Source organism: Fictibacillus sp. S7 (assembly GCF_004127935.1).
Classification (GTDB): Bacteria; Bacillota; Bacilli; order Bacillales; family Fictibacillaceae; genus Fictibacillus_C; species Fictibacillus_C enclensis.
This window is the reverse complement of record NZ_QJKL01000001.1, coordinates 2,209,791-2,323,176: the sequence shown is the minus strand read 5'-3', so window position 1 is coordinate 2,323,176 and position 113,386 is coordinate 2,209,791. Positions and strand designations below refer to the sequence as shown.

General features: G+C 44.8%; 122 protein-coding genes, 3 pseudogenes and 2 riboswitches (2 of these 127 only partly in view). Of the genes and pseudogenes, 96 read left to right on the top strand and 29 right to left on the bottom strand.

What is annotated here, in order from left to right:
• From DMO16_RS11900 to DMO16_RS11860, 9 genes are all read left to right on the top strand, one after another.
• A protein-coding gene (locus DMO16_RS11900; protein WP_061967068.1) for a YitT family protein crosses the window boundary here: on the top strand, positions 1-353 show its 3' end. 529 nt of this gene lie to the left of the window's left edge; the window shows 353 of its 882 coding nt (coding positions 530-882); the start codon falls outside the window, past its left edge; its stop codon occupies positions 351-353.
• Between the two features lie 111 nt (positions 354-464).
• Positions 465-1,832 carry a TrkH family potassium uptake protein gene (locus DMO16_RS11895; protein ID WP_129477642.1) on the top strand — a complete coding sequence of 456 codons (1,368 nt, stop codon included), beginning with the start codon at positions 465-467 and terminating at the stop codon, positions 1,830-1,832.
• 413 nt (positions 1,833-2,245) lie between these two features.
• Complete coding sequence (locus DMO16_RS11890) at positions 2,246-2,794, top strand: Chromate resistance protein ChrB (protein ID WP_129477640.1); 549 nt, start codon at positions 2,246-2,248, stop codon at positions 2,792-2,794.
• Positions 2,791-3,510 carry a polysaccharide deacetylase family protein gene (locus DMO16_RS11885; protein WP_129477638.1) on the top strand — a complete coding sequence of 240 codons (720 nt, stop codon included), beginning with the start codon at positions 2,791-2,793 and terminating at the stop codon, positions 3,508-3,510. The genes DMO16_RS11890 and DMO16_RS11885 overlap by 4 nt, the downstream gene beginning before the upstream one ends.
• A gap of 1 nt (position 3,511) precedes the next feature.
• On the top strand, positions 3,512-4,090 hold the full coding sequence (locus DMO16_RS11880; RefSeq protein ID WP_129477636.1) for a DedA family protein: 579 nt from the start codon (positions 3,512-3,514) through the stop codon (positions 4,088-4,090).
• A gap of 23 nt (positions 4,091-4,113) precedes the next feature.
• Positions 4,114-5,241 carry an MGDG synthase family glycosyltransferase gene (locus tag DMO16_RS11875; protein ID WP_129477634.1) on the top strand — a complete coding sequence of 376 codons (1,128 nt, stop codon included), beginning with the start codon at positions 4,114-4,116 and terminating at the stop codon, positions 5,239-5,241.
• Positions 5,242-5,271: 30 nt separating this feature from the next.
• Positions 5,272-6,228 (top strand): magnesium/cobalt transporter CorA, encoded by a 957-nt coding sequence (gene corA, locus DMO16_RS11870; protein WP_129477632.1) that lies wholly within the window; start codon positions 5,272-5,274, stop codon positions 6,226-6,228.
• Between the two features lie 49 nt (positions 6,229-6,277).
• Complete coding sequence (locus DMO16_RS11865; RefSeq protein ID WP_129477630.1) at positions 6,278-6,997, top strand: DedA family protein; 720 nt, start codon at positions 6,278-6,280, stop codon at positions 6,995-6,997.
• A 68-nt stretch (positions 6,998-7,065) separates the two neighbouring features.
• Positions 7,066-8,118 (top strand): hypothetical protein, encoded by a 1,053-nt coding sequence (locus DMO16_RS11860; RefSeq protein ID WP_129477628.1) that lies wholly within the window; start codon positions 7,066-7,068, stop codon positions 8,116-8,118.
• A 43-nt stretch (positions 8,119-8,161) separates the two neighbouring features.
• Here the strand turns inward: DMO16_RS11860 and DMO16_RS25180 are convergent, their stop codons facing one another.
• Together DMO16_RS25180 and DMO16_RS11855 are read right to left on the bottom strand one after the other, a co-directional pair.
• Complete coding sequence (locus DMO16_RS25180; protein ID WP_276203817.1) at positions 8,162-8,284, bottom strand: hypothetical protein; 123 nt, start codon at positions 8,282-8,284, stop codon at positions 8,162-8,164.
• Positions 8,285-8,399: 115 nt separating this feature from the next.
• Positions 8,400-9,107: a DUF421 domain-containing protein gene (locus tag DMO16_RS11855; protein ID WP_129477626.1), complete on the bottom strand. Its 708-nt coding sequence runs from the start codon at positions 9,105-9,107 to the stop codon at positions 8,400-8,402.
• Between the two features lie 144 nt (positions 9,108-9,251).
• On the opposite strand from DMO16_RS11855, the gene DMO16_RS11850 reads away from it, so the two are divergent.
• The 17 genes and pseudogenes from DMO16_RS11850 to DMO16_RS11770 all read left to right on the top strand — a co-directional run bounded on the left by DMO16_RS11850 (position 9,252) and on the right by DMO16_RS11770 (position 22,977).
• A complete protein-coding gene (locus DMO16_RS11850) occupies positions 9,252-10,670 on the top strand; it encodes a SpoVR family protein (protein WP_061967092.1) in 1,419 nt (472 codons plus the stop codon).
• A gap of 54 nt (positions 10,671-10,724) precedes the next feature.
• Positions 10,725-11,111 (top strand): annotated as a pseudogene (locus DMO16_RS11845) (MBL fold metallo-hydrolase); the annotation flags it as partial.
• A gap of 165 nt (positions 11,112-11,276) precedes the next feature.
• A complete protein-coding gene (locus DMO16_RS11840) occupies positions 11,277-12,059 on the top strand; it encodes a sulfite exporter TauE/SafE family protein (protein ID WP_129477624.1) in 783 nt (260 codons plus the stop codon).
• Positions 12,060-12,203: 144 nt separating this feature from the next.
• Positions 12,204-12,963, top strand: a pseudogene (locus tag DMO16_RS11835) (GTP cyclohydrolase II).
• Positions 12,956-14,050 (top strand): bifunctional diaminohydroxyphosphoribosylaminopyrimidine deaminase/5-amino-6-(5-phosphoribosylamino)uracil reductase RibD, encoded by a 1,095-nt coding sequence (gene ribD, locus DMO16_RS11830; RefSeq protein ID WP_129477621.1) that lies wholly within the window; start codon positions 12,956-12,958, stop codon positions 14,048-14,050. Before DMO16_RS11835 ends, ribD begins: the two are co-directional and overlap by 8 nt.
• Before the next feature lie 16 nt (positions 14,051-14,066).
• Positions 14,067-14,633, top strand: coding sequence for a 5' nucleotidase, NT5C type (locus DMO16_RS11825; RefSeq protein WP_129480379.1), 567 nt, complete (start codon positions 14,067-14,069; stop codon positions 14,631-14,633).
• Positions 14,634-14,760: 127 nt separating this feature from the next.
• The gene (locus DMO16_RS11820) at positions 14,761-15,027 is read left to right on the top strand and encodes a FeoA family protein (RefSeq protein WP_425590033.1); all 267 of its coding nucleotides are present in this window, start codon (positions 14,761-14,763) and stop codon (positions 15,025-15,027) included.
• Positions 15,020-15,715 carry a FeoB small GTPase domain-containing protein gene (locus DMO16_RS11815; protein ID WP_129477619.1) on the top strand — a complete coding sequence of 232 codons (696 nt, stop codon included), beginning with the start codon at positions 15,020-15,022 and terminating at the stop codon, positions 15,713-15,715. The genes DMO16_RS11820 and DMO16_RS11815 overlap by 8 nt, the downstream gene beginning before the upstream one ends.
• Positions 15,712-17,112 (top strand): nucleoside recognition domain-containing protein, encoded by a 1,401-nt coding sequence (locus DMO16_RS11810; protein WP_129477617.1) that lies wholly within the window; start codon positions 15,712-15,714, stop codon positions 17,110-17,112. The genes DMO16_RS11815 and DMO16_RS11810 overlap by 4 nt, the downstream gene beginning before the upstream one ends.
• A 78-nt stretch (positions 17,113-17,190) precedes the next feature.
• Positions 17,191-17,332, top strand: a riboswitch (cobalamin riboswitch).
• A gap of 96 nt (positions 17,333-17,428) precedes the next feature.
• A complete protein-coding gene (gene cobT / locus DMO16_RS11805) occupies positions 17,429-18,508 on the top strand; it encodes a nicotinate-nucleotide--dimethylbenzimidazole phosphoribosyltransferase (RefSeq protein WP_129477615.1) in 1,080 nt (359 codons plus the stop codon).
• Entirely contained in the window at positions 18,495-19,136 is a 642-nt protein-coding gene (gene bluB, locus DMO16_RS11800) for a 5,6-dimethylbenzimidazole synthase (RefSeq protein ID WP_061967127.1), read from the top strand. Before cobT ends, bluB begins: the two co-directional genes overlap by 14 nt.
• Positions 19,137-19,221: 85 nt before the next feature.
• Complete coding sequence (locus DMO16_RS11795) at positions 19,222-20,028, top strand: DUF2971 domain-containing protein (protein WP_061967129.1); 807 nt, start codon at positions 19,222-19,224, stop codon at positions 20,026-20,028.
• Positions 20,029-20,158: 130 nt separating this feature from the next.
• Positions 20,159-20,818: a molybdate ABC transporter permease subunit gene (gene modB, locus DMO16_RS11790; RefSeq protein ID WP_061967132.1), complete on the top strand. Its 660-nt coding sequence runs from the start codon at positions 20,159-20,161 to the stop codon at positions 20,816-20,818.
• Between the two features lie 240 nt (positions 20,819-21,058).
• Positions 21,059-21,745 (top strand): zinc metallopeptidase, encoded by a 687-nt coding sequence (locus DMO16_RS11785; RefSeq protein WP_129477613.1) that lies wholly within the window; start codon positions 21,059-21,061, stop codon positions 21,743-21,745.
• Positions 21,746-21,900: 155 nt separating this feature from the next.
• Positions 21,901-22,125 carry a spore coat associated protein CotJA gene (locus tag DMO16_RS11780; protein ID WP_129477611.1) on the top strand — a complete coding sequence of 75 codons (225 nt, stop codon included), beginning with the start codon at positions 21,901-21,903 and terminating at the stop codon, positions 22,123-22,125.
• 6 nt (positions 22,126-22,131) lie between these two features.
• On the top strand, positions 22,132-22,386 hold the full coding sequence (locus DMO16_RS11775) for a spore coat protein CotJB (RefSeq protein ID WP_061967138.1): 255 nt from the start codon (positions 22,132-22,134) through the stop codon (positions 22,384-22,386).
• 21 nt (positions 22,387-22,407) lie between these two features.
• Positions 22,408-22,977 (top strand): manganese catalase family protein, encoded by a 570-nt coding sequence (locus tag DMO16_RS11770; protein ID WP_129477609.1) that lies wholly within the window; start codon positions 22,408-22,410, stop codon positions 22,975-22,977.
• A gap of 112 nt (positions 22,978-23,089) precedes the next feature.
• Here the strand turns inward: DMO16_RS11770 and DMO16_RS11765 are convergent, their stop codons facing one another.
• Positions 23,090-23,245, bottom strand: a complete 156-nt coding sequence (locus DMO16_RS11765) for a YjcZ family sporulation protein (protein ID WP_074440424.1) — start codon at positions 23,243-23,245, stop codon at positions 23,090-23,092.
• A gap of 143 nt (positions 23,246-23,388) precedes the next feature.
• On the opposite strand from DMO16_RS11765, the pseudogene DMO16_RS11760 reads away from it, so the two are divergent.
• A pseudogene (locus DMO16_RS11760) lies at positions 23,389-24,216 on the top strand (MBL fold metallo-hydrolase).
• Positions 24,217-24,313: 97 nt separating this feature from the next.
• Positions 24,314-24,688 carry a hypothetical protein gene (locus DMO16_RS11755; protein WP_061967145.1) on the top strand — a complete coding sequence of 125 codons (375 nt, stop codon included), beginning with the start codon at positions 24,314-24,316 and terminating at the stop codon, positions 24,686-24,688.
• A 64-nt stretch (positions 24,689-24,752) separates the two neighbouring features.
• On the opposite strand, the gene DMO16_RS11750 is transcribed toward DMO16_RS11755, so the two are convergent.
• Both DMO16_RS11750 and dapF read right to left on the bottom strand, forming a co-directional pair.
• Positions 24,753-26,000: an aminopeptidase P family protein gene (locus DMO16_RS11750; RefSeq protein WP_129477607.1), complete on the bottom strand. Its 1,248-nt coding sequence runs from the start codon at positions 25,998-26,000 to the stop codon at positions 24,753-24,755.
• 187 nt (positions 26,001-26,187) lie between these two features.
• Complete coding sequence (gene dapF / locus DMO16_RS11745; protein ID WP_129477604.1) at positions 26,188-27,156, bottom strand: diaminopimelate epimerase; 969 nt, start codon at positions 27,154-27,156, stop codon at positions 26,188-26,190.
• Between the two features lie 155 nt (positions 27,157-27,311).
• Here dapF and DMO16_RS11740 point away from each other — a divergent pair, with 155 nt between their 5' ends.
• From DMO16_RS11740 to DMO16_RS11710, 7 genes are all read left to right on the top strand, one after another.
• The gene (locus DMO16_RS11740) at positions 27,312-27,632 is read left to right on the top strand and encodes a thioredoxin family protein (RefSeq protein ID WP_061967152.1); all 321 of its coding nucleotides are present in this window, start codon (positions 27,312-27,314) and stop codon (positions 27,630-27,632) included.
• A gap of 420 nt (positions 27,633-28,052) precedes the next feature.
• Positions 28,053-28,799, top strand: a complete 747-nt coding sequence (gene nfsA, locus DMO16_RS11735) for an oxygen-insensitive NADPH nitroreductase (RefSeq protein WP_129477601.1) — start codon at positions 28,053-28,055, stop codon at positions 28,797-28,799.
• A gap of 88 nt (positions 28,800-28,887) precedes the next feature.
• A riboswitch (FMN riboswitch) is annotated at positions 28,888-29,033 on the top strand.
• A gap of 178 nt (positions 29,034-29,211) precedes the next feature.
• The gene (gene ribE, locus DMO16_RS11730; RefSeq protein ID WP_061967155.1) at positions 29,212-29,859 is read left to right on the top strand and encodes a riboflavin synthase; all 648 of its coding nucleotides are present in this window, start codon (positions 29,212-29,214) and stop codon (positions 29,857-29,859) included.
• An 18-nt stretch (positions 29,860-29,877) separates the two neighbouring features.
• Positions 29,878-31,071: a bifunctional 3,4-dihydroxy-2-butanone-4-phosphate synthase/GTP cyclohydrolase II gene (locus DMO16_RS11725; protein ID WP_061967158.1), complete on the top strand. Its 1,194-nt coding sequence runs from the start codon at positions 29,878-29,880 to the stop codon at positions 31,069-31,071.
• 19 nt (positions 31,072-31,090) lie between these two features.
• Positions 31,091-31,561, top strand: coding sequence for a 6,7-dimethyl-8-ribityllumazine synthase (ribH, locus tag DMO16_RS11720; protein ID WP_129477599.1), 471 nt, complete (start codon positions 31,091-31,093; stop codon positions 31,559-31,561).
• A 468-nt stretch (positions 31,562-32,029) separates the two neighbouring features.
• The gene (locus tag DMO16_RS11715) at positions 32,030-33,784 is read left to right on the top strand and encodes an ABC transporter ATP-binding protein (RefSeq protein WP_129477596.1); all 1,755 of its coding nucleotides are present in this window, start codon (positions 32,030-32,032) and stop codon (positions 33,782-33,784) included.
• A 4-nt stretch (positions 33,785-33,788) separates the two neighbouring features.
• Complete coding sequence (locus DMO16_RS11710) at positions 33,789-35,810, top strand: ABC transporter ATP-binding protein (protein ID WP_129477594.1); 2,022 nt, start codon at positions 33,789-33,791, stop codon at positions 35,808-35,810.
• A gap of 38 nt (positions 35,811-35,848) precedes the next feature.
• Here the strand turns inward: DMO16_RS11710 and DMO16_RS24290 are convergent, their stop codons facing one another.
• The 4 genes from DMO16_RS24290 to DMO16_RS11695 form a co-directional block, all read right to left on the bottom strand.
• Positions 35,849-36,010 (bottom strand): hypothetical protein, encoded by a 162-nt coding sequence (locus DMO16_RS24290; RefSeq protein WP_156412538.1) that lies wholly within the window; start codon positions 36,008-36,010, stop codon positions 35,849-35,851.
• Positions 36,011-36,134: 124 nt separating this feature from the next.
• The gene (locus DMO16_RS11705; RefSeq protein WP_129477592.1) at positions 36,135-36,470 is read right to left on the bottom strand and encodes a hypothetical protein; all 336 of its coding nucleotides are present in this window, start codon (positions 36,468-36,470) and stop codon (positions 36,135-36,137) included.
• 92 nt (positions 36,471-36,562) lie between these two features.
• Positions 36,563-37,066: a GDYXXLXY domain-containing protein gene (locus DMO16_RS11700; RefSeq protein WP_129477590.1), complete on the bottom strand. Its 504-nt coding sequence runs from the start codon at positions 37,064-37,066 to the stop codon at positions 36,563-36,565.
• Positions 37,053-38,294 (bottom strand): DUF2157 domain-containing protein, encoded by a 1,242-nt coding sequence (locus DMO16_RS11695; protein WP_164988909.1) that lies wholly within the window; start codon positions 38,292-38,294, stop codon positions 37,053-37,055. Before DMO16_RS11695 ends, DMO16_RS11700 begins: the two co-directional genes overlap by 14 nt.
• A gap of 263 nt (positions 38,295-38,557) precedes the next feature.
• Between DMO16_RS11695 and DMO16_RS11690 the strand changes: the two genes are divergently transcribed.
• Positions 38,558-38,761: an alpha/beta-type small acid-soluble spore protein gene (locus DMO16_RS11690; protein WP_061971370.1), complete on the top strand. Its 204-nt coding sequence runs from the start codon at positions 38,558-38,560 to the stop codon at positions 38,759-38,761.
• A 75-nt stretch (positions 38,762-38,836) separates the two neighbouring features.
• Positions 38,837-39,085, top strand: coding sequence for a hypothetical protein (locus tag DMO16_RS11685; RefSeq protein ID WP_061967175.1), 249 nt, complete (start codon positions 38,837-38,839; stop codon positions 39,083-39,085).
• A gap of 31 nt (positions 39,086-39,116) precedes the next feature.
• Here DMO16_RS11685 and DMO16_RS11680 read toward each other — a convergent pair whose 3' ends face one another.
• The 5 genes from DMO16_RS11680 to DMO16_RS11660 all read right to left on the bottom strand — a co-directional run bounded on the left by DMO16_RS11680 (position 39,117) and on the right by DMO16_RS11660 (position 44,330).
• The gene (locus DMO16_RS11680; protein WP_205728262.1) at positions 39,117-39,770 is read right to left on the bottom strand and encodes an amino acid ABC transporter permease; all 654 of its coding nucleotides are present in this window, start codon (positions 39,768-39,770) and stop codon (positions 39,117-39,119) included.
• Positions 39,763-40,530, bottom strand: a complete 768-nt coding sequence (locus tag DMO16_RS11675; protein ID WP_061967179.1) for a transporter substrate-binding domain-containing protein — start codon at positions 40,528-40,530, stop codon at positions 39,763-39,765. The genes DMO16_RS11680 and DMO16_RS11675 overlap by 8 nt, the downstream gene beginning before the upstream one ends.
• A 241-nt stretch (positions 40,531-40,771) precedes the next feature.
• Complete coding sequence (locus DMO16_RS11670) at positions 40,772-41,872, bottom strand: ABC transporter ATP-binding protein (RefSeq protein ID WP_061967182.1); 1,101 nt, start codon at positions 41,870-41,872, stop codon at positions 40,772-40,774.
• Between the two features lie 135 nt (positions 41,873-42,007).
• Positions 42,008-42,892: a PucR family transcriptional regulator gene (locus DMO16_RS11665; RefSeq protein ID WP_129477586.1), complete on the bottom strand. Its 885-nt coding sequence runs from the start codon at positions 42,890-42,892 to the stop codon at positions 42,008-42,010.
• A gap of 82 nt (positions 42,893-42,974) precedes the next feature.
• On the bottom strand, positions 42,975-44,330 hold the full coding sequence (locus DMO16_RS11660) for a YheC/YheD family protein (RefSeq protein WP_129477584.1): 1,356 nt from the start codon (positions 44,328-44,330) through the stop codon (positions 42,975-42,977).
• Positions 44,331-44,445: 115 nt separating this feature from the next.
• Between DMO16_RS11660 and DMO16_RS11655 the strand changes: the two genes are divergently transcribed.
• From DMO16_RS11655 to DMO16_RS24590, 5 genes are all read left to right on the top strand, one after another.
• Positions 44,446-45,582 carry a DUF445 domain-containing protein gene (locus DMO16_RS11655; RefSeq protein WP_129477582.1) on the top strand — a complete coding sequence of 379 codons (1,137 nt, stop codon included), beginning with the start codon at positions 44,446-44,448 and terminating at the stop codon, positions 45,580-45,582.
• A 50-nt stretch (positions 45,583-45,632) separates the two neighbouring features.
• Entirely contained in the window at positions 45,633-45,995 is a 363-nt protein-coding gene (locus DMO16_RS11650) for a YlbF family regulator (protein ID WP_061967192.1), read from the top strand.
• Positions 45,996-46,209: 214 nt separating this feature from the next.
• The gene (locus DMO16_RS11645) at positions 46,210-47,055 is read left to right on the top strand and encodes a Cof-type HAD-IIB family hydrolase (RefSeq protein WP_061967194.1); all 846 of its coding nucleotides are present in this window, start codon (positions 46,210-46,212) and stop codon (positions 47,053-47,055) included.
• A 157-nt stretch (positions 47,056-47,212) separates the two neighbouring features.
• Positions 47,213-48,697, top strand: a complete 1,485-nt coding sequence (locus DMO16_RS11640; RefSeq protein ID WP_129477578.1) for an aldehyde dehydrogenase family protein — start codon at positions 47,213-47,215, stop codon at positions 48,695-48,697.
• A gap of 54 nt (positions 48,698-48,751) precedes the next feature.
• Positions 48,752-48,916 carry a hypothetical protein gene (locus tag DMO16_RS24590; RefSeq protein ID WP_206738100.1) on the top strand — a complete coding sequence of 55 codons (165 nt, stop codon included), beginning with the start codon at positions 48,752-48,754 and terminating at the stop codon, positions 48,914-48,916.
• 93 nt (positions 48,917-49,009) lie between these two features.
• On the opposite strand, the gene DMO16_RS11635 is transcribed toward DMO16_RS24590, so the two are convergent.
• Positions 49,010-49,444, bottom strand: a complete 435-nt coding sequence (locus DMO16_RS11635) for a GNAT family N-acetyltransferase (RefSeq protein ID WP_061967199.1) — start codon at positions 49,442-49,444, stop codon at positions 49,010-49,012.
• Between the two features lie 77 nt (positions 49,445-49,521).
• Positions 49,522-49,707 (bottom strand): YhzD family protein, encoded by a 186-nt coding sequence (locus DMO16_RS11630; RefSeq protein WP_061967201.1) that lies wholly within the window; start codon positions 49,705-49,707, stop codon positions 49,522-49,524.
• Positions 49,708-49,903: 196 nt separating this feature from the next.
• On the opposite strand from DMO16_RS11630, the gene DMO16_RS11625 reads away from it, so the two are divergent.
• The 7 genes from DMO16_RS11625 (at position 49,904) to DMO16_RS11595 (ending at position 59,268) form a co-directional block, all read left to right on the top strand.
• Positions 49,904-51,118: a metallophosphoesterase family protein gene (locus tag DMO16_RS11625; protein ID WP_164988908.1), complete on the top strand. Its 1,215-nt coding sequence runs from the start codon at positions 49,904-49,906 to the stop codon at positions 51,116-51,118.
• 12 nt (positions 51,119-51,130) lie between these two features.
• Complete coding sequence (locus tag DMO16_RS11620; RefSeq protein ID WP_129477574.1) at positions 51,131-54,160, top strand: ATP-binding protein; 3,030 nt, start codon at positions 51,131-51,133, stop codon at positions 54,158-54,160.
• A gap of 57 nt (positions 54,161-54,217) precedes the next feature.
• A complete protein-coding gene (locus tag DMO16_RS11615) occupies positions 54,218-54,889 on the top strand; it encodes a response regulator transcription factor (protein ID WP_061967207.1) in 672 nt (223 codons plus the stop codon).
• Positions 54,886-56,238 carry a sensor histidine kinase gene (locus tag DMO16_RS11610; RefSeq protein WP_061967209.1) on the top strand — a complete coding sequence of 451 codons (1,353 nt, stop codon included), beginning with the start codon at positions 54,886-54,888 and terminating at the stop codon, positions 56,236-56,238. Before DMO16_RS11615 ends, DMO16_RS11610 begins: the two co-directional genes overlap by 4 nt.
• A 33-nt stretch (positions 56,239-56,271) precedes the next feature.
• Positions 56,272-57,231, top strand: a complete 960-nt coding sequence (gene yhaM, locus DMO16_RS11605) for a 3'-5' exoribonuclease YhaM (RefSeq protein ID WP_061967211.1) — start codon at positions 56,272-56,274, stop codon at positions 57,229-57,231.
• Between the two features lie 371 nt (positions 57,232-57,602).
• Complete coding sequence (locus DMO16_RS11600; protein ID WP_129477572.1) at positions 57,603-58,913, top strand: MDR family MFS transporter; 1,311 nt, start codon at positions 57,603-57,605, stop codon at positions 58,911-58,913.
• A gap of 82 nt (positions 58,914-58,995) precedes the next feature.
• On the top strand, positions 58,996-59,268 hold the full coding sequence (locus tag DMO16_RS11595) for a sporulation YhaL family protein (RefSeq protein ID WP_082635661.1): 273 nt from the start codon (positions 58,996-58,998) through the stop codon (positions 59,266-59,268).
• 112 nt (positions 59,269-59,380) lie between these two features.
• Here DMO16_RS11595 and DMO16_RS11590 read toward each other — a convergent pair whose 3' ends face one another.
• Positions 59,381-60,259 (bottom strand): peptidylprolyl isomerase, encoded by an 879-nt coding sequence (locus DMO16_RS11590; RefSeq protein WP_061967215.1) that lies wholly within the window; start codon positions 60,257-60,259, stop codon positions 59,381-59,383.
• A 213-nt stretch (positions 60,260-60,472) separates the two neighbouring features.
• On the opposite strand from DMO16_RS11590, the gene DMO16_RS11585 reads away from it, so the two are divergent.
• The 3 genes from DMO16_RS11585 to DMO16_RS11575 all read left to right on the top strand — a co-directional run bounded on the left by DMO16_RS11585 (position 60,473) and on the right by DMO16_RS11575 (position 60,921).
• Positions 60,473-60,568: a YjcZ family sporulation protein gene (locus tag DMO16_RS11585; protein WP_074440425.1), complete on the top strand. Its 96-nt coding sequence runs from the start codon at positions 60,473-60,475 to the stop codon at positions 60,566-60,568.
• A gap of 117 nt (positions 60,569-60,685) precedes the next feature.
• Positions 60,686-60,781, top strand: a complete 96-nt coding sequence (locus DMO16_RS11580; RefSeq protein ID WP_074440426.1) for a YjcZ family sporulation protein — start codon at positions 60,686-60,688, stop codon at positions 60,779-60,781.
• 56 nt (positions 60,782-60,837) lie between these two features.
• On the top strand, positions 60,838-60,921 hold the full coding sequence (locus tag DMO16_RS11575; RefSeq protein ID WP_074440427.1) for a YjcZ family sporulation protein: 84 nt from the start codon (positions 60,838-60,840) through the stop codon (positions 60,919-60,921).
• 36 nt (positions 60,922-60,957) lie between these two features.
• Here the strand turns inward: DMO16_RS11575 and DMO16_RS11570 are convergent, their stop codons facing one another.
• Positions 60,958-61,143 (bottom strand): hypothetical protein, encoded by a 186-nt coding sequence (locus DMO16_RS11570; protein ID WP_061967217.1) that lies wholly within the window; start codon positions 61,141-61,143, stop codon positions 60,958-60,960.
• Between the two features lie 89 nt (positions 61,144-61,232).
• On the opposite strand from DMO16_RS11570, the gene DMO16_RS11565 reads away from it, so the two are divergent.
• Positions 61,233-61,799 carry a YpmS family protein gene (locus DMO16_RS11565; protein ID WP_061967220.1) on the top strand — a complete coding sequence of 189 codons (567 nt, stop codon included), beginning with the start codon at positions 61,233-61,235 and terminating at the stop codon, positions 61,797-61,799.
• A gap of 122 nt (positions 61,800-61,921) precedes the next feature.
• Positions 61,922-62,263 (top strand): DUF1878 family protein, encoded by a 342-nt coding sequence (locus DMO16_RS11560; protein WP_164988907.1) that lies wholly within the window; start codon positions 61,922-61,924, stop codon positions 62,261-62,263.
• Here DMO16_RS11560 and DMO16_RS11555 read toward each other — a convergent pair.
• Positions 62,254-62,838, bottom strand: coding sequence for an HTH-type transcriptional regulator Hpr (locus tag DMO16_RS11555; RefSeq protein WP_061967224.1), 585 nt, complete (start codon positions 62,836-62,838; stop codon positions 62,254-62,256). The genes DMO16_RS11560 and DMO16_RS11555 overlap by 10 nt on opposite strands.
• Before the next feature lie 202 nt (positions 62,839-63,040).
• Positions 63,041-63,397 (bottom strand): YtxH domain-containing protein, encoded by a 357-nt coding sequence (locus DMO16_RS11550; RefSeq protein WP_129477568.1) that lies wholly within the window; start codon positions 63,395-63,397, stop codon positions 63,041-63,043.
• A gap of 152 nt (positions 63,398-63,549) precedes the next feature.
• Between DMO16_RS11550 and DMO16_RS24585 the strand changes: the two genes are divergently transcribed.
• Both DMO16_RS24585 and DMO16_RS11545 read left to right on the top strand, forming a co-directional pair.
• Entirely contained in the window at positions 63,550-63,744 is a 195-nt protein-coding gene (locus tag DMO16_RS24585) for a hypothetical protein (RefSeq protein WP_206738099.1), read from the top strand.
• Between the two features lie 105 nt (positions 63,745-63,849).
• Entirely contained in the window at positions 63,850-64,266 is a 417-nt protein-coding gene (locus DMO16_RS11545; protein WP_061967231.1) for a YkvA family protein, read from the top strand.
• Between the two features lie 23 nt (positions 64,267-64,289).
• Here DMO16_RS11545 and DMO16_RS11540 read toward each other — a convergent pair whose 3' ends face one another.
• From DMO16_RS11540 to DMO16_RS11530, 3 genes are all read right to left on the bottom strand, one after another.
• Positions 64,290-64,841: a tryptophan transporter gene (locus DMO16_RS11540; protein WP_061967234.1), complete on the bottom strand. Its 552-nt coding sequence runs from the start codon at positions 64,839-64,841 to the stop codon at positions 64,290-64,292.
• A 115-nt stretch (positions 64,842-64,956) separates the two neighbouring features.
• On the bottom strand, positions 64,957-66,042 hold the full coding sequence (gene serC, locus DMO16_RS11535) for a 3-phosphoserine/phosphohydroxythreonine transaminase (RefSeq protein WP_129477566.1): 1,086 nt from the start codon (positions 66,040-66,042) through the stop codon (positions 64,957-64,959).
• Between the two features lie 62 nt (positions 66,043-66,104).
• Complete coding sequence (locus DMO16_RS11530; RefSeq protein WP_129477564.1) at positions 66,105-66,530, bottom strand: HIT family protein; 426 nt, start codon at positions 66,528-66,530, stop codon at positions 66,105-66,107.
• Positions 66,531-67,035: 505 nt separating this feature from the next.
• Here DMO16_RS11530 and DMO16_RS11525 point away from each other — a divergent pair.
• From DMO16_RS11525 to DMO16_RS11515, 3 genes are read left to right on the top strand one after another with little or no spacing between them, the layout of a single operon-like run.
• Positions 67,036-67,779, top strand: coding sequence for an ABC transporter ATP-binding protein (locus DMO16_RS11525; protein WP_129477562.1), 744 nt, complete (start codon positions 67,036-67,038; stop codon positions 67,777-67,779).
• Entirely contained in the window at positions 67,779-68,993 is a 1,215-nt protein-coding gene (locus DMO16_RS11520) for an ABC transporter permease (RefSeq protein ID WP_206738098.1), read from the top strand. The genes DMO16_RS11525 and DMO16_RS11520 overlap by 1 nt, the downstream gene beginning before the upstream one ends.
• A gap of 38 nt (positions 68,994-69,031) precedes the next feature.
• Complete coding sequence (locus tag DMO16_RS11515) at positions 69,032-69,784, top strand: EcsC family protein (RefSeq protein WP_061967245.1); 753 nt, start codon at positions 69,032-69,034, stop codon at positions 69,782-69,784.
• A gap of 61 nt (positions 69,785-69,845) precedes the next feature.
• Here DMO16_RS11515 and DMO16_RS11510 read toward each other — a convergent pair whose 3' ends face one another.
• Positions 69,846-70,277: a ferritin-like domain-containing protein gene (locus tag DMO16_RS11510; RefSeq protein WP_061967247.1), complete on the bottom strand. Its 432-nt coding sequence runs from the start codon at positions 70,275-70,277 to the stop codon at positions 69,846-69,848.
• A 141-nt stretch (positions 70,278-70,418) separates the two neighbouring features.
• Between DMO16_RS11510 and DMO16_RS11505 the strand changes: the two genes are divergently transcribed.
• The 3 genes from DMO16_RS11505 to DMO16_RS11495 all read left to right on the top strand — a co-directional run bounded on the left by DMO16_RS11505 (position 70,419) and on the right by DMO16_RS11495 (position 72,056).
• Positions 70,419-70,943, top strand: a complete 525-nt coding sequence (locus DMO16_RS11505) for a type 1 glutamine amidotransferase domain-containing protein (protein WP_061967250.1) — start codon at positions 70,419-70,421, stop codon at positions 70,941-70,943.
• A 13-nt stretch (positions 70,944-70,956) separates the two neighbouring features.
• Positions 70,957-71,295 carry a DUF3243 domain-containing protein gene (locus tag DMO16_RS11500; RefSeq protein ID WP_061967254.1) on the top strand — a complete coding sequence of 113 codons (339 nt, stop codon included), beginning with the start codon at positions 70,957-70,959 and terminating at the stop codon, positions 71,293-71,295.
• 77 nt (positions 71,296-71,372) lie between these two features.
• Positions 71,373-72,056, top strand: a complete 684-nt coding sequence (locus DMO16_RS11495) for a phosphatase PAP2 family protein (RefSeq protein WP_061967256.1) — start codon at positions 71,373-71,375, stop codon at positions 72,054-72,056.
• A gap of 11 nt (positions 72,057-72,067) precedes the next feature.
• Here the strand turns inward: DMO16_RS11495 and DMO16_RS11490 are convergent, their stop codons facing one another.
• Both DMO16_RS11490 and DMO16_RS11485 read right to left on the bottom strand, forming a co-directional pair.
• Entirely contained in the window at positions 72,068-72,958 is an 891-nt protein-coding gene (locus tag DMO16_RS11490; RefSeq protein WP_061967259.1) for a diacylglycerol/lipid kinase family protein, read from the bottom strand.
• Between the two features lie 141 nt (positions 72,959-73,099).
• The gene (locus tag DMO16_RS11485; protein ID WP_129477558.1) at positions 73,100-73,594 is read right to left on the bottom strand and encodes an antibiotic biosynthesis monooxygenase family protein; all 495 of its coding nucleotides are present in this window, start codon (positions 73,592-73,594) and stop codon (positions 73,100-73,102) included.
• Positions 73,595-73,831: 237 nt separating this feature from the next.
• On the opposite strand from DMO16_RS11485, the gene DMO16_RS11480 reads away from it, so the two are divergent.
• From DMO16_RS11480 to DMO16_RS11440, 9 genes are all read left to right on the top strand, one after another.
• Entirely contained in the window at positions 73,832-75,952 is a 2,121-nt protein-coding gene (locus DMO16_RS11480) for a transglycosylase domain-containing protein (RefSeq protein ID WP_061971375.1), read from the top strand.
• Positions 75,953-76,174: 222 nt separating this feature from the next.
• Positions 76,175-77,212, top strand: coding sequence for a uroporphyrinogen decarboxylase (gene hemE / locus DMO16_RS11475; protein ID WP_425590070.1), 1,038 nt, complete (start codon positions 76,175-76,177; stop codon positions 77,210-77,212).
• A 5-nt stretch (positions 77,213-77,217) separates the two neighbouring features.
• Entirely contained in the window at positions 77,218-78,156 is a 939-nt protein-coding gene (hemH, locus tag DMO16_RS11470) for a ferrochelatase (RefSeq protein ID WP_129477554.1), read from the top strand.
• Positions 78,157-78,161: 5 nt separating this feature from the next.
• Complete coding sequence (gene hemY / locus DMO16_RS11465; protein WP_129477552.1) at positions 78,162-79,583, top strand: protoporphyrinogen oxidase; 1,422 nt, start codon at positions 78,162-78,164, stop codon at positions 79,581-79,583.
• Positions 79,584-79,695: 112 nt separating this feature from the next.
• Positions 79,696-80,949, top strand: a complete 1,254-nt coding sequence (locus tag DMO16_RS11460) for an ATP-binding protein (RefSeq protein WP_129477550.1) — start codon at positions 79,696-79,698, stop codon at positions 80,947-80,949.
• An 84-nt stretch (positions 80,950-81,033) separates the two neighbouring features.
• On the top strand, positions 81,034-81,603 hold the full coding sequence (locus tag DMO16_RS11455; RefSeq protein WP_129477548.1) for a TetR/AcrR family transcriptional regulator: 570 nt from the start codon (positions 81,034-81,036) through the stop codon (positions 81,601-81,603).
• A gap of 157 nt (positions 81,604-81,760) precedes the next feature.
• Positions 81,761-84,154 (top strand): YhgE/Pip domain-containing protein, encoded by a 2,394-nt coding sequence (locus tag DMO16_RS11450; protein ID WP_129477546.1) that lies wholly within the window; start codon positions 81,761-81,763, stop codon positions 84,152-84,154.
• A gap of 138 nt (positions 84,155-84,292) precedes the next feature.
• A complete protein-coding gene (locus tag DMO16_RS11445; protein WP_061967276.1) occupies positions 84,293-85,444 on the top strand; it encodes an ABC transporter ATP-binding protein in 1,152 nt (383 codons plus the stop codon).
• Positions 85,434-86,990, top strand: a complete 1,557-nt coding sequence (locus DMO16_RS11440) for a glycine betaine ABC transporter substrate-binding protein (RefSeq protein ID WP_129477544.1) — start codon at positions 85,434-85,436, stop codon at positions 86,988-86,990. Before DMO16_RS11445 ends, DMO16_RS11440 begins: the two co-directional genes overlap by 11 nt.
• 58 nt (positions 86,991-87,048) lie before the next feature.
• Here DMO16_RS11440 and DMO16_RS11435 read toward each other — a convergent pair.
• Positions 87,049-88,397 (bottom strand): IS3 family transposase gene (locus DMO16_RS11435; protein ID WP_129474832.1). Its coding sequence is split into 2 segments (ribosomal slippage): positions 87,049-87,938 and positions 87,938-88,397, totalling 1,350 coding nucleotides; the frame shifts between segments, so codons are not numbered across the junction.
• A 79-nt stretch (positions 88,398-88,476) separates the two neighbouring features.
• Positions 88,477-89,199: an amino acid ABC transporter ATP-binding protein gene (locus tag DMO16_RS11430; protein WP_061967281.1), complete on the bottom strand. Its 723-nt coding sequence runs from the start codon at positions 89,197-89,199 to the stop codon at positions 88,477-88,479.
• Between the two features lie 233 nt (positions 89,200-89,432).
• On the opposite strand from DMO16_RS11430, the gene DMO16_RS11425 reads away from it, so the two are divergent.
• The 18 genes from DMO16_RS11425 (at position 89,433) to paaX (ending at position 106,263) form a co-directional block, all read left to right on the top strand.
• Entirely contained in the window at positions 89,433-90,419 is a 987-nt protein-coding gene (locus DMO16_RS11425; protein WP_129477541.1) for a LacI family DNA-binding transcriptional regulator, read from the top strand.
• Positions 90,420-90,469: 50 nt separating this feature from the next.
• Positions 90,470-91,765, top strand: a complete 1,296-nt coding sequence (locus DMO16_RS11420; protein WP_061967283.1) for an ABC transporter substrate-binding protein — start codon at positions 90,470-90,472, stop codon at positions 91,763-91,765.
• A 255-nt stretch (positions 91,766-92,020) separates the two neighbouring features.
• Positions 92,021-93,265 (top strand): carbohydrate ABC transporter permease, encoded by a 1,245-nt coding sequence (locus tag DMO16_RS11415; protein ID WP_129480377.1) that lies wholly within the window; start codon positions 92,021-92,023, stop codon positions 93,263-93,265.
• Between the two features lie 28 nt (positions 93,266-93,293).
• Positions 93,294-94,121: a carbohydrate ABC transporter permease gene (locus DMO16_RS11410; protein WP_061967284.1), complete on the top strand. Its 828-nt coding sequence runs from the start codon at positions 93,294-93,296 to the stop codon at positions 94,119-94,121.
• A gap of 115 nt (positions 94,122-94,236) precedes the next feature.
• Positions 94,237-94,971 carry an MBL fold metallo-hydrolase gene (locus DMO16_RS11405; RefSeq protein WP_061967285.1) on the top strand — a complete coding sequence of 245 codons (735 nt, stop codon included), beginning with the start codon at positions 94,237-94,239 and terminating at the stop codon, positions 94,969-94,971.
• 118 nt (positions 94,972-95,089) lie between these two features.
• On the top strand, positions 95,090-96,079 hold the full coding sequence (locus DMO16_RS11400; protein ID WP_061967289.1) for a lipoate--protein ligase: 990 nt from the start codon (positions 95,090-95,092) through the stop codon (positions 96,077-96,079).
• A gap of 338 nt (positions 96,080-96,417) precedes the next feature.
• Positions 96,418-97,728, top strand: a complete 1,311-nt coding sequence (gene paaK / locus DMO16_RS11395; protein ID WP_129480376.1) for a phenylacetate--CoA ligase PaaK — start codon at positions 96,418-96,420, stop codon at positions 97,726-97,728.
• Positions 97,729-97,856: 128 nt separating this feature from the next.
• On the top strand, positions 97,857-98,765 hold the full coding sequence (gene paaA / locus DMO16_RS11390) for a 1,2-phenylacetyl-CoA epoxidase subunit PaaA (RefSeq protein ID WP_425590068.1): 909 nt from the start codon (positions 97,857-97,859) through the stop codon (positions 98,763-98,765).
• A gap of 15 nt (positions 98,766-98,780) precedes the next feature.
• The gene (paaB, locus tag DMO16_RS11385) at positions 98,781-99,128 is read left to right on the top strand and encodes a 1,2-phenylacetyl-CoA epoxidase subunit PaaB (protein WP_061967291.1); all 348 of its coding nucleotides are present in this window, start codon (positions 98,781-98,783) and stop codon (positions 99,126-99,128) included.
• Positions 99,129-99,139: 11 nt separating this feature from the next.
• Complete coding sequence (gene paaC / locus DMO16_RS11380; protein WP_129480375.1) at positions 99,140-99,931, top strand: 1,2-phenylacetyl-CoA epoxidase subunit PaaC; 792 nt, start codon at positions 99,140-99,142, stop codon at positions 99,929-99,931.
• 36 nt (positions 99,932-99,967) lie between these two features.
• Entirely contained in the window at positions 99,968-100,453 is a 486-nt protein-coding gene (gene paaD / locus DMO16_RS11375; protein ID WP_129480374.1) for a 1,2-phenylacetyl-CoA epoxidase subunit PaaD, read from the top strand.
• A 45-nt stretch (positions 100,454-100,498) separates the two neighbouring features.
• Positions 100,499-100,804, top strand: a complete 306-nt coding sequence (locus DMO16_RS11370; RefSeq protein WP_061967296.1) for an EthD family reductase — start codon at positions 100,499-100,501, stop codon at positions 100,802-100,804.
• Complete coding sequence (locus DMO16_RS11365) at positions 100,797-101,573, top strand: enoyl-CoA hydratase/isomerase family protein (protein WP_129477537.1); 777 nt, start codon at positions 100,797-100,799, stop codon at positions 101,571-101,573. The genes DMO16_RS11370 and DMO16_RS11365 overlap by 8 nt, the downstream gene beginning before the upstream one ends.
• A gap of 13 nt (positions 101,574-101,586) precedes the next feature.
• Positions 101,587-102,354, top strand: a complete 768-nt coding sequence (locus DMO16_RS11360) for an enoyl-CoA hydratase-related protein (protein WP_129477535.1) — start codon at positions 101,587-101,589, stop codon at positions 102,352-102,354.
• Between the two features lie 65 nt (positions 102,355-102,419).
• Entirely contained in the window at positions 102,420-103,292 is an 873-nt protein-coding gene (locus tag DMO16_RS11355; protein ID WP_129477533.1) for a 3-hydroxyacyl-CoA dehydrogenase, read from the top strand.
• Positions 103,289-104,491, top strand: coding sequence for a thiolase family protein (locus tag DMO16_RS11350; RefSeq protein ID WP_129477531.1), 1,203 nt, complete (start codon positions 103,289-103,291; stop codon positions 104,489-104,491). Before DMO16_RS11355 ends, DMO16_RS11350 begins: the two co-directional genes overlap by 4 nt.
• A gap of 13 nt (positions 104,492-104,504) precedes the next feature.
• On the top strand, positions 104,505-105,284 hold the full coding sequence (locus DMO16_RS11345) for an enoyl-CoA hydratase-related protein (protein ID WP_129477529.1): 780 nt from the start codon (positions 104,505-104,507) through the stop codon (positions 105,282-105,284).
• Between the two features lie 118 nt (positions 105,285-105,402).
• Positions 105,403-106,263, top strand: a complete 861-nt coding sequence (paaX, locus tag DMO16_RS11340) for a phenylacetic acid degradation operon negative regulatory protein PaaX (RefSeq protein ID WP_241840546.1) — start codon at positions 105,403-105,405, stop codon at positions 106,261-106,263.
• A 57-nt stretch (positions 106,264-106,320) separates the two neighbouring features.
• Here paaX and DMO16_RS11335 read toward each other — a convergent pair whose 3' ends face one another.
• On the bottom strand, positions 106,321-106,833 hold the full coding sequence (locus DMO16_RS11335; RefSeq protein WP_129477527.1) for a gamma carbonic anhydrase family protein: 513 nt from the start codon (positions 106,831-106,833) through the stop codon (positions 106,321-106,323).
• A gap of 61 nt (positions 106,834-106,894) precedes the next feature.
• On the opposite strand from DMO16_RS11335, the gene DMO16_RS11330 reads away from it, so the two are divergent.
• The 7 genes from DMO16_RS11330 to pdhA all read left to right on the top strand — a co-directional run.
• Positions 106,895-107,863 (top strand): NAD(P)H-dependent flavin oxidoreductase, encoded by a 969-nt coding sequence (locus DMO16_RS11330; protein WP_129477525.1) that lies wholly within the window; start codon positions 106,895-106,897, stop codon positions 107,861-107,863.
• Positions 107,864-107,997: 134 nt separating this feature from the next.
• On the top strand, positions 107,998-108,990 hold the full coding sequence (locus DMO16_RS11325) for an ABC transporter substrate-binding protein (RefSeq protein WP_061967320.1): 993 nt from the start codon (positions 107,998-108,000) through the stop codon (positions 108,988-108,990).
• A 126-nt stretch (positions 108,991-109,116) separates the two neighbouring features.
• Positions 109,117-110,136 (top strand): ABC transporter permease, encoded by a 1,020-nt coding sequence (locus DMO16_RS11320; protein ID WP_061967322.1) that lies wholly within the window; start codon positions 109,117-109,119, stop codon positions 110,134-110,136.
• The gene (locus tag DMO16_RS11315; protein WP_129477523.1) at positions 110,111-110,905 is read left to right on the top strand and encodes an ABC transporter ATP-binding protein; all 795 of its coding nucleotides are present in this window, start codon (positions 110,111-110,113) and stop codon (positions 110,903-110,905) included. The genes DMO16_RS11320 and DMO16_RS11315 overlap by 26 nt, the downstream gene beginning before the upstream one ends.
• A 424-nt stretch (positions 110,906-111,329) precedes the next feature.
• The gene (locus tag DMO16_RS11310; protein ID WP_061967326.1) at positions 111,330-111,728 is read left to right on the top strand and encodes a thioesterase family protein; all 399 of its coding nucleotides are present in this window, start codon (positions 111,330-111,332) and stop codon (positions 111,726-111,728) included.
• Between the two features lie 64 nt (positions 111,729-111,792).
• The gene (locus DMO16_RS11305) at positions 111,793-112,893 is read left to right on the top strand and encodes a Leu/Phe/Val dehydrogenase (RefSeq protein ID WP_129477521.1); all 1,101 of its coding nucleotides are present in this window, start codon (positions 111,793-111,795) and stop codon (positions 112,891-112,893) included.
• Between the two features lie 28 nt (positions 112,894-112,921).
• Positions 112,922-113,386, top strand: the 5' portion of a protein-coding gene (gene pdhA / locus DMO16_RS11300) for a pyruvate dehydrogenase (acetyl-transferring) E1 component subunit alpha (protein ID WP_061967328.1). 597 nt of this gene lie beyond the right edge of the window; only the first 465 of its 1,062 coding nucleotides appear in the window; it begins with the start codon at positions 112,922-112,924; its stop codon lies off the right edge, out of view.

Sequence of the window (113,386 nt, the reverse complement as noted above, 5' to 3'; positions counted from 1 at the left end):
TTTTCGGCTGGGACCGTGCCATGTATTCATTAATCGCCTACTATATTGCTTTTAAGGTGATTGATATTACGCTGGACGGATTTGATCAATCCAAATCGGTATGGATTATCAGTGATGAACATACGAGAATCGGTGAAGCATTGCTTGCACGTCTCGGACGTGGGGTCACCTACCTGAACGGAGAAGGTGCCTATTCCAGAGACGAGAAAAAAGTCATTTTTACAGTCATCACCAGGCTGGAAGAAGCCAAGCTCAAAAATATCGTTGATGACATTGATCCTACTGCCTTTTTAGCAGTCGGTAACATTCATGATGTAAAAGGCGGCAGATTTAAAAAGAAAAACATCCACTGAATGATGAGTGGAAAACAGCCCTTGAATTATTGCCCGGCATAGGGTAGATTTATCCTTGTTTTGGGTATAGTTTAAGAAAGTATAGTTGATATAGACAGGGTTGTGAGAAGATTGCTCGGAGTCAAAAGAAAAGGGGATAAAAAAGCGTTATTTTTAACGTCTGTTCAAATTATTGTTCTTTTTTACCTCATATCTGTAGTGGTTGCAACTGGAGTTTTAAGTCTGCCGGCATTTCACAATCCCGGTGTTTCATTAAGTTTTATTGATGCGCTGTTTACCGCAGTCAGTGCGGTCAGTGTTACAGGCCTTTCTGTTGTAACGATTCACGAGACATTTAATACCAGTGGTGTTGTTGCTTTGGCCATCATCGTTCAAATTGGCGGTGTAGGGGTGATGACCCTCGGGACGGCTTTATGGATTTTGCTCGGAAAGAAAATTGGCATGCGCGAGCGTCAATTGATCATGACGGACCAGAACCAGTCCACATTGGCTGGTATTGTTAATTTGATGAGGCAGATCCTTGGCCTTATTATCATTATTGAGTTCATCGGTATGGTCCTATTTACATTTCTTTTTCTTAAATATTATCCGACCTGGCAGGAGGCTGCCTATCATGGGTTCTTTGCTTCTGTTACGGCTACAACCAATGCAGGTTTCGACCTGACAGGACAATCACTAATCCCATTCAGGCATGATTACCTGATCCAGGTATTGACAATGATTTTGATTATTACCGGGGCGATAGGGTTTCCGGTGCTCATTGAAGTGAAAAACTTTATTGCGGAACGGAAATACAAAGAGCGGTACACGTTTACACTGTTCACGAAAGTAACCACCCTTACGTTTTTTATTCTTGTTGTGCTTGGAACCGTAGGAATTTATGCTTTTGAATCCCACCGGTTCCTGGCGGATAAAACATGGCATGAAACCTTTTTTTATTCACTTTTTCAATCCGTTACCACACGGAGCGGCGGGCTTTCCACTATGGACATGAACCACTTTTCCGTGCCCACCAATCTTTTTCTAAGCGCCATGATGTTTATCGGTGCGTCGCCGAGCAGTGTGGGTGGCGGGGTTCGGACAACAACGATTGCCGTTGCCTTTCTCGCCATATTGTTTTATGCAAAAGGACGCAATACGATTAAAGTTTTCAAGCGTGAAGTGCTTACCGAAGATATTCAAAAGGCTTTTATCGTGCTTATCGTTGCATTTATGCTGTGCAGTATCGCTTCTTTAATAATGGCGGTTACCGATCCGATGCCAATCGAGAAGATTGTATTTGAAGTGTGTTCCGCGTTTGGAACAACCGGTTTAAGCCTGGGGATCACCCCGCATTTAAGCACAGGCGGCAAAGTGGTGCTGATGGTGCTTATGTTTATCGGAAGGATTGGAATTCTTTCCTTCTTATTCATCATTCGCGGACGTGTCGTCATTGAACATTTTCATTATCCAAAAGAAAAAATCATTATCGGACAATAGTCGGAATAACCTGAAGAAGACCTGTATATATGGGGTCTTCTTCTTTTTTTAATGGCCTTTTTAGAAATCCTTTCTACTGATTTGGTTAATATTGATAGCGGCCAAAAGACAAAAGGAAAGGTTTTTGAGGAGGAAGAAAATGAAATCCTTATCTTATACACTTTTAGAGGTTTTCACCGATAAACCATTTAGTGGAAATCAATTCGCTGGTTCAGGGGAGCTTTTTCTTTATCTTTCATAAGTGTTTTAAGGCACCGGTTAATTACCGGGCCTTTTTTATGGCGGGTACAAAATCAGCCTTTTGTAAATAACAAAAACCACTCACAAATGAAACAATTGTTACATACTCGTTTGAAACAATTGTTATTTGTGTTATTATGTCTACATGATATGGATGATAAGGTGGGAGTTTAATGGAAGAAAGCAGGAAGTGGTATTTGTTTTCTTATAAAGTCCCTGTGGAGCCTTCCACACTTAGAGTGAGGATATGGAGAAATTTGAAAGCACTTGGAGTGCTTTATATACAGCAGTCTGTTTGTCTTGTCCCGAAAGTGGGGGACATAGGGAATAAGCTGACCAAACTGCATACCCTGATTAAGGACCATGGCGGTGAATCCTTTATGATGGAGATCCTGAAGTTCTCCGATTACTCCGAGGAGGAACTCATTAAAATGTTTAATGAGCAGAGATCAAAAGAGTACCAGGATTGGCTGGAGCGCTGCAGACACTTTGGGCAGGATATGGATAGGGAAGCAGCAAACAGCTCTGCCTATTATAATATTGATGAAAGCGAAATGGAGCTTATGCGGTTAAAAAGGCAGCTCAGAAAAATATTAAAAAGAGATTACTTTAATTATGAATTATCCTTTCATGCCAAAGCGTGCTTGAAACAGTGCGAGGAAAACCTTTATTCGCTGGCGGAAGCTGAATATAAGTTAGAAGGAGTACAAAAAGGGAAATGATAATTCTATACTGCGTTTGTACGGTTGTACTTCTTTTTCTGTTGTATGGCATCATCCCTACCATCTTCATCAGGCTATTTGCAGTTCGCATTATTAAAAATGGGCCAACGGAAAGAAAAGAATTTTTTCTTACATTTGATGATGGCCCCCATCCGGTGTATACGCCGCAACTGTTGGACCTGTTAAAGTCGTATAATGTACCGGCCGCATTTTTCATAGTCGGTGAACGGGCCGAAAGGGAACCAGAGCTCCTAAAAAGGATGAGTAATGAAGGACACACTGTGGGTATTCATCATCAAACCCATTCGAACAGCTGGCTTTTAACACCAGGTAAACTAAAAAAAGAAATCAGAAGATGTGCCACTGTTATTCAACAAGCGACAGGAAAAAAAGCCTATTTTTACCGCCCGCCATGGGGAAGGTTTAACTTGTTTTCACTTCTGCTCGCAAGAGAGTATCAAGTAATCATGTGGTCCTCGATCACCGGAGACTGGAAGGCCGGTCAGGGAAAGGACAAGTTGGCCGCAAAGTTAAAGAAAAGCCTGCACAGCGGATGTATTTATTTGCTTCACGATAACGGTGAAAACCCTGGTGCGGATGATGAAGCACCTTCTGTTATGCTTGAAGCTCTGCGGGGTTTTCTGGAATATGCCCAAAGACAAGGATATATCGGAATGCCTTTGGAAGAACTAAAGAATACAAACAAACGAGGTTAATATGAGTTTAGATACCGTTATTTCCTATTTGCAAAACTACGGTCATTGGATCATTTTACTGGTTTTATTTTGCGGGATTACCGGCATCCCTGCTCCTGAAGAATCATTTTTGTTTTTGGTCGGTGTACTGGTTGCGAAAGGACATTTGGAGTTTGGTACGAGCTTTCTTTATGCATTTATGGGTACCATTGCGGGTATGTTTGCCTCTTATTGGCTCGGCCGCAAACTGGGGCTGCCGTTTATTGAGCGATACGGGAAATTTATCAAAATAACACCGGATAGATGGAAAGCTGTAGAGAAAAGGTTTCGTGAACACGCCATTACGACCCTTTTGTTCGGTTTTTACCTTCCCGGCCTCCGTCAGCTGGCGCCATACATTGCAGGAATCAGCACGTATTCTTTTTTGCGCTATGTACTGCTTTCGTTTCTTGGGAGCGGTATGTGGACGGCTGCTTTTATCAGCATCGGCTATTTCTTTGGAGACCAAGTCAAGTTATCCTACTTGCCGTGGATTGCCGCAGCAGCTTTGCTGTTATTCGTGCTGACTGTATTCAGAAAGAAATTTACAAACAAGGCTTAAAAGGTTTGTAAGGAGGATTTGCCATGAAGAAAATCTTGTTTTTACCTTTATTTCAAATGCCTTCTGGTCATCATCAGGTTGCTGATGCATTAATGTCTTCCATTGAGCAAAGCAGTGATGAACAGGTGGTTTGCAAAAAAATCGACTTTCTCAGCTACTGGAATAAGCCGCTGGAAAAAGTCATATCAACTACGTATTTAAAATGGATTCATATGATGCCAAGGACTTATGACTGGATCTATCATCATGTGATGTATTCCCCGGCAAAAAAAAGATTAATGCCTCCTCATCAACTGATTCTGTTTGAGCATAAAATGCTGCGCATGCTGAAGGAGGAAAAGCCGAATGTCATTGTATGTACGCATTGTTTTCCCTCAGCCGTCATCAGCCGGCTTAAAAAACGGGGGTTGATCGACATTCCTGTTGTGAATGTGTACACGGATTTCTTTATCAATGATATTTGGGGAAAAAGAGGGATCGATTATCATTTGGTCAGCGATATATCCATGAAAAAAGAGCTGATAAACCGACACCAAATTCACAGCAAGCAGATTATTATTACTGGAATTCCGGTGAATGAGGACATCAGAGCTTATTTTTCCGGGAAACCCGCCTTGAAGAAGCATATCTTAATCTCAGGAGGAAGCATTGGGCTTGGAAAGATCAAAGGCTTCTTAAAACAGATTAAACCAGGTTCCAATTACCGCTATACGGTCCTCTGCGGTAAAAACCAGAAGCTGTATAAAGAACTTACTTCATGGGATCATCCGAATATTAAACCGAGAGGATATATTTCCACGAGGTCTGAAATGAACCATCTGTACGAACAGGTGGACGCGATTATAACAAAGCCCGGCGGAATCACCATTAGCGAAGCACTAAAGAAACGATTGCCCATTTTTGTCCATTCCGCGTTGCCGGGACAGGAACAGATTAATTTAAAAAAGCTCATCAGAGAAAAACTGATCATTAAGCTGAACGAGGATATGCCTCTGGAGGATCAGATCGCCTCTGTACTTGAAAATGAACCTGAAGTGAAAGGACTATTGAACAAAATGAGCTATTTTGAAAAGCATCGGGAAAAAAGTGCCTATGAAGTGGTGCTCAATTTGCTGAATGAGACGCCGATGCTTAAAGTTCAGCCAGTCTAATTCACTTTTAATAAACCGGGGGAAGCATTGATGCTTAGAATAATGGCAGTCACAAAAGATCATGAGCTTATCCTTCAGCCGTCTGTTGAAGAGCTGGCGGAGGATCGGATCGAGTGGTATTGGGTCGATTTTATCGATCCGGATGATGAGGAAATTAAGCTGCTCAGCTCATATTTCCATTTTCATCCACTGGCAATTGAAGACTGCCTGCAGTTTCTTCAGCGGCCTAAACTTGAGTATTACCAGGGTTACAGTTTTTTTGTTATGCACGCCCTTCATACCCAGTCTCTTGCTGCCCAAGAAGTTGATCTTTTTATCGGAGAGAAGTTCATCGTTTCTTTTCATTATGACCAACTGGCAGAAATGGACTCTACGTGGAACTACTTTGCAGGGATTGAAAATTTTTCTTCAATTGGACCGATAGAAGTCGGACATAAAATCATGGACAAAATTGTGGATACGTATTTTCCCATTGTCCAGAACATAGAAGATCACCTGCTCGACATTGAAAACAATTATGAAAAAGGAAACAAGCACTCTCTCATTCAACAAACATTTGATGTTCGGAGTGACCTGTTGAAAGTAAGGCGTTCCATTTTTCCCATGCGGGATTTAATGTACCGGACATTGGAATCTAAACGGTTGATTATCAATGAAAATAAAAAAGCGTATTTTCATGATATTTATGACCATCTCATAAAATTAAGTGAGATGATCGATTCCAACCGGGAAATGACCTCGGATATCCGTGATAATTATATATCACTTAATTCCTATAAAATGAATAACATTATGAAAACCCTCACGGTCATCACTACGATCTTTATGCCGTTAACATTTATTGCAGGTATTTACGGAATGAATTTTCAGTATATGCCAGAATTGAAGTGGCGTGAGGGTTATTTTTTTGTGCTGGGATGTATGCTGGTTCTCGGACTGAGCATGTATTTCTGGTTTAGGAAAAAAGGATGGTTTGATCAGGACTGACCACAGGAAGCTTAAATAAAAAAATTTACAAATAAATACGGGCAAACGGGTGACCCAAACAGGCAAAAAGGGTACAGAAGATAAAAGAAAAAGGCCGGAGCTTCATGAAAATGGCCGACAGCCTGCAGGAAGGAAGGCAGAGACGATGGATTACGGCTTCTTTTTTCAGTTTTTTCATGATCATGGTTACCTTGGTGTGTTTGTGCTTTCATGGATTGGAATCCTCGGGCTACCCGTGCCCAATGAATTCATTGTAATGGTCAGCGGAATGCTTTCAGATAAAGTTCAACTGAATCCTGCTTTTTCATTCATTGCCACCTATTTGGGTGTTATTTCTGTATTAACATTGAGTTTTATGCTCGGAAGGTATGGCGGTACAGCCATCGTCCAACGGCTTTATCGATTCCGCCGGATCAGAAAGGGGATTCAAAAAGGATCTGGCCTGCTTGACCGTTGGGGAGAGAAAATCCTTGTTTTAAGCTTTTTTATTCCGGGATTAAGGATCTTGATGCCCTTTATTGTTGGCAGCAACCGAATGCCCTATGCCCGATTCGCTTTACTTATTTATCCGGCCGGTTTCCTCTGGGCAGTTTTTTACTTCGCCATTGGAAATCAATATGGCGAACATATTGCCCAGATTCATTCTTATTTTCGATCATACAGCTGGATCTTTCCTTCAGCGGCCATTACCTTTGCTTTAATATGGGCATGGCGCTATGCCAAACAATGTAAAAATCATCTTCCCCGTCTTCATAAGCATTCCAAATAAGACAATTTTGTGAAACGGCTCTTCGCTTTCCAATTATGTTATATAATGGAATTGAAGGAGGCGGTCCGATGAATTTCTCCATCAATAAAAAACGAATCTCGTTTAGTGTGCTGACTGTCCTTATTATTCTTTGCAATTTTTCCGTCTACCGGGTGAATGCCTTCGGTCCATTGCCACAGTATATGGGATGGGCTACTTTGTTCGATTTTTTGATTGTTATTCCTCTTTTAGCCTATCTGTTTATTTTCCGTCGCCAATCGGCGCTGAAGTATCTTCCCCTCGTTATACTTGCTGGTTACTGGCTGGCAGAAATCATTGTTCCCGCAAGAAATTCTCCAGATGCCCAGTGGCTCACTAGTTTGATACTTGGAATGGAAGGGATATGGATTGCTGCTGAATTGTTTTTTCTTGTTCCCAAATTGGTCAAAACGACCATTGCCTTCAGGAAGGACAGCGGGCGCACATGCCACTTCCAGCACGATTTCAGAGAAGCATTATCCCGCCAATTTAAACTCACAAGGAAGATGGAATGCCTGCTCACTGAATGTGCTTTATTCCGTTATGCATTCTTCTCTTGGACGAAAAGAGTGCGAAGATCCTCTGCACACCATTTTTCCTATCATAAAAAAACGTCAGCGGTGGCCTTTCGTCTGATGCTCATTCATGCTCTTCTCATTGAGTCGGTTGGATTTCATTACCTTTTGATGCATTGGAGCCATACAGCAGCCATCCTGTTATTGGCTCTGAATCTCTATACCCTTCTATATCTTGTTGCTGATATTCAAGTGATTCGTACTTGTCCGATTCTCCTGGATGACTACGAGCTGATTTTACAATCGGGACTTGCCCAGGGCCTCAGGGTACAATTCTCAAATATTCAGAGCATTGAACACTTCAGGGGGCCGGAACACCTTTCTAAAGAAGAGCAGCGGCGTACTTTTGACGCTCTTCCTCAGGAATTTTCAAAAGAAAAGCCAGCATTTGAAATGAAATTGAAAACACCGGAAACGGCCAGGCTCCTATACGGCTTCACGAAAAGAGTCGATACGCTGCATGTATCGGTAGATGAGAACAATCTGTTTTTTGAAAGAGTCAAAGAAAAGCTGGAGATGCTTACTTAAATCATACGAAAGCCCACCCTGACATGAGGGTGGGCTGGTTTCATTAAAGGATTGGTTTTTTTGACGGCAAACGGTGCTTTGCCGGTGCTTTCTTTAGGTTGGCATGCCTTATTTCGTTCAGGAGAGCAATTCCAAATATACTAAGTACGCTGCATAAAAAGGTCATTTGTCATTCCTCCTTTTCTCTCAAAACTAATATTGCCTGCTTGGTTGGTTTCTAAACATTTCGTTTCTATTAAATGCCATTACTATATTCGTGATCATTCCTGGCTTTTTGTCTTTTAATTATCCTCACCGGGCTTATAGGAATATGGACCTTTGTCTTCATTATGCGGGTTGTTGGTGTCGATATGGAGCGTTCCGGATTCCGTAATCGTGGCAAGCAGCACATTCTGTACCTCGGCTCCTTTTTGTTTTACCCGTTTTAAAAGCCATTCTCTATCCAGTTTCAGGTATTTGAGGTTATGGTCAATGATTTGGCCGTCCATAATGACCGGAATGGGGATAAATTCTCGTTTTACCTTTATTTTTAAATCACCCGGCTGAACCGGCCGGAAATTGGATTTAGGTATGACGCTGATCTGTCCATTGTCCTCCATGGCACAAAGCGCGATATTCCGGGTATCGGTAAAGCCTTTCACACGGAGCTGGGCAAGGAGTTCATCCATGGGAAGCCGTACCTTTCTTAATCCTGTGCGGTCGATGTCTCCGTTTCGGATGAGAACGGTAGGACTCTCAAATAAAGTCCATCGCAGTTTGTTATTGAGGGATAGCCACATGAACAGTTTATATAAAAGCATGACGATGAACGTAAACAGCAGAGCTTGCCATACATTGTCCTTTTGCATGGGCTGGCTGATGACATTCCCGATGATCAGAATATAAAGCATATCAAAGCTGTGCATTTGCGACACGGCTTTTTTGCCTGTAATCCGTAAAAAGATATAACCGAATAAAAAAATAAGTAAAGGATTGTAGATGAATGCCATAAGTGTCTCCCCTTCTAAACGTACAACTATTATGGACAGATTGTATCAAGCTAATACTTGACCATAGAAGTTTTCCCCTTTCTTCATGAAATGGCTTTTACCATCATAAATTGAAAGTAAGAGATGATAGAGGAGGGAACAAGCATGTCTTGGGATGAGCAAAATAAAGAGCTCGGAAATGCAATCGCCGAGATTACAGAAATCGCGGATGGATTTGGCCTCGACTTTTACCCGATGCGTTATGAAATCTGCCCAGCGGATATTATTTATACATTTGGCGCGTACGGAATGCCGACTCGTTTTTCTCACTGGAGCTTCGGAAAGCAATTTCACAAAATGAAGCTGCAATATGATCTGGGTTTAAGTAAAATCTATGAACTGGTGATCAACTCGGATCCCTGCTATGCCTTTTTATTGGATACCAACTCCTTAATCCAGAATAAGCTGATTATCGCCCACGTGCTGGCTCACTGCGACTTTTTCAAAAACAATGTCCGTTTTTCCAATACGCGGCGGGATATGGTGGACAGCATGACCGCCACTGCGGAAAGGATTTCCCAGTATGAAATCATTCACGGAAAAAAAGAAGTTGAAGTCTTTCTCGACGCGGTGCTCGCCATTCAGGAACATATCGATCCTTCGATTGTGCGCAACCGGCTGAGCTATAATTTGGAAGATGAAGAACAAGATGAGCCGGTAAAAAAAGAAACTCCCTATGATGATTTATGGAGCATAGACGAATCAAGAAGCAAACGGAATCAGCCATCTCCAGTGAAAAAGAAGCATTTTCCTCCGCAGCCGGAAAAAGATATTCTGCTGTTTATTGAAGAATATAGCCGCGAGCTGGAAGACTGGCAGCGGGACATTCTTTCCATGATGAGGGAAGAAATGCTTTATTTCTGGCCCCAGCTGGAAACGAAAATCATGAATGAAGGCTGGGCCTCGTATTGGCACGCCAAAATTCTGCAGGAAATGGATCTGACCTCTCATGAAACCATCGAGTTTGCCAAACTGAATGCCGGGGTGGTCCAGCCGTCCAGAACCTCCATCAATCCGTATTACATGGGACTTCAGATTTTTAAAGATATTGAAGAACGGTATAACAACCCCGATGAAGAATTGCTTAGACAGGGGGTAAAGCCTGGATCGGGCCGTGAGAAAATGTTTGAAGTGCGGGAACTGGAATCCGATATGTCGTTTATCCGGAACTATTTAACAAAGGAACTGTGCCAGCGTGAGGATATGTATTTGTTCCAAAAGCAGGGGCGGGACTATAAAATTGTGGACAAAGAATGGGAAGCTGTACGCGATCAGCTTGTGGGCATGAGAGTGAACGGAGGATTTCCGTATTTGACGGTAAATGACGGCGACTATTTGAAGAATGGGGAACTTTACATCAAGCACTCGTACGAGGATATTGAACTGGATGTGAAATACCTTGAAAAGGTCCTTCCTTACATCAATCAGCTATGGGGACGGCCTGTGCACATGGAAACCAAAATTGAAGAAAAGCCTGTGCTTTTTACTTATGACGGAAAAAGCATGCATAGAAAATACCTCTAATCCCATTCTGAAAGCATCACGTTCTCAAACGTGATGCTTTTTCTATGGAAAAAAACCGGTGATATTCTGTTTGTAGAATCCATTGGCCGTCCAGATTTGGCCGGAAAAGCAGAAGATTGGCTTGGAGACTTAAGAAACACACTGTATGATAACTATAAAAGGCTTTCAGGTGACCTTATTGTTCCTCCCGCTCACTACTCCAAAGTTTCAGAGCTTGGGGACCAGGGTGAGGTTAAAGCTGTACTAGGAGATCTGTTTGAAAAGAATGAAGGTCTTCATCTCGATGAGGCTGAATTCAGAAAGGCGGTTACTGAAAATCTTCCTCCGCAACCGAATGCCTATCAGGAAATCCGCATGACCAACATGGGAAAATTAAACCCTGACCAAGAGACACAGCAGGAGATGGAAATCGGTCCGAACCGATGCGCCATTCAGGACTAAAAAGGAGGTAACAAAAATGAAATCTGATCAGTTACTCGATGCGAAGGGCTTGGCCTGTCCGATGCCCATCGTCATACGCTGCTGGAAATGAACGAAGACAACGGAGTATTTGTATTCTTTATCCAAAAGAAATAATCGCAGGGAACACGGGGTGAAATGATGGCAATGGATGCAGGTTATCTTTTAACCATATTTGTGATTGGCTTTATTGGCTCTTTTATATCAGGCATGCTTGGTATAGGCGGAGCGATTATTAATTACCCCATTCTTCTGTATGTTCCTCCATTACTCGGGTATGCAGGTTTTGGTGCTCATTATGTTTCAGGAATTGTGGCGGTACAAGTATTCTTTTCCACGCTTGCAGGACTTGTGGCATACAGGAAAGGCGGCTTTATTGATACGAAGCTTCTAATGATCATGGGATTAAGCTCCTTAACAGGCAGTTTCATTGGAGGTTTTGGCTCTCATCTTTTAACTGAAAAAGTTATTAATATTATTTATGGTCTGCTGGCGGTTATTGCTGCTGTTATTATGCTTTTTCCAAAAAAAGAAGCAGTGGATGATACCAGGTCCGAACTGGTATTTAATAAAAAATTAGCAGGAATCCTCGCACTGACCGTTGGAGTATTTGCTGGAATTGTAGGGGCAGGGGGAGCATTTATTCTCGTACCGATCATGCTGGTCGTGCTGAAGCTGCCAACAAGGGTGACCATCGCGACCTCACTGGGAATCACCTTTCTTTCGTCCATCGGTTCCTTGATTGGGAAAGCAGCAACAGGACAAATTCTGTACCATCCTGCCGTTCTTATGCTGATCGTCAGTCTGATTGCAGCTCCTCTCGGAGTAAAAGTCGGAAAAAAGATCAGTACAAAAGTGCTCCAGTCCACTTTGGCCATCTTGATTGCCGGAACGGCGGTCAAAATATGGCTGGATATTTTTATGCATTAGAAGGAAAGCCGCTTAACAAGCGGCTTTCCTTTTGCTATATACTTACTTTTTGTTTGCTGTTGGTGTATAATCAAGGATAATGTTCAAATAAGCACGCAGACTAATTTTAAACGCGTAACAATAAACAAAAGGGGATTCATCAAGATGGAACAATCACTTCTTAAATCTGATGTTATTTCATTGTTGAAAAATAAAATTCAATTGATTAAAACATCCGAAAACGGGGGCATTTACCTTGTCGGCCCTATTCGCCTTCCGGTTAATCTGTCTGGAGAGACCGTTGTTTTTCAGTGGTATTGCTGGCTGGAGCGGGAGCAGGTTACAGAGAATATTGAAGAAATCATTGAAAAATTATCTTCCACAAACCTTTCTGAATATCAGCAATCAAGCGTGCTGGTTTATGGCGACTTCAAAAACAACGAAGATGCGCTCATCCGCATGCATTCCATTTGCCATACCGGGGATATCTTTGGCAGCAAGCGCTGTGACTGCGGTTTTCAGCTGAAAAAGTCAATGCAGATGATCAAAAATCATGGAACAGGCGCGCTTTTTTACTTGGCCAATCATGAAGGACGCGGAATTGGCCTGTTTTCAAAAGCCATGGCTTATGTGCTTCAGGAAAGTGGTTATGATACAGTAGAAGCAAATCTGAACCTTGGATTTGTGGATGATTCCCGGAAAAATAGAGGATGCCATCTCGGTATTAAAAACACTTCGAACCAAACCGGTGACCTTGATCACGAACAATCCAAAAAAGCTGGATGCGTTAAAAAAATCCGGCATGCTGCTTTTAGGACGGACACCGTTATGGGGAGATGAGTCAGAGTATAACGCCAACTACCTGAAGACCAAGGTTTCCCGTTCTGGCCACTTAAAAGAGGAGGAAAGCTGCCCGAATGACTGATCATACCTTTTATATGAAATTAGCGCTTGAAAACGCCAGGGCCATGAAAGGCCAAACCGATCCAAACCCCATGGTCGGTTCTGTTATTGTCAACGAGAACCGAATTGTGGGAATCGGCTCCCATTTAAAGCCTGGAGAGCCTCATGCTGAAATCCATGCGCTTAGAATGGCTGGAGAGAAAGCAGAAGGGGGAACCATTTATGTGACCCTTGAGCCTTGTTCCCATTATGGAAGAACGGGCCCCTGTGCACAAGCCATTGTGAAAGCTGGATTAAGCAAGGTGGTCATCGCAAGTCTGGATCCAAATCCGCTCGTATCCGGAAGAGGAGTTGCTATTTTAAAGGAAGCTGGTATCGAAGTCATCACCGGTATCATGGAGAAGGAATCGCAACAAATGAATGAAGTGTTCAATAAATTTATTGTGCAAAAGCTCCCTTTTGTCACGGTGAAATCAGCTGCAACGCTTGATGGGAAAATCGCCACCGCAACACACGACAGCAAATGGATTACCGGAGAGGCAGCCAGAAAGAATGTTCACCAGATCCGGAATGAAAACATGGCCATCCTTGCGGGTGTTAACACTGTGATCAAGGATGATCCGGAGCTGACCGCGCGTATTCCGAACGGCCGCAACCCTGTCCGGGTTATACTGGATTCCACCCTGCGAATTCCCGTCTCCTCCAAAGTCGTGCAGGACAAAAAAGCAGAAACCTGGATCTTTACGACAGAACGGGCACGAGAGGAGAAACGCCAAGTGCTGGAAAGTCATGGTGTCTCCATCTTTACAACTAAAAGCCGGGATGGTCGGGTGAATCCAGAAGAGGTCTTACATCTTCTTGGAGAACAGCAAATCTCATCTGTGATGATTGAAGGAGGCGGAGCCGTCAATGCTTCTTTCCTTGAGCAGCAGCTCATCGACAAATTCGTGGTTTATATGGCTCCCAAACTCCTGGGCGGCAGCCTGTCGCCCACGTTTCTTGAAGGTCAGGGTGCTGAGCGGATGAGTGGAGCGGTGGATCTTCGCGAGATGACAGTGGAACAAGTCGGGGATGATTTTAAGATTACAGGATACCCTGTTTACAAGTAACAGAAGGAGCACAATGATGAAATTCGGGTTTGATATTGACGATACGTTGATTAATTTGAGAGGCTATGCCTTTACGATCTATAATAAAAAATTAAACAAAAACCTGGCGATGGATATTTTCGAAGCATTGAAAACGGTTGAAATCCATGAACCGTTCGGTCTGACGAATGCCGAAGGAAAAGAGATGTGGAACACTTTACGCGAAGAAATCTATTTCTCTGATTGCCCACCATACCCTGATGCGGTGGAAACCTTGCAGGAGTTGAAAGAACAGGGTCATGAAATTTATTACATCACGGCTCGTCCGGGAGAACACGGTGAACGGACGATGAATTGGATGAAGAAGCAGGGATTTCCTGTTGATGGCGATAAATTTTATTGCGGAATGAAGGATCATGAAAAAGTAAAAATCATTGAAGAGCTTGGCTTAGATTTTTATTTTGACGATAAACCAGGCGTGCTCGATACCTTATCATCAGGCTCTTTAAGAGTCGTGGTCAGGGACCAGTCGTACAACCGGCATTTTCAAGGGGAACGACTCTCGCATTGGAAAGAGATGAAGACGTTTCTTTCTTCAAAATAACAAAAATAACTGCGGCAATAAGCCCCTGTATATCAGAGGGCTTTTTTTTATTTTTCAAGAAACATTGACAAAACCATTGGATATACATATCATATAAGCAAATGTTGCGCTAAGGAAAAAAATAAGGGTGGAGGAAAAAGAAGTGGATGAGACTAACTATATCACTCTTTTTGAAGGGAAGAACGGCGACTTCATACAAATCACCTCCATGGATATCGAAGGTGTGATGAGAAGACGGCTGCTGGATCTTGGATTTGTACCAGGAGCAGTAGTGGAGGTTGTACGAAAGAGCCCGCTGGGCGATCCCATTGCTTTTCGTGTCAGCCAGACAACCATTGCCCTGAGAAGGGAAGAAAGTTCGAAGATTCAAGGGGAGTTGATGAATCGTGACTGAAACGTACCGGATCGCACTGGCCGGAAACCCAAACACGGGAAAAAGTACATTGTTCAATGCATTGACCGGATTAAAACAGCATACGGGGAACTGGGCTGGAAAAACCGTTTCACTTGCTGAAGGAACATTAAGCCATAAGGGGAAAGACTACCGGCTGATTGATTTGCCTGGAACGTATTCCATCTTCTCGAACTCCCGGGATGAGGAAGTGGCAAGAAATTATATTGTATTTGAAAAACCGGATGTGACACTTGTCGTGGTGGATGCAACCTCTCTGGAACGGAACCTGAACCTTGCTCTGCAAATACTGGAAATGACTCAAAATGTAATTATTTGCATTAATTTGATGGATGAGGCAGAAAAGAGAGGCATCTCGATCAATGAACGATTACTGACCCGCCGTCTTGGTGTTCCTGTCATAAAAATTTCAGCCCGGAACAAAGCGGGATTTCCCATGTTGCTCGACACCATCGAGCGCCTGGCAGAGGGCAAACTTGTATGCGAACCCGCGCGGATGACATACGACGAAGACATTGAAACAAAGATCGCTTCATTGGAGCCCCTTGTGGCTGATCTGGTGGAAGATCGCATCTCTTCCCGCTGGGTGGCTTTGCGCTTGTTGGATGGGGATGAATCTCTGCTGGATGAGTTGAAATCAAGGCTGAAGGTAAAGGAGGGATCGTCATGAATACAGAACTGGCAAGTTCAGGTTCTAGAGGAGATTTGAATGCTCTCTATGAAAAGGCACAGCAGCTTACATCACCAGATCTTCGTGATAAAATTGTGGGCAGCCTTTATCAGGAAAGCAAGCGGCTTTGCGAGGCGGGTGTTCATCATTCAAACACCAAACGTGATCGGCGAACGGAGAAACTGGATGCTGTTTTCACCTCTCCCATTTGGGGCTTTCCAATCATGATGGTCATGCTAGGCATTGTTTTTTATCTTACAATCGCCGGCGCCAACGTTCCATCTGACATGATTGCCCGGTTTTTCGGATGGCTCGAAAACTACATTACAGCCTTTTTCCAGTGGATGAGTGCTCCGGATTGGCTATATGGTGTTCTCGTTTTGGGTCTTTATCGCGGCACCACCTGGGTCGTAAGTGTGATGCTGCCGCCGATGGCAATCTTTTTTCCAACGTTCGCTTTGCTTGAAAACTATGGATATTTACCGAGAGTAGCGTTCAATATGGACCGCATCTTCAAAAAAGTGGGCGCACACGGCAAGCAGTCCCTGACGATGGCGATGGGGTTTGGCTGCAATGCTGCAGCAATGATGTCTTCGCGGATTATTGAATCACCGAGAGAGAGGATGCTTGCCATCCTAACCAACAATTTTGTACCATGCAACGGCCGTTGGGGAACACTGATTGTGCTGGCTTCCCTCTTTATGGCGGCAGGATATACAGGTGGAGCCAAGTCCCTTGTTACAACGTCGGTCATTGTTGGCATTGTGTTGTTTGGGATTCTTGTTACCTTTTTGGTCTCCTGGGTATTATCAAAGACGGTTCTCAAAGGGGTGCCTACCCACTACACACTCGAGCTTCCTGCATATAGAAGGCCAAAATTTTGGGAAACGGTCATCCGTTCATCACTTGAGCGTTCATGGGCGGTACTTCTAAGGGCTGTTAAGGTCGCTGCGCCAGCAGGTATACTGACTTGGGTGCTGGCTAATGTTACGGCTGGCGACACAAGCGTTCTTATGCATATCGTCAATTTCCTGGATCCTTTTGGACAGATGCTGGGGCTCGACGGCTATATTCTGATGGCATTCCTGATCGGGCTGCCAGCAAATGAAATTGTCCTTCCCATTTTGATTATGGGATATCTTTCTACAGGGGCACTGACAGAGGTTGATAACCTGGGAGATTTGAAACAAATTTTCGTAGACCAGGGGTGGACGTGGCTCACAGCATTGAATACGATGCTGTTTTCATTGCTTCATTTTCCATGCGGAACGACTCTGGTCAACATTTATAAAGAAACAAAAAGCATAAAATGGGCATTTTTGGCTTTTCTCATTCCAACCATGATCGCCATTTTCGTAACATTCGTTATTGCACAAAGTGTGAGAATGCTGGGATGATATAAAAACCAGGACCGTATGACCGGTTCTGGTTTTTCCTATATCAAATTCTTTAAAGAATTGTTATGATAAAAAAACAATTACATAAAATTTATGAGTGCTCAAGACCAAAAAGGTTGAGAGATAATAGGGAATCCAGTGTAATTCTGGAGCAGCCCACGCTACTGTAAAACCAGTTAAACCGGTAAGCCAGGAGACCTGCTTATAAATCTTGATTTCTGTGTCTTCGGTGGGAAGAAAGGGATAGTGTACGTTAGATCAAAACCTTGGCGCCTGCAGTCAAGGTTTTTTGTTAAATTGGAAGGGAGAGAAAAGGATGAAAAACCATTGGAAAAATGCCCGTATTCCGGCAATCGATGAAAAGATGGGAAGTGCTGCACAGACCTACATTCATTCATTAACAAAACCGGTTGGCAGTCTTGGAAGGTTGGAAGCTTTGGCGGTGAGTCTTGCCTCTATGACGAAAGAACGTTTTCCAATTGTATTTCCGCCGGGTGTTCTGATTTTTGCTGCTGACCATGGCATCGTTTCAGAAGGAGTGTCAGCCTATCCCCAGGAAGTAACGAGCCAGATGGTGCGTAACTTTTTGAATGGCGGAGCTGCAATCAACGTGTTCAGCAAACAAATCGGTGCCAAGTTGAACATCGTGGACATTGGAATAGCCGCTGATATTGACAGCCAGACCCTGATTTCCCGAAAAGTACGTTATGGCACGGCCAATTTCCTTGTGGAAGATGCAATGACCCGGGAGGACGCCGAGCAGGCTGTGGATGCGGGGTATCAGACGGCAAACGAAATGATAAAAAGTGGAGTAAAGTGTCTTATTCCAGGTGAAATGGGGATTGGCAATACGACGGCGAGCAGTGCCGTAGTCGCGGTGGTGAGCGGTGAAAAAGTCGGAACACTGGTTGGGACAGGAACCGGCATAAAAAAAGAGAAGCTGCAGGTCAAAAAAGAGGTCATTCAAAAGGCGCTGGAGCTGAGGAAACCGAATGCGGATGATCCGGTTGATATTTTATCCAAAGTGGGAGGGCTGGAGATTGCCGGAATGGCTGGAGCCATGCTGGCAGCATCCTCAAGCAGAATTCCCATTTTGGTGGATGGCTTTATCGCGAGTACGGCTGCCTTAATCGCAAAGATGATCTGCAGCCGTTCTGCTGATTATATGATCATGGGTCATCGCTCGGTTGAACCCGGCCATACGATGTTGATAAAGCTGCTTGAAAAGGAACCGATTCTGGATTTAGGCATGAGGCTGGGTGAAGGGAGCGGTGCGGCGGTTGCCTTTCCCATTCTTTTGTCTTCCTCACTTATGATCAACGAAATGGCGACATTTGAGACCGCTCAAATATCCGCCAAGAGCCAGGAAGGAGAAACACGCCTTGTTTACAAATGATGAAAAAGAAGCTGTCTATAAAGTCATTGCTGCTCGAAGGGATGTCCGGAGTTTTTTGCCGGACCCTGTTCCGGATGAAGCCGTTTATTCTATATTACAAGCAGCCCATCAAGCTCCGTCTGTTGGTTTCATGCAGCCATGGAATTTTATTCTGGTCACCTCCGAAGAAGTAAAGAATCGTTTGGCATGGGCCGCCGACAAGGAAAGAAGAGCCCTCGCCATACATTACGAAGACGATTCGCGGTCATCCATGTTTATGAATCTGAAAATAGAAGGAATAAAAGAAGCACCTTTAACGATTTGTGTAACTTGTGATCCTACGCGGGGCGGCTCTCATGTTCTGGGCAGAAATTCAATTCCTGAAACCGATAGGATGTCCACGGCTTGTGCTATCCAGAATATGTGGCTGGCATCCTGTGCAGAAGGATTGGCCATGGGCTGGGTCAGCTTTTACAAGAAGGCAGATATCCGTGATATTTTACATATTCCACCCCACATTGAGCCAGTGGCGCTCCTTTCCCTGGGATATACGGAAGATTATCCGCAGAAACCCATTCTCGAAACGGCGAAATGGGAAAACAGAAAAGAACTGGATTCCTTGATTTATTCTGACCGGTGGGAAGGATAAACAGGAAAGGTAACCTGTTATAAAAGGCAACCACCAAGCATAATCATAGACATGTGCAGAAAACATATGAAGGAAGGACTGCCGTATGAGTGAATACTGGGCGGAAAAAGCTTTGGTTAAATTCCAGTCTCAGTTTGATCAAAATACGACCTACAACATAAAGAAGAGCCAAAGATTGTCCGGCAGCTCAAAGATATGGAAGTATATGGATTTCGCCAAGTTTGTCGGTATGCTTTATCAAAAATCGTTGTTCTTTCCGAAACCGTCCCTTTTTGTGGACAATCATGAAGGCAGTTATTCTGCCCTGGACGTAAATAATATCCTCAATGATCCGCTGTCTTACCTTACCGTGCCGGTGGATGAAAATCTCTCAAAAGCCGAGAAAAGAAGACAACTCCATGAATATATCAAGCAGATGCATGATTATGTCGGGGTCAATTGCTGGCATTTGAACGAAGAGGAATCAGCGGGGATGTGGAACCTGTATTTGAAATCGGATGAAGGAATTGCCATCTGTTCCACACTTGATAAGCTGTTTACCAGCATCAATGACAAACGCTTTCGGACATATGTCGGGCAGGTTCAATACATTAATTTTAATTCGGAAATGGCCAGTCTGAACCCCTATGAAACGTTATTCTATAAACGGAGGTCTTTCAGCCATGAAAATGAAATCCGGCTGCTTGCCTTCGATGATCCAAATCATCGGAGATTCAATCATAAGGACGGGGCCTATGTCGATTGCAATTTACACACGTTAATTGACGAAGTGTATGTGTCTCCCACCAGTCCGGAGTGGCTGAAGGAAGTGGTCCAGTCGGTGCTTGAAAAATACAGGCTTCCGTTTAAGCCGGTGATCAAGTCTTCCTTGTATGAAAGTCCCTTCTATTAAAAAAGACAGCATTGGCTAAGCCGATGCTGTCTTTTTGTTGCCTGTGGGCTTTTTCGTTATAATGGAGGTTGAATATATTCTTTGAAATCTAGTACATAAGTGGTTTGATGCTTAAATCTAAGGAGAACCTATGCTAGCAAACATTTGGCCGCCAATCTATTTGTCCATTACCGTTGCGGCTTCCGCATGGATCATTGTTATACTGTCAGGCGTACTGCTGGGGAAGGCAATGGCAGGCAAGTCGTTTAAAGGGAAACTCATTATTGAAACACTGTTAATGCTTCCTCTCGTTCTTCCTCCAACCGTCATCGGGTTCCTTCTCATTATTGTCTTTGGAAAACGAAGTCCGGTTGGCCAATTTATAGAATTATTGTTTCAGCAGCCTGTTATTTTTACCTGGTGGGCCGCAGTGCTTGCCTCGAGTGTCGTTGCCTTCCCGCTCATGTACCAATCGGCAAAGACCGGGTTTGAAGCCGTTGATCATGATATTGAGAATGCCGCCCGTGTGGATGGAGCAGGGAAATGGAATGTTTTTTTCTTTATTACAATTCCTCTTTCCTACACGTCCATTGTTTCAGGAGCCATATTAAGCTTTGCGAGAGCGCTTGGAGAATTTGGAGCAACCTTAATGTTTGCAGGTAACATCCCCGGGCGCACGCAGACCATTCCGACCGCAATCTATCTTGCCATTGATTCAGGCGACATGAAGGAAGCCTGGATTTTGGTTCTTGCCAGTATTGTCATTTCTTTTGCGATGCTTACAGCAGCATACCGAATAAAACGTTACTGAAAAGAGGGGCTCCGGCCGTTCTTTTTTTGTGTAAAAGTTGAAACCTTCCCGTCCTTTTTTCGTATATAACGGTAAATGCAGCAGCAGAAAGGCAGATTATGATCAAAGAAATTGTCTCAATACTAAAAAATGACACTGGTCCGACTTTAGCAGACGATGTGTGGAAAAGGAATTGAAAGGAAAACTGCTTACCGTGACGGAATAAGCTTTTTGTCAATATGGAGGAGGAGTAATAAAAAAATGTTTTTTCATCCGATGGATTTTCTGATTATTATTGCGTTTGCCATTTCATTATGGGCCCAATTCAAGGTAAAAGGAAATTTCAAAAAGTGGTCGGAAGTTAGTGCCTATTCCGGAAGAACCGGGGCAGAGGTGGCACGGTCCATACTTGATCAAAATGGGCTGTCACATATACCGGTAGAACCTGTGCCGGGAATGCTGAGCGATCATTATGATCCCGTTTCAAAAGTGGTACGTTTATCCGAACCGGTGTATTACGGCGATTCGATTGCCTCCGTTTCGGTGGCTGCCCATGAAGTGGGGCATGCGGTTCAGCACAAGAAATCCTATGGAGCCCTTGTTTTCCGCCATCGCATGTTTCCGCTTGTTAACCTTACTTCAGGTATTGCGCCATTTTTATTGATGGGTGGGCTCTTGCTTCAGCAATTCCAATTAGTTGGAGTGGGTATTGTATTGTTTTCATTTGCGGTTCTTTTTCAGCTCGTTACCCTTCCGGTAGAGTTTAATGCGAGTTCACGGGCAAAACACTATTTGCTGGCTGAAGGATTTATACGCAATGATGAGGAACGCGGTGTAAATAAGGTGTTGAATGCAGCTGCCCTGACCTACGTGGCTGCCGCCCTCATTTCGTTATTGGAACTGCTGAAATTCGTGATGATCTTTTTTCAGGGACAGCGCGAAGAATAAGAATTGTATTGAAGAAGCTCCCTATCAAGGGAGCCTTTTTATATTAATTATAAATAAGTAGTTTAAAGGATTTCCAAGTGTGGGATACATAACTGAACCATGCAGTTATCAAAAGGTAAAGCAGTAACCAACTATTTTTATAGGAGGTTTTATTTTTGGCTAAAAACCAGGTTTACACCAAATCCTATCACCCCTACCACAGCCCTGATGACCCTTGTCCGGATCCCGGCGAGAAGCATTATTCAACTCCTCCCCATCTTTACATGGGATTCCAGCCGGAAAAACTCCCGCAGTTTACACCAAAAGAAGCTTTGCAAAAAGGCACCTTATGGCCCGCCTTGTATGATCCGTATGAAAAAAATCAAAAACTGAAGGGGTGAAGAGTGATGCCGAAGACGTTGCCTAAGGAATACTATTCGATGCTTGAAGAGATACAGGCCGTTGATTTTGCAATCACCGAGCTCAACTTATATTTGGACACCCACCCTGAGGACCAGGATGCGTTTAAACAGCTGACAGAGCTTTCAGAAGAAAAGCAAAGGCTGCTGAAGCCTTTTGAGAAGAAGTTTGGGTCCATACGGGCGGACGGAATGGATGACCATTGGACATGGAGCAAAGGGCCGTGGCCATGGCAGGTTTAAAACTGAAGGGGGAGATCCGTAATGTGGGTTTATGAAAAGAAACTGCAGTATCCGGTAAAAGTAAGCACCTGCAATCCTCAGCTCGCCAAGTTTTTGGTGGAACAATACGGAGGAGCAGACGGGGAGCTGGCAGCAGCGCTTCGTTATTTGAACCAGAGGTACACCATCCCCGAGAAAGTGGTTGGCCTGCTGAATGACATAGGCACCGAAGAATTTGCCCACCTCGAAATGATCGCGGCCATGGTTTATAAACTAACAAAAGATGCAACGCCTGAACAGCTGAAGCAGGCAGGATTAGGTGATCATTATGTGAATCACGGAGAAGCCCTGTTCTACTCCAATGCTGCTGAAGTGCCGTTCACCGCGACATATATCCAGGCAAAAGGAGATCCCATTGCGGACCTTTATGAAGATATTGCCGCCGAAGAAAAAGCAAGGGCCACCTATCAATGGATCATTGATATGTCTGATGATGTGGACTTGAACGACTCCCTTCGCTTCTTGAGGGAAAGGGAAATTGTGCATTCCCAGCGATTCCGCGAAGCGGTGGAAATCTTAAAAGAAGAGCGGGATCGAAAGAAGGTATTTTAACCAAACAAAAAAAGATGTTTCTCTCACGAGAGAAACATCTTTTTTAAACCTGCAATTTTCGGGCACAGGACAAGTTTCCCCGTGCTTTTTCTCATTAACGGTAAAACTTGGATTAATAGATCCCGCCGTAACCGATACCGCCTGCGCCAAATCCGGCACCATAACCACCGAACCCGCCGCCGCCCCAGCAAGCGCAACCGACGATAACCAAAAGAATAAACAACACGACGATCAAGGCGAAAATTCCGCCACCACCAAAAAATCCCATAGTTTACACCTCCTCAAACTTAGAATATGATGGCTTGGCTTTATTGGTTTAGGCAAGACATGAAATGTGCCGATGCCTTGGTGGTATTGGATCTGTGGTTGGAGGGATGAGCTTTTATCGTAACGACGACAAGGAGGCTGAGCATGAAAGAATCTTTTATTCCGGTAACATCAATCGCAAGCGGTATTGGCCTGGAGGCGGTTATGCCTGATCTGTACTATTTTCCCGTACAGATTGTTAACGTTATATTTGCAGGAACCCAGGATGAATAGGTATTGATTGATGCCGGCATGCCAAAAACAGCGGATAAAATTTCAAAAGAAGCCGAAAAACGATTTGGAGAGGGAACACGGCCTAGAGCCATAATCCTTACACATGGACATTTTGACCATACCGGGGCTTTAAGGGAATTAGTGGAGAGATGGAAGGTGCCGGTCTACGCCCACAACCTTGAATTGCCTTATTTAACGGGGAAGAAAGATTATCCAGAGCCTGATTCGTCTGTAGGTGGAGGACTTGTTTCAGGCATGTCGCCCATGTTTCCGACGGAACCGCTTCATCTTGAAAATGATGTGTCACCTTTGCCTGAAGACGGAACGGTTCCCTTTATGAACGGCTGGCGATGGATCCATACGCCAGGCCATACACCGGGGCATGTCTCCTTCTTCAGGGAAAGTGATGCCTCGCTGATTGCCGGGGATGCGTTTGTTACCGTTCAGCAGGAATCTCTGTACAAGGTGATGACTCAAAAACAGGAAATCAGCGGACCGCCCAAATATTTAACAACAGACTGGGAAGCGGCGTATGAATCAGTTAGGAAATTGAATGATTTAAATCCCGATCTTGCCGTGACAGGCCATGGTCTTCCGATGGCCGGCCAGCTTCTTGGGACGAGCTTGAAGAGACTGGCTGACCGGTTCTATGATTTAGCTGTTCCCGCGCATGGAAAATACGTTGACCGGGATGATTGAGAGCAGAAACCTTACGGATGGGTCAAACAACCATTTTGGTAACCACCCTTGTCTTACGTGAATAATCTGGCTATATACCACACAAGGAGGATCTACTTTGTACGAAAACTACAGCAATATTCACCCAGGCTATCACATGCCGAAAGACAACAAAGCGATGCATCATCACCATCATCATCATCATGGCCACAAAGAAAATTGGATGAAGATGTGCAAGCAGTACGCAGGGGCCAACTGTGAAATTGAAATGTCAGATGGAAAGATCTATCAGGGCAGAATCCATAGCCACGATAATGATAACATCTATCTGGTCATGCCTATGCAGAACAGGGATGAAGCGGCAGAACGTTTCTTCCCAGGCTTTGGTTTGGGATTTGGCTTTCCGTTTTTCGCAGGCCCGTTTTTGCCAGGTTTCGGTCTGTTCGGTTTTCCATTCTGGGGTTTCAGAGGATTTAGACGTTTTTGGTGGTAATCAGTAGATAGATTGACGGATAAAAAAAGGAGTCACAGACCATGTTGTCTGTGACTCCATTTCCTTATCGATCAGACATGAACGCTTCAATCTCGTCCGTGGTGCGGATGATATCCGCGGACAGGTTCTCATATCCGTCTTCTGTGACCAGGATGTCATCTTCAATTCGTATACCAATCGCTTCTTCTGCGATATAAAGTCCGGGTTCAATGGTGAGCACCATCCCCGGCTCAAGCACCCGGTTCTTGTAGGACCCAACATCATGGGTATCAAGCCCAAGGAAATGGCTTACGCCGTGATAGTAGTAATTGGAGATTTCAGATGCTTCTTTTATTAATCCGATCTTCATGCATTCTTCGGCAAGGATGGCTTTTGTACGTTCGTTTAATTCGGCGAATTTCAGTCCGGGTTTAATAAGAGAGGTGGTTTCTCTTAAAGCTTTCAGCACGATGTTGTAGAATTGTTTTTGCCGCTCAGTGAATTTTCCATCAGCCGGGAAAGTGAAGCTGATATCGGCGTTATAGTAGTCTTTTTGTGCACCAAGGTCAAGCAAAATCAAGCTGTCCTTTTCAATGTGCGAATCATTGTTTTCGTAGTGCAGTACAGTCGCATTTTTTCCGCTTGCCAGGATGGTGTGAAAAGCAAAGTCCTTCACTCCGGCCGTTTTGAGGACAAAGTTAAAGTGCGCCTCCAGCTCATTTTCCAGCATGCCGGACCCTGCGTGCTTCATCACATTGTAGATGCCGTCTTTAGTAATTTGAATCGCTTCTTTGATCTTTTCAATTTCCTCGGCTGTTTTGAATACCCGCAATTCAGTAATAATGGGATATGCATTTCGAATCGCAACTTGCGGGTAATGCTCCTGAAGATGCTTGGCAAAGAGGGAGGCTTTGGACTGCCATCCTTTGAACTCCCGTTGCTCCAAATCTAGAAATACAGTTTGTACCTGCTCGGTAAACAAGGTCCGGCCCATCGAAGATTCGAAGTTTTCAAGGTATTGGACCTGCCCGATTCCCGAGACTGCTTTCGCTTCTTCTTGTGAAATGGTAACGCCAACCCACTTTTCCATTACCGGATCCGGCTTTTCAATAAAAAGTGTCTCTTCAACAGTTCCGGCTGTCTTCTTAATCACAAGAATGACGTTCGGCCCGTCAATGCCTGTGTTGTAATAAAAATTTCGGTTCGGGGTGAACGGATAGCGCTCATCTGCTGATTTATAAGGAGCTTCACCGGCAAACAAAACAGCAGTGCTCTCATTTGGAAGCTGTGCGGCAAGCTTTTTTCGGTTCTCGGCATAAAATGATGGTTTCATAGGATCCTCCTTTTTTGTAAAACTGACTGACTAGTTTATTTAATTGTAATTTTTATGCAATTTTTCGTCAATGAGTTTATGAAATATTTTCGGGCAAAAAATGATCTTTTTCCTGTGTCGGTCCGTTAGCTTACTAAATAGTTTGTGTGCTAAAAAAGACAGGATCCACAAACAGGACCCTGTCATTCTATTGGACATTTTTCGCGTAGGCTTCAAGCTTCCGGTAGCTTTCTTCTTCGTGCGGAAATTCTTCTTCCAAATGGAATTCCGAGTTTTCGGGTTTGCTGAAGTCAAAATCAAGTGTTCCTGAGAAAACATACGTTGCATTTCCCTTGAGAAGAACGGAATAGCCTCCTTGTTTGAGATAATTGACTTTGCAGCGAACCATTCCGCCGTTGTTCAATACGGTGATTTCCTTTTCCGGATGATTAATGCCAAGCAGGCAGGTAATGAGGCTTGAGGCGGACATGGCTGTTCCGCAGGAATTGGTGATCCCTACTCCGCGTTCATAGGTCTGGACAAAGATCGTTGAATCGCCAAGGTCTTTTACAAAGCTCACGTTTACGCCTTTTGGGAACACATCCTTAATCTCATTGGCTTTTTTTCCGATTTCCGCTACCTGGTTTTCACGTATTTCATTTACCAGCGTAATAATATGGGGATTGGGCATACTGACAGCTGTAAACGTTAAGTCGGGTGAAAGTTTTGGTATAACGGTGTTCTGGAGCGTGTTTTCGCTATGGATAACGGGCAGAGTGGAAACATCAAAGGAAACTGGCCCGATCAGTACTTCAAAGGTTTGGATATCTTCATAAATGCTGTCCGTCTTTTGAACATTCAAGTTGGCTTTTTGCGTTTCAACCACAGCATGATCTCTTCCAAGAAGTTCCGTAATGTATCTTCCTGCAATGCGCAGGCCGTTTCCGCACATTTCCGGTTCCGTGCCATCTGAGTTAAAAATCCGCATTCGGGCATCCGCATTATCGCTTTTTTGGATAAAAAGAATGCCGTCTGCACCGATAGAGTGGTCGCGGTCACAAAGCGTTCTGGTCAGAGAAGTCCGCTGTTCATCATTTAATCCATAATCATGGCTATATTCATCAATTAAAATAAAATCGTTATAGGATCCATGTGTTTTCAGAATGTCGATCTTCATATGTTGTCGTCCTTTCGTTTCACTGTGTTTACTAGTATCATACCAGTAATCATGGAAAAATGTTAATATCATCATTTGGAAAGTGCATTATATTTCGTGTGGTGAACATGGCATGTTATATAATAGAAGTAAGAGTAGAAAGGGAGGTTATTTTAATGAAAGAAGTTCAAACGTTAGAAGAATTCAATGAGATTATTGCCGCAGATAAGGAAACGATCATGATTTTTACAGCAGGATGGTGCCCTGACTGCAGGCGCCTGGAAGTATTTCTTCCTGAAATTCTTGAAGAACATAAGGATAAAGCATGGTATGAGGTTGATCGGGACAAATTTCCTGAGCTGGCAGAAAAGTATGAAGTGATGGGAATTCCAAGCCTGTTATTGTTCAAAGGCGGAGAAAAGCTGGCTCATTTGCACAGTGCAAACGCGAAAACACCAGAGGATGTTCGTGCGTATCTGGAAAGTCTCCCCGTTTAATCTGATCCCTCAAGCTGCGTTGCAGTTGAAAGTTTAGCTGCTTAACGCAGCTTTTTTTTGTCTCTGACATGGGTAAAATGAATATATAATCATGTTTTAATAGCTAATGCCCGTTTCCATGTTTAACAAAGCGAATGATCCTAAGATCCAAATGGTTACTATTCAGGATGTAGATATCCTCAAGCACCTGGGATTATTAAGAAAAAGCAAAAATACAGAACATATGCCGTCAAAAAATTTATCCAGCACCTTCTGCAATATTAAACCTATAATCAAAAGGCATGCTGGGCATTTCTTTTATGTATCTTACGAATGATGCCGCCAGAGGTCGCTTAAGCCGCTCTGCTTTTCGTTTTGATTAATCTTATGCTAGATTAGGTAACATAAATGATGTATCCAAAAGGAAAGGGTTTGAGCAGAATGAACGAAACGATAAAGAATATTCTTTCTCACCGGTCGATCCGCCGGTTTAAGGACGAACCGATTGAGCAGGAGACCGTGGAAACACTGATTCAATGCGCTCAGGCCGCATCTACTTCAAGCTATCAGCAGGTTTATTCGATTATTGGCATTGAAGAGCAGAGCATCAAGGACAAGCTGGCTGAGCTGGCGGGCAATCAAACCTATGTATCCCAAAATGGCTATTTCTTTGTTTTTTGCCTGGATTATCACCGCCATCAATTGATGGCACAAATTGCCGGACAAAATGTCGATGATACGATTAAATCAAAAGAAGGTTTTATGGTTGGAATGATCGATGTTGCGCTTGCGGCCCAGAATGTGGCAGTGGCAGCAGAATCACTTGGATTGGGCATCGTTTATATCGGCGGCATCCGCAATAATCTGCCGGAGGTTTCAGAGCTTCTCCGCTGCCCTGATCATGTGGTACCCTTGTTCGGTATGGCTGTCGGCCATCCCGATGCTTCTCCAGGATTGAAGCCACGGTTGCCTCAGGCCGCAGTTTTCCACAAAAACCAGTATGTTGAAGATGAAAAAGCTCTTCCGGTCCTTAAAGAATTTGAACTTCAGTCCGCCGAGTATTACAGAGACCGCACGGGTGGAGCTCGAGATGAAGGCTGGGCTACACAAATGGCCAGAGTGATGAGCCAGCCCAAACGAACGTACATGAAGGAATTTATTGAATCCAAGGGCTTGGATAAGCAATAAACGCAGTGAATTGGCGAGTTTGAGATTTGATATTTGTAACGAGCGAAAAAGAAAGGTATACTTACATTATGCAAGTAATTAAATATTATATTTCCTTCGGGGTCGGGTGAAATTCCCAACCGGCGGTGATGAGGTGTAATCCTCTTAGTCCGTGACCCGGACGCTTTTTTAGCGGACGGTGGATCTGGTGAGATTCCAGAGCCGACAGTATAGTCTGGATGGGAGAAGGAATGACGAAATGCTTTTTTGGATTGCTTTTTTAGAAGTACACCAAAGGCTTATTTCGACATACTGTTTATTGATATGATGAGTATTTTCAGAATGCAATAGATAGAAACCCCTGGGAGCTTAATGACTTTCGGGGGTTTTTTCATTCCTTGAATAAAAGAACAGCACAGCAGGAGGTGAATCGATGTTTACTGGAATTGTTGAAGAATTAGGTACAATCGAAGGAATTAAAAAAGGCAACGAAACCATTGTATTAACCATTTCCGCTTCAAAAATTCTTAAAGATGTCCAGCTTGGGGACAGCATCTCCGTCAATGGCGTTTGTTTAACGGTGACCACCTTTTCCGAGAAAAGTTTTACCGTTGATATTATGCCCGAAACCTATCGCAGCACAGGGCTGAAACTTCTATCCTTTGGCTCCAAAGTAAATCTGGAACGGGCCATGTCATCCGGAGGGCGGTTTGGAGGACATTTTGTCAGCGGCCATATCGATGGTACCGGCGAAATTGTTCAAAAACGTCCCGAGAAGAATGCTATCTATTATGATATAAAAGTGCCAAAAAGACTGTTGAACTACCTGTTGCTGAAAGGATCAGTGGCGGTGGATGGAACAAGTCTGACCATTTTTGGTTTGACGGATGATACGTTTACGGTCTCATTGATCCCTCATACCGTTTCCCATACTGTATTAGGTGATAAAGCCAAGGGGGATTCGGTCAATGTGGAATGCGACATGCTTGGAAAGTATGTTGAAAAATTTATCACAGGCAAAAAAGAAGAAAAACAAAAATCAGCCATAACACTGGAATACTTAGCAGAGCATGGGTTTTAAAGCGAGGAGGGATGATTGATGTTTCACAGTATAGAAGAAGCGATTGAGGATTTGATTAACGGCAAACCTGTCATTGTGGTGGATGATGAAGACAGAGAAAATGAAGGAGACTTTGTCGCCATTGCTGAAAAAGTAACACCTTCAACGGTTAACTTTATGGCAACTCATGGAAGAGGACTGATTTGCGCTCCGATTGACGAAAATCTTGCAGCTAAGCTGGAGCTGACACCGATGGTCACCAATAACACCGATCCCCATGGGACTGCCTTTACGATCAGCATTGACCATGAAAGCACAACAACAGGCATCTCGGCCGCTGAACGGGCCATTACCATTCAAAAAATGGTGGAAGAAGGTGCGAAGGGACCTGACTTCAAGCGTCCCGGCCATGTCTTTCCTTTGATCGCCAAAAAAGGAGGCGTGCTGAGGAGGGCAGGACATACGGAAGCGGCCGTTGATCTGGCTCTGTTAGCAGGCGCAAAACCGGCAGGAATGATTTGTGAAATTATGAATGCAGATGGAACCATGGCAAGGGTGCCGGAGCTGCAAAAATTGGCACTCGAGCATGATCTGAAATTCATTACCATTAAAGACCTTATTCAATACAGGAACCGGAAAGAAAAAATGGTTACAAAAGAAGTCGAAATTAAATTGCCGACGGATTTCGGAGATTTTACTGCCATTGGCTTTTCCAACCTTATTGACGATAAAGAGCATGTGGCATTGATTAAAGGAAGGATCGATCCAGACCAGCCGGTGCTTGTAAGAGTGCATTCAGAATGCCTGACCGGCGATGTGTTCGGCTCTCATCGCTGTGATTGCGGTCCGCAGCTTCATGCGGCGCTTCAGCAAATCGAAGAGGCTGGTTCAGGTGTATTGCTCTATATGAGGCAGGAAGGACGTGGAATCGGCCTGTTGAATAAGATGCGCGCCTACAAGCTTCAGGAAGAAGGCTTGGACACGGTAGAAGCCAATGAAAAGCTAGGCTTTGCACCAGACCTTCGAAACTATGGCATCGGCGCACAGATCCTGAAGGAACTCGGCATAAAGAAAATGCGTCTTTTAACCAACAATCCTCGCAAAATTACCGGTCTTAAAGGTTACGATCTTGAAGTGGTTGAGCGAGTGCCCATTCAGATGCCGGCAAATAAAGACAATGAAAAATACTTAAAAACAAAGAAGATGAAACTGGGGCACTTGCTGCAGTTCTAACAGAGGAGGATGCACAACAATGGGAAACATTTTTGAAGGAAACTTAATCGGAACAGGACTAAAAGTAGGAGTCGTCGTAGGCCGGTTCAATGAATTTATTACAAACAAGCTGCTTGGGGGCGCACAGGACGCACTGAAACGTCATGGTGTGGAAGAAGAGAATGTGGACGTCGCGTGGGTTCCTGGTGCTTTTGAAATTCCTTTGATCGCCAAAAAAATGGCCGATTCCGGAAAGTACGACGCAGTGATCACGCTTGGAACAGTTATTCGCGGATCTACTCCCCACTTTGATTATGTTTGCAACGAAGCGGCAAAAGGTGTATCGGCAGCTTCACTTCAGTCAGGAATCCCGGTCATTTTTGGTGTTTTGACCACTGATTCCATCGAGCAGGCCATCGAACGTGCAGGAACGAAGGCTGGTAACAAGGGCTGGGAAGCGGCTGCTTCTGCCATTGAGATGGCCAACTTAAATCGCCAATTAAATTTTTAAGTATAGGAAGTCCGCCTCTAGCGGGCTTTTTATTTTTTGTGAATTGTTAGAAAATATACACTATTTTATATTGACACTTTAATTGAAATAGTGTTACTATTACTGAGGTCAAATGGAATTACAATTTATTGAAAGGATGGTTGTGTCATGAAAAAGACTATGATTGATTTACTGCATTTAACCAACGGCTCTTTTTCAATTTCATATGGTGACCGGCCATTCCGTAATAACGCATAATCTATAGACACACGGCCGCGCTTTTTCCTTTGTGACGTGACGTGTCTCTATTTTTAGCATATCGCCTCCCTGAGGCGGTATGCTTTTTTGCATTTGGGGTTCTATTCACCGTTCATATAAAGGAGAGATGCAAAGATGGGATTAGTAACAGTAGTGAGATTAAAGTGGCAGCTTCATTTGGGCTCAGGGTAGCTTTTGTATCAGAGGATTCAGGATGAGAGGAGTGAAACGATGTTTTCTGTTTTAAGCAAATTAGGATGGTTTTTTAAAGAGCACTGGAAACGCTATTCGATAGCGGTTGTTTTATTAATCGTGGTTGGCATTCTAGAGGTCATCCCCCCAAAGATCGTCGGAAATGCGATTGATGCCATTAACCTGGGCAACTTGACAAAAGAAACACTGATCCAAACGATTTTAGTGTATACCGGTTTATTGACCATTACCTATATTTTAACGTATTTCATGATGTATCAGTTGTTTGGCGGGGCATTTGTTGTGGAACGGATCCTCCGCTCCAAATTTATGAGACATCTTTTAAAAATGACTCCATCGTTTTATGAAAAAAATAAAACAGGAGATCTCATGGCCCGGGCAACCAACGATTTGAAGGCCATTTCAGTTACCGCAGGGTTCGGAATTCTCACCCTTGTGGACTCGAGTGCATTTATGCTGGTCATTTTGCTTACCATGGGGTTATTTATCAGCTGGGAACTGACACTCGCGGCAGTAATTCCCCTGCCTCTCATGGCCATTGCCATGAATCGGTACGGAAAGAAGGTTCATGAACGGTTTCTGCTGGCACAGGATGCGTTTGGAGACATGAATGATCAGGTGTTGGAGAGTATTTCGGGAGTGAGGGTAATCCGTGCTTACGTAAAAGAGCAGGAAGATATGGCCCGCTTCCAAACTCTCACGGATGATGTCTATGGAAAAAATATCGCTGTTGCCAAGGTGGATGCGTTGTTTGAGCCAACCATTAAAGTGCTGGTTGGGATCAGCTATTTGATTGGATTAGGATATGGCGCATACCTTGTTTTTCACAACACCATCACTCTTGGACAGCTTGTCTCCTTTAACGTTTACCTTGGAATGCTGATATGGCCGATGTTTGCTGTTGGCGAATTGATCAATGTCATGCAACGTGGAAATGCCTCTTTGGACCGGGTGAACGAAACACTTGCCTATGAACCGGATGTAAATAGCCATCCCCACCCGATAAAGCTGGATCAGCCAGGAACCATTCAATTCCACAATGTATCGTTTCGATATCCGTCATCAGAAAGAGATAATTTAAAAGAAATTCATGTAAGTGTTAAAACAGGCCAGACGCTTGGCATTGTCGGACGAACAGGAAGTGGAAAAACAACGCTGTTCAAGCAGCTTCTTCGTGAGTATCCGCTAGGAGAGGGAACCATTAGTATCTCGGAAATCGATCTGGCCCAGCTTGCCATAGAGGATATTCAGGGATGGATCGGCTACGTTCCGCAGGAAGCTACCCTTTTTTCAAAAACAATACGAGAGAATGTGCTGTTTGGGAATAGCCAGGGGACGGAGAAGGAGCTTCAGCATGCTCTTAAAATGGCAGCTTTTGATCAGGATGTGAAGTATTTGCCGCAAGGACTCAATACCCTGGTGGGGGAAAAGGGCGTCGCTTTGTCAGGTGGCCAAAAACAACGGGTTTCCATTGCCAGGGCCCTACTCATCGACCCCGAGATCCTGCTGCTGGATGATGCCCTTTCAGCAGTCGATGCAAAAACGGAAGCAGCCATCATCACAAACATAAGAAGAGAGAGAGCAGGGAAAACAACGTTGATTACAACCCATCGGTTATCAGCGGTGGAACACGCAGACTGGATCATCGTGATGAATGATGGGAAGATAGCCGAAGAAGGAACACATACCGAGCTTCTGGAGCAAGGCGGCTGGTACAGTGAACAGTATGAACGGCAAAAGGTCGAAGAACGTCTCGATGAAAGGGCGGTGTAAAAACGTGAAGCCTGGAAAACGATTATTTCAATACGCCTTGATTTATAAAAAAAGCTTTATAATTGGGCTTCTTCTGCTGGCTCTCGCGGTTTCCGCAGAGCTTACCGGTCCTTTTATAGCAAAACGGATGATAGATGTACACATTTTGGGCATAGAAAAGCCATGGTTTGAAACCAGGTCGGGTTCAAAAAACACGGTAGCTTTTCTAGGCAAGCAATATAAAAGGGAAGACCGGCTGCTGCCGGGTGAACGCAAGGGAAGGCAAGTCAGGATCACCCAGATCGGAAGAAGTTATTATTTCATTCCACAGCCTGCCAATATTAAAGGGGAGAAGAAATACAACAACCATAAAATTACCGTTTCAAATAAAGGTGTTACAAGAGAATACCCGGCAGTACTCATAAAAAACAAGGATCTTTTCAACTTCTACAAACCTGAGATTGGAGGACTCGTCAAACTGACCGGTTTTTATTTTGTTCTGCTATTGTTTGCGAGTATCTTTCAATATGGTCAGCATTATATGCTGCAAAGCTCGTCCAACCTTGTGATCAAAAAACTGCGTCAGGATGTTTTCTCGCAAATACAGCGGGTGCCGATTACGTACTTTGACAATCAGCCTGCTGGGAAAACAGTGTCACGGGTAACGAATGATACGGAAGCGATTAAAGAATTATTTGTAAATGTACTGTCGAACTTTTTTACTGGAACCATCTATATGGCGGGGATCTTCACAGCTCTCTTTATCCTGGATGCCCGTCTCGCCCTGATCACCATGGTTTTGGTTCCTATTCTCCTTGTATGGATCAAGCTGTACAGAAAAGTCGCTTCTAAGTATAACCATATTATCCGTTCCACCCTGAGTGATATAAATGGTATGGTCAATGAGTCCATTCAAGGGATGCCGATCATCCAGGCGTTCAAGCGGCAAAAAGAGACGGTTAAGGAATTTGAAGACATGAACAAAACGTATTATTCCTACCAGAACAAGCTGCTAAGCTTAAACGGCCTGACGTCCCATAATCTTGTAAGTGTTCTTAGGAACCTGGCGTTCGTAGCTCTGATCTGGTATTTCGGGGGGGCTTCTTTAAAGGCGGATGCCTTGATTTCCGTTGGTGTTCTGTATGCTTTTGTCGATTATTTAAACCGCTTGTTCCAGCCCATTACCGGGATGGTGAATCAGTTGGCACAGCTTGAACAGGCACTCGTGTCGGCAGAGCGCGTGTTTGTACTGCTCGACGAGCCAGGAATGGATGTGGAAGTGAAAAAGGCGCCGCGCTATGATGGGAATGTTTCCTTCAATGATGTAAGCTTCGCGTACATTGAGGGAGAAAATGTGCTCAACCATATTTCCTTTGAAGCAAAGCAAGGAGAAACCGTGGCGCTTGTCGGCCATACCGGATCTGGAAAAAGTTCCATCATGAACCTGCTGTTCCGTTTTTATGATATTAAGCAGGGAAAGATAATGATTGATAACAAAGATATCATGACGATGCCCAAGCAGGTTGTGCGTGAGCATATGGGCATTGTTCTGCAGGACCCGTTCTTGTTCAGCGGTACGATTGCTTCCAACATTAGTCTTGATGATCCTTCCATCACCAGGGAAAAGGTAGAAAAAGCGCTCACGGATGTAGGAGCCATGCCGTTTGTACAAAACCTTCCCGGCGGTCTGGATGAACCGGTTATCGAAAAGGGGAGCACCCTTTCTGCCGGGCAGCGCCAGCTTCTGTCTTTTGCCAGAGCACTCGCCTTTAATCCGGCCATTTTAATTTTGGATGAAGCCACAGCCAGCATTGATACTGAAACAGAAGCCATTATCCAAAGTGCGCTTGAAGTGCTCAAGCAAGGTAGAACGACCTTTATTATTGCCCATCGCTTGTCCACAATCAAAAATGCAGATCAGATTTTGGTCCTCGACCGCGGCAGAATTATGGAGCGGGGAACGCATCAGTCTCTGATGGAAGCGGGCGGACGTTATTATCAGATGTACCAAATACAGCAGGGGCAGCAGACAAGTAAAGCAGTATAATACAAAAGGGAGCCATTGAGGGCCCCCTTTTATTATATCTATTGTGCTGTTTTTTGTTCAGATGCTGCTTTTTCTGCTCCCATGATCTGTACTTCATGTTTCTGGACGGAAGTTTCATCATGTGCATTTGAAACGGATGAACCTCCCAAGGCTGTGGACATACCGCCGATCACGATTTTCTTTTTCCAATCAGGATGCATGCATACCCTCCTATTTAATGTGAAGAAAATCCGTTTTGAAAGCAATACCTGTTGTTAGAATATTTTAAACTATTTTACAACTTATATGACGAAAAAGCAAAAAAAGAACCCTCTGCGGGTTCTTTTACGACTTCATGATGGCATACTGCCCTCTGCTTGTTTTAAAGGTTATGATGCTTTGATCTGTATTGATTTCCTCAATGCCATCCAGCGGCACTTCGTACAGAACAGAAGGAAGCTCTGTTTTTTCGCCGTCCTCGGTACTGTAGGCCGTGCCATGAAGGAACATGACATTGTCTGCCATGTAGTCATCAACAGAATCCCGCTGTTCAAAGGTGGCTTTTTCCAGCTGAATGTTGATTTGATCCAAATCTTCATTTTCTTCTTTTCGAATGGTAATCTGATTTCCTGCCCACTCGTTTATTGTATTTTTAATATCAATGATTTTCATTTCACTCATTTGGGTCACCTCTCTAACAATGTACCCCTATTGCACAAGAATAAACCATTCGGATAGGAGAATGACTGGAAATGATGCGGACTGTAGCGGTCTTACTTTTCAGTCTGGATTTTCTGAATGACACCTTTGCCCCATGGCGCGACTTTTACTGCTACGGAGTATTCCTGTCCCGGTTCTTCAAACTTCTTTCCTGTATTTTCTTCGACATAAAAACGTTCCAGACCATATTCCAAATGAAGCATCCCAACCATTGAGGGGGTAGCCTTTGCTTTTAAGTAGACCTGGCTGCCTGAAACATCAGGAGAATGATTTGTTAATTTTTCAATGTGGTACTTCCCTTTTTCCGGAGCAAGAACCACATATACTGGTGTTGGCTCTTGAATAGGCTTTCCTTTCCAAAGGGAATCGGGAGCGTCACTGATTTCGTAATTCAAGGAAACATAGTCCCCGGAAAATACATCCGATGGGTCTACAGGCTTTGTTTTCAGATGGATCTCCTTGCCAAAATAATCAACTCCATAATAACTTCCGGCTATTCCGAGCAGAACGAGGACCTGAAGAATGATTAAACCAATCCACCATTTATTTTTTTTCATGTGGGGTCCCCCTTTCCTCTAACACATCTTTTTTCTTTTTCTGCAAAAAGAAGTACAGAGCAAACAGAAGGATTCCGCCAATCAGGAAGAATAGGGATTTCGGCATAAACGACCACGCCAAATTAATGTAAGCAATAAAGGTGACGAGCAAAAACAAAATGATGCCCCAATTGATCTGATATCGCTGTTCTGTCCGGTACCCTTCGGACAGCAGCAATCCGGGAAAAACGAAAGCAACGATTAAATACAGGATTCCCACCGCCAGATTTCCGGTAAAGGTGGACAGATAAAACCAGGGAATAAATAAAATGCCGCTTTTTAGTAATGCTGGCAAGGTACCTTTTTTCATTCTCGAATAAATAAGGAAAGCAGCTAAGAGAATAAAAATAAGTAAAAACCAAAGCGGCTCGGGATAATCAAAGGTATCCGATGGTGTATTCGTTAATGTAAAGTACAGCACCAGATTTATCCCAAATGCCGCTGCAGAAGCAAAAAACTTAAGGGAAGATCCAAGGCCTTGATCGAGCCATTCTGACAGGCTGTAAACACCGAGAAGAATAACGATCAGCCATAGCCAGTTTTCATCAAGGGTTCCTGCCAGGAAAACAAGATGCAAAATAAACCCGGCGGCAAAAAAGCGGGTATACAGACGGTTCTTTTCGTTCAGGGCGAACCAGCCCAATCCAAGTCCGAACAAAATCAGGAGCACATAGCTGTAGCTGGAGAACTCAGTCTGGGCGTAAATTTGCCCGCCGGTTAAAATGGCAAAGGTAAGAAAAAATAACAGCCTTCCATTAAGGAAGTACAGATAGATCAAGGCAGGCACGGACCAGATAATAAAGGTGCGTGCGTCATATGAAACAAAGTGGTACGTTTGGCCCAGCAGGATCAGAGATGCTCCAAAAGAGGCTATTCCAAGGCCAATACACGAATGTCCCAGAGCTTCCTTACCTTTTTGAAGAAATATATGGCCCAGCCCATAACTGGTACATAAAACGGCGATCAGCAATATCAGCCTGAAAGGAGGAGTAATGCCGCTCCAATTGGCTGCAATAAAGGACAAGATTCCGAGGGCGATCAGAATACTTGCGAAGATCGGTATAAGACCGATGCCCCGCTGTGAATGATTATCCTTATATTTTGCCACTATAAGACGGTATTGCTCTTCGCTGATAATATTTTCCGCTACCCATTTTTTTCCTTCTTTTTCTAACCATTGATCATTCAATGTTTCACCCCGCCTCTTTTTTATGGGAAAATTATACTTTTAAAAATGTAAATGCAATTGCTGATTTATGTAAGGCTGATTTTTCCTCTCCACTTTAACAGAGTAGGAGGGAAATTTCAGTACCTCACAAGAAGATATGCCAATTGATTTTAGAGAATGCAGCAAGGAAAGGAAAACCAAAGAAAACTCCACATAATTTGGAAAATGGGGCAGCGTATATCCTTATTTTATTGAAGCACAATAGATTTAAGGAGGTGATATCAATGGCAAACAACAACAGCTCAAACCAACTATTAGTTGCTGGTGCTCAACAAGCTCTTGATCAAATGAAGTACGAAATCGCTTCTGAATTTGGTGTTCAACTAGGTGCTGATACAACTGCTCGCGCTAACGGATCTGTAGGTGGAGAAATCACTAAACGTCTTGTAGCAATGGCTCAACAACAAATCAGCGGTTCAGCTCGATAACTCTATAATCATGGCTGTAAGGGGTGGAGCGATCCGCCCCTTTTTAATTAACTGCATTTGGAAAGAGGAATGTTTATGAGCATGTGTCCGGTCTGCAATCAATTACATACGGTCGTTTTCCATTGCCCGGACTGCGGCAATGCGGGCGAGGACCAGGGAAAGCTGAGCGATTATTTTGATGACTACAGTCCATATGTGGATTCCGATGGTCTGAAGCTCGAAAATGGATATCCGGCAGATTTTAAGGAGTCCCAGTGCCCACATGTTTATTATTGCAAAATATGCCGGCAGGAAATGGTTGTTTTTATATCTGAGTGGACATAAAAAAATCACCAGCCCGTTTTGAGCTGGTGATTTATTTAATAATACGAAGTCGCCGTTCGAGACGTTCACGGCTCCATTCAAGCAGGGTGGATAATCCCCAATATATAAGTGCGGCTTCCAAAAGAATCGGCAGAACAATCAAGCTGGATGCACTGCGCTGATCGGCAATAGAAGTAAGTTCAGGTACAGTAATGACAGATGCTAGTGATGAAGACTTGGCAACGTCAATCAGTGAGTTCCAGATGGACGGGATGGCAATGCGCCATGCCTGAGGCAGGATAACCTCACGGAACGTCTGATAGTAGTTCATGCCAAGTGAATAGGATGCCTCCCACTGGCCGTTAGGTATGGATTGAATCGCTCCGCGGTAGGACTCCGCAATATAAGCACTGAAATGAAGGATTAATCCGACAAGTGCTGCCTGCCATCCTTCAGGAGTGATCGCAAACGTAAATCCGTTATACCAAATCAATAATTGAATAAGAAGGGGAGTTCCCCTGAAAAAGGAAATATAGATTCTTGCAATGCGGGAAAGGACGCTGTTGCTCGACATTCTGCATAATGCGATGACCAGCCCAAAAATTAATGAGCCGATAATGGACCCCAGACTAAGGAGAACGGTGATTTTGGCTCCCTCCAGTAAAAACGGGAGGGAGTCCACCATGTACTGGAGAGAACTACTCACTTACGTCTGCTCCGAAGTACTTTTTGGAAAGCTTGGAAAGCGTGCCGTCCTTCTTCATGTCAGCAAGAGCCTTATCCACTTTTTTCGCTAAGTCTTTATTATCTTTCTTGAAGGCAAAGGCCATTTTATTCTCATTGAATGGTTTGCCCACTGCTTTTACATTATATTTTGTGTTTTTCAGTTCTGTTAAAATGAACAGTTCATCATTCAAAGCCGCATCCACACGGTTAACGTCAAGATCGGACAGTACTTGTGCAATGCCTTTGTAATATTTAACCTTTGCGCCGGCCTTTTCAGCTTCCATGGCATAGTTGCTTCCTTGAGTGGTTCCGACCACCTTGCCTTTAAGATCTTTTATGCTTTTAATGTCTTTGTTACTTTTATTTACAATAACTTTCCCGCCAGAAACGGTGTAAGGAGTGGAGAAGGCATATTGTTTCTCACGTTCAGGTGTAATCGTTACCTGGTTGGCTACCATATCAAAACGGCTCCCAAGTGAAGTGAACATGTTCTTCCATTCTGTCGGTACGATTTTCGGCTTCATATCAAGGCGCTTCGCAACTTCTTTTGCTACCTCCACATCATAGCCGGTTACTTCGTTTGTTTTCTTGTCACGATAGGAGAAGGGAGGGTATGTAGCTTCCGTTCCGATCGTCAGTTCTTTTTTCTTTGATCCGTTGTCGCCGTCATTATTGCCGCAAGCGGACAAAATTCCTGCAAGCATGACGGAAACCATGAGGATCGCCCATAGTTTTTTCATGTGTGTGTACCTCCATAATATATCCATAAATGGATGATTTTTTAAGGTTAAATCCGATAAAACTCATCAGAATTCCTTAGTCATTTAATCAGTAAATGAAGGAATTGTCAATGATAAAACATTATTCCCTAATCAACCTTGTTTTTCACATGATTTGACAAAAAAAAATAAAAAATCTCCATCAAGGAGAAGGCAAGCCTTCTTCCTGATGGAGATTCCGATGTCCTTGCTGTTTTTTAACTTAGTGGATGCGTTGTTCTGAGTCGTTGTCAAAGAAATGAGCTTTGTTCATATCAAGAGCAAGGTCAATATTCTGGCCGTTTCGTACATCCGTACGGGAGTCCACACGGGCGATGAAGTCCTGGCCGGCAATTGTGGAGTATAGGAAAGTTTCCGCTCCCATAAGCTCCGCTACGTCGATGCGGGCGTTAATTTTGGTGTTGGCAGAAGACTCAATGAATACTGGCTCATCATGAAGATCTTCCGGACGAATGCCAAGTGTTACTTCCTTATTAAGGTAGCCATGGTCACGAAGGGTTTTCATTTTTCCTCCTGGAATCGCCACGCGGATATCATTGTTGATTACAAAATATCCGTCTTCTACTTTTCCGCTGATAAAGTTCATGGCCGGGCTTCCGATAAATCCGCCGACAAACATGTTTTCAGGTGTATCGTATACTTCCTTAGGTGAACCAACCTGTTGGATGTGTCCGTCCTTCATAACAACGATTCTTGTAGCCATCGTCATGGCCTCAGTCTGGTCATGCGTTACATAGATGGTTGTTGTTTGCAGGCGCTGGTGAAGCTTGGTGATCTCAGCGCGCATCTGTACACGAAGTTTGGCATCAAGGTTGGATAAAGGTTCATCCATCAAGAAAACCTGTGCATCACGAACAATTGCACGTCCAAGCGCCACCCTTTGGCGCTGACCGCCGGAAAGTGCTTTAGGTTTACGATCAAGGTATTGTTCAAGGCCGAGGATTCGGGCCGCTTCTTTTACGCGTTTTTCAATTTCTTCTTTGCTGAATTTACGGAGCTTTAGGCCGAACGCCATGTTGTCATATACATTCATATGCGGGTAAAGGGCATAGTTTTGGAAAACCATGGCAATGTCACGGTCTTTTGGTGCGACATCGTTTACCACGCGGTCTCCAATGACAAGTTCTCCTTCTGAAATATCTTCAAGGCCGGCAATCATACGAAGGGTTGTGGATTTACCACAGCCGGATGGGCCAACAAATACAATAAATTCTTTGTCCTTAATATCAAGGTTAAAGTCATGTACTGCCGTTACTTTATTGTCGTAGCGTTTTACGATTTTTTGTAGTTTAATTCCTGCCATTGTATTTCCTCCTTGGTTTTGCAAAAGAACGACCTTTGCTGATTGCCTTAATTGTAGCGAATGTAAGGGCTTTCGTATATTGGAGGCATGTCCGAAATTTTCAGTCAATTTTTTGTGCATTGTGCACAAAACGATCTAACATATCGTTGTTTCACGGCTGATCAGCGCATGGTAAACAGCGACCGCCTGTTTAAACTGTTTCACATCTATTCCTGTTTTTTCGATGAACTTGTCTACACGGTATTGCAGGCTGTTTCGGTGAATATACAATTTTTTTGCTGCCATGGACAGGTTCATATTGCATTCGAGGAAAATTTTAATACTGTGAATCAGATCACGGTCTTTAAATAATTCATCCGGTATGAGATTGGAAATGAATTGACTGGCAGACTTGTCCAGATGAAGAAGAAGCAGGTAGGGAATCAAGTCCTCCCGGCAATATACTTCCTGGGGAGGGAGAAAAGGCCGGATGGAGGAAAACATTTCCCGTTCAATTCTGAACTGTTCTGCTCCCTCTGCATAGCTATCCATCCACCTGCCGATAAACAAATCGAGATCGGTATAAAAGTCAGCTGTGAGGACCGACTTAACCTGATCATACGGCAGCTCTTCCGTTTCATTGGTTTTGGGCTCGATCAGCACTCCGTGATGACCGGACATAAAAAGCACAGTCACTTCATCGGGAAAAATGCCGGAGACAGCTTCGAGAAAGGCATCTTGGTCACTGAGATCGTTTTTTAAGAAAAAATGAATGAACCGGAAACGGACCTGCGGGTGTTCGCCCTGAAGGTCGCCAGAAATAACGTTCTTCCAAAAAATCTGCTGCTCCGAAAGACGAGTATCCGTTTCTGCCTCTGTAAACAGCGAATGCAGCAAATCCAATTCACTGGAAGTAATTGCCGTTTTGGCTATGCCGAACGTAACACCTGCCTGATCTGCAAACCAGTAATACTGTTCCGGATGGTCGGCGGTATGTAAGGAAAAATGGTTGCCGTAATGTTGTTGAAGTTTAGATAGCATGCCAAAAACTCCTTTTCATGTTCTCACCCTAGTATACCAGTGCAAACAGTGTTCTAACAAAAAGAAGGGAGAAGGACAGGTTTTATTGGGCATGAATCAACGGTTTGGAAAGAAACGCTTGTTCAGCAAGGTGAATTCCATACTCTAGAGAAAGTCTCCGCGTTAAATAGTCTTCTTTTCGGAACAAGGAATGAGAAAGAAGACTTCTGCCCGGCCTTGAATTTGCTTCGATTAGCCATATACGCCCCTGCTTGTCGATTCCCATGTCAAATCCGATTTCTCCTATGAGTCCGTCTGTTTTGGCATCAATTTGTTTGCTGATTTTAAGAGCTGCCTGCTTCAGTTTTATGAGCAATTGAGATGGCATTCCTGCCAGCTCCAGTGCATTTTCTGGACGTCGTGCTTCGCCTCCATAGGACAGGTGGGTGGTTAGCGCCTGGGATCCGGCGACCTTTGCGGCAATTGCACTGATCACCCACTGGCCATGACGGTTTTTATTGGAATGTATTCTGAAATCGACAGGCGACTGTCCGATGGTGATCAAGTCAATTCCTTGCTGTACAAGGACCTTTTCTTTTTGAGAAACAAGCTTTCGCGAATGAAGAAGATCGGATAAACGACCAAAATTCATGGATTGAAGTCGGGGACCATCCTGAAATCTGCAGATGTAATTTCCGTTTTTTAACTTACTGACTGTGGAAATGCCACGGCCAAAACTGCCGCCTGCGGGCTTGAAGAAAATAACAGGATAAGTGTTCAACATTCGCTCGATTTCATAGACATCTGCATCGATGAAAGTTTCGGGCAGATAGTGCCCAGTTTCACTGTCCCCGGACATCATCTGGGAAATTTCCTGTTTGTTGAAAAAGGAAGGATTGAACACGGGAATTTTCCACTCGTTTTGAAAAAGGTGAAGCGCTTTTTGAATTGAGGGACTGTTTTCGGTTTTGCGCGTTGGAATCTGGTTGTAGATTACAGAAGGAAGCGGAACGCTGTGCGTGGTCCAACGTGTTCCATCGTGAAAGTAACCATAGACGATACTGTTTTTTAAATCAATCTGCTTTGGGCCAAACAGAAAATAGTAGGAACCGACAGGCCTGGCAGCAGAAAGCAGCTTAGCAAAAAAGGAGGAACGCTCCCCGGCAGGGCGTGAAGATGAGAAACCGACATGGGATGTGAAAATACCAGCCAAAGGACCGATTTCGAGCGATGAGCCGTGAATATGTATATGAACCCTTGAAGCAAATGGAATCTGCAGGGCAGTCCAAAGGGGTGAAGAAAGACGAAGCTCATCCCTGGCATGTGCGATTGCGGTGCATGTCACAGTGCTTGAACCGAAGGACAGAGTAACCGGCTTACCTGTATCCAAAAGCAGCCATTCGGGGATGAAAAGTACAGCCTTTTCCGTCTTGTAGGGATAAAGAGGAAGAATCGTCATTTCTTTCGCTCCTTGTTTATCATTTTAAAAGGGCATTCCCGTTTGATTAGGCCGATGCCCATATCGTATACTATGAAAGCAGCACGAAAATAGTGTTTAAACTAGGAGATTAACAATGGATACATGGATAAAAATAGTGTTTTTGGTTGTGATGGGGGCGTTAATTGGCGGATTAACCAATCTGATCGCCATCCGGATGCTGTTCCGTCCTTATAAACCTTGGAAAATTGGAAAGTATCAAGTGCCCTTTACCCCGGGGCTGATTCCCAAGCGGAGGCATGAGTTGGCCATAAAGATGGGGGAAACCGTCAAGAACCATCTGTTAACTGCTGAAGGGATTCAGAGTAAAGTCACGGATCCAGCTTTTATAGATGAAATTACTTCCCTTGTAAAAACCGAAGCAAGGGGGGTTCTTGAGAGTGATATTACGCTTCAGCGATTTTTGGCGGAACAGTTGAATGTTTCAAATGCGGAGGCTGTCATTTCTGAAAAAGCAAAATCCTTTGTTCAGGACAAGCTGAATGCCATCCTGGATGAGGTAAAGGAGCAGACAATAAGCGAGCTCCTTCCTTCAAGTATGACGGCTGCGGTCGACCGAAAAATCGGGGGAGCTGCCCAATTTATCGTCGATAAAGGTATCGCCTTTCTTCAAAGCAAAGATGGTAAAGAAACCCTATCCAAGGGCATTGATGCTTTCTTGGCAGAAAGAGGCATGCTGTTGAACATGCTTTCGATGTTTTTTGGTAATGTAAAAATGGTAGATAAGCTTCAGCCAGAAATGATCAAGCTGTTAAAACAGCCACAAACGAAGGAAACCATTGAAAAGTTAATCCGGCAGGAGTGGGAGGCAGCTCAGCAGCAGAAGGCAGGAAAGCTTCAGGACATAATGAATGCCGAAACCTGGATCGAACCAGGAGCTTCCCAAATTGTTTCGCAGCTTCCGATTACCAACCTTTTGCATCAACCGCTCAATGGCATCCCGGATCAGTACAAGGAAGCCATTCTGGAACGTTTCATTCCAAGAATTGTGGACCTATTCATGAAATCGTTAAACGACCGTTTAGCCATGATTTTGGATAAACTGCAGATTGCAAAAATTGTGGAGGAACAGGTAGAAACGTTTTCGCTTGAACGGCTGGAGCAAATCATTATTGATGTAGCCAAAAAAGAACTCACCATGATCACCTGGCTCGGTGCATTGCTCGGAGGAATCATCGCCGTGTTCCAGGCTTTGATTTTGATGTTCCTCTAAGGTTTGTTATAGTGGTAGAGACATTTAGAGTCTGAGGAGGAAAACAAATTATGTCTAATCTTTATGATTTAGCGTACGATCTTGAAAACGCCTTGCGCAACAGCGAGGATTTTCAAACCTTGAAGGATAGCTATGCGAAGGTAAATGCGGATCCGGAAGCCAAAAAAATGTTTGACGAGTTCCGCACGATTCAAATGGGCCTTCAGCAAAAGCAAATGTCCGGCGAGCAGATCACACAGGAGGAAGTGGAAAAGGCACAGGCTTTATTCCAGTCAGTGCAGCAAAACGAGGTCATCAGCACATTGATGAACACTGAGCAGCGCATGAGCGTAACCATCTCTGATCTGAACAAAATCATTACAAAGCCGCTTGAAGAGCTTTATGGACCGATGGCGGACGAAAAGCAGCAATAAGTGTCTATGAGAAAAAACGTCTTTCTGCATCCTGCTGAAAGGCGTTTTTTGGTATGAACAGTGAGAATTGCACGTTTTCAAGAACAATTGCACGAAATCAAATTAATTGCGAACGCGATAAATCACCATGGAGGGGCTCCATGTTCTATCTCGGCTTCATTCGGAATATAGTTTGACAGAGAGAGTCTATCTTTCAGTCAGAGGGGGGATTGCCTTGATTTACCGAATGCTGGTTCTGGACATCGATGGGACCCTGTTGAGAAGCAACTTTCGCATGGATAAGGAAACAAGGGAAGCGATCGATTATGTAAGAAAAAAAGGGGTTTATGTTACGCTTGCTTCCGGCCGCAACTTTCCTTCAACCAAAAAAGTCGCCAAGGCTCTCAAGCTGGATGGTTATCTGATCAGCCAAAATGGCGGTTTTATTGCAGCCAATCAGGATGAACCTTTTTTTGAATCACATATTTCCAGAGAAGATACAAACAAGATGGTTTCCATACTTGAAAATTACAATTGCCATATTCGGCTGGTTCATGAGCGCTTCTCTGTGGGGAACCAGGTCCATCAGAAAAATCAGCTCGTTGCCAGACTGACCCTCGGAGCAGGGGATCCGTTGTTTTATCCTGTAACCTTTACAGAAAACTTAAGTCATCATGTTCTTGAAAAGGAAATCACACCTTCCAAGATTGATGTGCAATTTTTTGAAGAAAGAGAACGCCGATCCGCAGAACAACATTTGAAAAACCACTTTGCCAATTTTGAATACACCTCCTCCACTAAATGCAATTTCGAGATAACATCTCCAAATGTGACTAAAGCCAATGCCTTAAGGATGCTTGGATTAAAGCTTGATATAGCTCCTGAAGAAATGGTGGCGGTGGGTGATTCGCATAATGACCGTGAAATGATTGAGATGGCTGGTCTTGGGGTAGCCATGGGGAATGCGCCGGATGATGTCAAACACGCCGCCAGCTGGATTACACGCACCAATGACCAGCTGGGAGTTCCTTATATGATTAAAGAAGTATTCAGAAAGCAGTTGAGAGTAGGGTTATACTAACCAGAAAGCTCCATTCAGGGGCTTTTTTTATATGAATATAAATCCTAGAATATTTCAATTATGTTACAAAACAAGAAAACGACATTTTTTGAAAGGGTTTTCAATAACTTTGTCGAACGGATATAAGGTAAGAAACAAGGATATGAGGAGGATTAAAATGGAAAAAACTGTTAACCTGAATCTGAAGCCGAAGGTGGCCGAATTCTTAAACGGAACAAAAAAGTTTTTCATCAATGGAGAATGGGTAGAAGCGAAATCAGGAAAAACGTTTGAAACTCTGAATCCTTCAACAGGAGAGGTTTTGGCGCTTGTTGCAGAAGGTGGAAAAGAAGATATCGATCTTGCGGTGCAAGCGGCACGCAAAGCCTTTGATACTGGATACTGGTCACAAATGAGCGCCGCAAAGCGCAGCTATTTAATTTATAAACTTGCGGATTTAATGGAAGAAAATAAAGAAGAGCTCGCACAGCTCGATACGCTGGACAACGGAAAACCAATCCGTGAAACCATGAACGGTGATGTGCCTTTGGCGATTGAACATTTCCGTTATTATGCAGGATGGGCGACTAAAATTGTCGGACAAACTATCCCTGTGGCAGGAAGCTTCTTCAACTATACACGCCACGAGCCGGTTGGTGTTGTCGGCCAGATTATCCCTTGGAACTTCCCGCTCTTGATGGCAGCATGGAAACTGGGCGCAGCCCTGGCCACTGGTTGTACGGTTGTATTGAAACCTGCAGAGCAGACGCCGCTATCCGCTCTTTATCTTGCGAAGCTTGCTCAGGAAGCCGGATTCCCAGAAGGTGTGCTTAACGTTGTAACGGGTGCCGGAGAAACAGGAGCAGCGCTTGTCGACCATCCGGAAGTTAACAAAATCGCATTTACCGGTTCTACTGAAGTCGGTAAAATGATCATGAGAAATGCAGCGGACTCCCTCAAACGTGTAACGCTTGAGCTCGGAGGAAAATCACCGAACATTATCCTTCCGGATGCGGATATGACGCGTGCCATTCCTGGTGCTTTGAGCGGTATCATGTTCAACCAGGGACAAGTTTGCTGTGCGGGTTCCCGTTTGTTTGTTCAGAAAAAAGCGTTCGACAATGTTATGGCGGACATGGTCTCCCATGCGAAAAGCATCAAGCAGGGACCAGGTCTTGATCCGGATACTACAATGGGGCCGCTCGTTTCCGAGGAGCAGCATAACCGCGTAATGAGCTATATCTCCAAAGGTAAGGATGAGGGAGCTGAGCTTCTGACTGGAGGATCCAGACCGTTTGAGCAAGGTTATTTTGTGGAGCCGACTATTTTTGCGGACGTTGATGACAAGATGACCATTGCCAAAGAGGAAATCTTCGGTCCGGTTGTAGCGGCAATGCCGTTTGAGGATCTTGATGAAGTAATCGAGCGTGCGAACCGTTCTGAATATGGACTTGCTGCAGGTCTTTGGACAGAAAATCTCAAAACGGCTCACTATGTGTCCAACAACCTGAAGGCAGGTACAGTTTGGATTAACTGCTATAATGCCTTTGATGCGGCTTCTCCATTCGGAGGATACAAGCAATCCGGTATGGGCCGTGAAATGGGATCTTATGCGTTGAATAACTATACAGAAGTAAAAAGCGTGTGGGTAAACCTGAAGTAAGATTAAGACCAAAATGATTCGGAGAAACAATCGGGGAAAAACAAAAAGATAGGCATGAAAAAGGGGTCAACAACTGCGCGGAAACAAAAACCCGGCTGTCCAATCCAGACAGCCGGGTTTTTCGTTTTGCAATCAGCAGTTCCAACGCTTGTCGGATTTAAACAGGGTGCTGGAGTATTCGAGGAAGACGCGTCCAGCTCCAGCACCCAAATCCTCTAGGTCGTTTCACTCCTTCTCGACAACACAAAGAACGTGTTGCAGATCAGGAGTTCCAACGCTTGTCGGATTTAAACAGGGTGCTGGAGCTTTGGTTTATAACATCACCTTGATGAAGCGGAGGCCGGTATCATCATAATCCAGGTTTCTGTAAAATTCGTGGGTTTCTTTGCGCTGTTTTCCACTATGCAGAACAATGGCAGTGCAGCCCTGTTCCTCTGCCCAGTTTTCCGCATGCCCGACAAGGGCCTTTCCAAAGCCATTCCCCTGATATTCTTCGGTTACGACAAGGGCAATGATCCGCAGGCATGTCCCGTTTTTTTCGAAGTAGTATTCTTTGACGACGCCAATCATTCCAATCACCAGATCGTCACAGCAAGCGACAAAGCAGGTATAGGCGGGGTCTTGCAGAATATACGTTAACCTGTCTCTCATTTCCTCTTCGGTGGTGGGATAGCCGAGATCACCCATTAGATAAGAGAGAGACAGACTATCCTCAATGGTTCCCCGCCTGATGAAGAATTCACTCATCCTCGCACCTCTTTCACAAATAATGAAAATCTGATAAAAAGCACAGTGACCAGGTTGGCATCAGGGCAGGCTGCTCGTTAACGGTGAAACAGCAGAAGAGCTCCTGATGGCGATGTGAGGCGGTGTGTACGGTCATTGAATTGTTCTTCTGTTAAGCGTTTTTCTCCCAGTTTCTTTGCCTGCCTGTCATCGGCAGCCTGGATGGTTTCATCGAGCAGTTTTTCCCCGCTTTTGTCATAGACAGTAAGAAAGTATTTTTTCATAAGGTGTGAAGCTCCTTTCAGGATTTCCTCTCTTGTATTTCTGTTTTTTCGTCAATTTTCCTGCTTTTTTTGTACGGTTAATTGGCCTTTCAACATTTCTGCCGAAAATATGTGTATTTTCCCAAATACGAGAACGTGTTTTCGTATATATGGTAAAATAAAGGTTAGAATGATTAGGGAAAAGGAGGCGATGGTGTTGAAGTTTTTGCATTGTGCCGATTTGCATCTGGACAGCCCTTTTAAAGGGTTATCTCATTTACCGAGGGAAATCTTTGAACGCATCCGGCACAGCACCTTCAGAGCCTTCAGTGAAATTGTCAGTGTGGCCATAAAAGAACAGGTGGATTTTATCGTGATTGCGGGTGATATTTATGATGGTGATTCCCGCAGCCTTAGAGCGCAAAGCTATTTCCGCAAGGAACTTGGCCGGTTGGACGCCCAGGGAATCACTGTATACATGATTCATGGAAACCACGACCATCTGGAAGGAACATGGATTGATCTGGAGTGGCCAAAGAACGTGCATCTGTTTGACGGGGGACATCCGCAAAGTGTGCCTTTTTATAAGAATGGAAGATTGAAAGCAATGCTGCACGGATTCAGCTATGAAAAGCGGTCGGTTGCTGAAAACCGTGTCCCTTTCTATCCTGCAAAGTCCGGAGATGATGTGTATCATATTGGTATTCTGCATGGGAATGCAGAAGGGCAGAATGGCCACGAAGCCTATGCGCCGTTCCGGGTTGCGGAACTTTTTGAAAAGGGATATGACTATTGGGCCCTTGGTCATATTCATAAAAGAATGGAACTACACCACGATCCGCCAGTTATTTATCCTGGTAACATCCAAGGCAGGAATCAAAAAGAAACAGGACCAAAAGGTTGTCTTATTATTGATCTGCAAAATAAAAGGCGGACGTTTCATGAAACAAACGATATTTATTGGCTGGAAAAGAACATAGACCTCACTGATTTATCCTCTGTATCAGAAATGATTGATCACTGCCTGGACATAAAGGAGAATGCGAGAATACAAGGAAAAGGAATTCTACTGAAATTGGTCCTGAACGGGCATTCTGCTTTATTTAACGAAATGGAACAAGAGGGATTGCTTGAGGAACTGTTGGAGACACTGCAGGCCGGGGAAGGGGATCAAACATCCTTTGTCTATACCTTTGCCATTATCAATCAGACCAGACGAAACTGGAACCGCGAAGAGCTCCAGAACGACGGCGGGTTTATCGGTGCCCTATTAACCAACGGCACGGAATATATACAGACTCAAAAGACCACAAAGGAGCTCTACCTGCACAGGAAGGCGAGGAAATACATAGATCCTCTTACTCCAAATGAGGAAAAAGAGATAGTCGATGAGGCGGAAACACTGCTCTTGCAATTTTTACTGAAAGATTAGGAGGAACGGGATATGTGGATTAAAAAGCTGCACATCTATCATTTTGGCAAGTTTCACAACCTCAAAATCGATCAATTATCCCGGGGTCCTCTTTTCATTTCAGGAGAAAATGAAGCAGGAAAAACGACGCTCATGAATTTTATTACCTGTATGCTTTTTGGCTTTCCTTCCAAGGTGACGAACGAGAGGCGGTATGAGCCGAAAGATGGAAACCGGATTGGCGGTTCCATCAGCATTCATACCGATGCATATGGGGATTTAACTATTGAACGGGTTGCCGGCAAAGCAGCCGGGAATGTGACGGTTTACGGTGAAAATGGACTTCAGGGAGGAGAAGAGCTTCTTCGTACGGTGCTGAAAGGAATGGACCGTCCCCTGTTTAAGGGCATTTACTGTTTTGGTCTTGAAGGGCTTCAGGAAATTGAAAAATTAAGCTCTGAACAACTGGGGAATTACCTTTTGGGTGCGGGAATGACCGGCAGCAGGGAACTGCAACAGCTTGAAGGTCTACTGGAGAAAAAGCAGACCACGCTGTTTAAACCGGGAGGAAGAAAACCGGTAATTAATGAATTGCTTCAGCAACTGGAAAGCACGGAAGAGGAACTCAGGAAATGGAAAAGAAAAAATGAGGAGTTTCAGCCTTCCCTTCAAGAACTTAAAAAAACAGAGGAAGCGATCAGGGAGGCAGAAGAAGAGAAGAAGCAACTTCAGGATCATTGGTACAACACAAAGAAGTGGAAAAATGTACTTCCTGCTCTTCGAAAGTGGAAAGAGCATCAGCTTGCACTTCGAGCACTGCCAGAGAACAGCTTCCCGGAAAACGGACTTCACCTATTGGAACAGCTTCAGGAGAAACGGCTGGATGTGGAGGGAGATTTGACTGTTTTTCAAAACAAGGTGCACGAAATCGAAAAACAGCTTAATGCCCTTCGAATCAATGAAGATGTGCTGCTATCCGAAAGCCTCGTCGGTTCCGCCGGTCAGAAGAGCCACGATCTTGAACAATTGCTGGAGGAAAAACGCGGCTGGGTCCAAAAAGTAGAATTCGTTCAAATGGAAGCCCGGCGCTTAAAAGATGAAACCGGCTTTTTGGGAACAACAGAGGAGTTGGAACGGCTCGATACGGGGCTGGCTTCCAAAAATGAACTTCTGGTATTAATTAAGAAGGCGGATTTGCTGAATCAAAAGAAAGGCTGGCTGGATCAGGAGCTTGAGAACGCACGTGAGCGGCTTGAATCCGCTGAAGAAGGGCTGCGCCAGCATGAAGGAAGAGTACTGGAAGAACAGGAGTTTCATAAATTAAAAGAACGATCGGAGAGGGATTCAACCAACAGGCGACTGTTGGTTGAAAAGGAGCAGCTTCAGGCACTGATGGCGCAAGCCAATGGGAAACGTCAGCACACTCCTTCTGCTTCTATACATTTGCTGCCCTTTCTGGTGTTCGGCTTTTTGGCGGCAGGCTGCCTGATGTACCTTGCCGTCAAAGGGGAGCTCTTTGGGACGGCACTTTTTGCCGTGGCATTGGGAGCAGGTGCCTATTTATGGATCAAGAGTTCAAACCGGAAAAATGAGTCTTACTCAGCTGGCACAAATGATGTAGAGCTTTTAGCCAAAATCCGGACACTTGAAGGTGAACTCTCAGGTGTTTCCAGCTTATCAGAACTGGACATGATTAATGAAAGATATGCGGATGAAAGAGCGAAGCGAACGGAGCTTGAAAGAATGAGAGAAGAAGCCAAACGGCTGGAACACTCTTACCAGCAGCAGGCTGCCAACTATGACAAGCTGGAGCTTGATCAATATGATAACGAAGCCGCGGTTCAGCAATGGTGCGAGAAAAACCATTACACCGGACCCTGGAGCTATCTTCTTATCCCGGGATACTTCGAAAAGATCGAAAAGCTGAAAGAAATTGTTTTGGAAAGAAAACAGCTGCTTTTAAACATTGCACAAGCAGACAAACGGATTTCCGTCATTCTTGAAGAGGCTGACACACTGACGCACCGGCTCCGCCTGCCGGAGGAATCCTCCTATCTGGAGAAGGTTACGGAGGCACGGCTGCTGCTGCAGCAAGAAAAAGAGAAAGTCCAGGCGCAAGAAAAGCTGCAGGATAAATTAACGACCGCCAATGAACATCTAAATGAAGTGATCACAAAACAACAGAGTTACGGTTTGGAAATTAACAAACTCCTATCGCAGGCAAAAGCCCAGAACGAGGAAGCTTTCAGGCTCAAAGGAAAGCAGGCAGAGACACGAAAAAGAACAATCGAATTGCTGGAACAGGCTTCTTTTCAGTTGCAATCGTTTGGCTATACAGGGGAAGAAGTACAAGAGCTGGCGGACATTTTGCTGGATAAGGACTTTAATGTGGACAAGGAAAATGCTTCGGCAGAAGCGGAGCTGAAAGAAAAAGAACAGCAGCTGGAGCAGCTGCAGCGAAAAAGTGCAGAGCTTTCCCTTGTTCTGCAGACACTTCAAAACGAGGAAAGTTATTCGGAATGCCTGCAGCGATATGAAAATCTCCGCAATGCATTGGGAGAACAGGCTAAAATGTGGAGTGTGTACAAAATTGCAGCCGATCTTCTAAAGAAAACCAAAGAACAATTTCATGCCGAGCGTCTGCCCGCCATCATCAAACAGGCCTCGCTTTATTTTTCAAAAATGACAAACGCAAGGTATGTCCAGTTGTATTTGTCGGGAGGCGGCCAGAACAGTCTGGAGCTCGAGCGGCATGACGGCGTACGATTTCATCCGGGAGAACTGAGCAGAGGCACGGCGGAACAATTGTATTTGTGTGTACGGCTTTCTCTAGCGTCCCTCTATCAAAAGGAGAGCATGCCATTGATCATGGATGACATTACGGTTAACTTTGATGCGGTACGGACTAAGCATACGCTGGATCTTCTGACTTCGATGGGTCCGGGCCAGCAAATGATATTTTTCACATGCCATGAGCATCTGTTTCAAGACCGGCCATCCGTTCCGGTCATCTCGTTAAAGAAGCAGGAGGGTGCCTACCGGCAGGAAGGTGCTTTTTCATAAGCGGATGCGTTATGATATAAAGAAATGAAAGAAGCGCAAAACAGGAGGGGACAATCAATGTCTGACTACCAAATTTACCTTGTGGAAGATGAAGAAAATCTTGCGCAAGTGTTAAAAGCCTATATGGAACAAGAAGGTTGGAACGTGACCGCCTTCAATAATGGGGAAGAGGCAGCCCGGAATGTAACGGATGCCCCTCACCTATGGATTCTGGATATTATGCTGCCCGGTATTGACGGGTATGAAGTACTGCGGAAAATCAAACAGCATGCTGACACCCCGGTCATTTTTATTTCTGCAAGAGACCAGGATCTTGACCGCATCGTAGGACTTGAGCTGGGAAGCGATGATTATTTGGCGAAGCCTTTTATGCCGCGTGAACTTGTCATTCGCGCCAAAAAACTGTTAACCCGGATTTACGAAACCGGAGCAATGGCGCCGAAGAAGATTGAAATTACCGGTTATGTCATCGATCCTGTCGCCAGAAAAATCACGTTTGATGACGAACTAATCAACCTGACATCAAAGGAAATGGATGTGCTTTTGTACTTGATCGAAAATTTGGGAACATCCAAGGCAAGGGAAGAGATTCTGTCCCATGTGTGGGGGACCGATTATTTCGGTTCAGAGCGTGCTGTGGATGACGTGATCCGGCGGGTCAGAAAGAAAATGCCCCGCTTAAACCTTGAAACGGTCTATGGCAACGGGTACAGGATTGTAACTTCATGATTCGGCTGAATCTGACGCAAAGAATCTGGATCTCGTTTGCCCTGCTCATTTTGCTGATCGGGCTTGTACTCGCCATTATTTTTCCTCTTTCCATAAAAAAAACGATGACAGATGAAACCTACAAAATTATCTCACTGGAGCAGGATAAACTGATGGACCAGGACAAGGAAGTTCCTGATCCCGACTCTTCCATTGATTTTATAGAACGAAGAAAACTGGGCCGCTCTGTCGGCCATGTAGTGATCAAGAACGATTACCTGGGAACAAAAGGAGATTATATTCCGGAGCGGGTGCTAGGTGAAATGAGCTCCCATGCCTATAAACAAAAAAAGTCGCAGCAAAAATATGAACTTACGTATGGGGATGCCACCCTTTTTTACATTGTGAAAAGACTTGAAACTCACTCGCAGGGCAATTTTTACCTGATTTCCTACATGTGGGATACGTATCGCGACCAGATGGTCGACCGGTTGTGGACGCGCCTCTTGTGGATTCTGTTTTTCACCGGAATGATTGCCGTGATCCCCGCGCTCTGGATGGCACGGTATTTGCGGGCACCGCTTACCATTCTTGGGAAACGTTTTGAACAGATCGCCAAACGAAACTGGAAAGAGCCGTTTATCTGGCATGAAGATGATGAATTTCAGCGGCTGTCTCAGCAGTTTGAAACGATGCGGCAAAATTTGATCCGCTATGATACTGCCCAGAAAACCTTTATTCAGCATGCTTCCCACGAACTGAAGACACCGGTGATGACCATAAAAAGCTACGCACAGTCGGTGAAAGACGGAATCATGCCGAAAAACAATGTAGAGGATATGATGGATGTCATTTTGAGTGAAGCGAACCGTATGGAAAACCGGGTGAAAAACATGCTGTATTTCACAAAGCTTGATACACTTAAGCAGCAGACTCTTCAATGGGAACTGATCTATTTTGGAGTGCTCGCCGAAGAGATTATCAGCCGCTTCCGGTTTCAGAGGGATGACATTGAATTCACGATTACAGGTGATGAAGTGCTGTTCTGGGGAGATCGTGAGCAAATCACCATTGTTTTTGAGAACTTCATTCAGAATGCCATGAGATATGCCAATTCCCGGATTGTTTTATCGGCAAAAGAAGAAGGCAGCAACATTGCCCTTGGCGTTTGGAATGATGGGGAGCAACTATCCGATCGTGACCGCGAAACGCTTTTCCTGCCGTTCCGCAAAGGCAATAAAGGACAATTCGGCCTTGGCCTGGCGATTGTGAACCGGATTGCGGAGCTGCACGGAGGGAAACCAAAGGTAACCAATGTTGATGACGGCATCTTATTTGAAGTCATTCTGCCCAAAGACAGGCTGTCATAGACTACTATACTTATTAAAAGATGAGGTGCGCATATGAAAAAAGGTTTGGCCCATTATAAAGTGGGAGAGATGATAGATTCCTATCTGATGATTAAATCTTCCTCGAAATCAACTGCCAGTAACGGAAAGCCATTTTTAAACTTAACGCTTCAGGACCAGACGGGAGATATTGAAGCAAAATTATGGGACTGCTCTCCCGAAGACGAGCAGCAGTATGTTCCTCAGGCACTGATCAAGATCATAGGGGAGATGAGCAGCTACAGAGGCAAGCTTCAGCTGAAACTAAAGCACATCCGTCCCGCTAATGATATGGACGGCATAAAAATCGGAGACTTTGTGGAAACGGCTCCGCTTTCAGAAGATGTGATGATGGAAAAAATCACGCAATACATCTTTGATATGCAAAATCCCAATATCCAAAGGATTACGAGACATCTTCTGAAAAAGTATCAGGAAGACTTTCTGAAGTATCCTGCAGCCGTGAAAAATCATCATGAGTTTGTTTCGGGCCTCGCCTATCATGTCGTCTCCATGCTTGATTTGGCAAGAGGGATTGCAAGCCTCTATCCATCATTGAACACCGATTTGCTGTACTCTGGCATTATTCTGCATGACCTTGGAAAAGTCATCGAGCTTTCCGGGCCTGTGGCGGCAAATTATACACTCGAAGGCAAGCTTCTTGGACATATCTCCATTATGGTCAACGAAATTGGGATTGTCGCCAAAGAGCTCGATATTGAAGGAGAAGAAGTGACGGTCCTTCAGCACCTGGTGCTTAGCCATCACAGCAAGCCGGAGTGGGGTAGCCCCAAGGCCCCAATGATCCGGGAAGCAGAAATCCTTCATATGATCGATAACTTTGATGCGAAAATCAACATGATGGACCGTGCACTGGGCAAAGTGGAACCAGGGGAATTCACGGAAAAGATTTTTCCTCTGGAGAACAGAAGCCTCTACAAACCGCTTTTTGAACAGGAATTGGTAAAAAAGTAATTGTCTTAAAGCGGGGGAGTATGGTAAATTGTAAGAGAGATTAATGAGATGGAGGCTATGACAGATGAAACCCATTGTTCAAGTAAAGGTGTCTGCTAAATAACTGAGTAAATCAACCATGTACCATGATGGCCAAAAAGAACATCAGTTTCTTTGCGTTTTTCATGTACAGTATTGATTTATTCAGTTATGACCCTTTCTCTTGAGTGTTGGTTTATCTGTCAGCTCACGGGCCTTCTAAAACGTACGGTGAAGCCTGTAGTTGACGTGGAATTGCGCAGCTGCAGGCTTTTTTATGCTTTCCTGCCCTTCCCTCAAGAGACCGGGAGAATTTGTAATGGATTTTAAACGATGAAAAGAGTGTGATGGGAATGAAATGGAAAGATTGGGACAGAAACATTAAGGTCCGCCTGCTTGGCGAGTTTGTTATTAATTTATTATTTTGGATGTTTTTCCCGTACATGGCGATTTATTTTTCGGATCAACTTGGAAAAGAACAGGCAGGGATGCTTTTGGTGGCTTCCCAGCTTGTCGGCGTTGTTACCAATCTGGTTGGCGGCTATTGTGCGGATACGTTCGGCAGAAAAAGAATGATGGTAATTGCCGGTGCGGGCCAAGCGGTGTCCTTTGCCGTTTTTGCACTTGCCAATTCTCCATGGCTGGATTCACCGGTATTAACCTTTTTGGCGTTTACCGCTTTAGGATTATTCGGTTCATTGTACTGGCCTGCCAGCCATGCGATGATTGCAGATGTTGTACCTGAAAAGAACCGCAGTGAAGTATTTGCTGTTTTTTATACAAGTATCAACATATCAGTGGTTTTTGGCCCTGCGCTGGGCAGTATTTTCTTCTTTGATTACCGGTTTGAGCTGCTGCTGGCCTGTACGATTGTCGGTATTATTCTGACATTTGTACTGCAAAAGTATATCAGGGAAACGGTGCCGGAGAAAAAGCCGATTGCAGAGGACCAGGCAGGAAGCCCGAAAAAGTGGAACCAGGTTGTCCTCAATCAGCTTAAGGACTACCGTGTCATTGCAAAGGATAAGCTGTTTCTGCTGTTTATTCTTGCAGGTATCCTAGTGGCACAGACGTTTATGCAGCTCGATTTATTGATTGCTGTTTATACGACCGAAAAGGTGCCTGTCCAAACGCTTCTGCATCTTGGGAATTGGTCATTTTCCCTTACCGGTGAAAAGGCATTTGGGTACATTGTTTCGACAAACGGGCTGTTGGTCGCTTTGTTCACCGTATTTATGTCAAAGTGGATGAACAAATATAAAGAGGGGAATGTGTTTGTAATTTCTTCTCTTTTATATGGAGTGGCGATGCTTTTATACGGGAATACAACGATTCTGTGGTTTCTGTTATTGGCTATTGCGATCTTTACCGCTGCGGAGCTCATGGTGGTTGGGATTCAGGAAAGCTTTATCTCCAAGCTTGCTCCGGAGCATATGCGCGGTCAATACTTCGCCGCAGCAGGACTTCGTTATTCAATCGGCCGCAGCCTTGCGCCATTGGCGATTCCGCTTACGCTGTGGATCGGTTTCCGATGGACGTTCTTTCTTCTGTTTGTGTTAACGGTAATCAGCGCCTTTATGTACCACGTGATGTTTCGTCTCCATGATCAAAAACGGGCGGCGGAAAACAAACAGGAGGCAGTGACTCCGCAATCGGCCGGTTAATAAAAAGACCATCAGGGTGACATATATTCCTTTCTCCTTTCATAAGATGGAAATACGAAGCTTGTCTATGGGAGGAAGGGAAATGAAAGGATATGTAGCCCTGGGTCTTGGCGTTTTGCTGGTTGTTCTGTTTGTTTTAAAGCAATTTTTTGCTCCTATTCAGTATTTCTTTGATCTTACGCCATTTTGGGTTTATTTTGTGGTGGCAGGCATTATATTCAGCGCCTACCGCAGTTACAACTTGGGATCTGAACAAAAGAAACTGGACTTGAAGGTGATCGAACAAGAAGGGGAAGTTTTCATGAAGCGGATCGCTGAAGAGCGGGAGCGGAGAAACAAATCAGTAAATGAATAAAAAACCGGCCAATTGGCCGGTTTTTTTATTTTGATCTATAGTGAGCAGGAGTGGTTGAAACAAAAAGAGGAGACTCTTAAATGAGCCATCCTCAAACGGGTAGATACCCGGATTACTGTGTTTGCTGCGGTAATTGTGTATCTTGCTTCTTAAGGGCATCCTTAAGATCTTTGTCGTTGATCTTGATGTCTGCATCCTTCTGAAGCTTGGAAATGACTTCGTCAGTTGATTTTGCTTTTTGCTGCTGCAATTCTTCCTTGATTTGTTTCTTTTTATCTTCAAACTTATTGCTCTTTTTGTCTTCGACTTTAATAATGTGGTAGCCGAACTGGGTCTTGATCGGATCGCTGACTTGTCCAGGCTTAAGTTTGAATGCAACCTTGTCAAACTCAGGAACCATCTGGCCCTTGCCAAAGTAGCCGAGTTCTCCACCTTTGGTTTTAGAACCTGGGTCTTTGGAATATTGCTCAGCAAGTTTTTTGAAATCTCCGCCTTTATCAAGCTTCGCCTTTACTTCATCTGCTGTCTTTTTATCATCCACCAAAATGTGGCTCGCTTTTACTTCTTCTTTGTACTTGTCATTGAAGAGCTTCTGCATTTCTTTATCGGTTACTTTTACGCCATCCGTTGCCGCTTTTTTATTTAACAGCTGGGTTTTAACAAGCTTTTTCAAGTCTTTTTCACTCTTGATGCCGTTTTGCTTCAACGCTTGTTTAAACTGGTCGTCGCCGCCCAGCTCTTTTTTGATTTTATCGATTTCGGTGTTAATTTCTTTATCTGTAACCTTGTACTTTTTTTCGAGAAGCTTGTTATCTACCATTTGCTTAAGAACCTGATCGCCGTACTGGGCCTTAAGCTCATTGTAGAATTGATCCTTGGTGATGTCTCCAGCTTTGGATTCCACAACTTTCTCTGATCCTGCACCTGAGTTGCACGCAGACAGCGACAGAACTCCGGCAGCAAGTCCAAGGGACACTAACCATTTTTTCATCTGACACACTCCCACTGTTCGAGTAATATTTTCACTGTTTCTACTATAGCATAAACATTCAAAAAAGTACTATGCATCATGACAATTATGAGAAAAATTACACATATTTACTTTGCAAGCGAAGAAGAAATTTTAGGAAACCGTGACATTCGTCTAATCAAACCGTGACATATCACTATATGATGTGGAGAAGAACAAAGGAGGAGATTTAGAATGGGGTGCGGTACAGGATTGGGCCATAGCTTTTTACTCCTGATTATTCTATTCATTTTGCTGATTATCATTGGTTGTACCTGCTTTGCATGCTAAGGAACCAAAAGGACGAGTAGGCATGAGTTTAAAAAATCTTCACGAATTCAGGCATTCGCCTAGGCCCCACGGGAATAGGCTGCATAGGATACCGTAAGAAATAAAGGAGGTGGCATCATGGGTTTCGCACATGGAAGAGGCTTCGCGTTAATCGTTGTGTTGTTTATTCTGTTGATCATCGTCGGATGTGTATGTTGGGGAGGCTGGTGCTAAGCACCTGCCGTGCACTACAGTAGTAAACCGGTGATTTTCGCCGGAGGAGGTAAACAATGAGCGGTATAGCTGGTGGCTTTGAGCTGATTGTTGTATTGATTATTCTACTCATTATTATTGGCTGTATTTGTTTCTGCTAATGAAGCACGGAGGGGAGGCGCATGCCATCCCCTTTGTTAGTATGTAAAAATGTTTTCTACATAGGCACTGACTAAAAGCAATGTGATTAAAACATTGATTGTACGGAATACATTGGGCTGACTTTCAGCCGGAATGGATTTTTTTGCACAGAGTTCATTCGTCAGGGCATTAAAGATGAACAAAAATATAGGTGCAAGAATTACAAATATTAATCCTGGCATGTTACAATACCTCCATAAAAAGCTACCATTCTTACTTTAACAAAAGTTGGAGAATAAGAATAGAAAAAAAGCACGGATGGAGGATATAAATGATAAATAAATGGAAGTGGGCCTTTTTGACCTTGGCTGCTCTAGTGGTCATCGGGCTCATCATCGTTGTTTCTTTGCTGTTTTCCGGAGGAGAGAAGAATTTTGATCAAAATGCCAATGATTCATTGCCGGCAGGGAAAAAGTTGTTCACCATACATACAGGCAAGGAGCAGGCTGCTTTTTTAATGAATAAAGAGCTCGAAGACCAAAAAGGTGTGAACATGAAAGCTGAGCTCACCGATCAGGTAAAACTGCTCGGTAAGGCAGACTTGTTTGGACGGGAAATCATGTACCAGATGGACCTCGATCCTGAAGTAATGAAAAACGGAGATTTGGTTCTTCATGAAAAGAATGTCCGGGTAGGAAGGCTGAACCTGCCGGGAGAACAGGTTCTCACTCTGGTATCCAATACGGTGGATCTGCCGAAGTGGGTTAAGGTTTATCCGCAGGAGGAACTGATCCAGGTCCAGCTGACAAAGATGAAGGTGAAGAAACACATTGAAGTAAAGGCAAAAAAGGTGGATTTAAAAAACGATGAAATTATCATCGATGTATTGAGCAAGTAATTGCAGACAAGCAGGCAGTATATGGAGAAATTTTGAAGAAAACAAGAAAGCCGCCTTACAAAAAAGGCGGCTTTGCTATACAATAGAAAGTATAGATCGACGATAAAGAAAGCAGGATGAAGATGGAAACGATTGAAGAACGTGTTGAACGGCTGGAGTATTATAACCGGCTGACTGTACAATCGATTAATTTAAGGACATATCCCTTCTACACACTGGTGATGGAAAAACACCTCACCGAGGCAGAAGTGGAAGATGTCCTTTCATTGTGTAATGAACTTCACCGGCGTTTCACCGCTCAGACGGAGAACGGCTATGTCCAATACCTTCCTCTTCTTCTCCATTTCGCCGGAATGCTCAATTCAAAGTTGAAGCCGGGAGAAACCATCGAAGTTTTGCGTCTCCAGGGAATTCATCCAGAACTCATGGATAAACTCTATGAACTGGCACGGCGTTATGAATGAACGCTGGCCAGCTCTGGGGTCATCGGAATGACATTGCTCGGTGTTTTCTCCTCAAGGCTTTCCTCTATTTTTTCTTCCAGTTTGTTAAAAATGGTCATAAAATCCTCACCATAAATATTTCGAAGCATGCTCATAATCTCAGGGAATTCGGGAAACTTCCCAAAAAGGTCCTTGATCGGCAGTGCTGATGTATAAACACCAAATTTGGCTGGATCATACGTTTCCATTGTTTTTAAGAGCAGTTCTTCACCCTTATCTGTCAATTGAATGTATGTATTCCGCTTGTCGTTTTCTCTTTTGGAAAAAGACAGATATCCTTGTTCTTCCAGCTTTTTCGAAAAATTGAATGCAGTGGAAACATGCATGACACCAAACTTTGCGATATCGGAAATGCTTGCCCCTTCCAGATGGTGAGCAATCCATAAAATATGGTGTTCATTTATGTTTAACCCAAAATCCTTGATCCAATTTTGCCAGTCTTTTTCCACGCTTTTCCATAGCGCCTTACTGATTTGAGCGAATGTCTGACTGAAAATCATCGCTTCTTTTAAACTCGTTAAATTATTCTTATCCATACCAAATGCCCTCCATTACAACATATAAGAACATCAATCTATTCCTCATTATGCCAGTGTTTCCTATAATAAGAAAGTAAAATTTTTGAAAAACGCAAGAAAAATTGGTAATAAAGGCGCGAAACTTAAGTATGATAAGATAGCAACGATGATTTCGTCCGTAACAAAAGAAATCTCCTTTTTAGGAGATCCCTGGTGAATTTTATTTTGCCACAGTGCTTTTTGTCTCTTCAATGGTTCCCTGGATTTCCTTTACACCCTCCTGAATATGTTCCATGTTGGGCTGGACACCTTCCTTCCAGTGGCTGATGTCCTTTTTCAGATCAGCTGATGCCTGCTTGAAGGCATCTTTACCTTCCTTTGATATAAACATCACTTTTTCCTTCAATGTGATGCTGTTTTGTTTCATTTTGGAAACCGATCCTTTCAGCTTGGCCGCCCCGTTTTTAATATCCTGTCTGACGTCCTTGCCTGATTTGGGAGCGGAGAGAAGCGCAGTAGCACCTGTAATAATTGTTCCGATCGCGAAACCGTAAAGTAGAGATTTTGTTTTAGACATGATTAATTCCTCCTCTTTTATATTTACTAATTACTTTCTTGCTGTTAAAGAAAAATTCCTATTAAAAAATTTCCCGAAATGAGAAATATTTAACGATGTTTTTCGGCATGTTTGGACAGGCGCCTGAATATCTTAATAGGGGGTGAGGACAGATGAGCTGGATATCTTGGCTTTTTCTGGCTGCAGGACTGTTTCTGATTATACGTATGCTGTACTCATTAAACACTACCCGCCATTACTCTTTTCGTAACACACAGATTATTAGACAAAGAAAAAAAGCTTTATTTGTCGGTCTTATGGGAATTAGCGGACTTTTGCTTTTTTTGATTGTATTTGTCATAAAATAACGAAAAAAGGGGAAAGCTGATTCTTTGTGAATCGGCTTTTTTATGTTAGAAATAAAGGAGATAAAGGTATAATAACAACAAGTCAAGAGGAAGGGGTTTAGTATTATGGAGCGTCACACCATTGGCAACTATTTTAACAAAATGAAAAGCAAAGCTTCTGTCATTCTCGATGATGATAAGCAAACGGGCGAGCTGATCACGGATGCGGAGAAGAAAACTGAAACCGCACAGAACAACAGCGGCCTTCGCGAGCTGATTACCCAAGTGAGAAGCTTGATCCGGCTGGTGAAGCATTACCGTGACGGCACGTACCGCGAAGTATCCAAAAAATCAATGATGCTTGTGGTTGCTGCCTTGCTTTACTTTGTCAGCCCGATTGATGCGGTTCCCGACTTCCTGGTGGGAATTGGATTATTGGATGATGCGGCTGTACTCGCTTTTTTATACAAAACAATCAAGGAAGAAATCGATCACTACATGGAATGGGAAGAAAAAGAGCAAACAATAAAGCCGGCACCTTAATTCCAGGTACCGGCCCTTTTTTGTTATGCTTTTTTTGCTGTATTTTGAGCTGCAACCGCTTTGCTGTTCTGCGGCGCTGTACGTTTACGCACGCTGTTTGCCACAGGATAAATCACAAACATGACCACACAGTTAATAGCAGCTGTCGGCAGAACAACTGTGAGGAACAGGGCTGAAAATGTTCCTGGAAGTCCGGCTACGAGTAGAGCCGTTCCTAGGAAAATGGACCCACTCACCATGGTTCCGACAAGTGTGAGGATCGCAGCGGTCAAGGCATTTAGTTTAATACGGGAAATCAACAGGAATAGTGCCAGAAATACGAGTGCACTGATTGGTTTGTCTACCAGGTTGGCAATCTGCCCTCCTGGAAAAGTGGTTGTAATGGCTGTAATGACCCCTGTTGCCAGTGCAGCGACAATCACATTGGACAGCGCCGGAAACATGATAATGGTCAAAAATAGCATAGTCAGCATCATGTCAGGCCTCATGCCCAAAAATAAAGGGGGCATAACGGCATGCAGGACATACCCCAAGGCTAAAAGTACAGCAGTTATTGCTAAAGATCTTGTTTTCATATCTCATCTCTCCTCAACTCAACTAGTTACTTCCTTCATAGGTGCTCTCGTGCCCTCTGCAAAGAAGTTCATCTTATTTTAACAAATTTCACAAGCGTTGAACAGGCAACAAGCCCTAATTACCTTGTTTTTCCTGAAACTCATTCATAAATTTCTTTAGTGCCTTGCAGGCTTCCAAAGGAACCGCATTATACGCCGAAGCTCTGCATCCCCCAACTGAACGGTGTCCGGCAAGTCCGGAGAATCCTTGCTCCTGTGCCTCTTTTAAAAATTGCTTCGTCAGCTCTTCGTTTTGCAAGGTGAAGGTAATGTTCATCAAAGAACGGCTGTCTTTTTCGGCATGGCCGGTATAAAAGCCGCCGCTTTCATCAATAGCGTCATAAATAAGCTTTGCTTTTTCCTTGTTTCGTCTTTCCAGTTCTTCAAGACCGCCCAGGTCCTTTGCCCACTCGAGTACCAGCTTTAGCAGATAGATTGAAAAAGTAGGTGGTGTATTATAAAGCGAACGGTTTTTGATATGTGTTTCATAAGAGAGTATAGTCGGAAGTTCTTTATTTGCTTTGTCCGCTACATCCTTTCGCATAATAACAACGGTAACACCAGCTGGCCCCAGATTCTTCTGTGCGCCTGCATAGATCATTCCAAATTTTTCAACAGGGAATCGTTTGCTGAGAATGTCACTGGACATATCAGCGATCAAGAAAGGGTGCTCCAGGTTGTCGAACGATGCCCATTGCGTACCGAAAATGGTGTTGTTGCTTGTCACGTGTACATACGTATAGTCATCGGAAGAAAGAGAAGGGATTTCGGGGATGGAGGAATAGTTGGAAGATTTCCCCGACACGATTTCCTCAGCTTCCCCAATTTTTTTTGCTTCCTTCAGGGCTTTCTCTGACCATGCCCCTGTGAGGATGTAGCCCGGCTTTTCGTTTTGTTTCATGAAATTCATGGGAATCATGGCAAACTGCAGGCTTGCACCGCCCTGTAGAAATAGGATCTCATACTCATTGGGGATGGATAAGAGCTCCTTTAACAAGCTTTTTGCCTCCTCATGCACCGCTTCATAATGCTTTCCGCGGTGACTGTGCTCCATGATGCTGATTCCGGTATCCTCAAAGTCCAAAAGCTCTTCTTTCGCTTTTTCCAATACTTCCCGCGGCAAAGCAGCGGGACCGGCGTTGAAATTATACACTTGTTTCATGAATGAAGTTCCTCCTCTGGTGAAATAAAAAACTGCCTTTAGACAGGCAGTGATCGGTTTGATCAGGAAAGACGGGATGCTATATTGTTTGATATTTCCTCAAATTGTTCTTTGGTGTAATCATGTGTTTCCCAAACAGCTCCGAAGCCATCACCTTTCCCATAGCGCGGGATAATATGTACATGATAGTGGAATACAGATTGTCCGGCTGCTTCGCCATTATTGTTCAGCACATTTAAACCGATCGGGTCAAACGCTTCTTTAATGGCAGTAGCGATTTGGGGTACAGCAGAGAACAATTTTCCGGCTGTCTCAGACGGCAGGGCAAACACATCTTTGTGATGAGATTTCGGGATTACCAGGGTGTGTCCCTTTGTAACCTGGCTGATATCCAAAAACGCTACTACATTTTCATCCTCATAGACCTTGTAGGCAGGGATTTCACCTTTTACAATTTTACAAAAAATGCATTGATCATCATGATTCATTCCATCACCTCGAATGTTTTTTCTCATTTTAGCACAACTTGGGACCATATGTTATTGGAACATTTAGAAATTACATAAGAAAAAGAGCCCTGCGTAAGCAGAGCCCTTTTCCTATAGAGGTTAGAGAAGAAAGGAGAACCTGGAAACATACATTCCGATTTTTTAGCGAACACCTCATTCCATTGGATTATATGCCTGGGTAAGCCATAATCTTTTCCAAGAGAATCATCTCCCTGAATTTGGTTGTTCAAATCGTGATATAGTACCTGAAATCTCCCTAGAAGAAGGGGGGATGCCTTCTTCTTTTTTAGGGTTGCCAGATCTGTTGAAGTTTATCCATACAAATTGCCACGGTTGGAAAACAAAAACGAAAAATAGTATGATGAAAAGGAATTCAGACAGGAGTGCAGGCTGTGCTTTACCAAAAGGACAGCTTTTGTTGAAATAATATTGAAACGTTTTTACCAAACTAGAAACAAAGGTCCAAAAGAAGGGATATTGAATAATGAAAAAAATTCTCGAAATTACCGGTTTAACAGGGGGATATTCTCCCGACAGGCCCGTCCTGCACGATGTCTCCTTTGATGTACATGCCAATGAAATCGTTGGGTTGATCGGATTAAACGGCGCAGGAAAAAGTACAACGATTAAGCATGTATTGGGGCTGATGGAGCCGAGCAGGGGAACAACAAAGATTAACGGAAAAACGTTTCAGGAGGAACCGGAAGAATATAGAGGACAGTTGTCATACATACCGGAAACACCCATTCTTTATGAAGAGCTTACCCTGTGGGAGCATCTCGAAATGACGGCGATGGCTTATGGGCTTGAAGAACAGACCTTTTTAACGAGAGTTCGGCCGCTGTTGGCGGAATTTAATATGGAAAACAAAATTAAATGGTTTCCGGGCCACTTTTCAAAAGGAATGCGCCAGAAGGTAATGATTTTGTGTGCTTTTCTCGTTGAGCCCGAACTTTATATCGTTGATGAGCCATTTGTCGGTCTTGATCCGCTTGGCATCCATTCTTTTTTGGAGCTTATGGTTAGCTTTAAAAACAATGGGGCGGGAATCCTGATGTCCACGCACATTCTTGCGACGGCTGAACGGTACTGTGACCGGTTTATCATCCTGCATGAAGGCAAAATCGCGATGCAGGGAACCCTTCAGGAGCTAAAAGGCCAGATGGGCAACCCCGATGCCACCCTGGATGACATCTATATTCATGCGAGCAGAGGGAAGCGGCCATGATGGATTTCACAAAAATTTGGCGGGTGAGGAAGGATCAATATTTCAGCCTGGCGCTTCGGTATTTCAGGCTGATTGGGAACAGCGGATTCATGTTGTCTTTGTATATCCTTTTTGTAACCGGAAGTTTCTATTACGCCCGTATTCTGAAACAGCTTCCTGAAAATTTCCCGGCACTGTGGCTGTTCATTGCTGTTTTTGCCTATTTACTTACGAAAAGCCCGGTCCGCACCTTCTTAAGGAAAGGAGACCTTGTGTTTCTTTTGCCGGTTGAATCGCGAATGAAGGAGTATTTCAGACATTCCATCCGGTATTCCATGGTAGTTCAATCGTTTATTGTGGTTCTTGTTTTTGTGGCATTGGGACCATTGTTTTCGAAATATATTTCCGGCAGAGGGCTGGAAATGCTGATTACCATTGCTCTTTTGCTCGCTGCCAAGCTGTGGAACATCAAAACATCGTGGGAGGAGCAGCGGCTGCCCTTTCATAGGAACAGAAGGAATTACACTCTCCTCCGCCTGGTCGTTAATGCTGTATTTCTATATCTTTTGTTTCAGATGGCCTATGTGTTTTTGATCGCTGTTCTGGCTATTATGTACGTTTTATCGAACTTTGTTTTTGGCTATATAAAAAAGGTTCATGGCTACAAGTGGGAGCATCTCCTGGAAGTGGAAAACGGAATGATGATGAAGCTTTACCGTGTAGCCAACCTGTTTACCGATGTGCCGCAGCTGGCTCAAAGGGTACGGCCGCGAACATGGCTGTCTTCGCTATTGAAAGTTTCTTACAGGCACAGCCACACGTTTGACGGTTTATACCGAAAAACCTTTTTCCGATCCAACGATTATTTCGGCATTTATATTCGCCTGATTCTTATCGGAGGCCTGTTTCTTTTCTGGATTCCACAAGGCTGGTGGCATACCGTCCTCGTTCTTCTTTTTCTGCATGCTACAGGGATACAGCTTCTGCCTCTGTATAAGCATCATAAGGGGAATGTCTGGTTTGAACTTTATCCGGTGAAGCACCACTGGCGCTTTCAGGCATTCCAGAGATGGCTGCGCCTGCTGATGCTCATTCAGGCTTTTCTTTACGTAGCCTTCCTTCTTGCTATGGGGGGGACATGGACCAATGGAGTGGTTTCTGGCATTCTTGCTGTTATTTTTGTCTGGTTGTTTTCCGAATACTATACTAAAAAGCAGCTCTTGCGAGTAAGGTAGAATAAAACAACCCTGAAGTTCATGAAAGAGGCGAGTCCATGGGCAGGTATGAAACCGAAATTTTGGCAGAGCTTCACAGGTGGGAGCAAGAGATGAGAAAAGAGCCTTCTCTTTGGGACCGCTCCTCAAAAAAATTGCAGAATAGGTTCAACAGCATGCTCCCGGAAAAGGTGCATCTGATGATCACGAAAAGTATAAAGAGCATGGTGCATGGGACATTGATCGGATCGGAGTATATTTCGAAAAAACAGCCGATGCCTCCCCGCAGTCTCAGGGAAAGTGATGAAACAGCGGATGCTTTGATCGTTTCTTACCGGCGCACAGCAGCGGTGGAAGGAGCAGGTACAGGAGCGGGCGGATTCCTGCTGGGGCTTGCCGATTTCCCTATCCTTTTGGGTATTAAAATGAAATTTCTGTTCGATGCTGCCGGGGTATACGGGTTCGATGTGAAGGATTACCGGGAGCGGCTTTACATTCTTTATATTTTTCAGCTGGCTTACAGCAGTCCGTTTAAACGGGTGGAGCTACTTGAACGGATTTTGAACTGGGAGGACACCACCGGTGATTTCCCGACGGAGCAGCAATACTTGCGGGGGATTGACTGGCAGACACTGCAACAGGATTACAGAGATCACATTGACTTGGTGAAGATGCTGCAAATGGTTCCGGGCTTTGGTGCAGTGGTTGGCGCCTTTGCCAATTATCGCTTTCTTGATGAGCTGGGAAAGACGGCTAAAAACTGTTTTCGACTTCGTACAGTCAATGAACTGAAACAAAAAGGCTGGCTTTAAAAAAAGCTGCTGCTTTCCTCAATGGGTGAAAGCAGCAGCTTTTTATCGCATTTCCTGTTTTTTAAAATCGATTATCTTTTAACAAGCGATCCATTTCTTCTTTGTGTTTAGTTTCATCCGCAATCATATCCTCCAGCTGCACAACCAATTCAGTCATGTTAAGCTTGGACGCCTGTTCTTTTCGCTCTTCATAACGGCGGATGGTATCAATCTCCGCATTGCGGGCTTCTTCCAGCATTTGGCGGACATCATTTACCTGTTTTACTTCTTTTGGAGTGGTAGTTGGGGTACCGCCGAGCGTGCTGATTTTCTCGGCAAGATACAAGGCATGTCCTTGTTCGTCACCAATTTCAGACTCGAAAAACGGTTTCAGAACCTGGCGGAAAATTCCGGATACGGTGGCTGCATTATGGTTGTACATAATGATCGCTGAATATTCGTTGGCTAGGTCTTCGTTTAGTCCTTCAATCAATACTTCTAAATCTTTTTCCATTTATACATTACCTCCCAATATTCATTCAGCTATATACTTCCCTATTTAAACATGTAATAAACTCCAGAAAAAACGGGTTTACTTCTTTTGTCAAAAGGAAATGTTAAAGGGTGTAGATTACTGAAGAGGAGAGGATTGTAGATGGCTAAAATTGCAACTGTATTAACTAACTTGTTTGAGGACGTCGAACTTACCGATCCAGCTAAAGCTTACAAGGAAGCAGGGCACCAAGTAACGGTAATCGGGTTTGAAAAAGGACAAACACTAAAAGGGAAACAGCAGGAAGCAACCGTGACTTCAGATGCAGGAATCGGTGAGGTCAGCCCTTCTGATTTTGATGCGCTGTTTATCCCAGGAGGGTTCTCTCCGGACCAGTTGAGAGATGATGAGCGTTTTGTCAGCTTTGCCAAAGAATTTGCAGACAACGGAAAGCCCATTTTTGCAATCTGCCATGGGCCTCAGCTGCTCATTACGGCAGGCGTGCTAAAGGACCGGAAAGTAACGGGCTATAATTCCATCAAGGTGGACTTAAAGAATGCGGGCGCCAACTTTGTCGATGAAGAGGTTGTCGTTTGCGGCGGAAATCTTGTAACAAGCAGACAGCCGGATGATATTCCTGCGTTTAACCGAGAATCACTCTCTATCCTTTCAAAATTAAATCGATAAGGAGAAAAAGGCCATGGGCAATGAAGAAAAACATATTTTGCACAAAGACGATACAGTAAACCTCAACAAGGTCGATGACACCGTTGAACGCATCAGTGATGAGCGAAAAGATGAAATTCTGCACAATTTTGAAGAATTTAAATCTTACCTCCACACAAGAGTAGCGCTTGGCGAAAAATTGGGATTGGATGAAGAAACATTGGCCAAAGCGGCACAAAAGGTCGCTGAACATCTCGCACAATCAGAAGATCCACGCAACGCGGAAGAAAATCTTCTGAAAGAGCTTTGGAAGGTTGGAGATGATCAGCAGAAGCACCAACTGGCCCATATGCTCATTAAACTTGTACAATAGAGAAAGAAGCTGCCATTTTGAAACCCTTGGCAGCTTTTTTTCGTTTAATAAGATATTCTTTTGCAAGAGGTGCCGCAATGATTAAACGTTTGATTAAAAAAGTATCTTTTCCTCTCATCCCGACGCTTTTGCTTCTGGCCGGTTTTGGACTGGCTACAGCTTGCCTTTTGATTTTTGCCGAATTATCGGAGGAGGTATTGGAAAAAGAAGCGTTTGGGTTTGATCCCGTCATTATTGATGCTGTTCGTTCGTATTCATCACCAGCCATGGACCGGGTCATGCTTGTTTTTACAGAAATCGGATCGAAATTGGCGCTGGGGATTCTGGTTGCAGCAGGAATGCTGTGGCTATGGCTTAAACACAAAAATATTTGGGGAATGCTCTTTTTTCTGATTGCCGTTGGCGGGGGAGGCTTGCTGAACCTGATCCTGAAAAATGCCTTCCAAAGAAAACGGCCCGACACAGATCCGATTGTTGAAGCTCTGGGCTTCAGCTTTCCTAGCGGACATGCGATGGGCAGTTTAGTTTATTATGGATTTCTGGGATACTTGGTTGTCAGGAGTAAAAGAAAGACCGGTATTAAATTCTTCTGGGGCTTTCTTTTCGGAATTGTGATCATTTTGATTGGAATTAGCCGAATATATCTTGGTGTCCACTATCCATCAGATGTGGTTGCCGGTTATGCTGCTGGTCTCGTATGGCTTCTTTTATGCGTAGCTGCACTTGAAGCCGTTTATTTTTATAAACAGCGTAACTCTTAAGGACAACAGAATCAAACCGGGAATTGGCCGACGATAACCGACAAGTAGTTCTTCAAGTTTTCGAGTGTTGCCGGCGTTCGTGCATTACGTTCTCCGTCACAGTCAATCAATTGGTCGGGTGTGGCGGTCACGGAAAGTGAACTGGTTTTATAGTAAAGCAGGTCTTCATTGGCAGGTGTGGTGTTCAGTAATTTGGATTGAACCGCATCCCAGATTAATCGTAGCGAAGGCTCTTTGACAATCAGGATGTCAAACTTCCCGTCCTGAATATCCGTGTCAGGAAAGAACGCTCTAATGCCTCCGGTAAACGGGCCGTTTCCGACAATGAGCATGGAGGCATCTCCGCTATAGGTGAAGTCAGGGCTATCAATTTCGAGGTGAAACGATTCATAATTCTTCACCGTTTGGGCAGTTGAAAGGTAGTAGGACAAGCGCCCAAACCGGTCCTTAACCTGGCTGTCAATATTCGCAGAAACTTGAGTGATTAAGCCGATTCCCCAAAAGTTAAGGAAGTAGTTTGTGCTGCAATGGCCGACATCCAGTTTTTCGATTCTGTTCTCGAGAATTTGATCCACGGCCTTAAAAGGGTCCTGATCCATGCCAATGGCCCTTGAAAAATCGTTGCATGTGCCTCCGGGCAATATGGCGAAGGTTGGACGGTTTTCAAGAGGGCAAAGAGCGTTGACAAGTTCGTGGATCGTCCCGTCTCCGCCGGCTCCGATAATCAGATCCACATCGTCAGCAATCTCTGCCAGAAATCTTCCGCCGTCTCCTTCATCCTTTGTTTTGTGGAGAATAACCTCGCCGTAGGCTTCTTCTATTTTTTTTACCACATCATCTATATTGTCAACGAGCTGTTTGTTGCCCGCATACGGATTCAGGATAATTGCTGCTTTTTTCATATGAACCCCTCCTCATCTCCTAAAAGTAATTGCACGCTCCTATAGATTTATCATATCTTCCAGAATTTATCTCTCATAAGGAAAAACCTGCATGCTTACGGATGCCTGCAGGCTTAGATGAATGAATGTATATGATTTTTTTTAGGAAAGTACTCGGTATTGCTTTACATACGACGGTCCGGAAAACAAGGTTTGTGGAAGACCGCCACCTGTGCCCCTGTCCTTGTGGGCTTCCGCATAGGCGGAGGATTGCTGCCAATTGATAAAGTCTGATTGGGACTCCCATAACGTCAATATGATATAAGGGTCATTTTTGTCTGGCCGCAATACGCGAATCGCTGCAAAGCCGGGTTCCTTTTCTACAAGGCCCGCTCTCTGGTGGAATCGTTCCTCAAAGAGGGCACGTCCTTCATCGGTTACCTGGATGTGGTTCAACACGGCAAATGAACCATTTTTCAGGTTTCCGCGTGAATTCAGGATTTCATATGAATGTCCTTCTTCAAAAGGATTGGTTTCCTCGTTTTCCACTATTAATGCCGCATCTCCTCCGCTTTCAAGCAGTATGGCATGTTCATGAGAGGCTTCCGGCAGTTTTTCTAGAAAATGCTGTGTTCCGAAAGTGATAAATAGCTTCATATATAACCGCTCCTTTTTGGTCAGATAGTAGTGGGAAGAAAGCTTCTAATTCATGAATTACCCGCTGAATGCAAATAATAAACGAGTGTTAAGTTAATGAATAGCGTCTGCAGTATTATGTGATTTATCCTTCTTTTCGCGTAATCTGTAATAATATAGTAAAATAAGCAATCAGGATGGCACGTTGATAGGGAAACTTTGTCATAAAGAGAGGTACATGGCGTGTTTAAAAATGGAATGCTAGGTATTGGTTTATTAATCGGGATTTTTATAGCGGGATTTATGGGCTATTTATTTATACTCATGGCCGGGGATTATGTGGTGGATGAGAATGACCTCGTCATGAACTCTGCTTCAAAACTGGTGGACATGAAGGGGAATACCATTACACGGATCTATTCTGAAAACCGGGAGCTGGTATCCGGGAAAGAGATACCGGATGAGGTGAAAGATGCATTTGTGTCGGTGGAAGATACGAGATTCTATGAGCACCATGGCCTTGATTTCCGCTCCATCGCCCGTGCCGTTTACCGGGATATTGCCGCGGGGCATAAAGTAGAGGGAGGAAGCACGATTACTCAGCAGCTGGCAAAGAACGTTTTTCTTTCCCATGAAAAATCACTGCTCCGAAAAACGAAAGAGGCTGTCATCGCTATTAATCTTGAAAGAAAATACAGCAAAGATAAAATTTTGGAAATGTACCTTAACCAAATTTATTTTGGGCATGGTGCTTATGGAATTCAGGCCGCTTCCAAATTCTATTTTAATAAAGATGTGAGTGATCTGACGCTTGAAGAAGGGGCTATGCTTGCAGGAATGCCAAAAGCACCAAGCTACTATTCACCGATTGAGCATAGAGAGGCCAGTAAAAAAAGAAGGGACCTTGTGCTGGATTTGATGGCCAAGCATCATTTCATTACGGCTGAACAGGCGGTAAGAGCGAAGGGCAAAACAATCTCTCTGAATCTTCATAAAGAAGAACGAAATCCGGCCCTGACCACCTATATTGATATGGTGCTTGATGAAGCAAAGGACAGATATCATCTTTCACGTGAGGAAATGCGCAAAGGCGGCTATAAAGTGGTTGTGCCGCTGCAAAAAGCCACACAGGAAACCCTGTATCAAACCTTTTTAAAACCTGACTATTTTGTCGGAACGGGGAAAGAGCCGCCTGAAGGCGCAATGGTGATGATGGACGCCGACACGGGCGGTATTATTGCTGCCCAGGGAGGAAGAGGATATTTAAGAGACGGCCTTAACCGGGTGAATGTTAATCGCCAGCCAGGTTCTGCCTTCAAACCGCTTGCGGTTTATGCGCCAGCTCTGGAAACCAAGGCGTACAAACCGTATTCGATGCTTAAAGACGAGCAGCTTAGCTACAAAGGCTATGCGCCCAAAAACTATGACGGAAAATACCGCGGCAAAGTATCCATGGCCGAGGCCATAAGGGATTCAATCAATGCTCCAGCGGTATGGCTTCTCAATGAGCTGGGCATCGACCAGTCTAAAGCAGCACTGAAGAAGCTTGGCATGGATATCCCGGACAAAGGGCTCGGTATTGCGCTTGGCGGTCTGGACAACGGTGTATCACCCTATCAGATGATGGCCGCCTACCGGTCGTTTGCCAGGGAAGGGAAGACGGTCAAACCTTATGCGATTGCCAAAATCTATGACCGGAACGGAGAACTTGTCGGAAAGGCCAGCCATAAGGAAAAGAAAGTATTTAAAAAACAAACCGCATGGTATATGACCCGCATGCTTCAGCAGGTGGTTGAAAAAGGGACCGGAAAATCCGGAAACGCCGGCACAGAATTGGCGGGCAAAACCGGTACGACGAATTATGAAGGAGTTCCTCATGCAAACAAAGATGCCTGGTTTGTCGGGTACACGCCCAAAGTGGTAGGAGCCGCATGGATTGGATATGACAGAACCACAAACGAAAGCTACCTGAACACATCAAGTGAAAAAGCGACGCTACTTTTTAAAGATGTGATCTCCCAGATGCCGTCTCAACGGGGGCTGACGTTCAAGAAACCAAAAGGTGTGAAAGAACTCGATCCACCAGTGGATTTGATCAAAATCAGTGATTTGAAAGCCAACTTTGCTCTTGGGAGTTTCGGTGTGCCTGGAATTAAACTTTCCTGGACGCCATCTGACGATGAACGTCTCCAGTACAAGATTTACGCAATAAAAGACGGGGAATCCACCCATGTCGATACAGTAACCGGAAAGGGCTCTTATACCGTTTCAGGACGATATCTGTTCACCCTGCCTAAATTCTACGTGGTGCCCCTGAATCCGCAAACCGATCAGGAGGGTGAACCTTCCAATTCTGTTGCGCTTGATCTGTTCCGTTAAATTTTTACCGGCTGTAAATGACATTCGTCCGTGGCCGCATGTCGAATTCATGACATTTAAATCGGTACCCTATACATTTATTGTGAATTCTTTTACAATGTTTTATGGATAATGGAGCGAACGGGTTTCTTATCATCATATTAAAGGAATTCATAATAGGTCGGGACACAAAGCAGGGAAAGTGTGGATCGGGCTTTTGCTTCAAAGCAGAAAGGTGTGTTGATGTTGATGATGAATGAGGAGTTTTTAAAAGCCTGTCGAAAAGAGGAAAACAGTTTTGTACCGGTATGGTATATGCGCCAGGCAGGGCGATCTCAACCGGAATACCGAAAACTGAAAGAAAAATATTCGCTTTTTGACATTACTCACCGCCCGGAGCTTTGTGCCCAGGTTACTAAATTGCCGGTTGATCAGCACGGTGTTGATGCGGCCATCCTCTATAAAGACATTATGTCTCCCGTTCCCGCTCTTGGAGTAAATGTTGAGATCAAGACCGGCATCGGACCGGTGATTGATGCACCGATCCGGACGATGGAAGATGTTGAGAAATTGGGTACAATTGAACCGCAAAAGGATGTTCCTTATGTTCTGGAAACGATCCAGCTTCTCCGCCAGCAGCTCGAGGTGCCGTTAATTACTTTTGCAGGGGCCCCGTTCACGATCGCAAGCTATATGATTGAAGGAGGCCCATCAAGGGATTACCATCATACAAAAGCATTCATGTATTCAGATCCGGAAGCCTGGTTTTTGCTGATGGACAAACTGGGTGACATGTCGATTGCCTATGCAAAAGCACAGATTGCTTCAGGTGCACAGGCGTTCCAGATCTTCGATTCATGGGTAGGTGCCCTGAACGCCGAAGACTTCAGACACTACATCAAGCCGGTGATGAACCGTATCTTCTCTGAACTGCGCACCGAAGGAGTTCCGCTCATTCTTTATGGAACTGGGGCACGCCATCTTCTGCAGGATTGGAATGACTTGCCTATCGATGTGATTGGGCTGGATTGGAGAACGTCTCCAAGGGAAGCAAGAGAAATGGGAGTGACCAAAGCACTTCAGGGCAATCTGGATCCTTCCATCTTGCTGGCTCCGTGGAAGGTTATTGAGGAAAAAGCCAAGCAAATCCTCGACGAAGGAATGGAAGAGCCAGGGTTCATCTTTAATGTAGGGAAAGGGATTTTCCCTCAGGTACAGGTAGAAACATTGCAGCGGCTGACCGCATTTATACACGACTACTCTTCTGAAAAATTGGGGTGACACAAATGGGAAAACGAAAAATGGGATTGCTTGTCATGGCTTACGGCACACCACGAAGCCTTGATGAAGTAGAATCCTACTATACTCACATTCGCCGCGGAAGGAAGCCATCCGAAGAACAGCTTCAGGATCTCACACACCGTTATGAGATGATTGGGGGAATATCCCCGCTGGCCAAAATTACAGAGGAACAGGCTTTGAGGCTGGAAGAGGAGCTGAACCGCCGCTTTAGTGATGTGGAATTTAAAAGTTATTTGGGCTTGAAGCACATTGATCCCTTCATTGAGGATGCGGTAAAGCAAATGAAGGAAGACGGAATAACCGAAGCGGTATCCATCGTTCTTGCGCCGCACTATTCCACCTTCAGTGTGAAATCCTATAATGGGCGTGCCGCTGAAGAGGCAGAGAACGTTGGTATTCAACTGACCTCAATTGACCAGTGGTATGATCATCCGAAATTTATAGACTATTGGGTAACGGAGATTAATAAGGTCATGGGCGGGATTCCATCGGCCGAAAAAGAAAAAACAGTCGTTATCTTTTCGGCCCACAGCCTGCCTGAACAGATTTTGAAAATGGGAGACCCTTATCCCGATCAGCTGAAAGAAACAGCCGACTTGATCGCGGTCAAAACTGGAATTCCTCATTATACAATCGGCTGGCAAAGTGCGGGAAATACGCCTGAACCCTGGATCGGTCCCGATGTACAGGATTTAACAAGAGATTTATATAAAGAACATGGATATACATCCTATGTGTATTGCCCGGTCGGCTTTGTTGCTGATCACCTCGAGGTTTTGTTTGATAATGATTATGAGTGCAAGGTTGTAACCGAAGAACTGGGCGTAAATTATTACCGCCCGGCAATGCCGAATGCCAAGGATGAATTTATTGGCGCACTCGCTGATGTTGTATCAGAAGCTTTAACCCAAGAAGGAAAGTGATAATCATGCCCAAACGGCAGCATGTGGTAATAATTGGCGGCGGAATAACCGGCCTGACGGCAGCCTTCTACCTGCAGCAAGAGAAGGAAAAAGGCCTTCCGGTAACCTATACATTGATTGAAGCTTCAAGCCGGCTTGGCGGAAAGATCAAAACCATTCATCGCGAAGGGTTTGTGATCGAAAGGGGGCCGGACTCCTACCTTGGGCGGAAAAAAAGCATGACACGTCTGATTGAGCAGGCAGGACTAGCTGACAAACTGGTCAACAATGAAACCGGACAAGCTTATGTGATGTCCGGGGGGGCTCTTCATCGCATTCCCGAAGGCGCGGTTATGGGTGTTCCTACGAAAGTCGGTCCCTTTATTAAAACCAAATTGTTTTCTCCGGCTGGCAAAGCCAGGGCCGCGCTTGATCTCGTTCTTCCACGGCGTGAAGAAGCAGACACCGACATTTCGGTGGGCCACTTTTTCAGGAGAAGGCTGGGTGACCAAGTGGTGGAGAATTTGATCGAACCTTTGCTTTCGGGCATTTATGCCGGCGACATCGACCGGCTGAGTCTGCAATCGACATTTCCGCAGTTTCAGGATGTTGAAAAAAAATCAAGAAGCCTTATTCTTGGTATGAAACAAAACATTCCGAAGCCGTCCGACCGTCCGGGTGCGTATGGAAAGAAAAAAGGGCAGTTTCTCACGCTGTCTTCCGGGCTTGAATCGCTTGTGGAAAGAATTGAGGAACAACTGGAACCGGAAAGCATTTGGAAAAATAAAAAGGTGTCAGGCGTGGCAAGGGAAGAAACAGGCAGATACCGGATCGATTTGGAGGATGGAACCAATACACATGCGGATGCTGTGATTTTGGCTTCTCCTTATTCGGTGACTAAACATCTGCTTCCGGAACAATTGAGAGTAGATGGATTCCATGCAACCCCATCTACCTCTGTAGCAACAGTAGCGATGGCTTTTCCTGTTTCAGCATTGAAAATGGATATTAACGGAACAGGATTTGTTATCTCCAGAAAAGAGCCCACAACCATTACCGCATGCACGTGGACTCATCGGAAATGGCCGCATACTACGCCTGAAGGAATGGTGCTGCTGCGTTGTTATGTGGGTCGGGCCAACAATCAGGATATTGTTTTTGAGTCGGATGAGACGATATTGAAAACCGTATTGAAGGATTTAAATATCATCATGGATATTGCCGCTGAACCGGAATTTTATTATGTGTCCCGCTGGATTCAATCCATGCCTCAATATGAAGTCAACCATAAGCAGCAATGGGAAAGGCTGCAGGCCAACCTTTCGGAGCATTTTCCCGGTGTTTATGCGGCAGGTGCTTCCTATGAAGGGGTGGGGCTTCCCGATTGTGTGGCTTCAGCTGAAAAAGCAGTAATGCATATTGTTAAAAATTTGCGGTCGGCCCATTAGCGCCTGCCGCTTTTTTATTTTTTTCCCGCATTGCCGGTGTCTCTCGCTTTTAAACGGTTATTTCAGTATAATTCTATAGTGGTATAGGGATTTTTGAAGGAGATTTAATAAAATGAGGGACTTTTTACAGCCATTGTTTGTGAATATTGCGATTGTGTTTTTATTGACCTATTTAGCCAACACGCTGATTCCATTTATGATCAGGCGGGAGTTTACCCTTCGCATGAAAGGCATTTATGGCATGATCGCGACTGCATGTGCTCTGCTTTGCATGGTCTATCCAATCCAGACGCTTCAGGATTCTGTCTTTGATTTACGAAACGTTCCAATTATGGTGGCCACCTTATACGGAGGACTGCTCCCTGGAGTTATTTGTACCTTGTTTGTCTGTGCGGCACGCTTGTTTATTGGCGGGAATTTTGCAATGGTTGGTGTAGGGCTGGCATTGATCGCATTCATTATTGCGGCAGCCTACAAGGGATTTTTTACAGAGAACAAAAAGAAATGGAAAGCAGGCATCGTGATTGCTTCCATTTATACGGTCATTTATATGATGATCATCCATAACCGGTTAAACTTTTTGCCTGCTGGTTTTTACTGGGTGTATTTTATCTTTTTTCATATTTCTTTTTTCTCTACTATTTTGTTGATTGAAAGACTGACTGCGGTGAACATGAGACTGGAAGAAACCGTTTACCTTGATAAACTGTCGGTCGTGGGGCAAATGGCTGCAGCTATTGCCCATGAAGTGAGAAATCCAATGACCACGGTGCGGGGACTGATTCAGTTTTTAGCGGAAGACACGGAGGATAAGAAACTCAAGGAATTTTCACCGCTTATTTTGGGAGAACTTGACCGTACAAATAAAATTATTACGGATTATCTTACGCTGGTCCGACCTTCCGCTCCGGAGCTGACGATTCTTTCCTTGAATGAAGTGGTTCATGATACGCTGGCGCTCATTACTCCATATGGTGCTTTGCATAGTGCTTCTATTCACTATAAAGAAACAGAGCAGCCTTACAAGATTGTCGGAGATTCCCAGCATATCAAGCAGTGTTTGATTAATATTATAAAAAATGCCATCGAGGCCACAGAGGGGAAAGAAGGAAAGATTGATATCTATAAGCACTCTTCTTCGAAAAACTCCGTTACGCTTGTCATTGAGGATAATGGCATAGGAATGACGGAAGAAGAGCTTCAAAATATCGGTTTGCCCTTTTACACCACAAAAACAAAAGGTACTGGCCTCGGAACCATGATTATTAACCGGCTGATCAGGGAAATCGGAGGCAGTGTACAATTTGAAAGCAAAGCCCTGGAGGGAACGAGAGTCTTGCTTACATTGCCTGTTTCTTCTCCTTAAATGAATCTTGTATAAAGATCGGTTACATGGTAAAGTGAGGAATTGACCAGTTCTAAAAAATGGTCAGTGAAAGGAAATGTGCCCATGGTTGATCGTAGACAAAATATCTTAGAAGCTGCTGCAAAGTCTTTTACATTGTTTGGTTACAAGGCAACCACAATGGACCAGGTAGCGAAAATTGCCAATGTTGGAAAGGGAACGATTTATACTTTTTTTGAGAACAAAGAGGAGCTTTTTAAAGAAATTGTATCAGACCTTGTTCAGCAAATTAAACATGTAGCGGTGGAGGCGATCCGGCAAGAACGTCTATTTCATGAAAACCTTCATGCTGCCCTCTATGGCGTTCTTGACTTTCGCAAGTCTCACAAGCTTGCCATCAAAATTTCGCAGGAAGGCAGAGAGATGAATACTCCTGCTGTAAAAGAGGCAAGCAACATGCTGGAAACAGCGGTGATGTCATTCATCAGGCAAGAGCTTGAAAAGGCAATCGAAAAAGGTGAAATTAAGAAATGTAATACAGAAATTACTTCCTATGTCATGTTAAAGATGTATGTATCACTTGTATTTGACTGGGAAATGGAGCACAAGCCGTTAAGCAAGGAAGAAATCGCCGACATCTTTGAAAATACCCTCATTACCGGTTTAAGAAAGTAACAGTTGCAAACCGGATAAACTCGTGGTATTTTTAGTAATGACCAATTTTTGATTTTAGTCAGTTTTGCAGCGATCTTTTTAAAAAGATCTCTTTTTTTTAAACGAAAATGACCATATGACTAAAATAGTCATTATGTATTAACTGAGGTGAGAACACATGGTTTGGAAACAATTTCAATCCGTCCTGAGCAAACCGAAATTACTGATACCAGTGGCGGCTATTTTATTTATTCCTATTCTTTATGCTGGCATCTATCTATGGGCCTTTTGGGATCCTTATTCCCATACCGATCAGCTGCCTGTCGCTGTTGTAAACGAGGACAAAGGTGCTGTAATGGATGGAGAAAAACTCGAGATTGGGGATGACCTCGTCAAGGAATTAAAGGATAATCCCGATTTTAAATGGGAGTTTGTAGGAAAAAAACAAGCGGAAAACGGACTTAAAGAGAATAAGTATTATGCAGTAATTGAGGTTCCGGACAATTTTTCAAAAAAAGCCAAGACAGCAATGGGTCCCCATCCGGACAAGCTGCAATTAACATACAAAACCAATTCGGGATATAACTATCTGGCATCCCAAATTGGTCAAAAAGGGGTACAACAGCTAGAAAACAAGCTGTCCAACCAAATCTCCAAAACCTATACCGGCGTTATATTTGATAAGATAGATGAAATGGGAGATGGGTTTAAGAAAGCTTCTGATGGAGCAGGAAAACTGGCACAGGGCTCTTCAAAAGCCTCCACGGGTTCGCACGATTTGGCGAAAGGCACAGAAACCCTGTCCAATAAAACAAAAGATCTTGAAAGCGGACTTGGAGAATTGGAGGGAGGTTCTTCACAGCTGTCATCAGGGTTGAAGGCTTCCAAGGACGGCACAGAAAAGCTGTATTCAGGAATGAAGCAGCAAACCTCCGATATCGAGAAGCTGAATAACGGAGCGGAGCAGTTTACCCAGGGTACAAACCGTTTTGCTGCAGGCTTGGGTGAGTTAAACGAAAAAGGAAGTCAAATCACATCCGGTCAGACGCAATCCGCCCAGGGGGCAAACGAGCTGAAATCTGGTGCTCAAGCGGTTTATGCAGGTTCCGCAACGCTTGATGAAAAAGGAGAAGATCTGCTGGCTGGCGCAGAACGTTTAAAGAAAGGTGCTGGTGAACTTTCAGCAGGTGCATCTTCACTTAAAGACGGTGCCGACCAAACGGCTGCAGGAGCAGCGAAAGTAAGCGATGGTCTTTCATCCTTAAAAGCCGATTTAGAAAAGAATCCGGATATGCCAAAAGCAGAAATCCTGGCAAGGGTTGCGGCTCTTGAAGCAGGCAGTAAGCAGGTGAGTCAGGGAACCCAAAAAGTTGCGGGCGGTGCGCTTCCTCTTAAAGAAGGAGCAAATGAGCTGTCAGCAGGCGCGAATCAGCTTCAACAAGGACAGTCATTGTTTCAGCAAGGTGTCCGAACCCTTCATACCGGTCAGAAAAATTTGGTGGAGGGCATTGATCAGCTCGCAGCAGGCCAGCAAAAACTGTTGGATGGCACAAAAACCTTTATGTCCAAAATTGGTGAAGCAAAGAATGGAGCCGATCAATTAGCGGCCGGTTCTGCACAAGTAAGTGGAGGAACAGGCAGCCTGGCCAAAAGTTGGCCATCACTTGTTGAGAATGTGGGCAAACTAAATGAAGGCCAATCCAAATTAGCCCAAGGAAGCATCGATTTAACCCAAGGTATTCAAAGTGCCAAGGACGGTTCAGGGAAACTAAGTGCAGGAGCCCAGGAGTTGAATAAAGGCGCCGGAGACTTGGCTTCCGGAGTGGATTCCATCCATTCGGGCAATAAGGAGCTTGCCGGGGAACTTCACAAGGCAGCGGACAAAGCCGGAAAAGCGAAAGCCACTGACGATGAGATTAAAATGATATCCAATCCGGTCAAAGCCCTTAATGCAAGTACTGTAAAGGATATGACCTATGGTACAGGGCTTGCCCCTTACTTCCTTTCCCTTGGTCTTTTTGTGGGTGCACTCATGCTTACCATTGTCTTTCCGCTGGTCGAACCTGCGGTTAAGCCTAAAAACGCCTTCAGCTGGTTCTTCAGCAAATATGCTTTTATGGCGGTAACAGGAATTATTCAAGCATTAATTGCAGATTTCATCCTGCTCAAGGGACTGGATTTGGAAGTACAGAGCACAGGAAGGTTTATCGTCTTCAGTATCATCATCAGTTTAACGTTCATGGCGATCATACAGTTTCTGGTATCATCCATGGGAAATCCGGGAAGATTTATCGTTATCCTGATGCTGATTTTCCAATTGACGTCGAGCGGAGGTACATTCCCGACTGAAATGATTCCCTCTTCTTTACAGACGGTTCATTCCTTTATGCCGATGTCCTATTCCATCGCAGGGTTAAGAGCAGTCATCACCACCGGAGATTACAGCCTGATGTGGCAAAATGCCATTATACTGGGCTACTTTATGGTGCCGATGCTTGCAGCGTCTCTTCTATTCTTTGCCTTTAAAATGAAAAAGTTCAAAAATGACGAGAACGCAGCGAATACTATTTAATAGTAAAGCGGTCCTTTCGTAAGCGAAAGGGCTGCTTTTTTTATTGCTGATGGTTTGCTTGCTAACTTGGTTTCTAGCTTGATCAATTAGGGAAACATACATAGGACAAAAGATATATAAAGAAAGAAGGGGTGGAATATGATTACGTTTAAAAATGTGGAAAAAACATATCCGGATGGGTTTCAAGCTCTAAAAAACATAGAGTTCCATATTGAAAAGGGTGAACTCGTTGCTCTGATCGGGCCCAGTGGCTGCGGGAAAACCACTACGATGAAAATGATCAACCGTCTGATTGAACCAACCGGCGGAACCATCATGATCAACGGAGAAGATATATCTGAAAAGGACCCGGTTCAGCTTCGCAGGAACATAGGCTATGTTATCCAGCAAATCGGTTTGCTCCCGCATATGACCATCGGTGAAAATATATCGCTCGTACCCAGGTTGAAGGGATGGAAAAAAGAAGAGTACGAGGGGAAGGTGGATGAGCTTTTGAACCTGGTGGGGCTCGAACCCGAGACGTTCCGAGACAGATTTCCCGCAGAGTTAAGCGGCGGACAGCAACAAAGGATCGGGGTCATCAGGGCGCTTGCGGCCGAACCACCGGTCATTTTAATGGACGAACCCTTCAGTGCACTTGATCCCATCAGCAGGGAGCAGCTTCAGGATGAATTGATAAAGCTGCAGGATACCATTCAAAAGACCATTGTGTTTGTAACCCATGATATGGATGAGGCACTGAAGATTGCTGACCGGATTGCCATCATGAGAGAAGGAAGAATCATTCAGTTTGACACCCCTGAAAAAATCCTGCGTCATCCTGCCGATGATTTTGTGAAAGGATTTATTGGCGAGCAAAGACTTGAGGAAGCCTCCAATGAGCAACCCACAGCCACGGACCTGATGATCGAAAAAGTAGTAACAGCCAAACCCACGAGGGGACTGGCCGAAGCATTAAAAATGATGAAACGATATAGAGTCGACAGCCTGCTGGTCACCAATTCAGCCAACCATTTACTCGGAATTGCGACGGTTGATGCGGTTGAGCGCCATTACAACGAGGAAGACAAAACGCTGGCAGACATTATGGAAGCAGATTTTGATTCGGTTTCTGTAGAAACACCGTATACGGATGTGGCAGAGATCTTTGCCACAAAAAAATCCCCATTTATACCTGTGCTGGACGGAGAAATACTGGCTGGCCTGATCACTCGTTCTACGATGATGCGCGGCCTTGCGGGCTTGAAGATCACCGGAAGACAGGAAGGAGCAACGGCCGATGAACAATAAAAACTTCCTTTCAACACTTGCTGATACGTTCCAGACACGCTGGCCGGATATTTGGGAAGGCCTTCAGCAGCATTTGTTTTTATCACTGGTTTCCATTATCATCGCTGCTGTTATCGCCATTCCCCTTGGCATCTTTATTTCAAGAAGAGCAAGAGTAGCCGAACCGGTGATCGGAGTCACAGCGATTTTTCAGACCATTCCGAGTCTCGCGCTGTTCGGTTTCTTATTGCCTTTGTTTGGCATCGGAAGCACAACCGCAATTATCGCCCTGACGGTTTATGCCCTGCTTCCTATTTTAAGAAATACATACGCCGGAATTACAGGGGTCGATCAGTCCGCCGTGGAAGCCGGACGGGGGATGGGAATGACCAAAAACCAGATCTTGAGAATGATCGAACTTCCACTGGCCATGCCGATTATTATGGCCGGCCTTCGTACAGCGACGGTATTGACTATAGGTGTGGCTACACTTGCCGCCTTTATCGGAGCAGGAGGGCTCGGTGACCTCATATACAGGGGTCTTTCCACCACAAGAAACGAATTGGTGCTTGCCGGGGCTATTCCTGCAGCACTTCTTGCTCTTGTCATCGACTATTTACTAAAACGGATTGAGATTGCCTCCAATCCTGTCGGGCGTAAAAAGTTTTCCTGGAAGAAGGTGGGGATTATTCTTGTTCCCGTGACAGCAGTGCTATTGTTCTTTGCTCTCAGAGGGGGAACAACGGAAGATGCAATCAAAATTTCCGGAAAAAAATGGACGGAACAATATATACTTCCGTATGTCATTGCAGAATACGTGGAAGACAAAACCGATTATAAAATGGATGTGGGAGAAGGACTCGGAGAGACAGCGATTCTGACTCAGGCGATAAAAAAGGGAGATATCGACATGTACGTGGAATACACAGGTACAGCTTTTATGGATATTTTAAAAGAGGAATATTCCCCTGACATCTCCGCAGACCAAACGTATGAACGTGTAAAAGAAGGCTACAAAAAGAAATACAAGCTGGACTGGCTAAAGCCGCTTGGTTTCCAGAATACCTATGCCATTGCTGTAAGGCCGCAAAAGTACAAGGAACTCGGGGTAAAGACCACATCTGAGCTTGCAGATAAATCTTCTGAGGTCACATTTGGAGCCCCTACGGAATTTTTTGAGCGGCAGGATGGATACCCTGGTTTTCAAAAAGCCTACAAATTTAACTTTAAAGATAAAAAAAGCCTGGATCCAAACTTGATGTACGCGGCGGTTAAGAACGGAAAAGTGGATACGATCGCTGCATTTACAACGGACGGAAGGATTCCACGCTATAACCTGGAGCTTTTAAAGGATGACAAAAAGTTCTTTCCTCCTTATTATGCAGCGCCCATTGTCCGTGAAGAAACGCTGAAGAAGTATCCGAAACTCAAAAGCACAGTCAATGAGCTTGCAGGAAAAATAAGCGATAAAGATATGGCCGAAATGAATGCCAAGGTGGATATCGATAAAGAAGAGCCCAGAGATGTCGCAAGGGATTTTCTTAAAAAGAAAAAGTTAATTAAGTAATTGGACAAAAAACAGCCCGGCATTTATGATCTGAACCCAAAAAGTTAGACACGAAATTTTAAGCAGCTACTTCGGCATGAGTCCGGTATTGAACCGGGCTCATGCCTTTTAATTTTGCTTTTATCCGTTTTTTATTGTAGTAATCGATATACTGTTCCAATTCTTTTTTAAAGTGTTCCATACTTTCAAATTCTTTGAGATAAAGCAATTCACTTTTCAATAAGCCAAAGAAACTCTCCATGGCGGCGTTATCAAGACAGTTGCCCTTACGGGACATGCTTTGTGTTATATTTTTTTCTTTCAATGCATGCTGGTACCGTTTCATTTGATAATGCCATCCCTGATCAGAGTGAAGGATGGGGGCATCGTTCTCTTTCAATTGTTTGAATGCCTTATCCAGCATCTTTGAAACCAAAGAGTAAACCGGACGGTGTTCCATCTGATAGGCAACGATTTCTCCATTATATAGGTCAAGAACTGGCGATAAATATAGCTTTTCACCATGTAATTGAATTTCCGTCACATCGGTTACCCACTTTTCATTCGGTTTCGCTGCTTGGAATTTACGTGCTATAACATTTGGAGCGATTTTTCCAACATTTCCACGATAGGAGCGATATTTCTTCACCTTCACCAGAGACTTGATCTTCATTTTATTCATTAAGCGACGGACAGTTTTATGATTAAGTGAATAGCCTTGATTTTGTAATTCCCATCGGATCCGACGATAGCCATATCGACCTTGGTGCTCATTAAAAATCTGTTGAATAACAGCTTTCACTTCATGATATTTATCTGCACGATTCTTTTGTTTCATCCAGTAATAATACGTGCTTCGTGGAATGCCTGCGACCTCAACGAGGTCAATGACTTTATATTCATGCCTTAACTCATCAATCACTTCCGCTTTGACTTGTTCTGTGATTTTTCCTCTTCTTGAATTAAGGCTTGTAACTTTTTTAAGTATGCATTCTCCATACGTAATCTCTCATTTTCAGCTCGTAGAGCTTCGACGGATCCTTCTGATGGCTGCTTTCTTTTTGAATCTTTTTTCATGGATGAACGCCCCTTTATCTTTGATCGAAGAGCCTCAATCCCTTGCGTTTCAAAAAGTTGATACCAATTCCAAACGGTGCTGGGAGAAGCCACGTTGAAATGGGCGGCAGCTTCTGAGATAGATACTCCCGTTTCGTTTATATAGTGAAGTACGTCCATTTTAAACTCGATAGAATGATTTGTATATGATTCTTGAAAAGCCATTTCTCCGTGTTTTCGAAACTTGGCCACCCATTCTTTTAACATTGATGAAGTCACACTGTGTTTATAAGCGGTTTCTTTAAAGGAATCTCCCCCCTGAAGATAAGCATGAACAGCAGCTAATTTAGTTTCCAAAGAATACTTGGTCATGAAAAAACTGCACCTCCTATTGTTAGATGTGTCTAACAAAAGGGGTGCAGTTCATTATGCCGGGCTGTTTTTTGTTGTCTTACAATACCTTGCTCAAGAAAGATTTCGTGCGTTCGTGCTGAGGGTTGCCGAATAGCTCCGAAGGAACATTTTCTTCGACAATGTAGCCGCCATCCATAAAAATAACGCGGTCACCAACTTCACGGGCAAAGCCCATTTCGTGTGTGACAACGACCATGGTCATCCCTTCTTTTGCGAGCTGTTTCATGACTTCAAGCACTTCACCAACCATCTCGGGATCCAGAGCGGATGTGGGCTCATCAAAAAGCATGATTTTCGGATCCATTGCAAGTGCGCGCGCGATTGCGACACGCTGCTTTTGGCCGCCTGAAAGCTGGCCGGGAAAGCTGGATGCTTTATCCTTCAATCCAACCTTGGCCAGAAGCTCAAGTGCTTTTTCCTTCGCTTTGGCAGGAGCCATTCCCCGTACTTTAATCGGTCCGAGAGTTACATTTTCTATTACCGATTTATGCGGAAAAAGATTAAACTGCTGGAATACCATGCCGACATCCTGTCTGACAAGATTGATATTTACTTTTGGATCAACCAGGTTGTAGCCATTGACGATGACTTCTCCGCCAGTGATATCTTCGAGCTTATTCAAACAACGAAGGAACGTGCTTTTTCCCGATCCTGATGGACCGATAACACAGACCACTTCCCGTTCCTTGATTTCGGAATTAATATCTTTTAGCACTTCGAGATCGCCAAACGATTTTTTTAAATTTCGTACTTTTATCATAAAGAGTGCGTTCCCCCTTTTTTTTCTCTTCTTGTTCTCTCTATAACCTTTGTCAGATGATAGTTTGATTATACCTGTTAGATAGCAAGAATGCGATGAATTAACAACAGCTGCAAAAACATTATAATAATTTTCTGAAAAGTCGTTGACCTAATAGGCGATATCACCTATACTTTATCTATGGAAACGGTTTCATGATTTCGATTTCATAGTTAAATTGAAGGAGAAACGCAATGGCAACTATCCAAGATGTAGCAAAGCTGGCCGGACTGTCGAGAACGACTGTCTCCAGAGTAATCAATCGTCATCCGTATGTAACGGATGAAAAAAAACGATTGGTTATGAACGCGATGGAAGAGTTAAATTATGTCCCAAATTCTTCTGCCCGGAGGCTCAGAAAGCAGCAGACAGAAACCATTGCTGTATATGTTCCCAGAATTACAAATCCGTTCTTCAGTCAAATGGTAGAAGTGATGGGAAACTATGCTTCAGACAGAGGCTATCAGCTTATTCTCTGCCAAACAAGCTACAGCCGCAATCAGGAGATCAATTATCTGGAATTGTTAAAAACAAAGCAGGTAGACGGTCTGATCCTCACATCGATTGAAAATGAATGGAGCAGTATTGAGCCTTATATGAACTACGGTCCCATCATGTTATGCAACGAGTACAACGACCAGGCACAGGTACCAACTGTTTATCTTGACCAAATTGAGGGGGGATACATCGGGACCCGTCATCTTATTGAGCAGGGCCATACCCAGATCGCCTATTGTTCAGGAAACAACCACGCGTCACGGGTTGCATCCGACCGGTACACGGGGTATAAAAAGGCACTGGAAGAGGCAGGCATTGTTACGAACGAGGATTGGTTTCTCACAAATGCTTATAGTATTGACGATGGGAAGCGGGTCTTCAACGAAATCGCGAAAATGAATGACCGGCCGACAGCGGTTTTTACTGGAAGTGATGAAGTGGCGGCAGGAATCTGGAAGGAAGCTCTTAATCACAAATGGGATGTACCAAACGATTTGGCCATCATCGGCTTTGATGATCAGCCAGTTGCAGATTTGATTGGTTTAACTACGATCAGGCAGCCGATTAAGAACATGGCACAGCAGGCAATGAAGCAAATGATTGATATCATTCAACATAAACTGCCAAGTGAAAAAAAGGAAATTAAGCTGGATTTTGAGCTCATTAAACGGCGGTCTACCTGATCTGTAAAGAGCAGCAGTCCGCAAAACATATTAAAAGGGGGATTACCTACATGAACATCAAAAAAATCTCAAAAGTCATTACTACCTCGCTTGCTCTTTCACTCGTTTTATCCGCATGCAGTGACAATAAGGCAAGCACGGACGAGAAGAAGGATTCTGCAAACAAAGGCAAAAAGGTTGAGTTGATTTATGCACGTGGTAAAGATGATACGAATGCCACTCAAAAGATGGTAGCTGCATTTGAGAAAAAATATCCAAACATTGATGTGAAATTCCGTGAAATGCCCGCCGATACAGGGAAACAGCATAACGCTTATGTAACTGCTTTTAATGCGAAATCCGATGAGATTGATGTTTTTGATATGGATGTGGTTTGGCCGGCAGAGTTCGCTCAGGCAGGTTATGTTATGCCGTTGGATCGTTTTATACAGAAGGATGGAATCAAACTTGATGAATATAACGAAGGAGCATTGAGCGCTTCAAAATTTAAAGGAAAACAGTGGGCCCTGCCAAAGTTTATTGATGCCGGGATGCTGTTCTACCGTACAGACCTCGTAAAAGATCCGCCTAAAACATGGGATGACCTTTTGAAACAGGCAAAAGCGGACAAAGGAAAAGGCGGTACCAAATTTGGATACCTGATGCAGGCCAAGCAATATGAAGGGCTTGTCTGTAATGCGGTTGAGTTCATCGCTTCCTATGGAGGAGAGATCATCAATGAGAAAGGTGAAGTTGTGGTAGATTCTCCAGAAGCCATAAAGGGATTGAAGAAACTCGTAGAAGTGGCCACTTCTGATGTAGTGCCAAAGAATATCACCACATTTGCAGAACCGGAGAGCCATACGGCATTCATTAACGGGCAATCCGCCTTTATCCGAAACTGGCCGTATCAATTTGCGCTGGCAAATGACAAATCTCAATCCAAAATTGTAGGTAAAGTCGGCGTAGCTCCGCTTCCTGCCGGCGATAAGGGACCGGCTGCTGCACTTGGCGGCTGGCAGGCAGGAATCAACAAAAACACCGATGTACCAAAAGAAGCATGGCTGTTCCTTAAGTTTATGGCCGGAGAAGAGGGACAGAAAATGGATGCGATAAACGGCGGCCACGCGCCAACGATCAACAAGCTCTTTGATGATCCGGATGTCCAAAAAGCCAACCCTTACTTTAAAGAGGAAGGCTTCGTAAATGCGCTCAAATCAGCGGTTTCCCGCCCTGTAGCTCCAAACTATACGGAAATCTCGGATATTATCCAAATCCAGGTTTCCAAAGCGATCGCGAAAGAAATTACGCCGGAACAAGCAGCAAAAAACATGCAAAAAGAGATTTCTTCCAAAATGGAAAAGTAAAGATTTACTGTTAAATGCATAAGCCTTCATATTTTATGGAGGCTTATGCATAACAAATAACAAATATTGGTATCGATTCCAGAATGGAATGGATGGACTGCTGCTTCGCCAGCCCATCGATTGCATCCGTAACACAAGGGAGTGGCAAATGTGGAAGTGAAATTAAATCCAAGCCCAAGTCCTAAAAAGGATCCTGGACGGGCAAAAACATCTTCAAGTAAAAAAAGAAAAGCATCTGAAAAAAGGCTGGCTTACATGCTTGTAGCCCCTTCTCTGCTCTTGATCCTCTTGATCGCCATCTGGCCAGTTCTGCAATCCTTTTATTACAGTCTGTTTGACTTAAGATTGAACAATCCAACAAAATCGGAAGTTACATTAAGCTATCATCTGGACCTGGAAAAATATCTGAACAGCTATCCATTTCTTATCAATGTCCTGGAAGACGAAGCGGGCAAAGCAAAAGGCTCATCCGCAGAAACGTTAAATGGATTGATCTCGGAATTAAAAGAGGTGGATGCTGGAATTCAGGAAGATTCAGCGGTTAAAAAACAATATCAGCAGGTCGATGACAAGCTGACGAACATGGAACCGGTAAGTGAAGAATTAAGTTCAGTAAAAGTCGACAAAAGTGATGCACTGAAACTCGATAAAACCCTTCATAAGGTATCGTCCGAAGTCAAAGGATTAAAAGGCCTTAAAAATGAAGAGGATGCCCTTGGCCTTTCTTCCTCCCTTAATGAAGCCGTGATTAAACCCAACTTTGTTGGATTTGATCATTACAAAAACAATTTGACGGATAATCGGATGTGGATGGCCATCTGGAATACAAGCGCCTTTACGATTGTTTCCGTTTTCCTTGAGCTTGTCATTGGGCTTGCGATTGCCGTACTGATCAATAAAGCCTTTTTTGGACGGGGGCTGGTGAGGGCTACCATTTTGATTCCCTGGGCGATTCCAACAGCGGTTTCCGCAAAAATGTGGCAGTTCCTGTACGACGGACAAAATGGAGTGGTTGCCCACATTTTTGAGAAGGTAGGTCTTGTTGGCAACGCCACTGATCTTTTGACCACCAACCTTGGTGCCATGTTTTCCATTATTTTTACCGACGTCTGGAAAACGACACCGTATATGGCGCTCCTACTGCTCGCGGGGCTGCAGACGATTTCATCTTCACTCTACGAGGCGGCCTCCATTGATGGAGCCTCGAAATGGAAGCAGTTTACAACGATCACTCTTCCATTATTGAAATCAAGTATTCTGGTCGCTTTATTGTTCAGAACCCTTGATGCCTTCCGTGTGTTTGACCTTGTGTTCGTACTCACAGGCGGAGGTCCTGCCAACTCCACAGAGACGATCTCCATCCTGGCCTACAAACGGATGTTTGAACAGACCAATTTTGGGGACGGGTCCGCTCTGTCGGTCATTGTATTTGTATGTGTGGCCGTCATTTCCATGATCTTTATTAAGGTTCTTGGCCGTGACCTGCTAACCGACAGATAAGAAACGTGTATAAAAGGAGTGAGAACTTGTGAATAAAAAAGCAGGGCCGTTGTTTTATATCTTTCTTGCCATCTTTGTTTTTCTTGTTATGTTTCCGTTTATATGGATGCTTGTCAGTTCCATCAAACCGATAAATGAACTGTTCGGTGACAAGGCATTCTCACCGTTTACCAGTCACCCGACATTTGAAAACTATATTTCTGTTTTTACCAATTACCCGTTTCTGAAATATTTATGGAACAGTTTTGTAGTGTCTGGCATCACGACGTTATATACCGTTCTGATCGCATCGTTTACTGCCTATGCGATTGCACGTCTTCAATTTAAAGGAAAGACTGTTATTTTGGGATTGGTATTATCGGTCTCCATGTTTCCGCAGATTGCAACCATTTCACCCATCTATATTTTATTGAAAAATATTGGTCTGACCAACAGTTATCTTGGACTGATCATCCCGTATACCACCATCACGCTGCCACTTTCGATCTGGATTCTGGTTACGTTTTTCAGAAAGATTCCATTTGATCTTGAAGAGGCTGCCAAGATGGATGGAGCCACTTTGATGCAAACCTATTGGAAGGTTATCCTTCCGCTGGCCGTACCTGGTATCTTCACTACGGCCATCCTGGTCTTTATTGCGGCCTGGAATGAATTTTTGTTTGCTTTGACGATAAATACGGATCAAGCATTTAAAACTGTGCCGGTAGGAATCGCCATGTTTGAAGGGCAATTTACCGTACCGTGGGGCGATATCACCGCGGCCACTGTTATTGTTACAATCCCGCTCGTCATCATGGTACTGCTTTTCCAGCGCAGAATCGTGTCAGGGCTTACCTCGGGTGCTGTAAAAGAGTAAGAGTAAAGACCGGCCATTCCACAAGCCGGTCTTTTTTGCTGTTAACAGAAGTTTTGTTTAAATCCAATTTAAGGGTACACTGTTATTACCTAGAGACGAAACAGGGAGTGGGAAGATGAAACTAACCGTTATTGGCTATTGGGGCGGCTATCCGGGAAAGGGGGAAGCCACCTCGGGTTATCTGCTGCAGCACAATGGGTTCAATCTATTAATCGATTGCGGAAGCGGAGTTCTCTCCGGGCTGCAATCCTATATTCAGCCAGAAGAATTGGATGCAGTTATTCTTTCTCATTATCATCATGATCATGTGGCTGATATTGGTGTTCTCCAATACGCCAGACTTGTCCAATCTTTTCTGCAGTCAGGTGTTGAGACGCTGCCGATCTATGGTCATAATGAGGACCAGCAAGGCTTTGCGAATCTGACTTATCGTGAGGCAACGAAAGGAGTGGCCTATTTTCCAGAAGAAAGCCTGACTGTCGGGCCGTTTTCCATCACCTTTCAAAAAACGAAGCATCCGGCTGTTTGTTATGGCATGAGGATTACAGCGGGAGATCAAACCATCGTTTATACAGCGGATTCTGCTTATCTTCTAGAGTTTATTCCGTTCAGTACCGGAGCGGACCTGCTCATTTCGGAGTGCAACTTTTACAGTGATCAGGATGGCAGCGGCCCCGGCCATATGAATTCACATGATGCTGGGAATCTGGCCGAAGCGTCAGGTGTGCCGTTTCTTCTTCTGACTCACCTGCCTCATTTCGGTGACCGGAAACAGCTGGTATCTCAGGCGGGAGAAAAATATGCAGGACGAATTGAAGCCGCATATGCAGGCTGGACATGGGGAAATTGAAAAGCATCCATAAATTGCTACCTTTACGAAAGTCAGACAGCTTGCTATTCTTTTAAAAGAGTTGTATAACGAAAAAGGAGAATTTTTTTCTAACTGAGCAGTGAAGGAGAATAGGTCTATGCTGTTTATCGATAATCGCAATATTACAGATCCAAGGGTGAATTTGGCTATTGAGGAATATGCATTAAAGCATCTCGATATTAATCAAACCTACCTTTTATTTTATATAAATGAACCCTCCATTATCATAGGGAAAAATCAGAATACAGTAGAAGAAATCAATGCCGATTATGTGAGAGAGCATAACATTCATGTGGTCCGCCGGCTGTCCGGAGGGGGCGCGGTCTATCATGATACCGGCAATCTGAATTTCAGCTTTATTACCAAGGATGACGGAAACTCCTTTCATGATTTTAAAAAATTTACAGATCCTGTCGTAAAAGCTCTGAACAAATTGGGTGTGCATGCGGAACTGACCGGAAGAAACGATATTCAAGTAGACGAAAAGAAAATTTCCGGAAATGCCATGTTTACTACGAAAGGGCGGATGTTCAGCCATGGAACGCTGATGTTTGACTCGGAAATCGAAAATGTAGTTTCTGCCCTTAATGTAAAAATGGATAAAATCCAGTCCAAAGGCATTAAGTCCATCCGCAGCCGTGTAACCAATATCCGTGATCATCTTGATCAGGACATGACAATGGACGAATTCAAGCAAACGCTTCTCGCCTACTTATTTGAAGAGTTTGAAGAAGTGCCTCGTTATGAACTGACGGAAGTGGACTGGGAGAAAATCTATAAGATCTCAGAACAGCGTTACGATAACTGGGATTGGAACTTCGGTAAGTCTCCCAAATCAAACGTCGAACTCTCCAACCGGTTTGCCGGGGGATCAGTAGAAGTGAAGCTGCAGATCGAAAGAGGCATCATGAGGGAATGCAAAATTTATGGAGACTTTTTCGGAGTCGGCGATGTGCACGATATTGAGGAGCGACTGATCGACAAACGCTATGACCGGGAAGAAATCGAGAAAGCGATAAAAGACATAAACATGCGCCATTACTTCGGTAACGTTACAAAAGAAGAATTTTTGGATTTACTTTATTAATGTACATTAGGAAACACAGCAGGGATGTGCAAGTTTTAGAGCACAGCAGGGATGTGCAAGTTTTAGAGCACAGCCAGGCTGTGTTCTTTTTTGATTGTTTTTTGAGATTGTTGCTTTGGGAACAGTTTTTTAGTCCACCTGAAACGGAAATCAACCACTTTCAAGAGCTATAAAAGTTTATAACATATTTGACAGAATAATTGTAAAACGGTAAGCTTTAGAAAAACATATTACATATAAAATGCAATCGAAAATAAAACGTCATATTATTTCACTCGTAAATGTAAAGGCTTACAAATCCGTTCAAGAGGTGAATAGCTGTGATCTTTAATGTGGAAATGGAATGCATGGATCAGGAGGAAAAGCAGAACCTTCAACTTTCAAGGCTGAAAGAAACCGTGGAGAAGGTGTATGAAAAGGTACCGTTTTACAGAAAAGCATTTGCGGAAAAAGGAATTTCGCCTGAAGATCTTTGTTCTTTGGAAGATATAAAAAAGCTGCCCTTTACTGTGAAAAAAGACCTCAGGGACAACTATCCGTTTGACCTGTTCGCGGTTGAAACGAAGAATCTTGTCCGCGTGCACGCTTCTTCAGGCACCAGTGGCAAACCGACGGTTGTTGGCTATACAGCCAAAGATATTGAGAACTGGAGTGAAATGGTGGCCAGGAGCATTGCCATTGGAGGGGGAGAACCCGGGCAGTTTTTGCATAATGCTTACGGGTATGGCCTGTTTACCGGGGGACTTGGCCTTCATTACGGATCCGAGCGGCTCGGCATGGTGACTGTTCCTGTCTCAGGAGGGAACACGGAGCGTCAGATTCTGCTCATTGAAGATTTCAAGCCGGAGGTTATCTGCGGAACGCCGTGTTACGTTCTGACCATTGCCGAAAAGATGGAGAAAATGGGCAAAGATCCTCGTTCAACTTCATTAAAATACGGTATTTTCGGAGCGGAGCCATGGTCTGAGGAGATGAGGGCAGCGCTTGAAGAGAAGCTTGATATTAAGGCGAATGACATTTATGGGCTGAGTGAAGTGATGGGTCCTGGCGTAGCGATGGAATGCCATGAGGCTCAGAATGGTCTGCATATTATGGATGATCATTTTTATGTTGAAGTAATTGATCCGGAAACACTGGAGCCTCTTCCTGAAGGAGAGCCGGGGGAGCTGGTGTTTACCAGTTTAACAAAGGAAGCCTTTCCTGTGATTCGTTACCGGACAGGGGATATTGCCTCACTTCATAAGGAAAAATGCGCGTGCGGCAGGACTTCGGTCCGTATGTCCAGAGTAAAGGGGCGCATTGATGACATGCTGATCGTACGCGGAGTGAATGTGTTTCCTTCGGAGATCGAGAACTGCCTTCTTAAGGTGAATGAGCTTGTTCCTCATTATCAGCTTCATGTTCATGCCGATGGATTCCAGGAAAAGGTGGAGCTGCATGTTGAAATGACAGAGTCGTGCTTTGCATTAATCGGGCAAAATATAAACCATGACCAAATGGATAGCTTGAAGCATCAAATCAAACAAGCGGTCAAAAGCAGCTGCCTTGTGAACCTGGACATTCATGTACTTTCGCCTGGATCCATTCCGCGTTCGGAAGGAAAGGCGGTCAGGGTTGTTAGGCATAAAGCGGCTCAACTGAAAGTGTAGGTGGTTGTTATTTATATGACGTTATTTTATAATAACGGTAAATATACGTAATATATATAGGAGGGGCTATTGTGCAGGCAGGTCTCAGGTTTGAGCAGTTGACCAATGATGAGAAGCATCAGCATTTTATGGAAAGAATCAACCGCGGTGAAAAGATAGAAGCAGATGACTGGATGCCGGATGATTACCGAATCAGCTTGATCCGGCTGATTTCCATGCATGGCATTTCGGAAATTATGGGAGCGCTTCCGGAAAAGGAGTGGGTTCCAAAAGCGCCGTCCCTTCACCGCAAATTGGCCATCATGGCGAAGGTGCAGGATGAGATGGGTCACGGACAGCTCCTGTTGCGGGTAGCAGAGGATCTCATGGCACCGCTTGGCAAATCAAGAGAAGACATTATGCAGGATCTTTTTTCCGGAAAGTTAAAGTTTCATAACGTGTTTCACATGGAAGCGCCAACCTGGGGAGATGCCGGAATGATTGCCTGGCTGGTGGATGGTGCGGCCATTATTTCACAAAGTATGATGCTTGATTCCTCCTATGGCCCGTACGCCAGGGCGTTAAAGCGAATTTGTGCCGAAGAAGTTTTTCATGCGCAGCACGGCGAGAGCATCATTCTCGCTTTGGCGGAAGGAACACCGGAACAACGCGAGCTTCTGCAGGATTCTCTTAACCGCTGGTGGACATCGCTGATCATGTTCTTTGGTCCGAAATCTGCCAAAGAAACCGGCAATTCCAATGCAGACAGAAATATCATGTACAAAATCCGAACCAAGACCAATGAAGAACTGAGACAGGAATTCTTTACAAAATATATCCCGAGGATTTGGGCGCTCGGCCTTACGATTCCGGATGAGACCATCCACTTTGATGAAGAAGCACAGATGTGGATTTACAAGGATGTGGACTGGAGGGAGTTTAAGCAAATTGTTTCTGGAAACGGCCCTCGTTCACAGGAGCGCCTGGATCTAAGAAGAAGATCCTATGATAACAATGGCTGGGTTCGTGAGGCGCTTGCCGCCCAAAAGGCAATCTGAGGAGAGTGTAATTGGATGAGCGAGCAAGAAAATCAATTTTATAACGTGTATGAAGTGTTTAGCAAAAAGACCGATAAAGCTCCGTTTCAGCATCAGTTCAGCCTGTTGGCACCGAATGCTGATATGGCCCTTGTAATGGCGAAGGAGAATTTCTTTCGAAGAGAAACGGTCGCAGACATCTGGGTGGTCAAACGGGAAAATATCCGCGGCCTGACACAGGGTGAGCGGGAAATGCTGAAGCGGATGGATAAAAACTACCGGGAGACAAAAGGCTACGGCTATTTAAAGAAAAAGTGGCGCGACTACAACCAGGAACAGTTTACGGAGAAGCACATCATGGGCGGAAGGGAAGAGAGCCGGTGAACACCAAGACAATGAACGAACAGGAGCAATCAGCGCTTATAGAACTGATCTACCAGCTTGGGGATGATGATTTCATTCTGGCCTACAGAGGTTCTGAGTGGCTCGGGCTGGCACCGCACATCGAAGAAGATGTGGCCTTCTCATCCATCAGCCAGGATATGATGGGGCATGCCGCAATGTATTATCACCTTTTGGAGGAATTGGGGGAAGGCGAAGCCGATGGCTTGGCGCACCTCAGAAAACCGGAAGCCTTCCGAAATGCCATTCTGCTTGAAAAAGTAAATGGCAGTGGCACCTATCTCAAGAAGCCGGATTATGACTGGGCGTTTACGGTCGTAAGAAACTACTTTTATGCGGTATACAAACAGATTCGTCTGGAATCTCTAAGACTATCATCCTATGAGCCGCTGGCGGATGCGGCAAGAAAGATCATAACCGAGCAATATTATCATTTAATGCACTGGGAGCTGTGGTTCAAGCAGCTTGTGACAAGTACCGAAGAGGCCAAAAAGCGCATGCTCTCGGCAGTAGGGAAGGCGTGGAAAGATTTCGGCGGGGTGCTTACGCTCGGCCCATCCTACAGTGAAATGGTAAAAGGCGGATTCATAGAGGATGAAAATCTGCTGAAAAAACGCTGGCTGAACCGAATTGAAAAGATGTTTGTGGAAACAGGGGTTCCACCACAAGGTGAGCCGCTGATCGAAAGCGGAAATGGAAGAAAGGGAGAGCATACGCAAGATCTCGCAGACGCGCTTACCACTCTTTCAGAAGTTTATGTGACCAATCCGGCGTCTGGCTGGTAAGAAAGGGGAGAAAACATGGAGGCGGTGTTGCAGTCTATGAATCTCAAAGAAAAAGTCCTCTTGGCGTTAAAGGAAGTCACGGATCCGGAAATCTCATCCGTTAGCATCCTTGATCTGGGTATGGTGGAGGATGTGGTGGCCACAGACGGCTCAGTTGTAATCAAGGCGCTTCCAACGTTTGTCGGATGCCCGGCGCTTCAAATCATTGAACGGGGCATAAAAAAAGCAGCGAGTGAAGTAGATGGTGTTAATGAGGTAAAGGTAGACTTCGTGTTCTCACCCTCCTGGACAACAGACCGTATTACGGAGGAAGGGAAAATCAGGCTCAAGGAATTTGGCATTGCTCCGCCTCCGGCCAATCACGTGATGGGAGAACCGTGGAGCATTGATTGTCCGTATTGTGGGTCATCCTATGTCACGATGGAAAACATCTTCGGCCCTACCGCCTGCCGCAGCATTCTGTATTGCAAGTCTTGCAAAAATCCGTTTGAAGCCATGAAGCCTGTCGCAGACATGAATTAAAAGAAAGATAGAACATTAAATCCATAACATGAGAGGAAGATTTAAATGGTCAAATTAATCGCCCTTTACAAAACTCCGAAAAACAAGGAAAGCTTTGATGAGCACTATTACGGTACGCATACGGAAGTAACGAAGAAAATTCCGGGTCTTCGCAAGATGGAGGTAACTAAAATTACAGGCTCGCCAATGGGAGACAGCAAGTACTATTTGCTCTGCGAGATGTACTATGACGACCATGAATCTCTGCAGGCAGGCATGAAGTCTGCCGAAGGAAAAGCCTCCGGAAAAGATTTAATGTCCTTTGCGGGAGATCTGGTCACACTGATGATCGGTGAGGAAGTGGATGGCTGATTTGCAAAGCATAAAAACAAAAGTGGAAGACGGAATTGCGCTCATCGAGTTAAATCGGCCGGATGTGCTGAATGCCATCAGCAGAGGCATGGTCACAGAGATCCGCTCTGCCTTTGAAACGTTTGACAAACACGATGCGGTAAAGGCAATCGTTCTCACGGGAAACGAGAAAGCATTTGCTGCCGGGGCGGATATCGATGAGATGATGGAGGATGACGCAGTCACACTTGAACTGCTCAATCAGTTTAAGGACTGGGATCAGCTGCACACGATTAAAAAGCCAGTAATCGGGGCGGTCAGCGGCTATTGTTTTGGTGGGGGATTTGAGCTCGCTTTGTGCTGTGACATCCTGTTTGCCTCAGAAAAGGCTCAGTTTGGCTTCCCGGAAATTAAGCTTGGTGTCATGCCGGGTGCAGGAGGCACCGTCAAACTGACAAAACTGATGGGACCGAAAAATGCTCTCGAATGGCTGTGGCTTGGTGAACCAATGACAGCGAAGGAAGCGCAAAAACACGGAATCATTAACAGAATAGTTGCTCCAGAACTTGTGGTGGAAGAGGCTATGAAATTTGCCCGCACCATTGCAGATAAAGCACCGCTGTCTCTTCGGCTGATTAAGGAATCAGTCCGGTATGCGGCTGATCATTCCGTGCAAGACGGCATGCAGCTTGAAAGAAAGAACTTCTATTTGTTGTTTTCTTCGGAAGATCAAAAAGAAGGAATGAAAGCTTTTACTGAAAAACGGTATCCCCATTTCAAGGGAAAATAAGGAGGAGCGGTCCATGTTTGAAACCATTAACTATGAATCCAGAGCCGGGGTGGCCTGGATCACGCTGAACCGGCCGGACAAACTTAATGCCTTTACGGCAATGATGCATAAGGAAATGCTGGCTGCTTTAAAGAATGCGGGGAGAGACAAGGACATTCGGGCCATTGTCATTACAGGAGCAGGCAGGGCTTTTTGTTCCGGCCAGGATCTTGGCTCAAGCGATAATCCAGATTATGGCGAAGTGCTTCGCAAAGGATATAACCCAATGATTCAGGAGCTGGTTTCGATCGAGAAGCCTGTCATTGCAGCAGTCAATGGTGTGGCGGCAGGAGCGGGGATGAGTCTTGCACTTGCCTGCGATTTCAGAATCGCTTCAGAAAAAGCAAGCTTTATTGAAGCTTTCATCCACGTGGGTCTCGTACCGGATTCGGGCAACCTATATTTCCTTCCCCGGCTTGTCGGCCATGCAAAGGCAATGGAGCTTGCAGTGCTGGGTGAAAAGATTTCTGCAGACCAGGCGAAGGAATTGGGGCTGGTAACAAAAGTGGCAGAAGAAGCCTTTATTCAGGAAGTGGAAGCCTTTGCTGTCAGACTTGCCAGCATGCCGACTAAAGCCATTGGACTGATCAAGCGGTATATGAATAAAAGCTGGGAAAGTGATCTGAGCGAGGTTCTGGAATATGAAGCTCTTGCCCAGAAAACGGCAGGCGGCACCGAGGATCATAAAGAAGGCGTTTCGGCATTTATGGAAAAACGAAAGCCCGCGTTTACGGGAAGATAATAGACAAAAAAAAGCGGGCTGAACGGCTCGCTTTTACGATATCCTGGGAAGTGGAGGAGATGGTGTTGATGGAATCCATCGTTGTTGTGGGATCAGGTGTAATGGGTAGAGGCATTGCGTATGCTGCGGCGGCAGGAGGTTTTCATGTGCAGCTGGTGGATGTGCAGGAAGAAGCGCTGCAAAATGCCCGTGGTGAAATAGAAGCGATTTTTTCAAAAGGTGTTCAAAGAGGGAAGCTGACCGAGGAGCAGGCAGAAGGAGCGAGACAGAGGCTTTTTTACTCTAGCTCTCTTTCAGATGCTGTCAGCAGAGCTGATTTGGTCATTGAAGCAGTACCTGAAAATCTTGACATAAAAAAAGCGGTGTTTACCGAGCTTGATTCTTCTGCGCCGCCGCATTGTTATCTGGCCACCAATACATCGACGATGAGCCCGACAGAAATCGGATCGTTTACCTCCCGTCCGGATAAGGTGATTGCCATGCATTTCTTTAATCCGGTACATAAAATGCCTCTGGTTGAAATTGTCCGTGGTCACGAAACAAGTGACGAGACGGCACATGCTGCCAAAGAAGCAGCTGAGCGGATGGGGAAAGAAACAGTGGTGGTCAATGAATTTCCGGGCTTTGTAACAAGCAGGATATCGGCGATGGTCGGAAACGAAGCCTTCTATATGCTTCAGGAAGGTGTAGGTACACCGGAAGAAATCGATAAAGCGATCAAGCTCGGCCTGAATTATCCGATGGGACCATTTGAGCTGGGGGATCTGGTCGGGCTGGACACACGCCTGAATAATTTAAATTATCTTCATCAAACGCTGGGAGAAAAATACCGTCCGTGTCCACTGCTTGTTAAGTATGTGAAAGCAGGACGTCTTGGCCGGAAGACAGGCCGCGGCGTATATGATTATACAGCGGAGAAGGGCGGCGTGACGAAATGAGAGAGGTCGTAATTGTAGATGCCGTCAGAACGCCAATCGGCAGGTATAAAGGCAGCCTTAAATCCGTCAGGCCGGATGATCTGGCAGGCATCGCGATCAAGGCGTTGCTCGAGCGAAATCCGGATGTGCCAGTCTCACAGATTGAGGAAGTTGTCCTTGGAAACGCCAATGGTGCCGGTGAGGACAACCGGAATGTGGCCCGCATGGCTGCTCTTCTTGCCGGCCTTCCAGTCGAGGTTGGCGGAACGACGATCAACCGTCTGTGCGGTTCTGGGCTGGATGCGGTCATTTATGGCGCCAGGGCGATCATGGCCAATGAGGGAGACATTTTTATTGTTGGCGGAACGGAGAGCATGACAAGAGCTCCTCTTGTGATGGCAAAACCCGATGCGGAGTTCCCGCGCGGAGACATGAAAATGTTTGACACGACGATCGGATGGCGGTTCATCAATCCGCTGCTCAATGAACAGTATGGCACCGACTCCATGCCGCAGACGGCGGAGAATGTGGCGCAGCGATACGGCATTACCCGTGAGGCGCAGGACCAGTTTGCTGCAGAAAGCCAGCGCAGGGCCCAAAAAGCGGTAGAAGAAGACCGGTTTAAGGATGAAATTATCCCGGTAAGGCTTGAAGATAAAAAAGGTAATGAAAGCATTTTTGACAAAGACGAGCACCCCAGGCCTGGTACGACCATTGAAAAACTGTCCAAGTTAAAGCCTTTGTTCCCGGGCGGCACCATTACAGCAGGAAACGCGTCAGGAGTAAATGACGGTGCAGCAGCGCTGCTCATGATGAGTGCGGAAAAAGCGAAGGCGCTTGGCCTTACGCCGCTGGTTCGCTATAAAGCGTCTGCGGTTGCGGGACTCGAACCGTCAGTGATGGGGCTCGGTCCGATTGAAGCGTGCAGGAAAGCGGTGCAGCGGGCAGGCCTCACCATGGACGATGTGGAGCTGGTGGAATTGAACGAAGCCTTTGCATCGCAGTCGCTTGAATGCATCAATCAACTTGAGCTTGATCCCGAGAAGGTGAATGTAAATGGTGGTGCCATCGCATTCGGCCATCCGCTTGGTGCGAGCGGGGCCAGAATCTTGACCACCCTCATACACGAAATGAAAAAACGAAACACCAAATACGGGCTGGCAACAATGTGCATCGGTGTAGGCCAGGGAATTGCCGCAGTTGTTGAAAACATAGAATAAAGGAGAGAACCACATGCCAGAATCCATTCTTTATCAAGTGAAAAATCATATTGCCTATGTCACGCTGAACCGTCCGGAAGTACTTAACTGTTTCAATTTTCCCACTCTCCAGCGCCTCGGCGAAGTAGTTGAAGAAATTCATCACAGCCAGGACGTGCGTGTTGTCATTTTTACCGGTGCGGGTGAAAAGGCCTTTAGCGCAGGTGCCGACCTGAAAGAGCGTCGCACCCTTTCTGAAGCAGACGTAAAGCGGAACGTGCGGAAAATCCGTGATGTTTTTTCTAGCATTGAGGCGCTTCCGCAGCCTACCATAGCAGCCATTAACGGCCATGCGTTCGGAGGCGGTTTTGAGCTGGCGTTGGCCTGTGATATCAGAGTATCGTCGGAAGCAGCTTCCATGGGACTTACCGAGCTGAGCTGGGCGATCATCCCGGGTGCAGGGGGAACACAGCGTTTGCCGCGCCTGATCGGTCAGGCAAAAGCGCTTGAGCTGATCCTGACGGCAAAAAAACTCACCGCTGCTGAAGCAGAGCAATACGGCATTCTTAACCGGACCGTGTCCAAAGCAGAGTTGATGGCGGTATGCGAGGAGTACGCAGCGGCTATATTAAAGAATGGTCCCGTTGCTGTACAGCAGGCGAAGTATGCCGTCAAACACGGAATGGAAACCGACCTGCAGACAGGGCTGGCCATTGAAGCCAAAGCGTATGAATTGACCATTCCCACAAAAGACAGGGTCGAAGCGCTTGAAGCATTCGGCGAGAAAAGAGCTCCTGTTTTTAAGGGGGAATAGACCGGGGGACGCAGATGTCTTGTTCCAGACTCCTGGTTTTGGTAGGATAAGAGTCATTAAAAATGGACAGTAAAGCAAATGAGGGGACATGATGCAAAACAGTTTAAATACACGATCAATGATTTTTACGCTTTATGGGGATTATATCCGGCACTATGGAAATGAAATCTGGATCGGCAGCCTCATCCGGCTGCTCGAAGAATTCGGCCATAATGAGCAGGCGGTAAGGGCCGCTATTTCCCGGATGAACAAACAGGGCTGGATTGTTTCCCGCAAACAAGGGAACAAAAGCTACTATTATCTAACCCCGCGCGGCGTCAGGCGTATGGATGAGGCGGCCAAACGGATTTTCAAGCTTCAGCCGGAAAAATGGGACGGGTCCTGGTATATGTTCACGTACACCATTCCCGAGGAGAAGCGCAGCATCAGGGATGAGCTGAGAAAAGAGCTCGTATGGAGCGGCTTTGGTCTGTTGGCCAACAGCTTTTGGATCTCTCCGAATAACCAGAGAGAACAGATTAAACAGATGATGGAGAAGTATCAAATACAGGATTATGTCCATTATTTTACAGCAAAATACGAGGGACCGCACAAGAACGCCGAGCTGGTCAATGAATGCTGGGATCTGGCCGAAACAAATAAAAAGTATGATGAATTTATTAAAACGTATTCCCAGAAATATGTGATTGATAAAAATAAAATTGAAAAAGGCGAGATGAGCGAGGGAGAATGCTTTGTGGAGCGCACGAAGCTTGTCCATGAATACCGGAAATTTCTGTTTGTGGACCCCGGCCTTCCACAGGAACTGCTGCCCTCCGACTGGCTCGGAGATTATGCGGCCTCACTTTTTGGCGATTACTACAGAACACTCGCAGGTCCTTCAAGCTCCTTTTTTGAAAAGATTTATCAGGAGGGGAACGAGCTGAAGAAGGATAAATCCTACAATGCGCTGAACCATCCGCTCATTCAGGAGCTTTAAGCCTTTATGCAAACAAAAAGCACTTCCACCGCAAGGGAAAGTGCTTTTTTAAAACGGTTATTTTAACTCTTGTTTACATTGCTGTCCTTTTTGCCGGTATGTTTCGATGGTTAACGAGATGAGCTCTAAATCCTTATCAGTGAGTTCTCTGACCACCCTGCCTGGGGAGCCCATCACCATCGTCCGGGGAGGGATTTTCTTGCCGGATGGAACGAGGGTATTTGCGCCAATAAACGCCTGCTCACCAATCTCGGCGCCATCGAGAATTGTCGCTCCCATTCCGATCAAGGCGCCTTTTCGGATGGTGCATCCATGCAGGATCACATTGTGCCCGACGGAGACCTCATCTTCAAGCACAAGGGGAAATTGTTCATAAAGATGCAACGTGCAATTGTCCTGGACGTTGCAGCGGTCACCAATCGTAATGGGCCCGTCGTCTCCGCGAAGAACGCTGTTGAACCAAATACTAGATTCCATGCCGATGGTCACATCGCCAATAATATGTACGCCAGGCGCTATAAAAGCGCTTTCATCGATTTGTGGAGTTTTGCCGTTAAATGGATAGTTCATGTGTAACATCCTTCCTTTGGTTTTATCTAAGTATAACAGATTCATAGAAAGGAGAGAGAAGATGAACAGAGTTTGCAAGCAATTGGGAATCAGCTATCCGGTTATTCAGGGAGGGATGGGAAATGCGAGCAATGCCCCATTGACAGCAGCGATTTCAAATGCAGGAGCTCTCGGCACGATTGGAGTTGGCACCCGATCTCCTTCAGAGGTGGAACGGCTTATTGCGGAGACCGCTTCAAAAACAGAAAAACCATTTGCGGTGAACGTCCCTCTCGCCGTGGCATCAAATCTAAAAGAAATTTTTGAACTCATTATTAAGCACCGGGTACCGGTGGTTTCCCTATCAGCAGGAAATCCGGCACCCTTTATTCCCCGGCTCCAGGCGCACGGCATAAAAGCCATGTGTGTGGTGGGATCGGTCTATCATGCCCAAAAAGCAGAAGATGCCGGTGCGGATGTCATTGTGGGAGAGGGGTATGAAGCAGCCGGATTGAACTCTCCGTTTGAGACGACGACCATGACCCTGATTCCGCAAGTGGCAGATGCGATAAACGTGCCGCTGGTGGCTGCCGGCGGAATAGGAGACGGAAGAGGCATGGCGGCCGCGATGGTTCTCGGAGCGGAAGGTGTGCAGCTCGGAACGCGCTTTATATCGGTAAAGGAAGCGCCTTTTCATCTGCGCTATCAAGAAGCTCTCATTAAGGCGGGAGACAGGGATACCATGATCGTCGGCCGATCGGTCGGCCGAATAAGAAGAGTCATGCGAACGCCTTATTCGGAACAATTGCTGTCACGTGAAGAAAAAGGGATAACACTCGAGGAATTTAATGAAGTCACAGCTGAAAACCGCCATTTGGCCGGTGCCATGGAAGGCGATTTTGATAATGGGTATATCAACAGTGGCCAGGTGGCCGGACTGATTAAAAACGTGCCTTCTGCAAGCGAACTGATCCAATCCATCATGGAAGAAGCATCTTTAGCCCTCCAAGGCCAGGCAAAGGAAACCGCCCAATGGCAAAACGTGAAATAGCCTTTTAAAGGACTAGAATTTATAATATAATTAATTTTGTAAATAGTTCGACAAATTATGGAGACATGGCCGTTCAACAAGGACTGCAGCACGATAGGCAGATGTCTGAGGGAGTAAAAAGGGGGAAAAAGAGAATGAGAAAGTGGAAAAGCTTGCTTGGCGTTTCTCTGGCAGGAGTGTTGCTGCTTGGCGGATGCGGCACAAAGGACGGAAAAGAAGTAAATGGTGAAGCAAGGGATAAGGAGATTAAGATTGGGGTTACCCAGATCGTGGAACATCCGTCACTTGATGCTGCTTATAAGGGGTTTAAAAAGGCGATTTCAGCCAACGGACTGAAAAATGTGAAATATGATGTTCAGCTTGCCCAAGGCGACCCGAACAATTCACAGACTATCGCAAAAAATCTGGTTGGGGACAATGTGGATTTAATTTTTGCGAACTCCACACCAAGTGCGCAGCACGCTCTTAATGCTACAAAAGATATTCCTATCGTGTTCACATCCGTTACCGACCCGGTGGGGGCAAAACTTGTAAAAAGCTTTGACCAGCCGGGAGACAACATTACGGGAACCACGGATACGCATCCTGATGCCATCCCCAAAACCATTGAATTTATTGATAAAGAAACTGACGCCAAAACCGTTGGCCTCATCTATAACAAAGGAGAACAAAATTCCGTCGCTCAGGTGGATCTTGTAAAAGATGCGTTGAAAAAATCAGATCTCAAGCCGGTTGAAGTCAGTGTATCTACTTCAGCGGATGTGAAACAGGCAGCGGAGTCCCTTGTAGGGCGTGCGGATGTTTTTTACATTATCACCGATAACACGGTTGTTTCTGCGCTGGAGTCCGTCATCAGTGTAGCAGAGGATAAAGATATTCCGATGTTTGCCGGTGAACTGGATTCAGTAAAGCGCGGGGCCTTTGCCGCTTATGGATTTGATTATTATGACATCGGTTATGAAGCGGGAGAAATGGCGGCTAAAATCCTGAAGGGCGATAAAAAGCCGAGCGAACTAAAAGTGCAATATCCTCAAAAGCTTAAACTTGTGATCAATAAAAAAGCAGCAGAAGCGATGGGTGTCAAACTGAAGCCGGAATGGAAATCCATGGCTGAATATACCGAGTAATGCATATGTGTTGGGTTTGGCACAGAATGTCTTTGGATCAAATCCGGCACGTTTTTTATGAGATTTTTGTAATCTTAGTAGCTTTTGAGAGTATATTAAAATGCATTTTACAGGAGGGATAACATAATGTTTGCACTCTTTAGCGCCTTGGAATCCGGGGTCATCTACGCCATCATGGCTCTAGGGGTATACCTGTCCTTTCGGATTCTGGACTTTCCTGATCTGACGGTAGATGGCAGCTTTGTTACAGGAGCCGCCATTTCAGCCACGTTGATTGTACATGGGCAGAATCCGTTTTTGGCCACGATAGCAGGCATGCTCGCGGGCTTTATAGCGGGCTGTCTCACAGGGATTCTGCATACAAAAGGAAAGATCAATCCGCTTTTGTCCGGTATCCTGATGATGATTGCTCTTTATTCCATCAATCTCCGGATCATGGACCAGCGGTCGAATGTTCCGCTACTCGGTGAAGATACTTCGTTTACACTCATCACGGGTTTTTGGCAGAAGCTTGGGATTGACGGTGCCGTCAATAACCTGTTTACAGCCATTGGATTGGGAGGAAGCCTGCCAAAAACGTGGGGGATATTCTTTATCATGGCTATTGTTACGTTATTGATCAAGTTTGCCACCGACTGGTTCCTGAGAACGGAGGTTGGCCTGGCTATACGCGCAACGGGTGACAATAAGCGTATGATCCGTAGCTTTTCCGCAAACACCGACAGCCTGACGGTTTTAGGATTGGGGCTTTCCAACGCCTTGGTGGCATTTGCGGGAGCACTTATTGCTCAATACGGGGGATTTGCCGATGTTGGAATGGGGATCGGGATGATCATTATCGGCCTGGCTTCCGTTATTATTGGTGAAGCGCTGTTTGGTACAAAATCAATTGGCCGGGCAACGCTGGCCGTCATTCTCGGAGCGGTTGTCTACCGCATTATCATTGCGTTCGCGCTGCAAATTGAATTCTTTGAAACCGGTGACCTGAAACTGATTACAGCCCTCATTGTAGTTTGTTCACTTGTTCTGCCCAAATTGCTGGACGCACGAAAAGAGCAGGCAAGAAAAGCGAAGAGAAGACAGCTTCACCGTCAGGCTCTGGAAAGAAAGGGTGAAGAAATTGCTGCAACTAAAATCAGTTCATAAAATCTTCAACGAGGGTACGCCTGATGAAAAAATTGGACTGTCCAACATCCAGCTGGAGCTTGAACCTGGTGATTTTGTTACAGTCATCGGAAGCAACGGAGCGGGAAAGTCCACCCTAATGAACGTGGTTTCTGGGGTTCTTTACCCGGATATGGGCGAACTGCTCATCAAAGGTAAAAACGTCCTCAATCTTCCTGAGCATAAACGGTCAAGGTTTATTGGCCGAGTCTTTCAGGACCCAATGGCAGGTACAGCCCCGACCATGACCATCGAGGAGAACCTGGCCATGGCGTACGCGAGAAACAAGCGAAGATCGCTAAAGCGGGGCATTACAAAGAAATCAAAGGAGTTTTTCCAGGAAGCTGTCAAGTCTTTACATCTGGGACTGGAAAACCGTTTCACTGCCAAAGTGGGGCTGTTATCCGGCGGTGAGCGCCAGGCGCTTTCCTTGCTGATGGCAACATTCACCGAGCCGGATATCCTGTTGCTGGATGAGCACACAGCAGCACTGGATCCTTCTCGTGCCGCCCTCATCACGGATTTAACAAAAGAGATTGTTTCAAAGCACCGCTTGACCACGTTAATGGTCACTCATAATATGCAGCAGGCCATCGATCTTGGGAACCGCCTGATTATGATGGATAAAGGCCAGATCATTTTGGATGTGGATGAGGAAAGCAAGAAGCAGCTTACGGTGGAACGGCTGCTGGAAGAGTTTCAAAGAATCCGCGGAGAAAAAATGGCTAGCGACAGAGCGTTGCTTTCATAAACGCCCCTGTAACACTTTACCAGCGGAAAGAACTCTGGGACTCCTTGGTTTTTCTCCCCAAAACAGGTAGACTTTGAGCTTAAATATACGGTAGGAATCGAAATTAAGTGGGAGGAAATTTTTTTTTTGAAGCAGCATGAGCAATGGACGTCAAAATTGGCCGGGCTGTTTTAATACACTTCGATCACTTCTACAGGAAAAGCCGGACTGGCACATGGTCCGGTTTTTTTGTGCATTCAGGAGTGATTGACTTGAAATCAAAGGGTACTCATTGACTGATCATTTAACAAAATGATATTATAACGTTAAGAAAACGTTATATAATTATCGAGTTGAATAGTGCGAAGTAGTAGAGGGCATGGACCGGGAAAAGGAAAATGTCCTTATTCTTTGCGGTTTAACAATTTCATAATGAGGTGAAAAGATGAAACCAGGGATGAAGATTGGGGACACGGCAACGATAACAGCACGTGTTACACCCGAAATGTTTGCACAGTTTGAGGGAAAGCTGGTTCATCCGGCCTATTCTACTGTTTCAATGGTTTACCATATGGAATGGGCGGCAAGACAAATCATTCTTCCATTTCTAGAAGAGAACGAGGAAGGAATAGGCGGTGGCATTAAAGCAACTCATCTGGCGCCTACCCCTGAAGGGATGCCCCTTTCCATTACCGCAACGCTGACGGAATTGAAAGGAAAGGCCGTGATTTGCGAGGTAGAGGTACGTAATGAAAAAGCGGTCGTGGGCCGGGGAGAAGTCACCCAATATATTTTGCCCAAAGCACAGATCTCAAAAAAGCTGGAAGAGATGAAAGTTTTATAGAACAAAATGTAAGCGCTTACTTTAAAGCGACAAAGAGTCAAAGGATCATCAGGGGGGAGAAAACATGTTTGAAAAAATATCGCTGCATGAACAAGTGGTATTCTGCAATGATCCGGCCAGCGGGTTAAAAGCAATCATCGCCATACATAATACCACGCTAGGACCGGCGCTGGGGGGATGCAGAATGCGGCCGTATAAATCCACAGACGAAGCACTTGAGGATGTACTCCGGCTGTCCCGTGGCATGACCTATAAATGCGCAGGAGCCGACGTCGATTTCGGCGGGGGAAAGTCGGTGATCATCGGAGATCCTACAACCGATAAATCTCCCGCTCTGTTCCGGGCGTTTGGCCAGTTCGTAGATTCATTGAACGGAAGGTTTTATACCGGCACAGATATGGGGACTAAGCCGTCGGATTTTGTGCATGCATTAAAGGAAACCGCCTGTATTGTCGGAGTGCCGGATGAATACGGGGGAAGCGGTGATTCCTCTGTTCCGACAGCCCAGGGTGTTATTTACGGTTTAAGAGCCACCTTGCAGACCCTCCTTGGAACCGAGGATCTCTCCGAAATGTCCTACAGTATCCAGGGACTGGGGAAGGTTGGGTATAAAGTGGCTGAGCAGTTGATCGCGGCAGGTGCCCGGGTTTATGTAACCGATATTAATCCTCAGGCGCAACAAAGCATTGTGGAGCGGGCTGAACTTCTTCCGGGAAGCGTTGAAGTGGTTGAGGGGAATGAGATCTACGGAGTGGATGCCGATATTTTTGTTCCCTGTGCGCTCGGAGGTGTCGTGAATGACGAGACCATTGACAGGCTGAAGGTTAAAGCGGTAGTGGGAAGTGCCAACAACCAGCTGCTTGAAGATAAACACGGAATCTACCTTCAGCAAAAAGGGATTCTGTACGGCCCGGATTATATCGTGAACGCAGGAGGGCTGATCCAGGTAGCCGATGAACTGTACGGACCGAATAAAGCGCGCGTGCTGAATCAGACAAAGGCCATCTATGATTCACTTCTTGAAATCTATAAACAAAGCAGGGAGCTGAATCTTTCAACCATGGAAGCAGCAAACCGTTTTTGCGAAGACCGGATCGAGCAGCGAAAGAAGCGAAACAGTTTCTTTTCCCATCAACAGCGGCCAAAGTGGAGCGTCAGGCATTAGAAGATCCTAAAACCAAGGAGGAGTTAACATGGAGACCCAATTTCCCAAAAAACAAATTCTCAATGAAGATGGAGTAGTGGTTGATGATGCCTATAAAAGCTTGCTGGACGAGAGCCTGGTAAAAACACTGTATACGAAAATGCTGAGAGCACGGCTGTTCGACCGAAAGGGTGTTAATCTTCAACGGCAAGGACGCATCGGCACCTATGTCCCTTTTGAGGGCCAGGAAGCGGCCCAGATCGGCAGTTCAATGGCAATGGAGGAAGGAGACTGGATGTTTCCGACCTATCGTGATCATGGGGCTACCTTAACGTTTGGCCATTCGCTAAAGAATGTGCTTTTGTACTGGAAAGGACGCCAGGAAGGCTGTATCCCTCCAGAGGGTATAAAGATTTTTCCTCCTGCTGTGCCCATCGCTTCCCAGCTTCTCCACGCTACAGGAGCGGCATGGGCTGAAAAAATGAAAGGAACGGATCGTGCCTCAATCGTTTAT

Excerpts from the sequence above, each read along its gene's own strand:
- DMO16_RS11890 (WP_129477640.1), top strand. The coding sequence starts at position 2,246 with ATGGAAGAAAGCAGGAAGTGGTATTTGTTTTCTTATAAAGTCCCTGTG.
- DMO16_RS11885 (WP_129477638.1), top strand. The coding sequence starts at position 2,791 with ATGATAATTCTATACTGCGTTTGTACGGTTGTACTTCTTTTTCTGTTG.
- DMO16_RS11880 (WP_129477636.1), top strand. The coding sequence starts at position 3,512 with ATGAGTTTAGATACCGTTATTTCCTATTTGCAAAACTACGGTCATTGG.
- DMO16_RS11875 (WP_129477634.1), top strand. The coding sequence starts at position 4,114 with ATGAAGAAAATCTTGTTTTTACCTTTATTTCAAATGCCTTCTGGTCAT.
- corA (WP_129477632.1), top strand. The coding sequence starts at position 5,272 with ATGCTTAGAATAATGGCAGTCACAAAAGATCATGAGCTTATCCTTCAG.
- DMO16_RS11860 (WP_129477628.1), top strand. The coding sequence starts at position 7,066 with ATGAATTTCTCCATCAATAAAAAACGAATCTCGTTTAGTGTGCTGACT.
- DMO16_RS25180 (WP_276203817.1), bottom strand. The coding sequence starts at position 8,284 with ATGACCTTTTTATGCAGCGTACTTAGTATATTTGGAATTGCTCTCCTG.
- DMO16_RS11855 (WP_129477626.1), bottom strand. The coding sequence starts at position 9,107 with ATGGCATTCATCTACAATCCTTTACTTATTTTTTTATTCGGTTATATC.
- DMO16_RS11850 (WP_061967092.1), top strand. The coding sequence starts at position 9,252 with ATGTCTTGGGATGAGCAAAATAAAGAGCTCGGAAATGCAATCGCCGAG.
- DMO16_RS11840 (WP_129477624.1), top strand. The coding sequence starts at position 11,277 with ATGGATGCAGGTTATCTTTTAACCATATTTGTGATTGGCTTTATTGGC.
- ribD (WP_129477621.1), top strand. The coding sequence starts at position 12,956 with ATGACTGATCATACCTTTTATATGAAATTAGCGCTTGAAAACGCCAGG.
- DMO16_RS11825 (WP_129480379.1), top strand. The coding sequence starts at position 14,067 with ATGAAATTCGGGTTTGATATTGACGATACGTTGATTAATTTGAGAGGC.
- DMO16_RS11810 (WP_129477617.1), top strand. The coding sequence starts at position 15,712 with ATGAATACAGAACTGGCAAGTTCAGGTTCTAGAGGAGATTTGAATGCT.
- cobT (WP_129477615.1), top strand. The coding sequence starts at position 17,429 with ATGAAAAACCATTGGAAAAATGCCCGTATTCCGGCAATCGATGAAAAG.
- DMO16_RS11795 (WP_061967129.1), top strand. The coding sequence starts at position 19,222 with ATGAGTGAATACTGGGCGGAAAAAGCTTTGGTTAAATTCCAGTCTCAG.
- modB (WP_061967132.1), top strand. The coding sequence starts at position 20,159 with ATGCTAGCAAACATTTGGCCGCCAATCTATTTGTCCATTACCGTTGCG.
- DMO16_RS11785 (WP_129477613.1), top strand. The coding sequence starts at position 21,059 with ATGTTTTTTCATCCGATGGATTTTCTGATTATTATTGCGTTTGCCATT.
- DMO16_RS11775 (WP_061967138.1), top strand. The coding sequence starts at position 22,132 with ATGCCGAAGACGTTGCCTAAGGAATACTATTCGATGCTTGAAGAGATA.
- DMO16_RS11770 (WP_129477609.1), top strand. The coding sequence starts at position 22,408 with ATGTGGGTTTATGAAAAGAAACTGCAGTATCCGGTAAAAGTAAGCACC.
- DMO16_RS11765 (WP_074440424.1), bottom strand. The coding sequence starts at position 23,245 with ATGGGATTTTTTGGTGGTGGCGGAATTTTCGCCTTGATCGTCGTGTTG.
- DMO16_RS11750 (WP_129477607.1), bottom strand. The coding sequence starts at position 26,000 with ATGAAACCATCATTTTATGCCGAGAACCGAAAAAAGCTTGCCGCACAG.
- dapF (WP_129477604.1), bottom strand. The coding sequence starts at position 27,156 with ATGAAGATCGACATTCTGAAAACACATGGATCCTATAACGATTTTATT.
- DMO16_RS11740 (WP_061967152.1), top strand. The coding sequence starts at position 27,312 with ATGAAAGAAGTTCAAACGTTAGAAGAATTCAATGAGATTATTGCCGCA.
- nfsA (WP_129477601.1), top strand. The coding sequence starts at position 28,053 with ATGAACGAAACGATAAAGAATATTCTTTCTCACCGGTCGATCCGCCGG.
- ribE (WP_061967155.1), top strand. The coding sequence starts at position 29,212 with ATGTTTACTGGAATTGTTGAAGAATTAGGTACAATCGAAGGAATTAAA.
- DMO16_RS11725 (WP_061967158.1), top strand. The coding sequence starts at position 29,878 with ATGTTTCACAGTATAGAAGAAGCGATTGAGGATTTGATTAACGGCAAA.
- ribH (WP_129477599.1), top strand. The coding sequence starts at position 31,091 with ATGGGAAACATTTTTGAAGGAAACTTAATCGGAACAGGACTAAAAGTA.
- DMO16_RS11715 (WP_129477596.1), top strand. The coding sequence starts at position 32,030 with ATGTTTTCTGTTTTAAGCAAATTAGGATGGTTTTTTAAAGAGCACTGG.
- DMO16_RS24290 (WP_156412538.1), bottom strand. The coding sequence starts at position 36,010 with ATGCATCCTGATTGGAAAAAGAAAATCGTGATCGGCGGTATGTCCACA.
- DMO16_RS11705 (WP_129477592.1), bottom strand. The coding sequence starts at position 36,470 with ATGAGTGAAATGAAAATCATTGATATTAAAAATACAATAAACGAGTGG.
- DMO16_RS11700 (WP_129477590.1), bottom strand. The coding sequence starts at position 37,066 with ATGAAAAAAAATAAATGGTGGATTGGTTTAATCATTCTTCAGGTCCTC.
- DMO16_RS11690 (WP_061971370.1), top strand. The coding sequence starts at position 38,558 with ATGGCAAACAACAACAGCTCAAACCAACTATTAGTTGCTGGTGCTCAA.
- DMO16_RS11685 (WP_061967175.1), top strand. The coding sequence starts at position 38,837 with ATGAGCATGTGTCCGGTCTGCAATCAATTACATACGGTCGTTTTCCAT.
- DMO16_RS11675 (WP_061967179.1), bottom strand. The coding sequence starts at position 40,530 with ATGAAAAAACTATGGGCGATCCTCATGGTTTCCGTCATGCTTGCAGGA.
- DMO16_RS11670 (WP_061967182.1), bottom strand. The coding sequence starts at position 41,872 with ATGGCAGGAATTAAACTACAAAAAATCGTAAAACGCTACGACAATAAA.
- DMO16_RS11665 (WP_129477586.1), bottom strand. The coding sequence starts at position 42,892 with ATGCTATCTAAACTTCAACAACATTACGGCAACCATTTTTCCTTACAT.
- DMO16_RS11660 (WP_129477584.1), bottom strand. The coding sequence starts at position 44,330 with ATGACGATTCTTCCTCTTTATCCCTACAAGACGGAAAAGGCTGTACTT.
- DMO16_RS11655 (WP_129477582.1), top strand. The coding sequence starts at position 44,446 with ATGGATACATGGATAAAAATAGTGTTTTTGGTTGTGATGGGGGCGTTA.
- DMO16_RS11650 (WP_061967192.1), top strand. The coding sequence starts at position 45,633 with ATGTCTAATCTTTATGATTTAGCGTACGATCTTGAAAACGCCTTGCGC.
- DMO16_RS11640 (WP_129477578.1), top strand. The coding sequence starts at position 47,213 with ATGGAAAAAACTGTTAACCTGAATCTGAAGCCGAAGGTGGCCGAATTC.
- DMO16_RS24590 (WP_206738100.1), top strand. The coding sequence starts at position 48,752 with ATGAAAAAGGGGTCAACAACTGCGCGGAAACAAAAACCCGGCTGTCCA.
- DMO16_RS11635 (WP_061967199.1), bottom strand. The coding sequence starts at position 49,444 with ATGAGTGAATTCTTCATCAGGCGGGGAACCATTGAGGATAGTCTGTCT.
- DMO16_RS11630 (WP_061967201.1), bottom strand. The coding sequence starts at position 49,707 with ATGAAAAAATACTTTCTTACTGTCTATGACAAAAGCGGGGAAAAACTG.
- DMO16_RS11620 (WP_129477574.1), top strand. The coding sequence starts at position 51,131 with ATGTGGATTAAAAAGCTGCACATCTATCATTTTGGCAAGTTTCACAAC.
- DMO16_RS11615 (WP_061967207.1), top strand. The coding sequence starts at position 54,218 with ATGTCTGACTACCAAATTTACCTTGTGGAAGATGAAGAAAATCTTGCG.
- DMO16_RS11610 (WP_061967209.1), top strand. The coding sequence starts at position 54,886 with ATGATTCGGCTGAATCTGACGCAAAGAATCTGGATCTCGTTTGCCCTG.
- yhaM (WP_061967211.1), top strand. The coding sequence starts at position 56,272 with ATGAAAAAAGGTTTGGCCCATTATAAAGTGGGAGAGATGATAGATTCC.
- DMO16_RS11600 (WP_129477572.1), top strand. The coding sequence starts at position 57,603 with ATGAAATGGAAAGATTGGGACAGAAACATTAAGGTCCGCCTGCTTGGC.
- DMO16_RS11595 (WP_082635661.1), top strand. The coding sequence starts at position 58,996 with ATGAAAGGATATGTAGCCCTGGGTCTTGGCGTTTTGCTGGTTGTTCTG.
- DMO16_RS11590 (WP_061967215.1), bottom strand. The coding sequence starts at position 60,259 with ATGAAAAAATGGTTAGTGTCCCTTGGACTTGCTGCCGGAGTTCTGTCG.
- DMO16_RS11585 (WP_074440425.1), top strand. The coding sequence starts at position 60,473 with ATGGGGTGCGGTACAGGATTGGGCCATAGCTTTTTACTCCTGATTATT.
- DMO16_RS11580 (WP_074440426.1), top strand. The coding sequence starts at position 60,686 with ATGGGTTTCGCACATGGAAGAGGCTTCGCGTTAATCGTTGTGTTGTTT.
- DMO16_RS11575 (WP_074440427.1), top strand. The coding sequence starts at position 60,838 with ATGAGCGGTATAGCTGGTGGCTTTGAGCTGATTGTTGTATTGATTATT.
- DMO16_RS11570 (WP_061967217.1), bottom strand. The coding sequence starts at position 61,143 with ATGCCAGGATTAATATTTGTAATTCTTGCACCTATATTTTTGTTCATC.
- DMO16_RS11565 (WP_061967220.1), top strand. The coding sequence starts at position 61,233 with ATGATAAATAAATGGAAGTGGGCCTTTTTGACCTTGGCTGCTCTAGTG.
- DMO16_RS11560 (WP_164988907.1), top strand. The coding sequence starts at position 61,922 with ATGGAAACGATTGAAGAACGTGTTGAACGGCTGGAGTATTATAACCGG.
- DMO16_RS11555 (WP_061967224.1), bottom strand. The coding sequence starts at position 62,838 with ATGGATAAGAATAATTTAACGAGTTTAAAAGAAGCGATGATTTTCAGT.
- DMO16_RS11550 (WP_129477568.1), bottom strand. The coding sequence starts at position 63,397 with ATGTCTAAAACAAAATCTCTACTTTACGGTTTCGCGATCGGAACAATT.
- DMO16_RS24585 (WP_206738099.1), top strand. The coding sequence starts at position 63,550 with ATGAGCTGGATATCTTGGCTTTTTCTGGCTGCAGGACTGTTTCTGATT.
- DMO16_RS11545 (WP_061967231.1), top strand. The coding sequence starts at position 63,850 with ATGGAGCGTCACACCATTGGCAACTATTTTAACAAAATGAAAAGCAAA.
- DMO16_RS11540 (WP_061967234.1), bottom strand. The coding sequence starts at position 64,841 with ATGAAAACAAGATCTTTAGCAATAACTGCTGTACTTTTAGCCTTGGGG.
- serC (WP_129477566.1), bottom strand. The coding sequence starts at position 66,042 with ATGAAACAAGTGTATAATTTCAACGCCGGTCCCGCTGCTTTGCCGCGG.
- DMO16_RS11530 (WP_129477564.1), bottom strand. The coding sequence starts at position 66,530 with ATGAATCATGATGATCAATGCATTTTTTGTAAAATTGTAAAAGGTGAA.
- DMO16_RS11525 (WP_129477562.1), top strand. The coding sequence starts at position 67,036 with ATGAAAAAAATTCTCGAAATTACCGGTTTAACAGGGGGATATTCTCCC.
- DMO16_RS11520 (WP_206738098.1), top strand. The coding sequence starts at position 67,779 with ATGGATTTCACAAAAATTTGGCGGGTGAGGAAGGATCAATATTTCAGC.
- DMO16_RS11515 (WP_061967245.1), top strand. The coding sequence starts at position 69,032 with ATGGGCAGGTATGAAACCGAAATTTTGGCAGAGCTTCACAGGTGGGAG.
- DMO16_RS11510 (WP_061967247.1), bottom strand. The coding sequence starts at position 70,277 with ATGGAAAAAGATTTAGAAGTATTGATTGAAGGACTAAACGAAGACCTA.
- DMO16_RS11505 (WP_061967250.1), top strand. The coding sequence starts at position 70,419 with ATGGCTAAAATTGCAACTGTATTAACTAACTTGTTTGAGGACGTCGAA.
- DMO16_RS11500 (WP_061967254.1), top strand. The coding sequence starts at position 70,957 with ATGGGCAATGAAGAAAAACATATTTTGCACAAAGACGATACAGTAAAC.
- DMO16_RS11495 (WP_061967256.1), top strand. The coding sequence starts at position 71,373 with ATGATTAAACGTTTGATTAAAAAAGTATCTTTTCCTCTCATCCCGACG.
- DMO16_RS11490 (WP_061967259.1), bottom strand. The coding sequence starts at position 72,958 with ATGAAAAAAGCAGCAATTATCCTGAATCCGTATGCGGGCAACAAACAG.
- DMO16_RS11485 (WP_129477558.1), bottom strand. The coding sequence starts at position 73,594 with ATGAAGCTATTTATCACTTTCGGAACACAGCATTTTCTAGAAAAACTG.
- DMO16_RS11480 (WP_061971375.1), top strand. The coding sequence starts at position 73,832 with ATGCTAGGTATTGGTTTATTAATCGGGATTTTTATAGCGGGATTTATG.
- hemE (WP_425590070.1), top strand. The coding sequence starts at position 76,175 with ATGTTGATGATGAATGAGGAGTTTTTAAAAGCCTGTCGAAAAGAGGAA.
- hemH (WP_129477554.1), top strand. The coding sequence starts at position 77,218 with ATGGGAAAACGAAAAATGGGATTGCTTGTCATGGCTTACGGCACACCA.
- hemY (WP_129477552.1), top strand. The coding sequence starts at position 78,162 with ATGCCCAAACGGCAGCATGTGGTAATAATTGGCGGCGGAATAACCGGC.
- DMO16_RS11460 (WP_129477550.1), top strand. The coding sequence starts at position 79,696 with ATGAGGGACTTTTTACAGCCATTGTTTGTGAATATTGCGATTGTGTTT.
- DMO16_RS11455 (WP_129477548.1), top strand. The coding sequence starts at position 81,034 with ATGGTTGATCGTAGACAAAATATCTTAGAAGCTGCTGCAAAGTCTTTT.
- DMO16_RS11450 (WP_129477546.1), top strand. The coding sequence starts at position 81,761 with ATGGTTTGGAAACAATTTCAATCCGTCCTGAGCAAACCGAAATTACTG.
- DMO16_RS11445 (WP_061967276.1), top strand. The coding sequence starts at position 84,293 with ATGATTACGTTTAAAAATGTGGAAAAAACATATCCGGATGGGTTTCAA.
- DMO16_RS11440 (WP_129477544.1), top strand. The coding sequence starts at position 85,434 with ATGAACAATAAAAACTTCCTTTCAACACTTGCTGATACGTTCCAGACA.
- DMO16_RS11430 (WP_061967281.1), bottom strand. The coding sequence starts at position 89,199 with ATGATAAAAGTACGAAATTTAAAAAAATCGTTTGGCGATCTCGAAGTG.
- DMO16_RS11425 (WP_129477541.1), top strand. The coding sequence starts at position 89,433 with ATGGCAACTATCCAAGATGTAGCAAAGCTGGCCGGACTGTCGAGAACG.
- DMO16_RS11420 (WP_061967283.1), top strand. The coding sequence starts at position 90,470 with ATGAACATCAAAAAAATCTCAAAAGTCATTACTACCTCGCTTGCTCTT.
- DMO16_RS11415 (WP_129480377.1), top strand. The coding sequence starts at position 92,021 with ATGCTTGTAGCCCCTTCTCTGCTCTTGATCCTCTTGATCGCCATCTGG.
- DMO16_RS11405 (WP_061967285.1), top strand. The coding sequence starts at position 94,237 with ATGAAACTAACCGTTATTGGCTATTGGGGCGGCTATCCGGGAAAGGGG.
- DMO16_RS11400 (WP_061967289.1), top strand. The coding sequence starts at position 95,090 with ATGCTGTTTATCGATAATCGCAATATTACAGATCCAAGGGTGAATTTG.
- paaK (WP_129480376.1), top strand. The coding sequence starts at position 96,418 with ATGGAATGCATGGATCAGGAGGAAAAGCAGAACCTTCAACTTTCAAGG.
- paaA (WP_425590068.1), top strand. The coding sequence starts at position 97,857 with ATGGAAAGAATCAACCGCGGTGAAAAGATAGAAGCAGATGACTGGATG.
- paaB (WP_061967291.1), top strand. The coding sequence starts at position 98,781 with ATGAGCGAGCAAGAAAATCAATTTTATAACGTGTATGAAGTGTTTAGC.
- paaC (WP_129480375.1), top strand. The coding sequence starts at position 99,140 with ATGAACGAACAGGAGCAATCAGCGCTTATAGAACTGATCTACCAGCTT.
- paaD (WP_129480374.1), top strand. The coding sequence starts at position 99,968 with ATGAATCTCAAAGAAAAAGTCCTCTTGGCGTTAAAGGAAGTCACGGAT.
- DMO16_RS11370 (WP_061967296.1), top strand. The coding sequence starts at position 100,499 with ATGGTCAAATTAATCGCCCTTTACAAAACTCCGAAAAACAAGGAAAGC.
- DMO16_RS11365 (WP_129477537.1), top strand. The coding sequence starts at position 100,797 with ATGGCTGATTTGCAAAGCATAAAAACAAAAGTGGAAGACGGAATTGCG.
- DMO16_RS11360 (WP_129477535.1), top strand. The coding sequence starts at position 101,587 with ATGTTTGAAACCATTAACTATGAATCCAGAGCCGGGGTGGCCTGGATC.
- DMO16_RS11350 (WP_129477531.1), top strand. The coding sequence starts at position 103,289 with ATGAGAGAGGTCGTAATTGTAGATGCCGTCAGAACGCCAATCGGCAGG.
- DMO16_RS11345 (WP_129477529.1), top strand. The coding sequence starts at position 104,505 with ATGCCAGAATCCATTCTTTATCAAGTGAAAAATCATATTGCCTATGTC.
- paaX (WP_241840546.1), top strand. The coding sequence starts at position 105,403 with ATGATTTTTACGCTTTATGGGGATTATATCCGGCACTATGGAAATGAA.
- DMO16_RS11335 (WP_129477527.1), bottom strand. The coding sequence starts at position 106,833 with ATGAACTATCCATTTAACGGCAAAACTCCACAAATCGATGAAAGCGCT.
- DMO16_RS11330 (WP_129477525.1), top strand. The coding sequence starts at position 106,895 with ATGAACAGAGTTTGCAAGCAATTGGGAATCAGCTATCCGGTTATTCAG.
- DMO16_RS11325 (WP_061967320.1), top strand. The coding sequence starts at position 107,998 with ATGAGAAAGTGGAAAAGCTTGCTTGGCGTTTCTCTGGCAGGAGTGTTG.
- DMO16_RS11320 (WP_061967322.1), top strand. The coding sequence starts at position 109,117 with ATGTTTGCACTCTTTAGCGCCTTGGAATCCGGGGTCATCTACGCCATC.
- DMO16_RS11310 (WP_061967326.1), top strand. The coding sequence starts at position 111,330 with ATGAAACCAGGGATGAAGATTGGGGACACGGCAACGATAACAGCACGT.
- DMO16_RS11305 (WP_129477521.1), top strand. The coding sequence starts at position 111,793 with ATGTTTGAAAAAATATCGCTGCATGAACAAGTGGTATTCTGCAATGAT.